A 112,824-nucleotide genomic window follows, 5' to 3' on the forward strand; every position below is an offset into this window, starting at 1 on the left:
CTGGGCTGTCCGTGGCCCGGCCGTCGGTGACTGGGCTGTCCGTGGCCCGGCCGTCGGTGACTGGGCTGTCCGTGGCCCGGCCGTCGGTGACTGGGCTATCCGTGACTCGGCCGTCGGTGACTGGGCTGTCCGTGGCCCGGCCGTCGGTGACTGGGCTGTCCGTGACTCGGCCGTCGGTGACTGGGCTGTCCGTGACCGGGTCGCCCGAGACCGGGCCGCCCGAGACCCGCCTGTCCGTGACCGGGCTGTCCGAGACCCGGCTGTCCGTGACTCGGCTGTCCGTGACCGGGCGCCCTGCAGACGCATCCGACCGCGGCCGACCGACGACCCGTCGCGGGGTTCCGGCGGAGAACTGTCCTACGGCGGCGGGGTGTTGCCGTTCCGTGCGCGGCGCCGCCAGGTACCTCGTGACCGTGTGATCAGCGATCCCCGCGTCCTGCTCGGCGCCCGGGGACGCCGGGCCCCGAGGCCCGTGTCTTGCCCGTCCGGGGCGTCGGGGGCAGGCTGGTGGCATGAGCGTTCACGAGCCCACGCTCATCATGTCGGTGCAGCGTGCATTCCGGCTGCTGGAGGCGGTGAGCGCGCACGAGAACGGCGCGCCCGCGAAGCAACTGGCACGGGAGACCGGCCTGCCCCTGGCCACCGCGTATCACCTGCTGCGCACGATGGTCCACGACGGGTACCTGCGGAAACTGGCCGACGGCGGCTTCGTCCTCGGCGACAAGCTGGGGACGCTGCACACCACCGGGCAGAGCCAGGCGCTGCTCAGCCGGGTCCGGCCGACGCTGGCCGCGCTCCGTGACGAGCTGGGCACCGCCACCTACCTCACGTTCTACGAGGGGGGCGAGATCAGCGTCGCGGAGATCGTCGACGGCCCCCGCACACCCCGGGTCGACCTCTGGGTGGGGTTCGAGGACGCCGGGCACGCCACCGCGCTGGGCAAGTCCGTGCTGCGCGAACTGGACGAGGAGGCCCGCCGCGAGTACCTCTCCCGGCACGACCTCACCGACCTGACGCCACGGACCATCACCACGCTGCCGGAGCTGATCCGCAACCTCGACGCCTCCCCCCTGGCGCCGGCCGTCACGGACCTCGAGGAGTACGCGCTGGGCACGGTGTGCGTCGCCGTGCCCATCTACCGGGGCGACGTCCTCGGCTCGCTGGGTGTCTCCCTCCCGGCGGAACGGCTCGCCCGCCTCCCGGAGGTCCGGGCCCGGCTGCTGCCGATCGCGGACCGCGTCACCAGAGGCCTCTCGCTCACTATCTGAAATCCCACTCCTTGTGGCTTGCTGGCCGAACCTCTTTCCTGGATGAAACGGACAAGTCGGGCTTGGGCTCCATCTGGGTGAGGATTGCGGTCAAAGACATGAGGCAGGCGCGAGACCATGGTGGCAACCACTGGCCGTTGCGGCCGCTCAGGAAACCGAAGGCCGCTCCTGGGACGCCGGTCCCCAGGCGGGCCGTCTCCCAGCTGGCCGCCGGAATGCCCGTGGCCCCGGTTCTGATCGTCGTGGGCATCGCGCTCGTCGACGTCATCGGCGGGTCGGGGATGTTCTGGCTGCCCCTGCTGGCGGCCGGGCCGGCGCTGGCCGCCAGCACCAACGGACCCCGGGGCGTCCTGTGCGTGGGGTCCCTCGCCGCGGTGCTGGGCGCGACCCTGGGGGCCCAGGAGGCGGCCCCGGGACGCGAGCTGCCGGCCGTGCTCTCGGCGCTCGTGGCCGTCACCCTGGCCGGCGCCCTGGCCAGCGCCCTGCGCGGCCGCCGGGAACGGGTGCTCGCCGCCGTCCGCTCGGTCGCGGAGGCCGCCCAGCACGCCGTCCTCAAGCCCATCCCGGAGACCGTCGGCCCGTTCCGGGTGGCGGTCCGCTACAGCGCGGCGGCGGCGGAGGCCCGGATCGGCGGCGATCTGTACGCCCTGGTGCCCACCCCGCACGGGGTCAGGCTGATCGTCGGCGACGTGCGGGGCAAGGGACTGCCGGCCGTGGAGATAGCCGCCCTGGTCCTCGGTGTCTTCCGCGAGGCCGCCTACGACGAGCCCGATCTCCTCGCCGTCGTCGCGAGGATCGAGCGGAGCCTGGCGCGCAACCTCGGGCCCGACGACTTCGTCACCGCGATCGTCGTGGGGCACCCGCGCGCCGGGCAGCTCGAAGTGGTCAACTGCGGACATGCCCCGCCCCTGCTGATCACCGCTTCGGGGGTCGTCACCGTGGTCGAGGCCACCCGCCCGGCTCCGCCGCTCGGCCTGCGCGTCCTCGTCGACGAGCCGCCCTGCCTGGAGATCCTGCCCTTCGCCTACGGGGACCAGCTGCTGCTCTACACCGACGGGGTCATCGAGGCGCGCGACCGGGCCCGTGAGTTCTATCCGCTGGCCGAGCGGGTGGCCCGCCATGCGTCCGGCGACCCGGAGCACATCCTCTCCGCGGTCCACGACGAACTGCTGGCGCACGTGGGCGGCCGGCTGCACGACGACGCGGCGCTGCTGTTGCTGCGCATGCAGGACGTGGGGGAACCGGTCGCGCCCGCGTCGGACGAAGCGGAGGAAGGGGGAGCGCCGGTCCGGGAACCGGAGGGGCGTGGCGGGCGCGAGTCCGTCCCCGTGGAGTCGCGCACCCGGTCCCTCGACCTGTTCCCGTCGGCAGCCGGGCGCTGACGGGGGCCGTGCCGAGCGCTCCGCCGGAGATGCCGTTACGTGCGGTTCGCGGTCCGCGGTCCGACGTCTTCCGTCTGCCGCGCCGTGGTGGCTGGTCGCGCAGTTCCCCGCGCCCCCTCGGGGGCCCTGACAGCGCGCCGCAGCGGTGGACCGGGGGTGTTCATACCGCGACGAGCTCGGCCCAGCGGGTGATCGCGCCCGGGTGCGTGTGGATGCCGTAGCGCGTCGCCAGGGCGTGGACGATCTCCTCGCCCCGGCCGTGCTCGTCCGGGTCTATGCCCGCGGGCTGCTCTCCCGCCGTACGCGCGGGACCGGAGTCGGTGACCTCGATACGCAGCGTGCCGAGTCCGGCGTCGCGCGTCCAGGACAGCCTCAGCACCGCCGGGGGCAGTGCGTGGACGATCGCGTTGGTCAGCAGTTCCGACACCACCAGCAGCGCGTCCTCGATGACGTCCGGGGACACCTTCCAGGCGGCCAGAACCGCGCCGGCCCGTCGACGTACGTCCGGCACGGCACCGGCGACGGGCGGCATCGGGAAGACGCGTTCGCTTGCCCCCCGCACCCGCGTGTTGAGCTGTACCGCCATCTCGTGTCTCCAGGGGTAAGTTCCACCGGCCCCGCGTCCCGCACCTCGGTGCTTCTGCCAGGCCTCCCAGCACGCTAAGGACCCGCGGCGGGTCGGTCAATGAACGTGGGTCGGCATTACCGAACGCCGCCGCCGGCACCCGTGCCGCCACGGCCCTGCGTACGTACGGCAGACGGTCCCGGACGGTAATAAGCTCGGTTCATGACCGGTCCGGTCCAGTCGATCGAAAGGGCGGCCGCGATCCTGCGCCTGCTCGCCGGCGGGCCCCGCCGACTCGGTCTCGGAGAGGTGGCGGCCTCCCTCGGGCTGGCGAAGGGCACCGCCCACGGCATCCTGCGCACACTCCAGCACGTGGACTTCGTGGAGCAGGACGCGACGACGGGCAAGTACCAGCTCGGGGCCGCCCTGCTGCACCTCGGCACGAGCTATCTCGACGTCAACGAGTTGCGGTCCCGGTCCATCAACTGGGCCGACGCCCTGGCCGCCCGCAGCGGTGAGGCGGTGCGCCTGGGCACCCCCCTGGAGGGCATGGTCCTCGTCGTCCACCACGTGTTCCGGCCGGACGACACCCTCCAGACCCTGGACGTGGGCGCGCTGCTGCCCCTGCACGCCTCCTCGCTGGGCAAGGTGCTGCTGGCCTACGGCGCCGCGACCGTCGACTCCGCCGTGGAATCGGGCCTGGACGCGTACACCCGGCACACCCTGGTCACCCCGGAGCAGCTCACCCGGGCGCTCACCGAGGTCCGGGAAGCGGGCTGGGCCGCCGAGGTGCAGGAGATGAGCATGGGCGAGGCGGGACTCGCCGTGCCGATCCGGGGGCACGGCGGCCTCGTCGTCGGCGCCATCGGGCTGTCCGGCCCGGTCGAGCGGATCTGCGACGGCCAGGGCCACCCCAGGCCGAGCCTGATCACGCTGATCCGGGAGGCGGCCAGAGCGATCTCCCGGGACCTGGGAGCCGCCCGCTGGTAAGCCCGCTCCTCAGCCCCGCGCCCACTCCGCGACCCATCGGAAGGCGGACCCGATCATGGTGGAACGTTATGTGATGTCCATCGATCAGGGCACCAATTCCACGAGATGCATCCTGTTCGACCGGGGCGGGCGGCTGGTGTCGGTCGCGCAGCGGGAGCACCAGCAGCACTTCCCCCGGCCCGGCTGGGTCGAGCACGACGCCGTCGAGATCTGGCACAACCTGCGGCGGGTGATGACCGAGGTCCTCAAAGGCGCGGGTACGGCCGTCGACGCGAGCCAGGTCGCCGCCATCGGCCTGGCCAACCAGCGCGAGACGACCGTGCTCTGGGACCGGCGCACCGGCACCCCGCTGGGCCGGGCGCTCGTCTGGCAGGACACCCGCACCGCGCCGCTGGTCGAGGAATTCAGGGTCCGGCCCGGCGAGGAGTTCTTCCTCGACCGGTGCGGCCTGCCGCCCTCCACCTACTTCTCGGCGCTGCGCATCCGCTGGCTGTTCGACCACGTCAAAGGCCTGGAGCAGCGCGCGAAGGACGGCGAGGTGCTGTTCGGCACGATGGAGAGCTGGCTGATCTGGAACCTCACCGGCGGTGCCGACGGAGGCCTGCACATCACCGACGCCACCAACGCCAGCCGCACCATGCTGATGAACATCCGCACGCTCACCTGGGACGAGGAGCTCCTCACCTTCTTCGGCGTTCCCCGTCCGATGCTGCCGGAGATCAGGTCCTCCGCGGAGACCTACGGCGAGGCCCGCGCGCAGCTTCCCGGCGTTCCCATCACGGCCGCTCTCGGCGACCAGCAGGCGGCGCTCTTCGGGCAGACCTGCTTCTCCCCGGGCGAGGCCAAGTGCACGTACGGAACGGGCAGCTTTCTGCTGCTCAACACCGGTACCGATGTCGTGCGGTCCCGGCACGGACTGCTCACGACGGTCGCCTACAAGATCGGGGACCGGCAGCCCGTCTACGCCCTGGAAGGGTCGATCGCCGTCACCGGCGCACTGGTCCAGTGGTTCCGCGACCGGCTGGGACTGATCAACAGCGCGCCGGAGATCGAGACCCTCGCACGGAGCGTCGAGGACAACGGCGGCTGCTACATCGTCCCCGCCTTCTCCGGCCTGTTCGCCCCCCGCTGGCGCAGCGACGCACGCGGCGTCATCGTCGGCCTCACCTCCTACATCACCAGCGGACACCTCGCCCGGGCCGTCCTGGAGGCCACGGGCTGGCAGACCAGGGAGGTGGTCGACGCCATGAACGCCGACTCCTCGGTGGCGCTGAAGGAGCTGAAGGTGGACGGCGGCATGACCGCGGACAACCTGCTCATGCAGTTCGTCGCCGACGTGCTCGACGTGCCGGTCGTACGGCCCATGGTCTCCGAGACGGTCTCCCTGGGGGCCGGCTACGCCGCCGGGCTCGCCGCGGGCTACTGGCCGGACCTGGAGGTCCTGCGCCGCAACTGGCACCCGGCCGCCCGCTGGCTGCCGGGAATGGACCCCGGCCGCCGGGAGTCGGAGTACGACAACTGGCAGCGGGCCGTCGAACGGTCGCTGGGCTGGATCCGGTCGCCCGGGTCCGGCTGAGAGCGTTCTCCTTTCCGGCAGCTGCTTTCCGGCGCCCGGTTTCCGCGCCTTCTTTCCGCGCCCTTTCCGCTTCCCTTCGGTCTGAATTACTGATCGCCATCATGGCGCTGGTGACGGCCGGGCTTCCCCCCGGCGTCCTGGGAGACGCCGGGGAGCCTCCCGGCGGCGACGCAACGCAGGAGACAGGAACACCGCGCGGAAGGGACCCGTCATGCTGCCCGCGACCAAGGCGTCGGACGGGATCGAACTCGACCTGGTGTCCGGCGGACCGCGACGGGCGGCCGTCCGGGCGGTCCTGTCCACGTCCTTGGGATTCGGCGGACACAACGTGGTCCTCGCCTTCACGAGGTGACGGCAAGCCGCCCTCGCCGCACGTGTGTTCAGGCGGCGGGCCCGGTCCGTGCCGCCGCCCGGGCGGCGAGCACCGCGCGTCCGTGGTCGGACTCCGGGAAACGGTCCAACATCGCCCGCAGTTCCCCGGCGCCCACGTCGGCGCCGAAGGGCTCCGTGCCGGGCTCCAGCCGCACCCCCTCGGCGAGCGGGCCCGCCACGACGGGGTCGAAGCCGAGCGCGTCGACGAGATGCGTGACGGTGGCGAGCGCGTCCGGGTCGTCGCCGGCGACCGCGATCGCCTTGCGGTCCGGCGCTCCCGCGGGCCGCGCGCCCTCCTCCAGGTCGTGGTAGCCCATGTGGTTGAACGCCTTGACCACCCGGGAGTGCGGCAGGTACGCCTGCACGGTCTGGCTGGACGAGGTCAGCGGGTCGGTGAGGTCCGCGCGGACGCCGTCCACCTCCCACCAGTAGTTCATCGCGTCGACGACGACCTTGCCGCGCAGCGCTTCGACCGGAACGCCGCGATACCTGCCGAGCGGCAGGGCCAGCACGACCACGTCCGCCTCCGCCGCGGCCCGCTCGGCGCCGGCCGGGACGGCGCCGGGGGTGAGGACCTCGACGGTGAGGGCGATCGCGGCGGGGTCGCCGGACCCGGCGATCAGCACGCGGTGGCCGGCCGCCAGTGCCAGCCGGGCCAATACGGTGCCCACCTTCCCGGCGCCCAGGATCCCGACCGTGCGCACGCCGGCCGCCTCCTTCTCCGTTCCGCGCACCGCGTCAGCCGGCGAGGAGGTCGCGGACCATCGGGATCACCTTCGAGCCGTACAGTTCGACGGCGCGCAGGCGGGCGCTGACCTGCTGGGCCCCGGCGGTGTAGATGAGGTCGAACCGGCCGACGCCGAGCGCCTCGATCGCCCGGGCCATCTTGCGGGCGACCGTCTCCGGGGAGCCGATGTAGAGGGAGCCGTGCTCGATCTCGGCCTCGTACTCCTCCCTGCGGATCGGCGGCCAGCCCCGCTGCGCGCCGATCCGGTCGCGGATGACCCGGTAGTACGGCCAGTGCTGCTCGCGGGCCGCCTCGTCCGTGTCGGCGACGAACCCTGGCGAGTGCATCCCGACCGGGTGCGCGGTCGTGCCGAACTGGTCGGCGGCGCGCCGGTAGAGGTCGATGTACGGCGCGAACCGTTCCGGGGAGCCGCCGATGATGGCGATCATGAGCGGGAAGCCGTAGCGGGCGGTGCGGACGACCGACTGCGGAGTGCCGCCGACCCCGACCCAGGTGTTCAGGTGCCCCGACTCGGTCTTCGGGAAGACGTCGGCTGCCTCCAGCGGTGCCCGCTTGGTGCCGCTCCAGGTGACGGGCCGCTCCTCCAGGAGCTTGGCGAACAGCTCGATCTTCTCCTCGAACAGCACGTCGTAGTCGCTCAGGTCGTATCCGAAGAGGGGGAACGACTCGGTGAAGGAACCGCGCCCCAGGATGACCTCGGCCCGGCCGTTCGAGAGCGCGTCCACGGTGGCGAAGCGCTGGAAGACGCGGACCGGGTCGTCGGAGCTCAGCACGGTCACGCCGGAGGCCAGCCGGATGCGGCGGGTGCGCGTGGCGATGCCGGCGAGGACCGTCTCCGGGGTCGAGATCGCGTACTCCGGGCGGTGGTGCTCGCCGAGGGCGATGGCGTCGACGCCGGTCTCCTCCGCGAGCACGGCCTCGTCGACGACCTGCCGGATGGCCCGCGCGCCGGACACCAGGGCTCCCGAGTCGTCCTGCGGCACGTCGCCGAAGGTGTCGAGACCGAAGACGAGGTCGGACACGGGGACTGGATCGGACACGGGGACTGGATCGGACATGACGGGACTCCTTCGACTGATTGACGCGTCAATCATCGCTCGCATATGATTGACGTGTCAACAAGAGGAGTGGCGGCATGATGACGGCGCGACGGAAGGACCTCCCCACCGCCGAAGAGCTGCGGATCTGGCGGGACTTCATCGAGGCGACCGAGGCGCTGCGCTCCGCGCTCTCGGCACGGCTGCAGCGCGAGAGCTCCCTGTCGCCGGGTGAGTACGCCGTGCTCCTCGCCCTGCGTGAGGCGGACGGGCGGCGGCTGCGCTCCTCCGACCTCGCGGCCCGCGTCGGCTGGGAGCGCAGCCGCCTCTCGCACCAGATCGGCCGCATGGAGCGGCGCGGGCTGCTCCGGCGCGAGGAGTGCGTCACCGACAGCCGGGGCGCCGAGGCGGTGCTCACGCCGGAGGGCGCGGAGGCGTTCCGGAATGCGTCCCTGCCGCATCTGCGCGCCGTACGGGAGCTGTTCGTGGCCGCCCTCACGCCGGACCAGCTCGCCGCGGCGGAGGAGATCGGCGCGGCGCTGCGGAACCACCTGACCGGGCTCGACGGCTGAGGTTCGCCGAGCGCTTTGCCGGAACGCTGCCGTGTGCCGTCCGCGGCGCCGTCGTGGCTGGTCGCGCAGTTCCTCCCCCGACCTCCGGCCGGGGGCACTGTCCGGCGCACGAACGTCTCGTGGAGGTCCCGCGCGGCCTGCGGCACCGACTCGGCCCGCCGGCGCCGCAGCATGCACCGGCCGGGACGGGTGAAGTGCCTTCGGTGCGGGTGTCGTTCGCGTTCTGAGGCCGGGGGTGCCGGCCCGGTCACCCGAAGAGAGCAGCAGAACTTGCGTCACTCGTCCGGCGGGCCTGGCGTGCAGTCGGTCGGCTGAGCCGGGAGCCTAGGATCCATCACCGGACAAACGGTGCATCTGCTGCCTTGTCGGCATGGGTGGGATCACCTCACGACCGAAGGAGACGGGATGCCGCACCGCGCCGGAAGGACGCGTTGGAGACGCTTCGCGGTGGTCCTGGTGCCCGGCGTCGCCGCCTGCTCGGCCGTCGGTGTCGCCATGGCGCAGGGAGTGCTCGCCGCCTCGTTCTTCATCTCCGGCCAGAAGTTCCAGCTCTCCGCCGGCACCCTGACCGCCCGCGGGTTCAGCCTCTACGGCATGGTCGACGTGACGAGGAAGCACGAACTCGTCCCCGTCGTGGTCTCCGGTTTCCGCCATGCCACGATCAGCACACTGTGCCAGTCCGTGGTCGTCGACGTCCCGGTGCTGGGCACCCAGACCCTGCGCCTCACCGGCGGCTCCGGCCGGCCGGTCGAGACCTCGAACTTCTACATCGACGCGACGACCGAGTCGGTCGGCGAGGCGAATTTCACCGGTCTCGACATCGGCGTCGCCCAGGGAGCCCTCACCAAGGGCCCGGTCAGGTCCGGAGACCGGAACTCGCAGTTCTTCGATCCCGACGGCGTCGGCCAGCAGGCGACGTCGACCACTCTGAACGACGTGCGGGTGACCGCGGTCGCGGTGTCCGCCGGCACGTTCAGCATTCCGGGCCTGCGGGTGCGGCTCCGGCAGGGCGACCATGCCTGCTTCTGACGCCGGCGACCGCAGGCCCGGGACCGGAACCCCATCCACCAGGACAGGACGCGTGATCACCGACCCGTTCGGCAGAGGGCGCGAACTGCTCGCCAGGGCACCGGAGTTCGGGCCGAGGTTTCGCACCTGGCGTGGTGAACGTCCGTTCTGGGCCGGGTTGTTCACCTTCGCCGCCGGTGTGCCCATCCTTTACTGGCCCTACGCGAACCTGAACCTGGGCGGGATTCCGCTCGCCCTGTCGACCACCTCCGGCGCGGGCTCCCTGCTGATCGGAACGCTGCTCCTGACACTGGGCGTCGCGCTGTGCTGGCGCCCCCATCTCCGGGTGTTCGCGGGCATCGCCACCCTCCTGCTCGCCGTCGTCTCCTTCCCCGTCGCGAACTTCGGCGGCCTCTTCCTCGGCGTGGCCTTCGGCCTGGTCGGCGGCTCCCTGGCCTGCGCCTGGCTGCCGCCCCCGGCCGACGAACCGCCGACGGCACCGGACGACCGGCCCGCGCCGACAGCCGCGACAGCTACGCCGACCGAGCCGACCGGGCCGACCGGGCCGACCGGGCCGACCGGGCCGACCGGGCCGACCGGGCCGACCGGGCCGACCGGGCTGACCGAGCCGGCCGCGAAGGCTGCGAAGGCGGCGAAGGCGGAGGGGTGCAGTGGCGCCTGACGCGCGCGTTCGGACGGCCGGCCGTGCGCTCGGCCGTACGGCCCGGCCCCTGGCGGGTGCGCTGGCCGTGGTCGCCGTGGCCCTGCTCCTGCGCCCCGACGTCCCGCACGTGCCCGGCAGTGTCGGCGCACGGCACGCGTCGCCGCCTCCGGTCCGTCCCGCGAAGGGCCCGTGCGTGCTCCGCGCCGACCGGCTCGTGCTCCGGGGCGCGCGCTTTCGCGGAGTGGTCTCGCTGCGCACCGGGACCGGCAGCGTCCGGGCCCTGAAGTTCACCGTACGGTCGCTGGACGCCGTCAACCTCGATCTGACTGCGGGCCGGGGCCGCGCGGCGATGCGCCTGCGGGCGAGGCCGGCGACCACCTCCACGCTCAAGGGGCCGGGTGCCGGCGGGGTGGCGACCTTCTACGTCCGCAGACTGACCGGCAGGGTCACGGGCCTCGGCGGCGGCCCGCTCCCGGCCGACCGCACCGTTTCCGTCACCCCCGACGCCGTACCCCGCTGGCTCTCGCACCCGGCCACCCGCACCCGCACCATCACGCTCGCCGCGGCGACCGCCTCCCAGATCACCCAGTTCGGCGGCCGGCTGTCCATCAAGGGCCCGCAACTGCGGACGACGGCACGGGTCCCGCACGGTGCCTGAAGCGGGGCCCGGGGCCGGACAGGGGCAGGCGTCCTGGCCCGGCACGGCTCCGCCGGCCGGACGCCTGCCGGTCCGCGGCAGGCGGACGAGGGCGCGGGCGGGCGTCAGAGCCCCGGGCAGCTCGTCGTGGCCGCCTCGACGCGCCGGCCGCCCGGGAACGTGACCGTCACCGGCTCGGGTCCGGCAGCGGGGTCGGCCACCCGCCGTGCCGCGTCGGCCGTGCAGGCGATCTGCGCGGCCGCGAGGCCGGTATCGCCCGGCACGCCCGCCGCGGAGGACAGCCGGACGGAGATCCGGTCGCCCCCCGCGGTCACCTGCACGAGGCCGGCCCAGGACGGCGCCTCGGACACCACGGCGGCGCCGCCGTCCGCGGGGACGGCCGGGACCGCCGTCGGCGCGCCCGTGGGCAGGGGCAGCCGGGTGGTCACCCCCTCGCGCAGCTCCGCGCCGGTCGGACCCCGCAGCAGATCCCGCACCGCCGACTCCACGTCGCCCGGCGCGTCGGTCGGGCGACGGACGGCGACCAGCGCACCGTCCCGCACGAAGAACAGCCGTGCCGTCGGCACGACGCCGACGGCGGGACCGCCCTCCTGCACCACACCCGTCGTGGAGATGCCGCACGAGGCCAGGACACACACCGCCGCCGGAACCAGGAGCGCGGGACGGACCCGGCGCCGGAAGGTCACCACGGGTCCTCCCGGGGCGACTCGGCGGCCGGCAGGGGCAGCCGCACGGTGAAGACGGCGCCGCCCCCGGGCCGGTTCGCGGCACGGACCGTGCCGCCGTGCACCCGGACGTTCTCCGCGGTGATCGCGAGACCGAGGCCGCTGCCCTCGGTGCGGGTGCGGGCGGCGTCCGACTTGTAGAAGCGCTCGAAGACCTGCGGCAGCACGTCCTCCGGGATGCCGGGCCCGCTGTCCAGGACCTCGATCACCGCGAGCCGTGCCCCGCCGGAGCCCGCGCCGGGTGCCCCGCCGTCGTACAGCCGCAGGGCGACGGGCCGGGCGCCGTGCCGTAGCGCGTTGCCGACCAGGTTGGCCACGACGACGTCGAGGCGGCGCGGGTCGACGCGGCCGCGCAGGGCGCCGGGCGGCGGCAGTTCGCACTCCACCAGGCCGGTCCAGGCCCGGGCGTCGAGGGTGCGGCGCAGCGACTCGGCGAGGTCGATCTCGTCCAGGTGCAGCACCGCGGCGCCCGCGTCGAAACGGGAGATCTCCATCAGGTCGTCCACCAGCCGGGCCAGTTTCACGGTCTCCTCGCTGATCAGACGGACGGCGGTGGCGGTGTCCGGGTCGAGACGGGCGGCGTCCTCGTCGAGGACGTCGGTGACGGCGGACATGGCGGCGAGGGGTGTGCGCAGTTCGTGCGACACGTCCGCGGCGAACCGGCGGGCCCGGGCCTCCATGCCGCGCAGCTCGGCCACCGACTTCTCCAGTGCGGCGGCCGTCTCGTTGAACGTGTGGGAGAGATCGGCGAGTTCGTCGGACCCGTCGACGGCGAGCCGGGTGTCCAGGTGGCCCTCGGCGATGCTGCGGGTGGCGCGGCGCAGTGCCCGCACCGGGCGCAGCACCCCGCGGGCGGCGAGCAGCGCCAGCAGCACGGCGAGCGTCAGCGCGGGCACGGCGGCCCGTTCGGCCGCGGTGACCAGGGCGTCGACGTAGGCGCGCTCCGTGGTCTGCGGCACCGTCAGGAAGACGTGCACCCCGGAGGTGTAGGCGCCCTTCGCGTGTGCCTCGGCGAAGGTGACGGACATGCCGACGACCAGTGCGGTGCGGTCGCCGACGGCCACCCGCTGGAAGACCGTGGCCATGCTGGAGCCGACGGCCTCGCGGACGGCCGGGGTCAGCTCCGTGAAGCGGTCGCCGGCGGCCGAGGTCGCGCTCAGGCGGCCGTAGGTGGCCAGCACCCGCCAGGTCCCGGAGGGCTCGGAGCCGGCCACGTCCGCCGCGAACCGGGCCAGCGCGGCCTGGTCCGGCGGGAAGGCGAGGCCCGGGGCGAGGTGCCCGACCTGGGTGCGCAGCTGCTGGATCACGGCGTCCTGGCTCTGCTGGAGCACACCGGTGCGGGCCTCGCGGAAGGTCAGGGCGCCGGTGGTGGCGGCGGTGACGGCGGCGACCAGGGTGAAGGCGAGCACCAGGCGGATCCGCAGACCGCGCAGCTGCGGCAGGCGCGGGCGCCTCACCGGGCCGTGAACCGGTAGCCGAAGCCGCGTACGGTCCGGATGAAGCGCGGCTCGCGCGGCGGCTCGCCCAGCTTCGCGCGCAGCCGCCGGACACAGGCGTCCACCAGCCGCGCGTCCCCGTGGTAGCTGTGCTCCCACACCGCCTCCAGCAGCTGCTGCCTGCTGAACACCTGCCCCGGCGAGGCGGACAGGGTGAGCAGCAGCCGCAGTTCGGAGGGGGCGAGCGGGATCGGCACCCCGTCGCGGGCGACCGAGAGTCCGGCCCGGTCGACGGACAGGTCCCCGTAGGTGTCGATCTTCGGTATGCCACCCTCGGCCGGCGGGCCGCCCGCCCGGCGCAGCACCGCCCGGATGCGGGCCTCCAGCACCCGCGCCTGCACGGGCTTGACCACGTAGTCGTCGGCGCCCGCCTCCAGGCCCACGACGATGTCCTCGTCGTCGCCGCGTGCGGTGGCCATGACGATCGGCAGGGTCTGGTCGAGACCGCGGATCCGGCGGCACACGTCGAGCCCGGGCAGCCCGGGCAGCATGAGGTCCAGCACCACGACGTCCGGCCGGAAGGACCGCACACTCTCCAGCCCGTCCTCCCCGTTCGGGGCGGCGGCGACCTCGTGCCCCTGGCGGCGCAGGGCGAGGGCCACCCCCTCCCGGACGGCACGGTCGTCTTCGATCAGCAGTACGCGTGGCATGGGCTCAGTATGCGCATGAGATCCGCACAGGTGTCCGTTTGTTACGGGATGATCACACAAGTCAGCGATCCTGCTCGTTATCTTTTCGTTATCGCTTGCGCCAGGTCCGATCACATTCCGATCACAGCCTGACCGTCATGACCATGCGCACAGCACGTTCCCCCCGAGGCCGCCGCCGGGGCGTCCCCTCCCACGCCGTCCAGCGCGGGCGGAAGGGAGGAGGGCCGTTCCTGGGGGCCGTGGCCGCGCTGGCGGTTCTGGGGGCCGCCGGTTTCGCGGCCGTCCACGGGGATCCGTCAGATACCGGAACAACGCACACCGCCGACAAGGGCCGGTCCACCGAGCGGGCCCGGCCCGGGCGCGTCGGCGCCACCGGTCCGGCCACCACCTCCGCCTCCCCGCGCGCCACCACCTCGCCCACGCCGGAGATCCCGGCCACCGGACCGGGCACGTTCGTCACCGCGGCCGGCGGCAGCACCAGGGTCGGCTCCGGCACGCTCCTGCGCTACCGGGTCGACGTCGAGAAGGGCATCGACCTGTCCACGGCGGACGTCGCCCGGCAGGTCGAGCGCGTCCTGGCCGACCCGCGCGGCTGGACCGCCGACGGCCACTCGGCGTTCCAGCGGGTGTCGAGCGGTCCGACCGACTTCGTCGTCCGGGTCGCGACGCCCGGGACGGTGGACAGGATCTGCGGGGAGTACGGGCTGGACACCGGGGGCGAGGTCAACTGCGACGTGGCCGAGCAGGTCATGGTGAACCTCAGGCGCTGGCTGCTCGCGACCCCGGTCTACGCCCACCGGGTCAAGGACTACCGGGCCCTGATCATCAACCACGAGGTCGGCCACTTCCTCGGCCACGGGCACGTCGGCTGCCCCGGCCCCGGGCAGCCGGCCCCGGTGATGATGCAGCAGATCAAGGGCATGCACGGCTGCCTGCCCAACGTCTGGCCGTACGACGGCAGGGGCCGGTACCTGACCGGGCCGTCGCTGTGACGCGACGGCTCCAGCGGGCCGGTACGCCTCGGGGAGTGACCACACCCGACCGGCCCCCTCCCTGAGGACGGGCACAGCGCGCTGTGGCGTCGAGAACGACACCCCGGCGCAGGTCCTGAAGCAAGAGCCGCAGGCCCGGGACGACACCGCCGCGCGCACTCCACCGTCGGCACCGGGCGGGTGCCGCCCGCACGGCGGCCGGCCGGCTGCTCCGCTCGCGCGGTGCGTGAACCGGCCGTCCGCCGTGGGCGGGTCAGCCCTCGATCCAGCCGTGGTTCTTCGCGAACTGGGCGAGTGCGCCCCGGACCCGCACGATCTCCTCGGCGGTGAGCGTGGGCGCCGACGCCAGCAGCGTTTCGGTCACCTCGCGGGTGAACTCGTCCGCGCTGAGCAGATCGCACAGCGAGTCGTCGTCCGGACCGAGCGTGCGGACGTCGGCGCCCCGGGCGAGCCGGACACCGGACGCCTTCGGGCCGCGCTCGCCGGCCTCGATCTCGAACTCCACCGCCACGCCCGGGCGGACGTACGCCTCCGACATCTGCATGTCGTTCACGTGCAGGAAGACGTCCTCGCCCCCGCCGTCCGGAGCGATGAACCCGTACCCGCGCGAGCTGTCGAACCGCACCACACGACCACTGACCATGACAAACCCCCAACCAAACCGGGCCACCTGCCCGGACACCTGCGCCCGATGGTAGCCACGTCCGGCCCGGTCGGTCGACCCGGCCCGCCCGGCGTGGTCGCGGAGAGCGGAACTCGGTGCGCGGACAAAGAAGTTGATGTGGAAAGCTGTCGCCAGCCGTCGGTGGGCCAAGGGGAGCCGGGACGGCCGTTGAGAGGAGCGCACGTGACGCAGGACGGCACCGGGTCCGTGGAGATCGACACCAGCAAGCCGCATCCCGCCCGGATCTACGACTACCTGCTGGGCGGCAAGGACAACTACGAGGTGGACCGCAAGGCCGGTGACCAGCTCGCCTCCGTCGCACCCGAGGTGTGGATATCCGTCCGCGCCAACCGTGGCTTCCTGCAGCGCGCGGTCCGCCACGTCATCGACAGCGGCGTCCGCCAGATCCTCGACATCGGCACCGGACTGCCCACCTCGCCCAACGTGCACGAGGTGGCCCAGGCGCTGGCGCCGGACGTCCGTGTCGCCTACGTGGACAACGACCCGATCGTGAAGGCCCACGGCGACGCGCTGCTCAGCCGGGCCGGCACCACCAGCATCGTCCTCGCCGACCTGCGCGACCCGCAGGCCGTCATCGAGCACCCCGAGGTCCGCCGGGTCATCGACTTCGGCGAGCCCGTCGCCCTGTTCCTCGTCGCCATCCTGCACTTCATCCGCGACGAGGAGGAGCCCGAGCGGATCGTGGCCGCCCTGCGCGACGCGCTCCCGGCCGGCAGCTTCCTGGTGCTCTCGCACGCCACCGACGACTTCGCCGAGCGCAGCGACGCCCAGGCCGTCTACAACAACGCGACCGCCTCCATGAACCTGCGCCCCCGGGCCCGGATCGAGCGCTTCTTCGACGGGTTCGAGCTGGTCGAACCCGGCGTCACCCAGGTCCCGTTCTGGCGCCCGGACACCACCCCGCCGGCCGGCTCGGACGAGATCGGTTTCTACGGCGGAGTGGCCCTCAAGAAGGCCTGATCCGGCGTCAGGGCACTCCGAGCTCGAACAGGGCGTAACCCGCGTACGAGCCGGAGGCCAGTGCCGCGATGCCCAGCACGAGGCACAGGCAGGGCAGGCTGACCCGGCGCAGCGCGACCGCCAGGGGGACGAACAGGGGGAAGGCGGGCAGCAGATAGCGCGAGACGTTCGCGAAGTACTGCTGGCTGCCCAGCACCAGGGCGAGGGTGAGCACCGTGTGGACGACCAGCACCACCGGCGGCCGCAGCCGGAACAGCAGCGGCAGCAGGGCCAGGTCCAGCAGGACCACCCCGACCCCGACGACGTCGGCGAAGGGGAGCGCGAAGAGGTAGTCGAAGTGGCCCACGGGAACCGAGGCGAGGACGTCCAGGGTCTGGCTGCCGTAGTCGAACTCGTGCCCCCACGCGCCCGACTGGAGCTCGAAGTAGCCGCCGTAGTCGCCCATGCGGTGCCCCACCCAGCCCAGGTAGCCGAGCAGCCCCAGCGGGGCCACGAGCATCGCGGTCAGCGGCCGGGCCACGCCGTCCTCGCGGCGTCGCAGCGCCAGGAGCGCGGCCAGGGCGAGCGCGGCGACCAGGGCCGCGGCGGTGGGCCGGTTGAGGCCGGCCGCGAAGGTGAGCACCCCGGCCGTCAGCCAGCGCCGGGTCAGCACGGCGTACAGGGCCCAGGCGGCCAGGGCCACGTACAGCGAGTCCGAGTAGACCGCCCACTCCACGCCGGAGCCCGGCCACACGGCCCACAGCCCGGCGGCCGCCGGCCCCGCCCGCCGGCCGCCGAACCGGGCGGCGACGGCGAAGATCCCCAGCGCCGCGGCGAACGAGGCCACGACCGACACCAGCAGCCCGGCCCCGAACGGGCCGAGACCGGTGACCTCCATCGCCACCCGCATCAGCGCCGGGTAGAGAGGGAAGAACGCGGCCGAGTTGCCCTGGAGCGTGATCAGCCCGGTGGCGCCGGGGACCGGGACCAGCGCGGGATGGTAGCCGTGCAGGGCGATCTGCTGGTACCACCAGCCGTCCCAGGTGCCCAGTACGTCCCAGACGTGCGCACCGCCGCCGAACCGCGGATGCTTCCTGCGGAAGTCGCCCGCCGAGTCCAGCAGGTACATGAAGGAACCGAAGCCGGCGAGCTTGAGGACGCCGTACATCGCGAGGACCGGGCCGTAGTGGCGGGCGGTGCCGCGCAGGCGCTGTCCGGGACCCGGCGCGCCGGGACCGGGAGCCGCGGGCGGGGCCGCGGCCGTGCTTCTCGGAGATGCCGTCATGAGGGCGCGGACTCCGCCCGGCGCCGCCGCCCGCCACGGGCCGACCGCGCGACGGCGGCGGCCAGGGCGAGGGACAGGTGGGCGGCGGCGAGTACGGCGAGTTCCGCGCGGGACCCGGCGCCGGGGGCCGCGTGCCGCAGGACGGCCAGCGAGCCGGCGGTGACGGCCAGCCGGGCGGCCAGGGCGGGCAGGGCGGGCGGCGGAGGCTGCGGCGGCCGGCCGAGGACCGGCTGGGCGATGACCCGACAGGCGAGCAGAGACAGGGCGTTGACCACCTGTGGGGCGGCGGTCGCGCGCAGCGCCGCGTACAGGAGCAGGTGGGCGAGGGCCACGACGGTGGCGGGCACCGCGTACGACCGTGGCGGCCGCCCCGACGGCAGCGCGCCCCGGGCCAGTGCCAGGCCGATCCGCGCGATGCCGCGCAGGTCGGCGAGGGCCGTGGACAGCAGCTCGACCCGGCTGTCCGGGTCGTCCACCCAGTCGACCGGCACCTCGTGGATCCGCAGCCCGGCCCGCTCCGCGACGACCAGCAGCTCGGTGTCGAAGAACCATCCGGGGTCCCGCACCAGCGGCAGCAGCCGCGCGGCGGCGTCCCGTCGTACGGCCTTGAAGCCGCACTGCGCGTCCGAGAAGCCCACCGACAGGGTGCAGCGCAGCAGGACGTTGTAGCAGCGGGAGATGGCCTCGCGCTTCGGGCCGCGCACCACCCGGGCGCCGGGCGCCAGCCGGGTGCCGATGGCCACGTCGGAGTGGCCCGAGAGCAGCGGGGCGACGAGCGGCAGCAGCGCCGTGAGCCCGGTCGACAGGTCCACGTCGAGGTAGCCGACGACCGGCGCCGACGACGCCGACCAGGCGGCCCGCAGCGCGCGGCCGCGGCCCTTCTCGGCCAGCCGTATCCACTCCACCTCGGGCAGTTCGGCGGCCAGCCGTGCCGCGATCAGCGGGGTGGCGTCGGTGCTGGCGTTGTCGGCGACGGTGATCCGGAAGGGGTAGGGGAACGTCTCCCGCAGATGGGCGTGGAGCCGCCGCACGCTGGGCTCCAGGTCCGTCTCCTCGTTGAACACCGGTACGGCCAGGTCGAGGACCGGTTCGACGCGGTGCGCCGGAGCCGGCCACGCCGGTACCGGCACGGTGACGGGTGGGCGGTTCATGACGTTTTTTCGCATTCGTACTCGATTTCGGGGCATGCCGAGGACACACCCGGTGGGGGAGGAGGACGGCCGACGGGGCGCGGCCTACGGGCCGTTCGACGGGTCGGGGCTGTTGGTCACGGGCGCCGACGGCGGGGACGTGGTGGAACTCCCGGACGAGCTCTCCGTGGCACTGCGGGTCGCGTCCGGGGTGGAGGTCGCCGTCGAGGACGAGGACGGGGTCGACGAGGGGGTGCCGCCGCTCGTCGCCGACGGGGTGTCCCCGGGCGCGGTCGTGCCCTCGGGCGGCGGCGCCGAGGTCGTGACGCCGGAGGCCGGCGCACTGGGTGTCAGGCTCGGCGTCGGTGCCGGACCGGTGGTGGGGCTGGTCGCGGGCCAGGGGTGCGGCGCGCTCGGTTCGTCACGGACGTCGGCGTGGGGCCACAGGAACAGGCACAGGCCGAACCCCGCGACCGTGAGGACGGCGCCCGCCGCCCGCTGGGCCGCCCGGACCCGCCGCCGCGCCTGCACACCGGCCCGCAGCCGCTCCCGGTGCCGGGGCTCGAACGCCGTCGGCCCCTGCTCGTCGTGCATCAACTGCGTCAACTGCCGCTCGAAGCGATCCATGGTCCCTCCCTCACCCCACCGGCTCGATGGCGTCCGCCAGCAGCTCCCGCAGCCGGGCCACCCCGCGCGCCGCGTGCGACCGGGCGGTGCCCACCGGGCAGCCCAGCACGTCGGCGACCTGCCGGTCGGGCAGATCCTGGTAGTAGCGCAGGACGACGGCGGCCCGCTGGCGTGGGGTCAGCAGCGCCAGCGCCGCCTCCAGCCGGGACCGCTCGGCGACGACCGCCGACATGTCACCGGCCGCCGCCACCTCGGGCAGCTCCTCGACAGGGCGCTCGCCCCACCACCGGCGCCGCGCCGAGCGGGCCGCGGCGCGCGCCAGGACCTTCCGGACGTACGCCTCCGGCGCCTCGTCGGCGACCTTCGGCCAGACGAACCACAGCCGGACCAAGGACTCCTGCAACAGATCCTCGGCCCGATGCCGGTCGCCACCGGTGAGCAGACGGGCCAGGTGGCACAGCCCCGACCAGCGGGCCGCCACGAACTCGTCGTACTCACCGGCCCGAGCCTGCTCCATTCCCACGGTCCCCGCTCTCGCCGACTGCCTACACCTGGGAAAAGGCCCTGGGGGCGGCGGAACGCTGCACCCGGCCGGGGTGATCCGCGTCACGTGCGGGCCGGGTCCGTAATCGGCTGGCCGAGCGGTGCGGGGCCGTCGTAGGCTCCCCGCGATGACCACTCACTCTGCTGTCAGATTGGGGGTCCCGTCCACCTCAGGTGAGTGCTGATGGCCACTCACCTCACGGACGGGGACACCCGCCTCTCCCTGTGGCGGCGCGTGCGCGAGTTCGCCGTGCCGCCCGCCATGATCGAGACCGCGACCGCCCGCCGCACCGCCGGGGACTGGGCGGGGGCCTGCGCGGCCGCCGGTTTCGACGTCGACCTCGACCTGCGCGCACTGGCCCGGGCATGGGGCCGGGACGTCCGGGAACGGATCCGCTCCGACCTGCGCCGGCTGGCGCCCGACCTGCTCCGCTGGCATCTGCCGAGGGTCGCGCCCGACGGGTTGCTGCGGCCCGGCCTGACGATGCCGCTCGCCCGCTACGACGCCGGGGACGGCTCCCTGTGCCTCGTGGTCCGGACACCGCCCGCCTGGGCGGACGCCGGACAGCGGATCGGCCTCGCGCTTTGGGACGGCATCCTGGCCGAGCCCGCCGTCCGTGGGCATCCGCATCCGCACCCCAGCCGGCGGTTCCGCTTCGACCTGCATCGCCATCTGTGGGACGCGGGTGCCGCCGGCGAACTGCGGACCCGGTCGGGCGCCGACCGGCCGGCGGACGGCGAACGGTGCGCGTTCTCCGGCCGGCTCCCGTTCCTCGAAACGTCGTTGTGCGCCACGGACCGGTGGGCGGACGAGGCACGGGTCGTGCTGGGCGCCGAAGGCCGGGACAGCGGCACCGTCGTCGTACGCCTGGGCGGCCGGCAGCGGGTCGCGGTGCACCTCGCGGCCGACGGGACCGCGACCGCGGGCCCGGACACCGACGCCCGCGCCCCGGCAGCGGCGCGCGCCCCGTCCTGCCCGACGCGGCGACCTGGATCCTCCCCGACCTGGAGCTGCTGCGCGCCGGGCTGGTCGACGCCGCCCGGCTGCATCCGCTGGTCGCCGCGGCGCTCGCCCCCGGGCACCCGCCGGCCGCCCGGGACCCGTACACCGACCCGGCCCGCCAGCCGGGCCTCGTGGAGTGCCGGGGCGCCCGGCACCGGATCGGCCTGGTCGACGGGGTGCTGTCCCCGCTGGACCACTCCCTGGACGAACTGCGGCGCGAGGAACTCCTGGTGGCGCTCGGCGGACCGGCACTGCCCTGCCTGCGCGTCATCGACGAGGCGCACCGCCGCCCCGACTGCCTCACCGGCGTCCGCGAACGCCTCGACCACGGCGACACCGCGGGCGCGCTGGCCGTCGTCGAAGGACTGCTGGGGCCCGAAGCCGTACTGCGCGACGGGCCGTTGAAGGACGAACTGGAGGCGGCCGCGCAGCGCCGGATCGCCTACGGCCTCTACCGGGCGGGCCTCGCGTCCCGCACCGGTCCCGTCCGGACGCGGCGGCGCCGGTCCGTCCGCGACCCGCGGCTCGGCCCACGCCGCGCCAACCGGCGCTGACACCCACCCACTTGCCTCCTCACAACCCCCAGGTGATCCCTCATGACCACGCATTCCCCCGACCAACTCGCCGTCGCGGACACCCTGTCGGCGCTGCTCGGCGACTCCACCACCGAACCCCGGTCCGACACCCAGCTGGAGGCGCTCACCCTGGCCGTCGCCGCCGACCTGCCCGTCCTGCTGTGGGGCGAACCCGGCATCGGCAAGACCGCCGCCCTGAACCGGCTGGCCGAGGCGCTCGACCTGCCGCTGACCACGGTGATCGCCAGCGTCCACGAGCCGTCCGACTTCTCCGGCCTGCCCGTCGTCGGCGACGACCCCGCCGTGCAGGGCGTCCCGATGGCCCCGCCGGACTGGGCGGTACGGCTGGTGCGGGCCGGCCGGGGCCTGCTGTTCCTCGACGAACTGTCCACCGCGCCCCCCGCCGTGCAGGCCGCCCTGCTCCGGCTGGTCCTGGAGCGCCGCGTGGGCGCGCTCCGGCTCCCGCCCGGCGTACGGATCGTCGCCGCCGCCAACCCGCGGTCCTCGGCAGCCGACGGCTGGGAGCTGAGCCCGCCGCTGGCCAACCGGTTCGTGCACCTCCACTGGGCGCACGACCACGAGGTCGTCGTCCGCGGCCTCGGCGGCACCTGGCCCCGGGCCACCCTGCCCCGGCTCGACCCGGACCGGCTGCCCGCCGCCGTGGACTTCGCGCGCCGAGCGGTGTGCGGACTGCTCGCCACCCGCCCCACGCTCGTCCACCGGCTGCCGAACGGCGAGATGCGGCGGGGCGGCGCCTGGCCGTCGCCCCGCAGCTGGGACATGACCCTGCGCCTGGTCGCCTTCGCACACGCCGCCGGTTCCTCCCGGGACGTGCTCTCCCTCCTGGTCAGGGGGACGGTCGGGGACGGCCCGGGGCTCGAACTGCTGGCGAGCGTCGACCGGATGGAGCTCCCGGATCCCGAGACGCTGCTCGCCGACCCGGCCGCGGCCGACCTGCCCGAGCGCGGGGACCTGCGCCAGGCCGTGCTGGACGGCGTGGTCGCCGCGGTTCGCGAACGGCCGGACCGGGCCCGCTGGGACGCGGCCTGGGCCCTGCTGGTGCGGGCCCTGGACACCGGAGCCCCCGACCTCGTCGTCGTCCCCGCCACCACCCTGGCCTCGCTGCGCCGGGACGACTGGGATGTCCCGGCGGCGATCGAACGGCTCGCGGGCGCCGTGGCCGTGTCCCGGCGCGCCGACCGCGCCGCCGAACGCGTCGCGGCGAAGGTGCGCCGATGAACGCCGAGCCGGGCATCGACGCGACCGGGGCGCTGGACCTGGACAAGCTCTACGCCGCCCGGCTCCAGGCCGCCCGGGCCCGGCCCTACCTCGCCACGGCCCTGTTCGCCCTGCACGTCGTGGCGGACCGTCAGGTGCCGACCATGGCCGTCGACAAGCACTGGCGGTGCTATGTCTCGCCCGCCTTCGTGGACCGGATGCCGGAGGAGGACCTGGCCGGGGTGTGGGTGCACGAGGTGTCGCACCTGCTCCGCGACCACCACGCGCGCAGTGACCGGGTCGCGAGGGAACGCGGGCTGACCGGGGCCGGTGAGCGGCTGCGGATGAACATCGCGGCGGACCTGGAGATCAACGACGACGCGTACGGCGACGGGCTGGCCCAGCCCCGCGGCGCCGTCCGGCCGTACATGCTGCGCCTGGACGAGGGCCAGTTGATGGAGGACTACCTGCGGCAGTTCCGGCTCGGGCCGCTGACGCAGGACCTCACCTGGCTGGACTGCGGCAGCGGGGCCGACGGCCGCGACCGGGAGTGGGACCTGGGGCCGGACGGCGCGCACGGCCTCAGCGAGCAGGAGCGGGACGGGGTCCGGTTCCGGGTGGCGCAGGCCATCACCGGCCGCCCCGGCTCCACCCCGAACGGCTGGCGGCGCTGGGCCGAGGACGCCTTCCATCCGCCGCAGCCCTGGCGGGAACTGCTGGGCGCGGCGGTGCGCTCGGCGGCCTCCGCCGCGGGCGCCGGCGAGGACTACAGCTACGGCCGTCCGTCGCGCCGCTCGGCCGGGCTGCCCGGCGTCGTCCTCCCGAGCCTGCGCCGTCGACCGCCCCGGGTCTCGGTCGTCATCGACACCTCCGGCTCGGTCAGCGACGCCGAACTGGGCAGTGCCCTGCTGGAGGTGGCCGCGATCGCGCGCGCCGTCGGCGGCCGCCGGGACCTGGTCTCCGTGCTGTCCTGCGACGCGGCCGCCCGGACCGTGCAGCCGCTGTGCCGGGCGGAGGGCATCGCGCTCGTCGGCGGCGGCGGTACCGACCTGCGCGCGGGCTTCGCCCGGGCGCTGCGCACGCGGCCGGCCCCGGACGTCGTGGTGGCCCTCACCGACGGGCAGACACCCTGGCCGCAGACCCGGCCGGCCTGCCGGACGGTGGTGGGCCTGTTCCCCCGGCAGTACGGCGGCACGGGGTGGCGGGAGAACGACTCCGACCACGTACCGGAGGCACCGCCCGCCTGGGCGCGGGTGGTCGAGATCGGGTGAGCGCGCGGCTGGAACGGCCGCGGTGTGCCGTCAGCCGTCAGCCGTCAGCCGTCAGCCGTCAGCCGTCAGCGGCGCGGTCGGTCGCGCGGTTCCTCGCGCCCCTTCGGGGGCGGTTCGTGCCGCGGAGAGGTAACTGTAGGCGGAGGCCCGGGAGATGCCGAGGCGTCCGGCGACCTGCTGGACCGCGCCGCGCACCGCGAAGACGCCCTGCCGGTCGAGGTCCCGGAACAGCTCCCGCCGTTCCTCGCGGGTGAGCTGGGGCCACGGCTTGGGCCGGTGGAGCTGGCGGGCGTCGACGATCGAGTCCAGCACGGCGGTGATGTCGTGGCCGAACGTGGTGGTCGGCGGTGCCTCGGCGGCGGCGACCCCGGCGAGGCCGCCGACCAGCGCGTGCACCTGGTGCACTGCCGTGACGTCGAGGTTCACGCACAGCGCCCCGAACGCCGTACCGCCCGAGTCGCGCAGCACCATCGTGGACGACTTGACCAGCTTCCCGTCCCGGGTGCGGGTCAGGTAGTTCAGCTCGTCGCGCGCCTCGTCGCCGGCCGCCAGCAGCTTCATGCCGATCTCGCTCATCGACCCGCCGACCCCGCGGCCGGTGACCGACCCGGCGAGGGCCACGACGGAGTGTTCCGGGCGGCGGAAGTCGTGGACGACGACCTCGCAGAAGCCGCCCAGGGTCGCCACGATCCCGTCGACGACCGGGGCGAGCGCCGCGATGATCGCGTCCTGCTCGGCCCGCGCCGCGTCCGTCCCGCTCGCCGGTGCCGGTCCGTCTGTCATCGGTGCCCCCGCCTGGGTAGGGTCTGGACTTCAAGTCCAGATGATAGACAATAATTCCAGACCGTCGACGCTCATCCGGCGTTCGGCGGCGCCCGGAACGGAGGACGAACATGCCCGACACCCCGCCCGTCACCCTTCAGGACGTGCACGACGCGGCGGCGCGGATCAAGGGAGTGGCCCACCGCACCCCCGTGCTGCGCTCGCGGACCCTGGACGAGCTGGTCGGTGCCGAGGTCTTCCTGAAGTGCGAGAACCTCCAGCGCATCGGCGCGTTCAAGTTCCGGGGCGCCTACAACGCCGCGTCCCGGCTGTCGCCCGCGCAACTCGCCCAGGGCATCGCCGCCTACTCCTCCGGCAACCACGCCCAGGCCGTCGCCCTCGCCGCCCGCGAACTCGGCACCACCGCCGTCATCGTGATGCCCGAGGACACTCCGCGCGCCAAGCTGGAGGCGACCGCCGGATACGGCGCGGAGATCGTGACCTACGACCGCTACACCGGTGACCGGGTCGCGATCGGCGAGGCTCTCGCCGCCGAGCGGGGGCTCGCGCTCATCCCGCCGTACGAGCACCCGCACGTCATCGCGGGGCAGGGCACGGCCGCTCTCGAACTCATCGAGGAGGTGGGGGAGTTGGACACCCTGGTGGTGCCCGTCGGGGGCGGCGGGCTGATCGCAGGCAGCGCCACCGCGGCCAAGGGGCTGCTGCCCGGGATCCGGGTCGTCGGGGTCGAGCCCGAGGCCGGCGACGACACCCGGCGGTCCCTGGCGGCGGGGTACCGGATGTCCATCCCGGTGCCGCGCACCATCGCCGACGGCCAGGCGGCCGACATCCCCGGTGAGCTGACCTTCTCCGTCAACCAGCGCCTGGTGGACGACATCTCGCTGGTCTCCGACGACGAGATCCGGGACGCGATGCGGTTCGCCTTCGAACGGCTGAAGACGGTCGTGGAGCCGAGCGGCGCCAGCGGCCTGGCCGCACTGCTCGCCCACCGGGTGGCGCCGCTCCCGCGCCGGGTCGGGGTCGTCCTGTCCGGGGGCAACGTCGGCGCGCGGCGGTTCGCGGAGATCCTCGCCGGCTGACCGGGAAGAGCGGACGGCGGCACCCCGGCGGGGCGCCGCCGTCCGGAGCGGGGGGTCAGCCCTTCCGGAGCCTGCGGGCCGACCCGGGACTCAGCAGTCGCGGAACTCCGGCGACTGGTTGAGGATCTGAGCCCGGGTCGAGGTGAAGCGGGTGTACGTCTCGCCGCCCCGCGCCTGCGCGGGGAACACCGCGACCCGATGGCAGTTCTGGAAGGCGAGGGCGACCCCGAAGTGCCGTTCCAGGCTGCCGCGGATCGCGTCGGAGGACAGCGCCCGCAGCAGCTGCCCGCGCTCGCGTTCCGAGGGCGGCGGGGTCTGGTTGTCGGCGAACTCCGCTCTGCCGACGCGCAGTTCGGCGGCGAGCCGGGCGACGAGGTCGTACGCGTACGGCAGCGAGGTGCGGACGGTTTCCACGAAGTCCTCCTCCCGCACCGGGCCGTTCTCGGCTTCGGCGAGCAGTTGCGGGGAGACGTCGAGCGACATGTGGCGGTGTCCTGTTCTTCTCGGAGCGGTTGCGGAAAATCGGAGCGGCCCGGAAAGGGGGGCGCGAAGGCGGGACGGTCCCGCGGGGGGATCGGGGGCTGCTCAGGCGAAGGCGGGCAGCGCCGTAGGCCCGTGCCGGAAGTCCGGGTCGACCTGGGCGGCCAGGGCCTGGCCCGTCGCCGCGTCGGCCCAGGCGGCGGCGTTGCGCAGATGGAACTCCACGGCGTGCCGCTGGAAGGCCTCCCAGTCCTTGCCCCGCGCGTCCACCGCGGCCCGCAGCCGGTCCAGGGCCCGGGAGTTGGCCTGTTCCAGCGCGCCGCCGCCGCGCCCCTGTTCCTGCGCGTGGACGTACGGCGACAGTACGCAGTGCGCCAGCAGGTCGTCGCCCACCCGCTCGCGCAGGAAGGCGAGGTCGTCCGCGCCGGTCACCTTGTTGCCGACCACGGCGACCGGGATCCCGAACTCGGCGGCGTGGTCCCGGTACTGCCGGTACACGGACAGGCTCTTGCGGGTCGGCTCGACCACCAGGAAAGTCATGTCGAAGCGGGTGAACAGGCCGGAGGCGAAGGCGTCCGCGCCCGCCGTCATGTCGACGACCACGTACTCGCCGGGGCCGTCCACCAGGTGGTTGAGGTACAGCTCCACCGCACCGAGCTTGGAGTGGTAGCAGGCCACCCCGAGGTCGCTCTCGGCGAAGGCCCCGGTGACCATCAGCGGTACCCCGCCGACCTCCTGGACGTGCCGGGAGTGCACCTCGTCGTCGCCGAGCAGGCGCAGCAGCCGCGAGCCGTGCCCCGGAGGGGTCGTCTTGACCATGGCCTCCCGGGACGCGATGCGCGGGTTGGTGCCGCGCAGGTAGTCCTTGATCTCACCGGTCCGCGCGCTCAGCGGCGGCGCCGTGAGGCGTTCGTTCTCGTCGAGGCCGAGGGTGTGGGCCAGGTGCTGGTTGATGTCACCGTCGATCGCGACGACCGGCGCCCCGGACCGCGCCAGGTGACGGGTGAAGAGGGCCGACAGCGTCGTCTTGCCGCTGCCGCCCTTGCCGACGAAGGCCACGCGCATCGCTGTCCGCCACCCCTCTGTTGAAAATGGATTTCATGAGCACAGATTGGAGGGGGTCGCCCACGGTGTCAAATCGAGGTGGCCCGACCGGGTCGCGGCCCCGTCCTGTTGACGGAGCCGCAGATCCGGGCCGAGACGCACGGGCTCGACGTCATCGGCGACGCCGACCGCAAGGGCACCCCGCGCGCCCTGTGCCGGCCCTAGTCCCGGCGCGACACCTCCACGTTCTCCAGGATGCCGAGGGCGTCCGGGACCAGGACGGCGGCCGAGTAGTAGGCGGTGACCAGGTAGGAGGCGACCGCCTGTTCGTTGACGCCCATGAAACGGACGGTCAGGCCCGGCTCCTTCTCGTCCGGCAGGCCGGTCTGGAGGAGACCGATCACGCCCTGGTTCTGCTCCCCGGCGCGCAGCGCGATGATCGCGGACGTACGGGCCCCGGTGACCGGGATCTTGCCGCACGGGAGCAGCGGGACGCCCCGCCATGCCGGGAGGTGGTGACCGTCGACCTCGACGCCGCCGAAGTACAGGCCGCGCTTGTTGCACTCCCGGCCGAACGCGGCGATCGCCCGTGGATGGGCGAACAGGTGCGTGGTGTCCCGCCGCATGGCGAGGAGTTCGTCGAGGTCGTCGGGGGTGGGCGGGCCCGAGTGCGTGGAGATCCGCTGACCGTGGTCGGCGTTGTGCAGCAGGCCGAAGTCGCGGTTGTTGACCAGCTCGTGCTCCTGGCGCTCCCGCAGCACCTGCACGGCGAGCCGCAGCTGGTGCTCGGTCTGGTCCATCGGCCGGCTGTAGAGGTCGGCCACCCGGGTGTGCACGCGCAACACGGTCTGGGCGACGCTCAGTTCGTACTCGCGGGGCGCCGGCTCGTAGTCCACGAAGGTGTGCGGGACGTCCGGCTCGCCGGTGTGGCCCGCGCTGAGGGCGATCTCCGCCTCGCCGAAGGTGTTCGTCTCCCGGTGCCCGTCGAGGCCGGCCAGTTCCACGTGCGCGCGCAGCCCGGCGTGCCGGTCGGCCACCTCCCGGTACGCCGCGTGCGGCAGCACCAGCACGGTGGTCGCCGTCGCCGCGCGGGCCGTGAACTCCCAGGCGCCGTCGAGTCCGGCGAGCACCCGCCCGCCGAAGGTGTCACCGTCCGCGAGGAGACCGACGACCGCCTCGTCGCCGTACGGCCCCTGCCCGACCTGCTCCACCTTGCCGTGCGCGACCAGGTAGACGTGGTCGGCCTGGCGTCCCGCCGCCGCGATCACCTGCCCCGCCGCGTACTCCCGCTGCTCGAACCGCTCCGCCAGCGCCCGCAGCGCGGTGCCGTCCTCGAAGCCGCGCAGCAGCGGCAGCTCGGCCAGTTCGGCGGGGATCACCGCCACCTGCGCGCCGGTCTGCACGAAGCTCACCCGGCCGTCGCCGACGCGGTAGGACAGTCTGCGGTTGACGCGGTAGGTGCCGCCCGGCACGTCCACCCACGGCAGCGTCCGGGTCAGCCACCGTGAGCTGATCTCCTGCATCTGCGGTGCGGACTTGGTCGTCGTGGTGAGATTCCGTGCCGCGGCGGTACCGAGGCTCTGCTGCTCCCGCTCCTCGGCGTCCGCCGCGGGCGTCGTACCGGTCTCGACCGACATCGCATTCCTTCTCTCGCGTCGCAGGGGTGACGTCTTGCGCGCGGGCCGTCACCTTCCGCGGCTACCCCTACCCCCGCACCCGCGCCGCGAGTGATGCCGGGGGACGGAGCGCGAGGCACGTGCCAGCGGGAAGTGCCCCCGCACCACCCCGCACACCACCCCGCACTCCGCGCGACCGCCCCCGCTCGCCGGTCCCCGGCGAGCGGGGAAAGCCCTCGTGGCCGCCGGTGCATGCCCCGGCCCCGACCGGGTACGCGAGCCGTGGCCGCCCGGCGACCTGCCGGACCCGCGGCCCGTACCACCACCGCTACCTGGGGATCTGCCATGGAGACACCCGCACACGACGACTTCCCGACGCCGGCCCAGCGGGCGCTCGACACGCTGGCCGTGAACGCCGAGGACACCACCGCCCTGGACACGCTCGCACACAGCGACGTGCTGGTCCCGGTGCCGGACGACGCCGCGGAGGCGGCCGACCCCGCGATGATCGCCCTGCCCGTCCTGGAACGCCCCGACGGCGATCCCGTCGTCCCGGTGTTCACCTCGGAGGGGGAACTGACCGGCCTGCTGCCGACGGTCTCCCGCTACCGCGTGGTGCCGCTCGGCGCGCTCGCCTCGCAGTGGCCCGAGGACAACCTTTCGCTCGCCATAGACGGCAGCTCCGCACACGCCCTGACCCTGACCTCCGAGGGCGTGCGCACCCTGCTGGCCCGGCCGGCGGGCTGAACGAAGCGCTCCGGTCACCGGGAGGCCGCCGTCCGGGCCAGAATGGCGCCATGGAATGGATCTCCGGGGTGGCCGGAGGACTGGTACTGATCCTGGTCCTGCGCAGCATCCTGCGCACGCTCGTGGTCCCCCGGGGCCTGTACTCCGTGCTGGTGTACCGGCTGTGGTGGGGCCTGCGCCGCGTCCTCTGCCTCACCGCGCACCGCGGCGGCTACCGGGCGATCGACCGCGCCCAGACCTGGCTCGCCCCGCTCATGCTGGTCGGCATGCTCGCCGCCTGGCTCGGCGGGGCGTTCCTCGGCTTCGGCATGCTGCTGTTCGCGTTCTCCCCGCTGTCCTGGAGCACCGCGTTCCGGGAGGCGGGCTCCAGCCTGTTCACCCTCGGGTTCGCCAGCGGCGCGCGGCTGCGGCTGTCGGCGCTGGACTTCGTGGCCGCCGCCACCGGCCCGGTCGTCATCGCGCTGCAGATCGCCTACCTGCCCACGCTGTACGCCGCCTACAACCGCCGCGAACTGGAGGTCACCCTCCTCCAGTCCCGGGCCGGCGAGCCCGCCTGGGGACCGGAGATCCTCGCCCGGCAGTGGCTGGTCGACACCGAGACCGCGCTGCCCGAGCTGTACCGCTCCTGGGAGCGGCTGGCCGCGGACATGGGGGAGAGCCACGCCACCTACCCGGTCCTGCTGGCGTTCCGCTCGCCGCGCCCCTACCGCAGCTGGCTGGTCGGCCTGATCGCCGTCATGGACGCGGCGGCCATGCAGCTCGCGCTCGCCCCGCGCTCCGCCCCGCCGGAGGCCCGCCTGGTGCTGCGTGCCGGGTTCACCGCGCTGCGCGACATCGCCGCCTCCGTACGGGCCGACTTCGATTCCGACCCGGCCCCGGACACCCCGATCGAGCTGACCTACGGCGAGTTCGAGGAGGCCGCGGCCATGCTGGAGAAGGCGGGCTTCCGCGCCGAACGCGGCACCGCGGAGGCCTGGCCGCACTTCCACGGCTGGCGGGTCAACTACGAGGCGGTCGCCTACGAGCTGTGCCGCCGCTGCGACGCCGTACCCGCGCTGTGGACCGGTGGCCGCGACTTCGCGTCGGAGCCGATCCCGCCACGTCGCCCTCCGGACCGGCGGCCGCCCGAAGGACGGCCGGAAGTTCCCCCCGTGCGCGGGTAGCACGGCGCATCCTGAGGGAAGATCCCGGCAGGGGCCGGGGAGAGCGAGAGGGGCGGATCGTCGTGAGGGTCGTCCTGCTGGGCACCGCCGCCGGCGGCGGGTTCCCGCAGTGGAACTGCGCCTGTGCGCTGTGCGCCGCCGCCCGGGACGGCAAGCTGCCCTCCCGGACCCAGGAGTGCGTCGCGCTGACCGGCAACGGCCGGGACTGGTGGCTGCTCAACGCCTCCCCGGACATCCGCGCCCAGCTGACCGCCACGCCCGCGCTGTGGCCGGGACCGGACCCCCGGGACACCCCGGTGCGCGGCGTGCTGCTCACCGACGCGGAGGCCGACCACGTCACCGGCCTGACCGTGCTGCGCGGCGCGCCGGACCTCAAGGTGTACGCGGCCCCGCCGGTACGGACGGTGCTGGCTCCGGCCCGCGGCGCCCTGGACCGCTACGCGCCCTGGGAGTGGGCCGACAGCCTGGCCGACGGCGGCTTCGTGCTGGCCGGTGGCCTGGTCGTCACCGCCCACCCGGTCGGCGCGAAGGTCCCGTCGTACGTCCCCGCCGCGCTCGCCGAGGCCGACGGCCGCTGGGTCACGGCGTACCGCGTCGAGGACCTGGCCACCGGGGGAGTGCTGCTCTACGCCCCCTGCGTCGGCTCCTGGAGCGACACCCTGGACGACCTGTGCGCGGAGGCCGACTGCGTCCTGCTGGACGGCACCTTCTACACCGCCGGCGAGATGGGCACCAAGGTGCGCTCCGGCCCCCGGCAGGCGACGATGGGCCACCTCCCGGTCTCCGGCGCCCGCGGCAGCCTCGCCGCCCTGGCCCGCCACCCCCGCACCCGCCGGATCTACACCCACCTCAACAACACCAACCCCCTGGTCGACCCCTCCTCCAGGGCCCGCGCCCAGGTGGCCGCCGAAGGCGTCGAGGTGCTCCCCGACGGCATCGAGTTCGCGCTCTAGCGCCGCGGGCCGGTCGCGTGTTCCTGGCGCCCCTTGAGGGGCGCGGTGCCACACCCGGCTGCACCGCGAACCGCTCAGCCGTCCGCGCCTTCGAGCATCCGTCCCAGCACCGCCCGCTGCAGCGGGCATACCTCGGCGTGCAGGGCGCGGCCCTTCGCGGTGAGCGCGACCCAGACGCCGCGCCGGTCCTCGACGCAGACCGAACGCTCCACCAGGCCGTCCTTCTCCAGCCGTCCGATCAGCCGGGAGAGCGCGCTCTGGCTCAGGTGGATCCGGCCCGCCAGGTTCTGCACCCGGCAGTGGTCACCCTCGGCCGGGGTCTCGGTGGCGAGCAGGTCGAGCACCTCGAAGTCGCTCGCGCCCAGCCCGTGCGGATGCAGCACCCGGTCGATCTCGCACATGGTGCGCGCGTGCACCGACAGGATGTCCCGCCACTGTTCCTCGAGCCGGGCCTCGGCCGTCTTCACTGCCATACCCGCACCGTAACACCGATCAAGGCAGTTGTTGAGTGCGCAACTAGTGCGGGTGCAAGCAGTCCGGCCGCGCTCAGCCGACCGGGTCCTGGAGCAGCCCCACCATGTTGCCGTCGGCGTCCTTCACCGAGGCGACCAGCCGCCCGTTGCCGACGTCCCGCGCGTCCTGGACCAGCTCGGCACCCGCCGCCAGCAGCGCCGCGAGCCGCTCCCGCAGATCGGTGACGTGCCAGAACGGCGTCGGCCCGGTCAGGCCCTGCGCGTGCCCGTTCGGGTCGAGGCCGACGTCCTGCCCGGCGGCCTTGAACCCGATGTAGTACGGCTCGTCGGCGTAGGGCTCGACGCCCAGCAGCGCACCGAACAGCGCCTTGGCCCGCGCCGCGTCCTTGACGGGGTAGATGATCGTCTGCACGCCTTCGCTCATGGCGTTCCCACTCCTTGCGCTGAGAGAACCGGCTCTTTCCGGCCGGTGATCCCACGCTAGGACGCAGAAGCCCGTCCCGGCTTCTCCGATCCTGACCGCTTGCCGCCCTCGCCGACAGCGTCCCGAAGGCCCGCGGGGAACTGCGCGACCAGCCCCACCCGGCCGCAGCCGCCCGACAGCGCGCCCCGCCACCGCGGACCGCGCACGGCTCACGCAGACTCGCGTCGCACCAGCTCCGTCGGCAGGATCACCGCCGCCGGGTCCTCGCCGCCTATCTGGGCGAGCAGCACCCGGACCATCTCGGTGCTGATCCGGTCCCAGGGCTGCCGGATGGTGGTGAGCCGCGGGGTCACCGCGGTGGCCGCCGGGGAGTCGTCGAAGCCGCCGACAGCGATGTCATCCGGCACCCGCCGGCCGGCCCGCTGCAGCGCCGCCAGCACGCCCTGCGCCATCAGGTCGGAGGCCACGAACACGGCGTCCAGGTCCGGCGCCTGCGCGAGCAGCCGCTCGGCCCCCGCCTCGCCGCTCGCCCTGCTGTAGTCCCCGGACACGACGAGCGCCTCGTCGATCGCGATGCCCGCCTCGGTGAGGACCTCCTTGTACCCGGCGAGCCGCTCCACACCGCCCGGGGTGTCCAGCGGCCCGGTGATCATGCCGATCCGGCGCCGCCCCACGTCCAGCAGGTGCCGCACCATGTCCCGGGCGCCGTCCCGGTCGTCGGCGGCCACGTAGCTCACCTTCGAGCCGAGCCCGATGGGCTTGCCGCAGGCGACCAGCGGCACGCCCGCATCGCGCAGCTCCTCCGCAACCGGGTCGCCGGAGTGGCTCGACACCAGCAGCACCCCGTCGACGTGCCCGGCGGTGATGTACCGGGTGATCCGCCGCCGCTCGTCCTTCGTGCCCGCCAGCATCAGGAGCACCGGGATGTCGTGGCGGGCCAGCGCCTGCGTGCAGCCGCTCAGCAGGACGTTGAAGTTCGGGTCCTCGAAGAACCGCTCCTGCGGCTCGGTCAGCAGGAAGCCGACCGAGTCCGAGCGTCCGGTGATCAGCGAGCGGGCATGCCGGTTCACGACGTAACCCGTCCTGCGGATGGCGTCGTTGACCGCCTCCGCGGCGGCCGGGCTGACGTAGTGCCCGCCGTTGAGCACCCGAGAGACGGTGCCTCGCGAGACACCGGCCTCGCGTGCCACGTCATGGATCGTCGGCGGTTTGCGCCGGCCCCCCGTACCACTGCTCATGGTCATGACTTTACGGCCCCGGAGAGCAGGTCAAGGCTCCAGAAGCGCTGAATGACCAGGAAGAGGGCGATCAGCGGCAGTACGGCCAGGAACGCGCCGGTGATCACCAGGGTGTACAGGGCAGGCGTGTTGGCGCCCTGTTCGAGGAGCGTGTAGAGACCCAGCGTGAGCGGGAACCGCTCGTCGTCGCTGAGCATGATGTACGGCAGCAGGAAGTTGTTCCAGACGGCCACGAACTGGAACAGGAACACCGTGACCATGCCGGGGATCATCATCGGCAGCGCGATCCTGGTGAAGATCCGCCACTCGCCCGCCCCGTCCATCCGCCCGGCCTCCACCACGTCGGAGGGCACGGCCGCGGCCGCGTAGATCCGAGAGAGGTAGACGCCGTACGGGGAGAGGACCTGCGGCAGCAGCACGGACAGGTAGGAGTCCGTGAGGTTCGCCTTGGCCAGCAGCAGGTACTGCGGGATGGCGAGGATCACCGGGGGCATCAGCACACCGGCGAGCAGCACGTTGAAGATCGTCTCGCGGCCGCGGAAGCGGTAGGTCGCGAGCGCGTAGCCGCTGAACGCGGACACGGCCGTCGACAGCAGGGCGCCCAGGCCGGCGTACAGGGCGGAGTTGCCCATCCAGCTCCAGTAGATGCCGTCGCGGTAGGCGTTGAGATCCTTGAGGTTCTGGGCGAAGCCGGAGCCGGGCAGGAAGGTGAACGTGGAGAACAGCTCGCTGCCGGACTTGGTGGACGCGATCACCACCCAGGCCACCGGGAGGAGCGTGTAGATCGCGCCGAGGGCGAGGGTGAGCGTCGGGATCAGGGCGATCCGGCGGCGCAGTGGCGGCCCCTGGGCGGTTCCGGGCGTCGTACCGGCGGCCGGGGTGGCCTTGCGGACGGCAAGAGAACTCATCCTGCTGCCTCCTGCCTGTTGCGGCGGTTCGCGGCCCGCAGGAAACCGAAGGACAGCACCAGCGTGGCGAGGGCGATGAGGGTCGCCTCGGCCGCCGCGGAGTAGATGTCGCCCTTGGCGAAGGCGTCCACGTACACCTTCATCAGCGGACTCCAGGTCGTGTTGACCGAGTTGGTGAGGGGCTTGAGGGTGGTCGGCTCGTTGAAGACCTGGAGCGTCGCGATGATCGAGAAGAAGAAGGTCAGCACCAGCGAGGGCGCCACCATCGGGATCTTGATCCGCAGGGCGGTCTGCAACGGGGACGCGCCGTCCAGCTTGGCCGCCTCGTGGACCTCGGCCGGGATGGACCGCAGCGAGGTGTAGATGACGATCATGTTGAAGCCGGTGCCGCCCCAGACCGCGATGTTCGACAGGGCCAGGTACAGCGGCCCGCCGTCCAGCAGGTTCGGCTGCGGCAGGTGCAGCCTGTCGAGTACGTAGTAGAAGGGGCTGACGTCCGGCAGGTACAGGAAACCCCACAGCAGCGCGGCGACCACACCGGGGATGGCGTACGGCAGGAAGATCGCGAGCCGGGTGAACGGGGCGAGCCGGACCCGCTCGGAGTCGAGCATCAGCGCGAACAGGAGGGCGAGGCCCAGCATCACCGGGACGACGATGCAGCCGTAGCCGAGGACGCGCAGCGCACCGTCGTGGAACTCGCTGTCGGTGAGGGCGTCCTGGTAGTTCTCCAGGCCGGCCCAGACCTCGCTGCGGGCACCGGCGCCCAGGCCGAGGCCGGAGACGTGCACCTTGCGGAAGCTGAGCCAGACCGCGTATCCGATGGGCAGCGCGAAGAACAGGGCGAAGAGGACCGTGGCGGGGAGGAGGAAGAAGTAGGGGGCGCTCCGCGCTCGTTCGACGGCGGTGGTGGGGGACGGGTGGCCGTACGGGGCCCCCTTGACCCCGTACGGCCTCCGGACGGTGGGGCTGGTCACCGCGAGACCTCGAAGCCCTGCTTCTTCATGTCGGCGACTGTGGCGTCCTGCATCGTCTTCAGGGCGGCGGTGAAGTCCGACCTGTTCTTCGCGGCGGCGCCGAACGCGTCGTTGAAGGACGTGTAGGCGACGTTGACGTTCGGGCCCCAGGCGGAGGGTGCCGTGGTCTTCGCGATCCCGGCGGCCTCGGTGTAGAAGTCCGACTGGTTCGAGAAGTAGGCCGGCGGGGTGGCGAAGGCGCCGCTGGTCTGGGCGTTGGTGGCGGCCGGGTAGATGCCGCTCTCCTTGGCCAGCGCGTTGAGCGCCTCGCCGTCGGTGTTCAGCCACGCGGCGAACCTGGCGGCCGCCGCCTGGTGCCTGGAGTCGGTGGTGACGGCGGTGGAGGAGCCGCCCCAACTGCCCGTGACGTTCCCGGAAGTGGACCACTGGGGGAGCGGGGCCATCGCCCACTTGCCCTTGGTGTCGGGCGCGGCGGTGGTCAGCGTGCCCGGCGCCCACACCGCGGAGACCCAGGCGATCTGCTTGCCGGTGTCCAGCGCCTTGTTCCAGGCCGGGGTGTACATCGGCTGGTTGTCGATGACGCCCTCCTTGACCAGACCGCCCCAGAACGAGGCGACCTTCCGGGTGGCTGCGTCGTCGATGGCGACCTTCCACTTGTCGCCGGAGGTGGTCCACCACCTGGCGCCGGCCTGCTGGGCGAGGCCCGCGAAGAGGCCGGAGTCGTTGGCGGAGAACGTGGTCAGTTCGAGGCCGGGTGCCTTCTTCTTCAGCTGCCGGGCGTCCTGGGCGAACTCGTCCCAGGTGGCCGGCACCTTGAGGCCGTACTTCTTGAAGAGGTCCGCGCGGTAGTAGAACATCATCGGGCCGATGTCCTGCGGCACCGCGTACACCGCGTCCGTGCCGAGGGTGACCTGCTGCCAGACGCCTTCGGCGAACTTGGACCTGGCGTCGCCGACGTTCTTCGCCAGGTCGGCGACGGCGTCGTTGCTGACCAGCGTCGGGAGTGCCTGGTACTCGGCCTGCACCAGGTCGGGGCCGTTCTTCGCCTTGTGCGCGGTGAGGATCTTGGTGACCAGCGTGTCGCCGGACGCCTGCTTCTTCACCGTGACGGTGATCTGCTCCTTCTTGCCCTCGCCCTTGTTCCACAGGTCCACGACCTTGTCCATACCGGGCGCCCAGGCCCAGTACGTCAGCGAGACCGGACCGGAGTCGGCCTTGCTGTCGTCGTCGGACGAGCCGCAGGCGGCGAGGGCGGTGGCGCCGAGCGAGACGGCGACGACGGTTGTCACGAGGCGACGGCGCTTCGTGTGCGGCATGGATCTCTCCCCTGACCTGGGTTCCCGCCCGTCGCGGGAACCTGTCATGCAGACGTGTGAGCGTTCCCAGGCCCGGATCATCGTCCGTGCTGAGTCCGTGTCCTGCTCTGTGAGCGTTCACAGTAGAGAAACATCCCGGACACTTGTCAATGGTTGTTGCTGTGCGGTTATGGTGAGCTCACGCCACGATCGATGTGTGTGAACGTTCCCAAATGATCGATTAAACGGGAGAGATCCATGCCGGACATCACCCCCAGGGGCCTGACCAGGCTCGCCTTCGGCGGGGACTACAACCCCGAGCAGTGGCCGGAGGACGTCTGGCACGAGGACGTCCGGCTGATGCGCGAGGCCGGGGTCACGATGGTGAGCGTCGGGATCTTCTCCTGGGCCCTGCTGGAACCGGCGCCGGGGGAGTACGACTTCGGCTGGCTCGACCGGGTACTCGACCTGCTCCACGAGAACGGCATCCGCGTCGACCTGGGCACCCCCACCGTCGCGCCGCCCGCCTGGTTCTACCGCGCCCACCCCGAGGCCCTGCCGGTCACCGCGGAGGGCGTGCGCCACGAGTTCGGCTCACGCGGCGCCATCTGCCACTGCAACGCCGACTACCGTGCGGCGGCGGCGAACATCACCACCCGTCTCGCCGAGCGCTACGGCGAACACCCGGCCCTCGCGCTGTGGCACGTCCACAACGAGTACGGCGTCCCGGTCTCGGCCTGCTACTGCGACTCCTGCGCCGCCCACTTCCGCCGCTGGCTGGCCGGCGCCCACGGCAGCGTGGCGGCCGTCAACGAGGCCTGGGGCACCGCCTTCTGGGGCCAGCACTACACGGACCTGGCGCAGATCAACCCGCCGCGCGTCACCCCGACCGTCGGCAACCCGGGCCAGGCCCTCGACTACCGGCGGTTCACCGACGCCACCATCCGCGAGAACTTCCGCGCCGAGCGGGACATCCTGCACCGGCTCTCGCCCGGCGTCCCGGTGACCACGAACTTCATGACCGCCCTCAGCCAGTGCGACTCCATCGACTACTGGGCCTGGGGCCGGGAGGTCGACCTGGTCACCAACGACCACTACCTGATCACCGACGGCCGCCGCACCCACGTCAACCTCGCCATGGCCGCCGACCTCGCCCGCTCGGTCGCCGGCGGCGCCCCCTGGCTGCTCCTGGAACACTCCACCTCGGGTGTCAACTGGCAGCCGCGCAATCCGGCCAAGGCGCCCGGCCAGATGGCCCGCAACTCCCTCGCGCACGTGGCCCGCGGCTCCGAGGGCGCCATGTTCTTCCAGTGGCGGCAGTCCCGGCGCGGCGCCGAGAAGTTCCACTCCGCGATGCTGCCGCACGGCGGCACCGGGACCCGCGTCTGGCGCGAGGTCGTCGGACTGGGCGCCGCCCTCGACTCGTTGACCCCGATCAGGGGCACCCGCACCCGGGCCGATGTCGCCGTCCTGTGGGACTGGCAGTCCTGGTGGGCCCAGAACCTCCAGTGGCGCCCCACCGAGGACCACGACCCGCGCGAACGCGCCGACGCCTTCTACGAGGCCCTCTACGACCGCCACCTCACCGTCGACTTCGCCCGTCCCGAAAGCGACCTGTCGGCCTACCCCCTGGTCGTCGTCCCGGCCCTGTACCTGATGACCGAGGCGGCCGGGAACAACCTCCGCGAGTACGTCGAGAGCGGCGGCACGCTCGTCGTCTCGTACTTCTCGGGGATCGTCGACGAGCACGACGCGGTGCACGAGGGCGCCTACCCGGGGCCCCTGCGCGAGACCCTCGGCCTCACGGTCGAGGAGTTCTCCCCGCTGCTGAAGGACGAGCGGGTGCGGCTGACCGGCCCGGAGGGCTCAGGGCCGACCGGCGACGTGTGGACCGAGTTCGTCGTCCCGGGCGCCGCCGAGACCGTCTGGAGCTACGCCGACGGCCTCACCGCCGGCCGACCGGCAGTCACCCGGCACCGGCTGGGGGAGGGCACCGCCTGGTACGTGTCGACGCGCCTGGACGCGCACGGCCTCGACGCCCTGCTCGAACGGGCCGCCGAGGACGCCCGGATCCCGCCCCGCGCCGAACTGCCCCGCGACGTCGAGGTGGTCCGCCGCACCGGCGAGTCCGGCACCTTCCTGTTCGCGATCAACCACACCGCCACCGACGCCAAGGTGCCCCTGGAGGCGCACGGCACCGAACTGCTGACGGGCGAACGCGCCGCGGGTCGGCTCGCGGTCCCGGCGGGCGCCGTACGGGTCGTACGACTCGACGGCTGAACCGGGGCGCGGGCTCAGGGGCCGCCGCGCCCGCGCCCACCGAGACCCCCTCCGTCCGCGAGTGCCACGAGAGCCGCGGGCGGAGGGGCACTCCTTGGGCCCCACCGTAGGAACCCCCTCTCCAGCCACGTCGAAGGGACGACGGACGATGATGTTCCATCCCAGACGCACCCTCAGGGCCCTGCTGCTGCCGCTCCTGGCCGGGCTCGCCCTCACCGCCCTCCCCGCGCAGACCGCCCGGGCGGCGAGCACCCTCACCAACGGCGGCTTCGAGTCGGACGGTGCGGGCGTGGCCACGCCCACCGGCTGGTCGGAGTACGGCGACACGGGCGCCTCGTACACCGAGTCCGGCGGCCACGGCGGCAGTTACCGTCTCAGCCACTACTCGGCCTCCGCCTACAAGGTGGAGACCTACCAGTACCTGTCGGGGCTGGCCAACGGCACCTACACCCTCACCGCCTGGACCCGCTCCAGCGGTGGGCAGAACTCGGCGTACATGTCCCTGAGGAACTGCGGCAGTTCGGACCAGAAGACCGACCTGCCGGTCTCCACCAGCAGCTGGGTGCGGATCGTCACCTCGATCGCGGTGACCGACAACCGGTGCACGATCGGCATCTACTCGGACGCCAACGCGGGCAACTGGATCAACGTCGACGACCTGACCTTCGCCTCCGGGTCGACCGGCCTGTCGATCAAGGGTGCTGACATCTCGTCACTCGCCAAGAGCGAGGCCAAGGGCGGGGTCTACAGGACCAGCTCCGGCACCACCGGGGACGCGGTCACCATCCTCAAGAACGCCGGGATGAACTACGCGCGCCTGAAGGTCTGGGTCAACCCGGCCGACGGCTACAACGACAAGGCCCATGTGCTGGCCATGGCCAAGCGCATCAAGGCCGCCGGCATGAAGCTGCTGGTCGACTTCCACTACTCGGACACCTGGGCCGACCCGGGCAAGCAGACCAAGCCCGCCGCCTGGGCCGACGACTCCTACAGCCGGCTGAAGACCGACGTGTACAACCACACGTACGACGTCCTCGACGCGCTGAAGTCCCAGGGCACCACAGCCGACATGGTCCAGATCGGCAACGAGATCAACGGCGGCATGCTCTGGTCCGAGGGCTCCACCGACAACTGGTCCCAGCTCGCCGGCCTGATCAACTCCGGCTACAGCGCGGCCAAGGCGGTCTCGTCCGCCACCCGGGTCGCCCTGCACCTGGCCGACGCGGGCGACGACGCCACGGTCCGCTGGTGGTTCGACAACGCCAGGACCTACGGCATCGACTACGACGTGATCGGGCTGTCGTACTACGGCTACTGGCACGGCTCCCTGGCCGCCGCCCAGACCACCCTGGACGACGTGGCCTCCCGCTACTCCAAGCCGGTCTTCGTCGCCGAGACCGCCTACCCGTTCACCCTCGCCCAGGACGACTCGCTGGAGAACCAGATCGACACCACCGGCGAACTCGTCACCGGCTACCCGGCCACCGCGGCCGGCCAGCTGGCCTGGATGAACGCGGTCGCGAGCATCGTCGAGGCGGTCCCGAACGGCCGCGGCCTCGGCGTCTTCTACTGGGAGGCGACCTGGACCGCCGTCACCGGCAACGGCTGGGACCCGACCGACGCCGGCTCCGGCAGCGGCTGGGAGAACCAGGCCCTGTTCGGCTACGACGACAGGGCGCTGTCCTCCATGGCGTGGTTCAGCCACCGCTGAACCACCACGGACGGCGGCCCGGCCGTAAAAGGGGACGGCCGGGCCCCTCCGCCGTGTTCCGCGGCCGCGCCGCGGGCAGGACACCGACCGGCCGAACTCGTACGGCCGTTCGGTCTCGGACATCGCGCCCCGATCCCCGCACGTGGGGGCTTCGGCTGCGCGACAGTGGGAACAGACACTGCGAGGAGGCAGGGGACGGAGGCCGGTCGGATGCTGAGGAACACCGCGAGCGCAACCCGCCTGGAGGTTCTCGACTGGCTGAAGGACCCGGCGGCCCACTTCCCGCCCCAGCGCCACGCCGACCTCGCCGAGGACGGCGTCACCGTCCGGGCCGTCGCCGCCAAGCTGGGGGTCTCCCGCAAGGTCGCCGGCGCCCATCTCGGCCTGCTGGCCCGGCTCGGCCTGCTCCGCACCAAACGCATCCGGCACCGGGTCTACTACCGGCGCGACGAGATCCGCATCGCCGAGGTGGCCCGGATGTTCGAGAAGGGCTGGTGAGAGCGGTTACCCCTGCCACCATGGGTGTCATGGACCGACCCACGCGCCTCGTCCCCCTCCACTACGTCGCCGTCGGCGGCCGAGGCCCGGAGGACGTGGTGACGGATCCCGACGGGCGGATCCTGACCGGCGTCGAGGACGGCCGCATCCTGCGCCTGGACGGCCTCGGCGACCCGGACACCGCCCGGGTCCGGACGCTGGCCCGGACCGGCGGCCGCCCGCTCGGCCTCGACCTCCTCCCGGACGGCGACCTGCTGGTCTGCGACGCGGAACGCGGCCTGCTGCGCGTGGGCCTCGCCGACGGCACCGTCCGCGTCCTCGCCGACACGGTCGAGGGGGAGCCGCTGCGGTTCGCGAGCAACGTGGTCGCCCTGCCCGACGGCACCGTGTACTTCACCGCGTCCAGTCGCCGGTTCCCCCTCGGCCAGTGGATCGGTGACATCGTCGAGCACAGCGGCACCGGCCGCCTGCTGCGCCTCGCGCCGGGTGCGCGCACGGCCGAAGTGGCCTGGGAGGGCTTCCAGTTCGCCAACGGGCTGACCGTGAGCGGCGACGGCACCTTCCTGATCGTCGCCGAGACCGGCGGCTACCGCCTCACCCGCTACTGGCTCACCGGCCCGCGGGCCGGCCGCGCGGAGTTCTTCGCCGAACTGCCCGGCATGCCCGACAACATCTGGCGCGACGGCGACCTCGTCTGGGTCGCCCTCGCGGGCCCGCGCAACCCCCCGCTCGACGTCTTCCACCGCAGCCCCCTCGCCGTCCGCCGCGCGGCCGCCCGCGCCGCCGTGCACGTCCCCTACCGCCCGGTCGGCACCCTCGCCGTCCTCGCCCTCGACGACCACGGCCGGGTCGTCCACCACCTCGCCCGCCGCAACTCCGGCTTCCGCATGGTCACCAGCGTCTGCCGGACCGGCCGCCACCTCGTGCTCGGCAGCGTCCGGGAGCCCGGCGTCGCGGTCTGCGCGGCCCCCACCGCGAAGTGACCGCCGGGTACGCCCGGCGGTACCCTGGGGCACCCGTCAGGGGCGGTGCCGAACAGGAGACGTACGACCATGACAGCCCCGGAAGCCGAGAGCCTCCGCGTCCAGCCGACCCCGCGGCGGCGACCCGAGTGGGGCGCCCAGACACCCGTCGTCGCGGTGGTCGCCGCCGGCGGCGCGCTCGGCGCCGTGGGCCGCTACGGCCTTGCCCTGGCCCTGCCCACGGCCGCCGGGGGATTTCCCTGGGCGACCTTCTGGACGAACGTCATCGGCTGCGCGGTGATCGGCGCCTTCCTGGTCCTGATCACCGAGGGACTCCCCGCGCACCGCCTGGTGCGGCCCTTCTTCGGCACCGGCGTCCTCGGCGGCTTCACCACCTTCTCCACCTACGCCGTGGACATCCAGAAGCTGGTCGACCACGGCAGGCCCGCCACCGGCCTCGCCTACCTCGCCGCCACCCTGTGCGCGGCCCTCGCGGCGGTCTGGTGCGCCGCGACCCTGACCCGGCGTGTCCTCACCCGGAGGCAGCGATGACGAGACTGACCGGCCGCGCCCTGCGCCTGACCGTGTACATCGGCGAGGACGACATCTGGCACCACAAGCCCCTCTACACGGAGATCGTGCACCGCGCCCACGCTGCCGGACTCGCGGGCGCCAGCGTCTTCCGGGGGATCGAGGGCTTCGGCGCCTCCTCCCGCATCCACACCTCGCGGCTGCTGTCGCTCAGCGAGGACCTGCCGGTGGCGGTCGTCGTCGTGGACACGGAGGAGCGGATCCGGGCGTTCCTGCCGCAGCTGGACGAACTGGTGACCGAAGGGCTGGTGACCCTGGACGACTGCGAGGTCATCCGGTATGTCGGCCGGGCCGCGGAAACCGGCGAATCGGACGTGAAGGGTAAGAACTCGTTGTGAACTGGCTGTTGGTGGTCCTCGGCGCCATGGTCGGTGCTCCGCTCCGCTACCTCACCGACCGCGCCGTCCAGGCCAGGCACGACTCCGTCTTCCCCTGGGGCACCTTCGTGGTGAACGTCACCGGCTGCCTGGTCCTGGGCCTGCTGACCGGTGCGGCCGCGGCGGGCGCCGCGAGCCCGCACCTCCAGCTGCTGGTGGGTACCGGGCTGTGCGGGGCGCTGACGACGTACTCGACGTTCTCCTATGAGACCCTCCGGCTGACCGAGACCGGCGCCGGGCTCTACGCTGCCGCCAACGTCGTCGCGAGCCTCGTGGCGGGGCTCGGGGCGGCCTTCGCCGGGGTGGCGATCGCCCAGGCCGTCTGGGCTTAGGACTTGCTTCTCGCCCCTGCCTGTAAGACTGTCTACAGCACTGTCGACCAAACTCTGCAGAACTGGATCCCATGAGCGCCATCTCCGTCGGCCAGGCCGCCATCCTCGGGGTAGTCGAGGGGGTGACCGAGTTCCTCCCGGTGTCCTCCACCGGCCACCTCAAGATCACCGAGGGGCTCATGAACATCCCCGTCGACGACCAGTCCGTCGTCGGGTTCTCCGCCGTCATCCAGGTCGGCGCCATCGCCGCCGTGCTGGTGTACTTCTTCAAGGACATCAAGCGGATCGTCTCCGCCTGGGGCCGGGGACTGGTCAACAAGAACGAGCGCTACCACCACGACTACAAGTTCGCCTGGTGGGTCATCTACTCGACCATCCCGATCGTCCTGGTCGGTCTCGCCGCCAAGCCGCTGATCGACGGGCCGCTCGCCTCGCTGTGGGTGGTGGCCGGCTCGCTGATCGTCGGCTCCGGCGTGATGTGGTGCGCGGACCAGATGGGCCGCCACAAGCGGGGTGAGGACGACACCTCCTTCAAGGATGCGATGCTGGTCGGCTGCTCCCAGATCCTCGCCCTGCTCTTCCCCGGCTTCTCCCGCTCCGGCGCCACCATGTCCACCGCGCTCATCCTGGACCTGGACCGGGTCGCCGCCACCCGCCTCTCCTTCTTCCTCGGCATCCCGGCCCTGACCGGCGCCGGCATCTACGAGCTCAAGGACGCCCTCGGCGCGGGCGTGGGCGCCGCCCCGCTGGCCGTCGGCACGATCGTCTCCTTCGTGGTCGCCTACGCCTCCATCGCCTGGCTGCTGAAGTTCGTCGCCAAGCACTCCTTCAACGCGTTCGTGATCTACCGGATCGTGATCGGCCTGGCGGTCTTCGGCCTGCTCGCCACGGGCACCATCAACGCCTGACCGGCCGCCGTTCGACGCGCCACCGCTCCGCCACGGGGTGTGATGCCTGCATTCAGGTGTCGCGCCCCGTGAATGTTTTCCCGTCTCGAAACCTTGACAGCCTCGTCCCGCAACCCGGAACATCTCACCCGTGAACCTGTCAGACAGCCCGACAGCCGGACAGCCCCCGCGCCGTGTGAGCGCCATGGAGGCGGTACTGGCGCACCTGCGCGGCGCCATCGAGCGCGGCGAGTACGCGGTGGGCGACAAGCTCCCCTCCGAGGCGGAGCTCTGCCGCACCCTGGAGATCAGCAGGCCCGTCCTGCGCGAGGCCCTGCGGGCCCTGCAGACCATGGGCCTGACCGTCTCCAAGACCGGCAAGGGCACCTTCGTGGTCGCGAGCGCCGTCGAGGACCCCACCTTCGGCGACTACGCGGCCAGCGACCTGCTCGAGGTGCGCCGGCACATCGAGATCCCGGTCGCCGGGTACGCGGCGCTGCGCCGCACCCCGGAGAACCTGGACCACCTCGCCCATCTGCTCGACCGCATGGAGCGGGAGACGGACACCACCGCGTGGGTCGCGATGGACACCCTCTTCCACCTGGCCGTGGCCGAGGCCGCCCAGAACCCGGTGTTCCGCCGGGTCATCGAGGAGATCCGGGACGCACTGGCGCGTCAGTCGGCCTTCCTCAACGAGCTGGGTGACCGCCGCGAACAGTCCAACCGGGAGCACCGGGCCATCGTCGAGGCCCTGGTCGACGGTTCCGAGATCGACGCGGTGGACGCCATGAGCCACCACCTCGACCGCGTCGAGACCACCCTCACCCACATCGTGCGCCCCGCGCGCACGGACCAGCACCAGGAAGGCGGCACCCAGGCGTGAGCGAACAGCACCTCAAGGACGAGACGCGCCCCTCGTCCCGTCACGTCGACGCCGGGGACCACGGCTACAGCAAGTCGCTGAAGCACCGGCACGTCAACATGATCGCCATCGGCGGAGCCATCGGCACCGGTCTCTTCCTCGGCGCCGGCGGCCGCCTCGCCGACGCGGGACCCTCGCTCTTCGTCGCGTACGCGGTCTGCGGCGTCTTCGCCTTCCTCGTCGTGCGCGCCCTCGGCGAACTCGTCCTGTACCGCCCCTCCTCCGGCGCCTTCGTGTCGTACGCCCGGGAGTTCCTGGGCGAGAAGGGCGCGTACACCGCGGGCTGGATGTACTTCCTGAACTGGGCGACCACCGGCATCGCCGACATCACCGCGGTCGCCACCTACACCCACTACTGGGGCATGTTCTCCGACATACCCCAGTGGGTGATCGCGCTGATCGCCCTGGCCGTCGTCCTGACCGTGAACCTGATCTCGGTCAAGATCTTCGGCGAACTCGAGTTCTGGTTCGCGATCGTCAAGGTCAGCGCCCTGGTGATCTTCATGGTCATCGGCATCTTCCTGCTGGTCACCCAGCACCCCGTCGACGGCGCGTCCCCGGGCCCGTCCCTGATCACCGACAACGGCGGCGTCTTCCCGAACGGCCTGCTGCCGATGTTGCTGATCATCCAGGGCGTCGTCTTCGCCTACGCCTCGGTCGAGCTGGTCGGCGTCGCCGCGGGCGAGACCGAGAACCCCGAGAAGATCATGCCGAAGGCGATCAACTCGATCATGTGGCGCGTCGGCCTGTTCTACGTCGGCTCCGTCGTCCTCCTGTCGATGCTGCTGCCCTGGAACAAGTACACGGCCGGCCAGAGCCCCTTCGTCACCGTCCTCTCGCACATCGGCGTCCCGGCGGCCGGCGGCGTGATGAACCTCGTCGTCCTCACCGCGGCCATGTCCTCGCTCAACTCCGGCCTCTACTCCACCGGCCGCATCCTGCGCTCCATGGCCGTCAACGGCTCCGCCCCGAAGTTCACCGCGAGGATGAGCCGCAGCCAGGTCCCGTACGGCGGCATCCTGCTCACCAGCGGTATCTGTGTGCTCGGCGTCGGCCTCAACTTCGTGGTCCCCGCCGACGCCTTCGAGATCGTCCTGAACTTCGCGGCGATCGGCATCCTCGCCACCTGGGGCATGATCATGCTCTGTCACCTGCTGTTCTGGCGGAAGACCCAGAACGGCGAACTCACCCGCCCCGGCTACCGCCTGCCGGGTTCCCCGTGGACCGAGATCGTGACGCTGGCGTTCCTCGTCTCCGTCCTGGTCCTCATGTACGCCGACGGCGGCGCCGGACGCACCACCGTGCTGTGCCTGCCGCTGATCGCCGCCGCGCTGGTCGCCGGCTGGTACGCCGTCCGCCGCCGCCTCGCGCACCCGTCCACCGGAACCGACGCGTGACCCGCGAACCGGTCCCTCCCACCTCACCCGAGACCAGGCAGTGATGTACAGCAGTTCCCCCGCGGCCGCACCCGTCGTCCGTGAACCCCTCCACGCCCCCGTCGCCCACCTCATCCGCGGCGGGGTCGTCGAGGGCATCCACTACGGCTCCGTCGTCGTCCTCGGCACCGACGGACAGGTCCAGTTCCAGCTCGGCGACATCGAGGCCGCGTTCTACCCGCGCTCCGCCCTCAAGCCCGTCCAGGCCGTCGCCATGCTGCGGGCCGGGCTGCCCCTCGACGGCGACCTGCTCTCGCTGGCCGCCGCCAGCCACTCCGGCGAGGAGCGGCACCTCGCCGGGACCCGGCGCATCCTCGGCCTCGCCGGACTGACCGAGGTCGACCTGCGCAACGTGCCCGACATGCCGTACGGCTCCGCGGTGCGGGACGAGTGGATCCGGGCCGGCCGCCAGCCGTCGCGCCTGGCCCAGAACTGCTCCGGCAAGCACGCGGCGATGCTGTGGACGGCGAAGCTCAACGGGTGGTCCCTGGAGGACTACCTCGATCCGGCGCACCCGCTGCAGCAGGCCATCGCCGAGATCGTCGAGGACCTGACCGGGCAGCGGGTCGCGGCGACGACCGTGGACGGGTGCGGGGCGCCCCTGTTCTCCGTCTCCCTGCACGGGCTGGCGCGCGCGGTGTCGCGGATCGCCACCGCCGTGCCGGGCACGCCGGAGGCCCGGGTCGCCGACGCGATGCGGGAGCACGCCGAGATGGCGTCCGGGGCGGGGCGTGACGTGGCCGCGCTGATGGCGGCCGTGCCGGGGCTGCTGGCCAAGGACGGCTTCGAGGGCGTCGAGGTGGCCGCGCTGCCGGACGGCCGCGCCGTCGCCGTGAAGATCTCCGACGGGGCGGACCGGGCGCGGGTTCCGGTGGCCGCGGCGGCGCTGGCGCGGGCCGGGGTCTCCCCGGAACTGCTCACCGAGTTCGCCGGGGAGGCGCTGCTCGGTGGTGGGCGGGAGGTCGGGCGTGTGCGGCCCGTTCGTTCGCTGGAGCCGGTTTCGGTGTGCGCCTGAGGGGCTGGGCGGCCATGTCGTGGGCGGCTGCGAGTCGTCCGTGGCTGGTCGCGCAGTTCCCCGCGCCCCCAAGGGGGCGCTTCACCCTCACTCTTTTGAAAGAGGAATCGTTCCTTCATGACTGTTCGCAGCGAACACGACCTGCTCGGCGACCGTGATGTGCCCGCCGATGCCTACTGGGGTGTGCACACGCTCCGTGCGACCGAGAACTTCCCCATCACCGGCACGACGATCTCCGCCTACCCGCACCTGATCGACGCGCTCGCCGCCGTCAAGGAGGCCGCCGCGCTCGCCAACGAGGAACTGGGGCTGCTGGCGCCGGAGAAGGCCGCCGCGATCGTGGCCGCCTGCCGGGAGATACGGGCCGGCAGGCTGCACGACCAGTTCGTCGTCGACGTGATCCAGGGCGGTGCCGGGACCTCGACGAACATGAACGCCAACGAGGTCGTGGCGAACCGGGCGCTGGAGCTGATGGGGCACGGCAAGGGGGAGTACGGGTACCTGCACCCCAACGAGGACGTCAATCTGGGGCAGTCGACCAACGACGTCTACCCGACCGCCGTCAAGATCGCGACCGTGTTCGCGGTGCGTGGCCTGCTCCAGGCGATGGCGGTGCTCCAGGACTCCTTCGGGCGCAAGGCCGTCGAGTTCCGTGACGTGCTGAAGATGGGCCGTACGCAGTTGCAGGACGCGGTGCCGATGACGCTCGGGCAGGAGTTCTCCGCATTCGCCGTCATGCTCGACGAGGACCGCAGCCGGCTCGCCGAGGCCGTCGAGCTGATCCACGAGATCAACCTCGGTGCCACGGCGATCGGGACCGGCCTCAACGCGCCCGCCGGGTACGCCGGGTCGGTGCGCCGGCACCTCGCCGGGATCACCGGGCTGCCCCTGGTCACCGCCGCCAACCTGGTGGAGGCGACGCAGGACTGCGGGGCGTTCGTGCAGATGTCCGGCGTGCTCAAGCGGATCGCGGTCAAGCTCTCCAAGAGCTGCAACGACCTGCGGCTGCTGTCGTCCGGGCCGCGGGCCGGGCTCGGCGAGATCAACCTGCCGCCCGTGCAGGCCGGTTCGTCGATCATGCCGGGCAAGGTCAACCCGGTGATCCCCGAGGTCGTCAACCAGGTCGCCTTCGAGGTCATCGGCAACGACGTCGCCATCACCATGGCCGCCGAGGCCGGGCAGCTCCAGCTGAACGCCTTCGAGCCGATCATCCTGCACTCCCTGTCGGAGAGCATCACGCACCTGCGCAACGCCTGCCTCACGCTGGCCGAGCGGTGCGTCGACGGCATCACCGCCAACACCGAGGTGCTGCGGGCCACGGTCGAGAACTCCATCGGCCTGGTCACCGCCCTCAACCCGTACATCGGGTACACGGCGGCCACCGACATCGCGAAGGAAGCCCTCGTGACCGGCCGGGGGGTTGCTGAACTGGTCCTGGAGAAGGGCCTGTTGCCCGCCGAGCGACTCGCCGACCTGCTGCGTCCCGAGATCCTCGCGGGCAGCGGCTCACCCCCGGTCTGACCTGCGACTGCGCACCAGGACCGGTCCGGAGGCACAATGGTGATCATGACAATGACGTCGTCGCCAACGTTCCTGCCGGTCCTGGAGCGCATCGCCGAGGAGATGGAGCGGACGCCGGGCCGCGGCCGGCCCGCCGACTACATCCCGGCGCTCGCCGCCTGCGACCCCCGAAGCTTCGGCATGGCGGTCGCCGAGCTGGACGGCACGGTCTACGGCGTCGGCGACTGGCGGCAGCCGTTCTCCACGCAGTCCATCACGAAGGTCTTCACGCTCGCCCTCGACCTGGCCCGCGAGGGCGACGAACTCTGGGAACACGTCGGCCGCGAACCCTCCGGCAACCCCTTCAACTCCCTGGTCCAGCTGGAGTACGAGAACGGCATCCCGCGCAACCCGTTCATCAACGCGGGCGCGCTCGTCGTCACCGACCGCCTGCAGACCCGTACCGCGGACGCGGCCGGCGAACTCCTTGCCTTCCTGCGCGCCGAGAGCGGCAACCCCTCCCTGGACTTCGACAAGGAGGTGGCCGCCTCCGAGTCCCAGCACGGCGACCGCAACGCCGCGCTGGCCCACTTCATGGCCTCCTACGGCAACATCGACAACGACATACCTGTCCTCCTCGACCAGTACTTCCGCCAGTGCTCCGTCGCCGCCTCCTGCGCCGACCTGGCCCTCGCGACCACGTTCCTGGCCCGCCACGGCATCCGCTCCGACGGCACCCGCCTGCTGACCAGAAGCCAGGCCAAGCAGGTCAACGCCGTCATGCTGACGTGCGGGACGTACGACGCGGCAGGCGAGTTCGCCTACCGGGTCGGCCTGCCGGGCAAGAGCGGGGTCGGGGGCGGCATCATCGCCGTGGTGCCGGGCCGTTGCGCCCTGTGCGTCTGGAGCCCCGGCCTGGACGAGCGGGGCAACTCGGTGGCGGGGGTGGCGGCGCTCGACCGCTTCACGACACTGACCGGCCTGTCGGTGTTCTAGGAACCGATCTGTTCGTCGCCGGGACCGGAGCGCCCCGGCAGGGGCGCGGGGCTGTATCGATGTGCGGCTCGCCGCGCGGGCGCGACCAGCCCCCACCTCGCCCGCACCCGACAACGCACCACACACAGGTAACAAGTAGGCCGCTCCCAAGAAATCGCCCCGTCGTTTCCCGGCCACCCACCATTGACACGCTGACCCAGTGTTGGCCATGGCTTTCCCCGTCGATCTCCGCCGCTGCCAGGTTCTGGGCCTGGCCGGCACCGCCTTCCTGGCCCTGGGAGGTGAGACAGCCGGCGCCCTGCCCGTGGCGGATCTGCTCGCACCCAGCTCCGTGCAGGCGGCGTTCGGCCTGGTCGGCGTCTACTTCGGCGTCGTGCTGCTGATCGCGGCATGGCTGCTGCTGGGCCGCCTCGTGCGCGGTTCCGAACCGCCCACCCCGCGACAGCTGCTGCTGGTCCTCGCCGTCTGGGCGGCACCGCTGCTGCTGGCGCCCCCGCTGTTCAGCCGGGACGTGTACAGCTACCTCGCGCAGGGCGCCATGGTCGACGCGCACATGGACGTCTACACGTCGGGGCCCGCCCAGCTCGGCGGCCCGCTCGCCGACGAGGTCGCCCCGGTGTGGCAGAACACCGCCGCGCCCTACGGCCCCGCGTTCATGGGTGTGGCCTCGCTGCTCTCCGGGCTGACCCGCGGTGAACTGCCGGCCGGGCTCTTCGGGATGCGGCTGGTGGCCCTGCTCGGCGTCGGCCTGATGGCGGCCGCGCTGCCCCGGCTCGCCCGGCACAGCGGCGCCGACCCGGCCGCCGCGCTCTGGCTCGGCGCCCTCAACCCGCTGGTGCTGCTGCACCTGGTCGCCGGCGCCCACAACGACGCCATCATGCTCGGCCTGCTCGGCCTCGGCCTGGTCGCGGCGCTCGGCCGCTGGCCGGTCCTGGGAGCCGTGCTCGTCACGCTCGCCGCGCTGGTCAAGGCACCCGCCGCCCTCGGGTTGCTCGCGGTGATCGTCGTCCAGGCCCGCAAGGGCCGCAGTCCCGTGCGGGCCACCCTGACGACGGCGGTCGCGTCCGGGGCGACGACGGTGGTGGCGACCGCCGTCGCCGGGACCGGGTACGGCTGGATCAGGGCCCTCGACACGCCCGTCTCCCCGCACAACTGGGCGCTCAGCAGCCTGCTCGGCCGCGCCACCGGCCGGATCCTCGAACACTTCGGCAGCGATCTCGCACCGCTCGCCGTCCCGGCCTGGCACCTGCTCGGGCTCGCGCTCACCGCGGTGACCGTGCTGCTGATATGGGTCCGGCTGCGGCCCCGCCCGGTCTACGCCCTCGGCCTGAGCCTGGCCGCCGTCGCCGCCTTCGGGCCGGCGATCCGCCCCTGGTACGCCATCTGGGGCCTGTTCCTGATAGCGGCCGCGGCGCCCAGCACCTCGGTTCGGCACCGGGTGGCGGCCGTCACCGGCGTGCTCGCCCTGGCCGTGCTGCCCAGCGGCGGCCCCGCCGACATCGGCCAGCTGGTCCTCGCCGTCTCCGGCGGGGTGCTCGGCGTGGTCGTGCTCTGGCAGGCCCACCAGGCCGCGCAGGCCCCGGCCGTGGGACGTACGGCATGAGGCCCCCGACGAGACCGCGGACCGACCGGGGGCGGCTGCTGCTCGTCCTGGTCCTCGTCGCCGCCGTGACCGTGTTCACGGCCACCGTGCCGCTCCTGCGCGACTGGTTCGACCTGCGCGTCTACTACGGCACCGTGCACACCTGGGTGCACCACGGCGGCCGGATCTACGACTACCGGGTGCCCGGCACGACGTACGGGTTCACGTATCCGCCGTTCGCCGCCGTCGGGATGCTCCCCATGGCGCTGGTGGGGCTGCACCTGGCCATCGCGGCCTCGCTGCTGCTGAACCTGGCCGCGCTGGCGTTCGTGCTGCGCATCATGGCCGGGCCCGGCTGGCGGCGCTGGGGCTGGTACCGGTGGGCGCTCGCGCTGTGCGGGCTGGCGCTGTTCGAGCCGTTGCGGGACACCTTCAGCTTCGGCCAGGTGAACCTCGTACTGCTCGCCCTGGTGCTCGCGGACTGCTGTCTGCTGCGCAGCGGGCGGGGCCGCTGGGCGGGGGCCGGCATCGGGCTCGCCGCCGCGATCAAGCTCACGCCGGCCCTGTTCATCCTCATGCTGCTGATCGGCCGCAAATGGCGGGCGGCCGGTGTCGCCACGGCCGTGGCGCTCGCCGCGACCGGGCTCGCCGCCTGGGCCGACCCGCGGGCGTCCCGCTTCTACTGGACCCAGGCGCTCTGGGACACCAGCAGGGTCGGCCGGCTCGACTATGTCTCGAACCAGTCGCTGCAGGGCGTGCTGGCCCGGCTCGGCCATCCGGACAAGCCGCTGTGGGCGATCCTGGTGCTGCTCACCCTGGCCGTGTGGGCGTGGCGGACCCGCAGGGCCGTCGTGGCCGGCGACTGGACGGTGGCCTTCGCGCTCACCGGCCTCGCCGCCTGCCTGGTCAGCCCGATCACCTGGGTGCACCACCTGGTGTGGGTGCTGCCGTCGTTCGTGCTGCTGGCGCGCGCCGGGCACCCGCGGCTCGCGGGCGCCCTCTACGCGGTGATGTGCACCAGCGTGGTGTGGCTGTGGTTCGACGACGCGTCCGGCATCGACGGGTTCCTCGGCAGCAACATCTACACCTGGATCACGCTGGGCCTGCTGCTCGGCCTGCCGGTCGGTCAGTCCCGGCCGGAGCGTTCGCTCCTGAGCCGCACGGCCAGGGTGACGGCGCCCGCGCCGAGCACCGCGAACCCGGCGACGGCGGCGGTCTCCCACCAGTCGGAGTCGTCCCAGGGCGCCGTGGCCGCCGCCATCGGTACGGTGCTCGGGCCCGGCCGGGGCCGCGGCTTGGCCCGCAGGGCGTCCAGCGAGCCCACCGGGTCGACCCGTCCGGCCGCCTCGAAACCCCAGTCGAGCAGCTGACGGGCCTCGTCGTAGACGCTGCCGTCCTGAGGGTTCATCACGGTCACGAGGAGGGTGCGCCCGCCGCGCCTGGCGGCGGCGACGAGGGTGTTGCCGGCGTTGGTGGTGTAGCCGTTCTTGATCCCGATCAGCCCGGGGTACCGCCCCACACCGTCCGCACCGGTCAGCAGCCGGTTGGTGTTCTCGATGCCGAAAGACCAGCCGGTGGCGTCCGGGAAGCGGGCCTCGGCGGTGGAGCAGTACCGCGCGAAGTCGGGGTTGCGCAGCCCCTCCCGGCCGAACACCGCGAGGTCGAAGGCGGAGGAGACCTGGCCCGGTGCGTCGTACCCGTCGGGGGACCTGACCTGGGTGTCGAGGGCGCCCAGGGCACGCGCGTTGGCCTGCATCCGGGCGGTGGTGCGCTGCCAGCCGCCGTCGAGTGCGGCCAGGACGTGCACGGCGTCGTTCCCCGAGCTGAGGAAGACCCCGCGCCACAGGTCGGACACCTGGTACGTGTGGCCCGCCTCGACGCCGACCACGCTGCTGTCCTCGGGGACGTCCGCCAGTTCCCTGGACGTCACGCGGTGCGGGAGGTCGGCGGGCAGGACGGGCAGCACGGTGAGCGCGAACAGGGTCTTGAGGGTGCTGGCCGGTGGCAGCTGGCGGTGTGCGTGGCTGGCCGCCAGCACCTGGCCGGTGTGCGCGTCGGCGACCAGCCAGGAGAGTGCGGAGAGGTCCGGGAGCTCCGGGGCTCCCGGGTGCGGCCGCACCTGCGTGCCGGAGTGGTAGAGCAGCGACGGTCCGGGCACCACCGCCCTCGGGGGCGGGGCCGGGTCGAGCGCCGCGGTGCCCGCGGCGGCCGTGCCGGGCGTCAGTGCCAGCAGGCCCGCCAGGCAGACGGAGCAGGTGGTCACCGCCACTCGCCGAGGGAATCGGTCAGGGAATCCGATCGTCATATGATCAACGTAGGAATGGGGGCGGTGTCCGGCGCGCTGTCAGGGCCGGTCGGACGCAGTGTGCAACCCGGATGCCGCACGCTCCGCTCCGCCGCGCGCCTACTGTCGGGGCGCCCGGGTGTCAGCCCGCCGGCAGGGTCGGCTGTACGCGCCGCAGGAAGGTCGCGTTGTCCGGGGTCTCCCGCAGCCGCTCCAGGAGCGTCTCCAGGCCGCCCGGGGTGCCCTCCCGGCTCTGCAGGGCCCGGCGCAGTCCGCGGACGGCGGTCAACTCGGCCGGGGTGAGCAGGAGTTCCTCGCGGCGGGTGCCGGAGGGGGCGATGTCCAGGGCCGGGAAGACCCGCCGGGAGGCCAGCTCGCGGTCCAGGCGCAGCTCCATGTTGCCGGTGCTCTTCAGCTCCTCGAAGAAGTAGCCGTCGGCCCGGGAGCCGGTGTCCACCAGGGCGGTGGCGAGGATGGTGAGCGAGCCGCCCTCCTCGGCCGTGCGGGCGGCGCCGAAGAACCGCTTCGGGCCGAGCAGCGCGCCGGCGTCGACACCGCCGCTGAGGGTGCGGCCGTTGGAGGCGGCCGCGTTGTTGTGCGCCCGGCACAGCCGGGTCAGGGAGTCGAGCAGGATGACGACGTCCCTGCCCTCCTCGACGAGCCGCTTGGCGCGTTCGACGACGAGTTCGGCGAGGGCGATGTGCTCCTTGGCGGGCCGGTCGAAGGTGGAGGCGTACACCTCGCCGCGCACCGAGCGCCGCATGTCGGTGACTTCCTCCGGGCGCTCGTCGAGCAGCAGCACCATGAGGTGGCACTCCGGGTGGTTGCCGGCGACGGCGGCCGCGAACTGCTGGAGCAGCACGGTCTTGCCGGTCTTCGGCGGGGCCACGATCAGCCCGCGCTGCCCCTTGCCGACGGGCGCGAACAGGTCGGTGACCCGTCCGGCGAGCCCGGCGGCGGGGTGTTCGAGGCGGATCCGCTCGTGCGGGTGCAGCGGGGTGAGGTCGCGGAAGTGGCGTCGGCCGCGCAGTTCGTCGGGCGTCCGGCCGTTGATGCGGGTGATCCCGGTCAGCGTGCGCCGGTCGCCGCGGACGCCTTCGACGAGGTCGCCCCTGCGCAGGCCGTGACGGCGGACCAGAGCCGGCGGGACCTGCGGGTCGGCGGGGGAGGGCAGGCAGCTCGGGGCCCGCAGCTGCCCCTTCCCGCCCGCGTCGATGTCGAGGACACCGGTGACCGGCCGGTCGGCCGGCCGGTCCTGCTGTTGTACCGGGGGTTCGAGTGTGGTGGTCATGGGAGGTGGTCCTTTCGCGGACGGAAGACATGGGTGAGGGGGGAGTGGGCCGCGAGCGGGAGGGCGTGTGCGCAGGCCTCCGTGCGGCGGGGAACGGCACCTCGCGAACGGCGCGGACGCCCTGGTCACGAGGTGGTGCTGAGAAGCCGGCGGGCCGGTCGGGAAGCGACGGGCGATGCGGCTGGAGGAGTGGAACCGGCACTCGGCGCCCGACGGAGGGCGCTCACACGTGCTGATCGCACTATACCCGTGGTTCCTCGGTCGTCAACATGGCACCCGGCCCCGGTATTCCCGCCGCCCGTGGTCGCCTGCCGGGCCGCACCGGCCGGGAAAAGCTCCTTCCCCCAGGCCCGCGGGCGCCTACGATCGGCGGTGTCCGTGTCGTCGCGCCGTCAGGAGCCCCTCGTGGAGACCCCGTCCGTGCCGTATCGCCCGGACCCCGCCGGCGGGTGCCCGCACGCCGACAACGCCCGGCTGCTGGCGCGCGGTGCCGTCGCTCCCGTCGTGCTGCCCGGTGGCGTCGAGGGCATGGCCGTGCTCGGGCACGAGGCGCTTCGGGAGTTCCTCCAGCATCCCCAGGTCGCCAAGGACGCACGGCACTTCACGCAGTTGCGGGAGGGCCGCGTCCCGGCGGGCTGGCCGTTGCTGACCTTCGCCACCGTGCGCGGGATGACCACCGCCGACGGTGCCGACCACCGCAGGCTGCGCGGACTGGTCAGCCGGGCCTTCACCCCGCGCCGGGTCGAGGAACTGCGGCCCCGGGTCGAGGAGTTGACCGACACCCTCCTCGACGACCTGGACCGGGCCGCCGCCGACGGTGACGGCGTCGCCGACCTGCGCCGGTACGTCGCGCTGCCGCTGCCCATGGGTGTGATCGGCGAACTCCTCGGTGTGGAGGCCGAGTTCCGTGACCGGCTGCACCACCTGACCAACCAGGTGGTGGCCACCGACATCGGACCGGCCGAGGCCGTCGCCGCCAACCGGGAGCTGGTCGGCGTCCTCGCCGCCGTCGCCGCCGCCCGCGCCGAACACCCCGGCGACGACCTCACCAGCGCCCTGATCGCCGCCCGCGACGAGGACGGCGACCGGCTCGGCCAGGAGGAGCTGATCGGCACCCTGGTCCTGATGATCATCGCCGGGCACGAGACCACCCTGAACCTGATCACCAACGCGGTGCGTGCCCTTTGCGGCCACCGCGACCAGCTCGAACTCGTCCGCAAGGGCGGCGCGAGCTGGGCGGACGTGGTGGAGGAGACGCTGCGCTGGGACGCGCCGGTCAGCTACTTCCCGTTCCGCTACCCGGTGCGGGACCTCACCGTCGACGGGACGGTGATCCCGGCCGGCACCCCGGTGCTGGCCGGCTACTCGGCCGCCGGACGCGACCGGGCCGCACACGGCCCCGACGCCGACCGGTTCGACGTCACCCGGCCCGCCCGCCCCGACGCCGTCCGCCACCTCTCCCTCGGCCACGGTGCCCACTACTGCCTGGGCGCCCCACTGGCCCGCCTGGAGGCCACGGTCGCCCTCGAACGGCTCTTCGCCCGCTTCCCGGCCCTGGACCTCGCCGTCCCCGAGGACCGTCTCGCCCGGCAGGCCAGCTTCGTCGGCAACAGCGTGCGCGCCCTCCCGGTACGGCCGCGCCCGCGGCCCGGCGGCTGAGCCGCATACCCGCCATACGAACGCCCGAGGGCGTATCGCTGACGCATTTCTTGTTCTGGCCATAGGCCCTACCCACGCTGCCACCACCGCACTGCGCATTCGGCGCCTCGCGATCGCAGGCCGCCTGGGTCACCTCGGCATTCATTCTGCCCACCGCGATCCTGGAACTGAATTTCGGCGTGGTGGGCGACCTGTTCGGCCGTAAGCGGCTGCTGGTCCTCGGCGGATTCGTGCCGGCGGTCGGTGAACTCCTCAATGCCACCTCCCAGAACATCACCATGCTCTGGATCGGCCAGGCCCTCGCCGGCATCGGCGCCGCCGCGCTCTTCCCCAGCTCCCTCGCCGTGGTCGCGGCCGCGACCCCCGAGGAGAAGGACCGCGCCAAGGCGGTCTCCACCTGGGCGCTGAGCATCTCCCTCGCCTCCGCCGTGGGCCCGCTCTCCTCCGGCGTGCCGGCCACCGTCGCCGACTTCCGCTGGGCGTTCGCGCCCCCGGTCGTCCTCGGCATCGCGGTCGGCATCTCCTGCTGGGCGCCGGTCACCGACTCCAGGGCGCCCGGGGGCCGCGCCCTGGACCGGCCCGGGCAGATCAGCATCCGTCGGCCTCACCGCCCTGCTGTGGGGCATCATCGAGGGCGGCGACCGCGGCTGGAGCAGCCCCGCCATCGTCTTCGCCCTCGTCCTCGCCGCCGTGGCCCTGGTGGGCTTCGTGATGGCGGAGCGGCGCCGCCTCGCCGATGTTCAACCTGGAGCTGCTGAAGATCCCGTCGTTCGCGGCGGCCGCGGTGGTCGCGCTGACCGGCATGTTCGGCTTCATCGGCACCGCCTACTGCGTCTCCATCCGGCTCGGCGCGGTGATGCACCTCAGCGCCCTGCGGGCCGGCATGCCGTTCGTCGTCCTCCAGCTGATCCCGCTGCTCCTCGCGCCGGTGCTCAGCAGGATGCTGACCCGCGTCGAGCCGCGCCGGCTGCTGATGGGAGGTCTGCTGCCGATGGCGGCCGGCCAGTTCTGGATCGCGGCGCTGCCCATCACCACCACCTCCCTCGCGGCCTTCATCGGCCCGGTGCTGCTGCTGGGCATCGGCTTCATCCGCGTGGTCTCCTCGCTGACCTCGGCCGCCGTGAACGCCGTGCCGATCGAGACGACCGGCATGGCGAGCGGCGCGACCAGCCTGGTCCGCGAGTTCGGTCAGGGCCTCGGCCCGGCCGTGATCAGCACCATCGCGATGAGCGCGGCCTCCTCCGCGCTGGTCGGCAAGCTGTCCGGCGCCGACGCCGGCACGGAGGCCGCGGCCGGACCGCTCGCGGTGGTGAACGCGGGCAGCGGCAGCGCCAGGGCCGCCGCGCAGGACGCCCTCGCGCACGGCATGGCCCTGGGCGTGGTGATCTGCGGCTGCGCCTCGCTGCTCGGCGCGCTGGTCACCCTGCTGCTGGTCCGCAGGAACACCGCGCGGACCGCGGGCCCGCTGCCGGTGCAGCCGGCGTCCGCCTGATCCACGGCACACGGTGCGGGCCGGGGTCCGTGCCCCGGCCTGCACGCGCGTTCGGGCCGCGGACGGCCTCGGCGCCTACTGCCTGATCGGTGTGAAGCGTGCCCGGAGGCCCGCCGGGGCGAGTCGGCCCATGAACTCCAGGGTCACCGAGGAGGCGTTCGGCGACTCGATGGCGAAGCGCTGCGCGAGCCGTGCCGTGGCCAGCGTGAGCTGCCGCAGGGCCAGCGCCGACCCCAGGCAGACCCGTGGCCCGGCACCGAACGGCAGGTAGGCCGCCCCGGGTGCCGGCCGCCCGCTCAGCCACCGGGCCGGGTCGAAGTCGTCCGGCCGCCGCCACCACCGGGGGTCGCGGTGGATCAGATAGGCGTTGAGCAGTACGTCGTCACCGGGGCCGAGCGACCAGTCGCCCAGTCCTGCCGCGGTGCGGGCGGTGCGGGTCATCAGCCACGCGGGCGGGTACAGGCGCAGCGTCTCGCGGACCACGGCCTCGGCCAGCGGGAGCCGTGCCGCCGACAGCGGGGCCGTCGCGGGCTCCGGGCCGCCGCCCGCAGGGCCGTTCGCCTCGGCGCGCAGCTCGCCGACGAGCCGGGGCCGCCGTGCGAGTTCCCACACGACCGAGGTGAGCCCGGCGGCGGGCACGCCGTGGCCGCCCATGAGGATGCTGTGGAGCGTCGAGGCGACGGTGCCGTCGGGCATGCCCGGATCGGCGTCGAGCAGAGCCCCGAGCAGGTCGTCGCCGGGATCGCGGCCGTTCGCCGCACGCCGCCTCCGCACGATCCCGGTCAGCGCGTCGGTCAGGCGCCGGTAGGCGCGGAAGAAGTGGCGGTGGCGCGGGACCGGCAGCCACGCGGGGAACTCGTAGGAGGACTCCGTGAACGGCTTGGTGGCGTGGATGACCTCGTGGAGCAGCGCGGGGACGCCGTCGGCGTCCGCGCCGAAGCAGTACTCGGCGATGGCCTGCGCGGTGAACGCGCGCATCGTGGTGAGCACGTCGGCCTCCCGGCCGGCGCCGTCGGTGACGACCGCGTCGAGGATCTCGACGGTACGGCGGTCGGACGCGGCCGCCGCCGAGCGGTTGAGCCCGGGCCACACAGCGCGGCGCGCGGACATCCACGACGCGGCCTGCGCGGCGGCCTCGTCGAGGTCCCGCCGCATGTCGAAGGGGGCGAGCTCGGTCACGAAGCTCTGGCCGGTGCGGGTGAGCACCTCGTGGGTGAGGTCCGGGTCGATCACGAACACCGTCTGCTCGTCGTACGAGAAGACGTCACCGTACTCCTGGTGGCAGCGGCGCAGGAACCCGATCCGGTCGGCCTCGTACGCGCGGGTGTTGCCCGTCAGCCAGTGCCCGCGCGGGCCCGGCGGCCGTCCGGGCGCTTCCTGGCGTGCCATCCCGCCTCCCAGCAGATCGCAGGACCCCTGGTACGGGTCCTGCGACCGGCGTTCTTCGCCTGTCTCCGGTGGACGCGGCCCTGACGGGCGCGGGGCTCGGGCTACCGGAGTTGGTAGGGCCAGTACGGGTAGCGGCCGCTGACCCGCTTCCTGCCCACCAGGCGGGCCACCAGGCGTCGTGTTCGTTTCATGAACACCCCCATTGCCATCTGGGCGAATATTTGTCCGATCGTGGCACGCCTGCTCCTGGACGGGCAATATGCCGGAGCGAGGTTCCCCTGGCAGCGTCCGTAAAATCTGACGCTGAGTCAGAGACGTGTTCGTCGCGGATGTCCGCAATCCATAACGGTCTTGACCGGCGCGGGACTTGATGTCTGGTTATGCCTTATCTTCACGACATGTCCACGCCACCGCCGCCGCCCGAGCAGCCGCCGCCGATCCCGCCGCAGCCGACCGCGTACCCGTACCCCAACCCGCAGTCGCCGTCCGCCCAGAACCCCTACGCGCAGCCCGCCGCCGGCGACCCGCCCACGGCACCGCAGCAGGCCAATCCCTATGCCGTGCAGCCGGGTCACGGCTACCCGCCGCCCGCCGCACCGCCCGCCGCAGGCGGCAACGCGGCCGGCCGAGCCGTGCTGTGGGCCGTCGTGGGCGCGGTGGTCGCCTCCGCGGCCTGGGCGGGCGCACTCCTCCTGACCGGAGGCTTCGGGAGCAGCGCGGACCTGCGCGGCTACCGCGCGCCCGCGAACCTCTGCTCCAGCGCGGACTACTCCTCGTTCAAGGACGAGTACCCCGTCGACGACTCGTCCCCGACGAAGAACGTGATGAAGGACCCCGCGCTGGACCAGAGTTTCTGCAGCCTCAGCCTCAAGAAGACCAGCTCCAGCTACGGGGACGCCTACCTCTCCATGGAGGTGGACCTGCACAGGAAGACCGACCCGGCACCGGAGTTCACGGCCACCTGGAAGAACTACGGCGACAGCCACAGCGACTACGACGTGACGCCGGTCCAGGGCATCGGCGACGAGGCCTATCTGGTCACCCAGGACACCAGCAAGGGCTCCACCACCAGCGGCTCGCGGTACGCCACGCTCGCGGTGCGGGACGGGTGGACGACGTTCACCATGTACTACAGCGCGTACTTCTCCTCGTACGACAGCGACACCGACCCGCCGACCCTCGACGACGTGACCGGCTGGCTGAAGACCGACACCAAGTCCACGCTGGAGCAGCTCAAGGACTGACGCTCAGTCCTGGTCGAGGGCGTCGGTGATCGCCTTCACCGGACCGTGCGACGCGTAGCCGCCGTCGACGGTGATCTCCGCGCCGTTGACGTACGAGGCCTCGTCGGAGAGGAGATGGACGACCAACGGCGCCACCTCGTCGACCGTGCCCGGGCGGCCCTGGGGGGTCATGGCGAGGTGGGCGGCGACGAACACGGGGTTCGCGGTGGCCATTGGACGACCCGGGCCCGGTCCCCGTCCACGGCAGGATGATGAACATCGGCGTCTGCACCGAGCCCACCACCGACCCGGTGCAGGACCCCACCTTCGACGTCACCGCCGCCCACACCACCGACGGCGCCGCCACCTTCAGCTCCATCGAGGTGAAGGGCGACCTTCTACGAACTGGGCATCGTCACCAACACCGTGCAGGCCGCCGTCAACAACGGCGTGGTGGTGAAGCTGAACAGCGGCTCCACCTGGACGGTCGCCGGGACGTCATACCTGACCGGCCTCACCCTCGCGGCCGACGCGGCCGTCCAGGCGCCGCGCGGCAAGTCGGTGCGGCTGACCGTCGACGGCACCGAGACGGCGATCACCGCGGGCTCCACCTGCACGGGCGCCCTCACGCTCACCGTGGCGTGACACCGTACGGCGCGGGCGCGGCCCCGACCGGCCGCGCCCGCTCCGTACGCTCCCGTAAGCTGGCCGGATGTTCAGCCCCGAAGGCCCGAGCCTCCGTGAACTCGCCGTCCAGGCCCTGTCCTCGGTCGAGCGCGGCTACGACCTGCTGGCCCCCAAGTTCGACCACACCCCGTTCCGGACGCCCGATTCGGTGCTCGAGGCGGTCGCGAAGGCGCTCGCCCCGCTCGGCCCCTTCGAGGACGGCCTCGACCTGTGCTGCGGGACGGGAGCCGGCACCGGCGTACTGGCCCAGGTGTGCCGGCACGGCGTCACCGGGGTCGACTTCAGCGCCGGCATGCTGGAGATCGCCCGTCGGCAGCCCCCGCCCGAGGGCCCGGCCGTCAGCTACGTGCGCGGCGACGCCCGGGCCCTGCCGTTCGGGCCCGCCTTCGACCTGGTCGTCAGCTTCGGGGCGTTCGGGCACTTCCTGCCCCGGGAGCTGCCCGGCCTCTTCGGACAGGTCCACGCGGTGCTCCGACCGGGCGGCACCTTCGCCTTCCCGGTGCTCGCGCCACCGCGGCCCAGCAACCCCGGATACTGGATGCTGCTGGGCTTCGACGCCGTGATGCGGGTCCGCAACGCCCTGTGGCGGCCCCCGTTCGTCATGTACTACCGGGCCTTCCGGCTCGGCGCCGTGCGGGCGGAGCTGGCGCGGGCGGGGTTCTCCGTGGAACTGTCCGCGCTGCCCGGGTTCGGCGAGCGCGGCGACGGCAGCCCGCGCGCCCGGCTGGTCGTGGCCCGGCGCGGTCAGCCCGCCGCGGGCACCGTGAACTCGTAGACCAGCGCGTCCTGCTGGGCGTCCACCACCAGGTCGGTGATCTCCAGCGGGCGGGCGTACTGGTCGTGCACCCGGCGGGTCACCCGTACCGAGGACGCGTCCGCGACCTGGGTGATGGAGTCCCGGTGGTGCAGGGTGAGGCCCGCCTTGCGCATCCAGTCGTAGGCCCGGCGCAGTTGTGCGGCGGCACAGCCGTCGGCGCGGTCCCGGTAGCGGCCCAGTTCCTCGACCTCGGTCAGGGCCACCACCGAGAACGAAGTCACCGCGGTGCGCAGGGCGTGACCGTCGGGTGAGGCGGACTCGTAGCGGTGCACCAGGGTCGGCCGGTGCGGGGCCAGCCCCAGCGCCGCCGCGTGCTCGGGCGGCGGCTCCTCCCAGGTCACCGTGGCCCGGTCGACCGCACCGTGCTCGGTGGGCCCGGCACCCACCGGGAAGGCCAGGGAGACCGGGCTCTCCACCGGACGGCCGGGCAGTGTGGCGTGGCTGCCCCGCCGGTCGGTGGCCACCAGCCCGCTGTGCCGCAGCACCTCCAGGGCCTGCCGGACGGTTTCCCGGCTCACCTCGAAGTGCCGTGCCAACTGCCGTTCCGCCGGCAGCCGTTCCCCGGGCGGCAGAGTGCCGTCGCGCAGTTCACCGAGGAGTTGTGTCGCGATCCGCCAGTACAGGGGCTGTCCTTCGCTCTCGGAGTGGTCGTGGGGGGTGGTGCGGGCCATGCCGCGCCTCCTGGTGGGTGACAAAAAGTAGCCGTTCGGGTTCGTTCCGCGACCACATCTAGCATTGGTCTAAACCAGGAGGGAAGAGTGGCCGACGGGTTCGGCCGAAACCGTGCGGGTGCCTCACAGACTCGCGTAAACGGCGTTGACCAGGGCCGTCTTCCTCGGGTCGTCCGCGATCCGCGGCCCCATGCGGTTCATGACATATCCGAGGGAGACCCCCGCTTCCGGGTCGGCCAACCCGCAGGAGCCACCGAACCCGTCGTGCCCGAAGGCCCGCGGGTTCGGCCCGTACGAGCCGTTCGCCCCGCTCAGCCAGAGCCCCAGCCCGATCTCGGTCTCGTGCTCAAAACCCGCCCCCAGTACCAGGTCACGGCAGCTGCCCTGGCCCTCCCGGACCCGCTCGGCCGCCTCCGGCGACAGCACGCGCAGCCCGCCGTACCCGCCCCGGCCCGCGAACACCCCGTACAGCGCGGCGACCGCCCGGGCCGTGCCGTGTCCGTTGGCGGCCGGGATCTCGGCGGCCCGCCACTCGGGGGTGTTCGCCGCGCTCGCGCCCACCCCCGGGTTGGCCAGGGCGGCCACCGCGGCGGGCGCCAACTGGCTGAAGATCGCAGCCTGTTCGCTGTCCGACACGACCCGGGGATGCACCAGCTCGGCCGCCCGCCCGGACTCCTTCTCGGGCAGCCCGACCGTGAAGTCGATCCCCAGCGGCCCGGTGACCTCCCGCTCCAGGAACGCCCCCGGCAGCAGCCCCGACACCCGCCGCACCACCTCGCCGACCAGGAAGCCGTAGGTCAGCGCGTGATAGCCGGACCTGGTCCCCGGCTCCCACCAGGGCTCCGTCGCCGCCAGCCGCGCGGTCGTCAGCTCCCAGTCGTACAGGTCCCGCAGCGAGTGCGGCTCGCGCAGCCCGGACAGCCCGGCCCGGTGCGAGAGCAGATGACGGACCAGGACCCGCTCCTTGCCGGCCGCCGCGAACTCGGGCCAGTAGGCGGCCACCGGCGCGTCGAGATCGAGCAGCCCCCGGTCGGCGAGGACGTGCGCGCAGAGGGCCACCGGGCCCTTGGTGGTGGACCACACGTTGACCACGGTGTCCCGCTCCCACGGCCGGCTGCGCGCCGGATCGGCCCAGCCGCCCCACAGATCCACCACCGTCTCGCCGCCAACCGTCACCGCGACGGCGGCGCCCAGCTCCTCCCAGTCCCGGAAGTTCTCCTCGAACGCCTCCCGCACCGCCGCGAAGCGCGGATCGCAGTGACCGTGGACCTGCACCCGGGGCTGTGACTGCGGCTGAGGCTCGTGCTCGGACATGCGCCCTCCGTCGTACGCCGGAAAACCCGGACCGCGACGCTGCGGTCCGGGCACCCCGAACGTACCGACTGGTCGGACTGGAGGGAAGGCCGGAGGCAGGCCGGAGGAGGGTCAGAGGGTGGTCAGAGGGTGGTCAGAGGAGGAAGAGCCGCCCGGCCGGCTCCTCGTGCCCGTCCGCGGTGTGCCAGTAGTCCCGGCTCTCCACCGCGAGCCCCCGCCCGTCGAAGCGCACGAAGACGCACCCCGCCAGCGTGACCGCCGCACCCCCCTCCTCGGACCGCACCCGGAACTCCGCCGCCGCGACCCGGTCCGGCCCCACCAGCGGCGCCGAGAACCTGACGTCCGTCACCCGCTCCGCCTCGAACGACCAGCGCAGATAGGCGGCGAGTTCGTCCCGGCCCCGGTGCGGGGCACGGAACGGCATCGAACGGTGCACGCAGTCCTCGGCGTACAGGGCGAGCAGCGCGTCCACGTCGTGCGCGGCCCAGCCCCGCTCCCAGACCCGGACGAACCGCTCCGCGGCCTCCCGTGTGTCCGGTTCCGGCGTCTCCTCAGACATACGAGCGCAGCCAGCGGGCCTTCGCCGCCTCGTGGTACGGGCCGCCGCCCTCGTGGTCGTTGTAGTCGTACACCTCGATGGTCTTGTCCTCGTGCGCCCAGGAGTTGAAGGCCGCGAAGACCGTGGAGGGCGGACAGGTCTGGTCCTCCAGTGCCGCCGAGAACAGCGCCGGGGCCCGGCCGCGCGCCGCGAAGTGCACCCCGTCGAAATAGGAGAGAGTGCGCTGCACGTCCGCCGAGCGGCCGCGGTGCGTCTTCAGGAACAGGCCGATCTCCCGGTACGGGTGACGGTCGGTCAGCGTGGTGGCGCGCGGGAAGTCGCACAGGAACGGCACGTCCGGCGCGACCGCGACCAGGTCCGGCACCAGGCCGCCGACCGCGATGGTGATCCCGCCGCCCTGGCTGGCGCCGAGTGCCACGGTCCGCGCGGCGTCGGTCAGCGGGTGCGAGCGGGCCGCCTCCACCGCCCGGACCGCGTCCGTGTACACCCGGCGGTAGTAGTAGTTCTCGGGGGCGTCGATGCCCCGGGTCATGAACCCGGGGTAGGCCGGACCGCCGCCCACCGGGTCCGCGGTGCCGCCCCCGCCGCCCCAGGCGCTGCCCTGCCCGCGGGTGTCCATGGTGAAGTGCGCCCGCCCGGTCGACGCCCACAGCAGGTTCTCGTGCGCCAGCCCGCGCCCGCCGCCGTACCCGACGAACTCCACCACCAGCGGCAGCGGTTCGGTGGCACCGGCCGGCAGCCGCAGCCAGCCCTTGACCGGGTGGCCGTCGAACCCGGCGAACGTCACGTCGTAGACGTCGACCGTCGACAGCCCGGCGTCGACCGGCTCGAAACGGGCGTCGAGATCGTGCGCGCGGGCTTCCTGGAGCGTCTTGGACCAGAAGGCGTCGAAGTCGTCGGGCGCCACCGACGTGCTGCGGTGCTCCTGGAGTTCGTCGAGCGGGAGGTCGAACAGGGCCATCAACAACCGCCTCGGAGATGGGTAGGTGCGGATGATCACACCGTACGTGGGTGATCCGATGAATCGCCAGGCCCGGCGCGGGCGGCCCGGGCGGGCGTCCCAGGCGCGGGCGGTTCGGGCGGGCGTCTCAGGCGCGGCCGCGGGTCCAGTCCGGTCCGGTGCGCGCCCACTCCTGCTCCCACTCGGCGAGCCGGTGGTGCAGCGCCACCCGGCGCACGACGCCGTGCCCGAGCAGCACCACGGCCGCCGCGCCGCCGGCCCCGCACAGGCCCACGGTGACCGTGTGCTGCCAGACGGCGACGTCGTCGGGCGGCGGGGCGACCCCATGGCCCCGCCGGTCGAACCACACGTCCACCGTGTCACCGTTCCGCGTGCCCGCCGGCACCCGGGCCAGGGCGGTCCGCGTCCCCTTGCCGGGCTCCGTCCAGCGGACGTTCGTCTGGTAGGCGTGTGCCTGGTCGCCGCCCTGCACCGACGGCAGCTGCTCCGGGGTGCCGCCGACGACCAGGGCCCGGACCATGTGCCGCTCGGAGCGCGCCACCGCTGCCACCGACTGCGCCTGCCCATGGGCCCAGAGCCCCGCCACCGCACCCACCAGGGGCGCACCCGCGCACAGCAGGACCGCGACGGCCAGCGCGATCCATGCTTCCACCACGTCTGACCTGCGCCGCAGCGGGTTGTGCCGCCAGCGCCAGCCACGCACCCGGGTACGCATGTCGACCTCCTCGCCGCCACAAGAGCCGGAGGGCCGGACAGCCGGTCCGCAGCTCCCAGCGTGCCCCCGCTCGCATGCGAGCGTCCACACGGGACTGGTACCCCGTACGGAGCACCTCGCCCACCGTCCGCAGGCAGCGATGCGGCACCGGCTGAAGCACGGGTTCCGGCGTGCGCCGCCCACCGGTCCCGGCGCCCCGGGGGCCCGCCGACCGCACGCCCCGGCCGGCTCCAGAACCGGACGCGCCTGTTCCGCGGCGCCCGGGACGGCCGCCCGCCCGGGGGCCCGGGACGGCCGCCCCGGGCGCCGCCGGTCAGCCGAACCGCTCGATGCGGATCCGCTCCACCGGCTGTCCGGCCGCCACGAGCAGCCGCGCGGCATGCTCCGCGAACCCGTTGGAGCCGCACACATAGGCCTCCCACCCGCCCTCGGGCTGGTCGGCCAGGAGAGGGGCCACATGTGCGGCGGACACACGTCCCACCGGGAGACCCCGGGGTGCGGCGCGGGTGAACACCGTCGTGGTCTCCGCGCCCAGCTCCCGCGCGTAGATCAGCTCCTTGGGGGAGCGTGCCGACACCACCATGCGCAGCGGTACGTCCAGGGCCCGGTTGCGGTGGTGCCGGACCATCGACATCAGCGGTACGACCCCGGAACCGGCGCCGAACAGCAGGGCGGGCCCGTCGCCGGGCCAGGCGAAGAAGCCGCTCAGCGGGCCGCGGACCTCGACGGTGTCGCCCGGCCGGGCCACCGTGTGGAACCAGCCGGAGACCTCGCCGCCCGGGACGTGGTCCAGGGTCAGCTCGACGTGCCCGGAGCCGTCCGGCGCGGAGGCGAGGGAGTAGTGGCGCTGGGCCGTGTAGCCGTCCGCTGCGGTCAGCCGCAGCATCAGGTGCTGCCCCGGCAGGTGACCCGCCCAGGCCGGCACCGCGAACCGGAAGGTCGCCGCGTGCGGGGTCTCGCGCCGGATCCCGGTGATCGTGGCCGTCTGCCACACCGCCGCGGCCCGGTCGCCGACCTCGATGCGGCCGGGGACCGCGAAGCGCGTCGGGGGCGTGGAGGCGGCCTCGGTGGTCGTCGTCTCAGTCACCGGCGTACCTCTGCTCCTGCCACGGGTTGCCCCGCCCGTGGTAGCCGTTGCGTTCCCAGAAACCGGGCTCGTCGTGGTCGAGGAGGGTGAGGCCCGCGATCCACTTGGCGCTCTTCCAGAAGTACAGGTGGGGCACCAGCAGCCGCGCCGGGCCGCCGTGCTCGGCGGGCAGCGGCTCGCCCTCGTACGTGAAGGCGATCCAGGCCCGGCCGCCGGTGAGGTCCGCGAGCGGCAGGTTGGCGGTGTAGCCCGTGTGCGAGTGGGCGACGGCATGGGTGGCGGACCCATGGGGGCGCACCACATCGAAGAACGCGTCCAGTGAGACGCCGCCGAACCGCACCCCGAACTTCGACCAGCCGGTCACGCAGTGGATGTCACCCTCGTAGGCCGCCGCGGGCAGCGCGTGCGCCGCGTCCCAGTCCCAGGTACGGGCCTCGCCCACCAGGCCGTCGATCCGGAACGACCAGTCGGCCGGCGCCAGGTCCGGCGTCACCTCGGCGGACAGCACCGGCCAGTCGGCCCCCGCGTCGTACTGGCCGGGCGGCAGTCCGGCGTTGTGGACGCGGGGGCGGCCGGCGAAGCCTCGGGTGACGTTCATGCTTCTACCGTACGGTGTCCGATCGGGTGCTCCCGCCCAGGTCAGGCCCCCGATCATTGCGGCCGTGTGAACGATCCCCGGGGGTGGGAATAGCCGCCCGCTGCCCGTCCTTGCCGCTGAGTGCGGCTGCCGGGACACCGGTGACAGCACCAGAGAGCGAGGAAGAACGATGCCCAAGGCGTACGTCTACACCAGGCACGGCGGACCCGAGACCGAGGCCTTCGCCGAGCTGGACCGGCCCGTTCCCGGCCCCGGTGAACTGCTGATCGCGGTCCGCGCGGCCGGGGTCAACCCCGTCGACTGGAAGCTGCGGGGCGGTTTCCGCCGCCCCGGCGAGGGGGAGGCGCGCTTCCCGGTCGTCCTCGGCAGCGAGGCCGCCGGTGTGGTCGAGGAGACCGGCGAGGGCGTCACCGGCTTCGCGGCCGGCGACGAGGTCTTCGGCAACACCTCCGGCGGCGCGTTCGCCGAGTACGCCCTGCTGACGGCGTCCGTGACGGCGCACAAGCCCGCCGCGCTGTCCTTCGCCGACGCCGCCACGCTGCCGGTCGCCGGAGCCACCGCCTACGACGGGGTACGCCAGCTCGACCTGCCCGAGGGCGCGATCCTGCTGGTCACCGGCGCGGGCGGCGGGGTCGGTGCGGCGGCGCTGCAGATCGCGCACGCCTGGGGCCTGCGGGTGATCGGGGTGGCGAGCGAGGCCAAGAAGGAGCTCGTCGAGTCGCTGGGCGCCGTGCACGTGGGCTCCGGCCCGGGCCTGGCCGACCGGGTGCGGGCCGTCGCACCCGACGGCGTGGACGGCGTCTACGACCTGGTCGGCGGGGAGGTGCTCGCCGAAGCGGCCGGTCTGCTCGCCGACCGCACCAGGCTGATCACCGCGGGCGCCGCGCCGGATGCCGTCGCCGCACTGGGCGGGGCCCGGGTGGCCCGCGCCCGGACCGCCGCCGTCCTGGACGAGGTGGCCGAGCTCGTCGTGGCCGGTGAACTGGACCCGCATGTCTCGCAGACCTTCCCGCTGGACAGGGCCGACGAGGCGCTGCGCGCCGTCGAGGAGGGGCACGCCCTCGGCAAGATCGTGATCGAGGTCGGCATATGAGCGTCCCGCCCGCCCGCGAGGGTGCCGCGCACGTCCTGGACAATCCGGCCCGCGCCTCGCTCACCGGCCCGCACGCCCGCTTCGCCGAGCGGCGCGGCCGGATCCTGCGCTATCCGGTCGACGTCTCCCCGTGGCTGGCACTGCCCGACGATCCCGACGCCCGCGACTGGGCGGATCTCGCCGCCCTGGCCGGCCCCGGCACGGAGGTGCCGCTGCCCGGCTACCGGGGCGCGCTCCCCGAGGGCTGGGAGCTCACGATGAACATCGCGGGCGTGCAGCTGGTGGACGAGGGCATGGACGCCGCCCCGGAACCGGCCGCGGTCCCGCTCGGACCGGCCGACGTACCCGAGATCCTCGACCTGATCGAGCGCACCCGCCCCGGCCCGTTCCTGCCCCGCACCATCGAACTCGGCAGCTATCTGGGCATCCGCCGGGACGGCCGGCTGATCGCGATGGCGGGGGAGCGGCTGCACCCGCCGGGCTGGACCGAGATCAGCGCGGTCTGCACCGACCCCGCATTCCGCGGCGAGGGTCTTGCGACCCGGCTGATCCGCGCGGTCGCGCACGGCATCCGGGAGCGCGGCGAGACGCCCTTCCTGCACACCGGCGCCGGGAACACCACCGCGATCCGGCTGTACGAGTCGCTCGGCTTCCGCCTGCGCCGCCGCACCGCCTTCGTCGCGGCCAGGGTGCCGCAGCCGCTCGGTCAGTCCTCGGCGGAACCGGCCGGGGTCCCGGCGTTGTAACGCTCCAGGTACCCGGCGAACCGGACCAGGTCCGCCTCCGGCCAGTCCGCCAGCCGCTCCCGGAAGGCGGCCCGGCGGCTGCGCGTGACCTGGGCCAGGATCTCCTCTCCCGCCTCCGTCAGATGCAGCACCTGGCCCCGGTGGTCCTCCGGGTCCAGGCGCCGCTCGATCAGCCCCGCCCGCTCCAGTGCCGCCACCTGCCGGCTGACCGTCGACTTGTCCAGCGCGTAGTGCGCGGCCAGGTCGGTGGCCCGGCAGCCGCCGCGCTCCTCCAGATGCCCGAGCAGCGTGTACGACACCAGCGACAGCTCGGGGTGCATGCGCCCGGCCGACGCCCTGGCCCGGCGCGCGAACGCCGTCATCTCACGCTGGATGGTCTCCACTGCCGTCTCCGCCGTCGTCACGGGAACACCTTCGACGGCCGCGCCGTCCACAGCAACGCCCTCACGGGAATACCTCCTTCGACGCTCTAGTTGTATAGTACAACTTGATTGTGAGTTGTATAAGCCAACCAATTTGCCGGAAGGTTCTGGAGGTCGTACGCGATGAGGTCGCCGGCGCTGCGCCATGTACTCACGCACCTGATCACCCCGCTGCTGATGTGTCTGGGCATGGGGCTCGCCTATATGGGCGCGTTCGTCCACCCGGAGCCGAACCACATGCCGGTGGCCGTGGTCGGTGCCGGACCGGAGGCGAAGGTGCTGGCACAGACCATCAAGGACGCCGCGGGCGACAAGCTCGACGTCCGTACCGTCCCCACCCGCGCCGCGGCCGTCGACCTGCTCAGGTCCCGTACCGTGACCGGTGCCTACGTGCCGAGCGCCAAGGCCCCCGAGCTGATCGTCGCGGTCGCCGCCTCCGACACGGGCGCCACGGCCGTCGGACAGGTCTTCACCCCGCTCGCCGCCAAGGAGGGCGTCGCCCTCAGGGTCACCGACGTCGCCGAGCCGGTCGCCGACGACCCCACGGGACAGGGCCTCTTCTTCCTGCTCATCGCCGTGAGCATCGGCTCCTACGCCTCCGTCGCCGCCCTCGGCGCGGCCGGCGCGGCGCTCCCCATGCGGATACGCGCCCTGCTCGCGCTCGGCGTCTCCGCCGTCGTCAGCGGCATCGGCGCGTTCCTTGCCGGACCGGTGTTCCACCTCGCCCACCACGACCTGGCCGGGGTCTGGGGCATGGCCTGGCTCTACTCCGCCGGCATCCTCCTCATCGGCGTCGGCCTGCACACCTTCCTCAAGCGGTGGACCACGCTGACCATGATGGTGCTGTTCGTGATGCTCAACTTCACCAGCTCCGGCGGGTTGTTCCGCCCCGAGCTGCAGAACGGCTTCTTCGGCACCCTGCACGCCTTCTGGAACGGCGCCGGCTTCGTCGAGGGCGTCCGCAGCCTGCTCTACTTCGGCAGCGACGGCCTCGGCCGCGACGTGGGGACCCTCGCGGTCTGGCTGCTGGCCGGCCTCGCGGTCACGGGGATCGCCGCGGCCCACGAGCGGTCCAAGGCGGCGCCGGCCGACGCCGTTGCCGTACCGGAGTCCCCCGCCGGACCGACCGGCGAGGTGGCGGAGGCCGAGGAGGAGGCCGAGGAGACGGTCGGCGTCTGACCGGCGGGGCGCCCGGCCGGCGGACCGTCCCCCCGGGGCGGCCCGCCGGCCGGGCGGCAACGCGTCTGCCCGGCCCGCCGGGCCCCGATAGGCTCCGCGGTGATGACCTCACTCTCCGATTCCGACACCACTGCCGCCGTCGTCTCCGCGCTGCGCGCCGCGGGCTGCGTCTTCGCCGAGGACGAGGCGGAGCTGATCCTCGCCACCGCCCGCACCCCGGACGAACTGGCCGCCATGGTGGACCGGCGCACCGCCGGGCAGCCCCTCGAACACGTCCTCGGCTGGGCGGAGTTCCACGGGCTGCGCATCCTGGTGGAACCCGGCGTGTTCGTGCCCCGCCGCCGTACCGAGTTCCTGGTCGACCAGGCCCTTGCCCAGGCGCCCGGCGCGTCCGTCGTCGTCGACCTGTGCTGCGGCTCCGGCGCGGTCGGCGCGGCCCTCGCCGCCGCCCTCGGTGACGGCGAACTGCACGCCGCCGACATCGACCCGGCCGCCGTCGCCTGCGCCCGCCGCAACATCGCCCCCTACGGCGGTCACGCCCACACCGGCGACCTGTTCGACGCACTGCCCGCCACCCTGCGCGGCCGGACCGGCATCCTCGCCGCCAACGTGCCCTACGTCCCGAGCGGCGAGGTGGGACTGCTGCCCGCCGAGGCCCGCGAGTACGAGCCGCTGGTCGCCCTCGACGGCGGCGGCGACGGTCTCGGCGTGCTCCGCAGGGTCGCCGCGGGAGCCCGCGAGTGGCTGGCGCCCGGCGGCTGCGTCCTGGTCGAGACGAGCGAGCGGCAGGCCGAGGACGCCGTGCGAACCTTCCGGCGCGCCGGACTGGTCACCCGGCTCGCGCGCTCCGAGGAGCTGTACGCGAACGTCGTGATCGGCGTACGTGGCTGAGACCGCCTCAGGGGCCCGGTAGGACGGTAGGACGCGCAGCAGGGGCCGCGGTGTCTCCTGCGTGGTGTCCGTCGGCCAAGCGCGTCGGGCCCGTGCGCTCACGCGATCGGCCCCGAACCGGGCGTCATGCGGCCGCGGCCGCCCGTGCGCTGGCCTCGCGGACCCCGCGCAGGGCGCCGGACCAGGCGATCACCTGGTCGAGCATGCCGCTCACGGCGGTGTCGAGGCCCTCCTGGGGGACGAAGGCTCCGGTCTGGAACGAGGGGCGTGTCGCGATGGTGGGCTGGGCGCGGACGGTGGCCACCTGGAGTTCGGCGAGGACGAGCCGCAGGGCCTCGGCGGCCCGGGCCCCGGCGACCCAGGAGGCCGACAGCCTCCAGGACGCGCAGGACAGGCCGGGCCGGCTGCCCTACGCGGCCAACGGCCTGCTGACCTTCGAGTACGTCGAGGTCGGCCGGCTCTGCGGCACGACCGAGTCCCGGGTGCCTCGCCGAACCCTGGGACCGTGCGCCGGCCGGCTCCGGAAGGCTCAGTTCCGGAGCCGGCCGCGGCGCACCGACCTCCGCGCCGCGAACCCGGCGTCGCCCGCCGGGCACGGTGCCGGGCCGCCGGTCACGGCGTCAGGCGGTGGCCCCGCTCCCCGAGGGGCTCGGGGACGGCGAGCGGTCGCCGTGGCGTTGCCACGGGCCGCCGTGGTCGTGCATACCGCCGCGCCCCATGCCGGTGAAGTCGCCCGAGAACGCGCCGGACGCGGTCGGCTTGCCGTTGTCGCCACGGGTGCCGATCAGGATGGCCTTCGCGTCCTTCTTCAGCGTGTCGGAGTCGCCCCGCACCTTGACGTGCGAACCCACGGTCCACGTCCACGACGTGCCGTCGGCGCTCTGCACCGTGACCTGGTCGCCGTCCACGTTCTCGACCGTGCCCCGCTGCCAGACCCGCACCACGTACTTGCCGGTGTCCGGGTCCTTGACGGTCGCCTCGCCGTGCACGCCCATGCCGGCCATGCCGAACCACCACCCGTGTCCGGGTCCGCACCCGCCCGGTGCGGAGGGCGACGGCGAGGCACCGGCGGCGGCCGGGGCCGCGACCGAGCCGCTGCCGGAGCCGGCGGCGAACGCCACCGTGCCCCCCAGGGCGAGCGCCCCGGCGACGAGTGCCACGGTCACGGCGCGCACGCGGAAGGACTGGCGGCGCCATCGGTCGCGCAGCGGCGCGCCCGGTTCCCGGTCCGGTCCCGACAGGACTTCCGGCGGGGCTCCCCACTCCGGGGCGGCGGCCCGCGGGGGACGGTCGGGCATCGGCGGGATCGACGGTCCGGCTCCGTCGACGTCACGGCGGTTCTCATGCTCCGGTTCGTGCGTCACGGCTCGCTCCCATCGGCGAACGGCGGCACGCGGCATCGCGCGACGCGTGCCTCTGCGTCAATTGTGGGAGGGCGCGGATAAGAACCCGGTAATCAGTTCCTGTGAATTCGATGGATCCGCACGTGGGCGGGGGTGGATCCGGCGCCCCGGCAGCCAGCCCCGGCTACGGCAGTTCCCGGGCCCGCGCGATGAGCAGGGCCACGTCGTCGTGGTTGTCGGGGTGGTGCAGCTCCCGCAGCAGCAGGTCGCAGACCTCCTCCAGCGGGCGGGCCGGGGCGTCGAGCAGGGCCAGCAGTTCGTCCAGGCGCTCGTCCAGGGAGTGGCTGCGCGTCTCCACCAGTCCGTCGGTGTAGAACACCAGCTCGTCGCCGGGCTCGAAGCCGACGGTCGTGGTGGCGAAGGAGACCCCGCCGACGCCGAGCGGGACCCCGCTGGGCAGGTCGAGGAGTTCCGGGGGACGGCCGGGGCGGATCCGGGCCGGGGGCAGATGGCCGGCGTTGGCGATCCGGCACCGGCGCAGCCGCGGGTCGTACACGGCGTACACGCAGGTCGCGATGGAGTGGTCGAGGCCCGACGTGGTCTTGTCCAGGTGTTCGAGGAGGACCGCCGGATCGAGGCCCAGCGCGGCCAGGGTGGTGGTCGCGGTGCGCAGCCGGCCCATCGTCGCGGCAGCGTTGATGCCGCTGCCCATCACGTCGCCCACCACGAGGGCCGTTCCGCCGCCGTCCAGCGGAATGACGTCGAACCAGTCGCCGCCCACCTCGACGGTGGCGTCGGCCGGCTGGTAGCGGGAGGCGACCTCCAGACCCGGGGTGACCCGGGGATGCGTGGGCAGCAGGCTGCGCTGGAGGGTCAGGGCGGTGGTGCGGGCGTTCTCGTACCAGCGGGCGTTGTCGATCTGCACGGCCGCCCGCGCCGCCAGTTCCCGGGCCAGCAGCAGATCGTCGTCGTCGAAGGGCGCCGGATTGCGGGTGCGCTTGAGATCGAGGGCGCCCAGCACCTCGCCGCGCGCGATCAGCGGCACGGCAAGGTACGAGTGCACTCCGGCCCGGCCCAGCAGCATCGCGGCCTCGGGGGAGGGGGCGATCCGGGCCAGGTCCTCGCCCTTGACCTGCGGGACGACGACGGCCTCCCCGACCCGGACGCACCCGGTGATCAGCCGGTCCGGGGCGTACTGGGTGACGGTGCCCGGGACGTCGGCGGCCCGGCTCGCGTCCGCCGTGTGCTCCGCACGCACGGCGAGGGCCCGGAGCGTGGCCGCCTCGGCCGGGCCGAGGGCGCTCCGCAGGCCTTCCACCACCGTGTCCAGCAGCTGGACGGCCGCCACGTCGGCCAGCTCCGGCACGGCGACGTCGGCCAGCTCCCGTGCGGTGCGCTCCAGGTCCAGGGTGGTGCCGATACGGGCGGAGGCGTCGGCGATCACGGCCAGCCGGCGGCGCGCGTTCTCCGCCTCGACGCCGGCCCGGTACGGCTCGGTGATGTCCACCACCGACGTGGCCACGCCCAGTACGTTGTCCAGGGCGTCGTCCAGCCGGTAGACCGACACCGACCAGATGTGCTCCACGTCCGGGTCGGCCGGTGTACGGCCCACCGCGGAGTGGTCGATGACCGGCTCACCGGTGCGCATTACCCGCAGGTAGGCCGCCTCCAGCGCGTCGGCGTCCAGCGAGGGCAGCACCTCGCGGATCGTCCGCCCCAGGTGCTGCTCGGCCGGGACACCGTTCATCCGCTCCATCGCCGGGTTGACCGACACGAACCGCAGGTCCGTGTCGAAGACGGCCAGCCCGATCGGCGACTGCTGCACGATCCGTTCGGACAGTGCCATGTCCTGCTCCAGCCGGCGCACCGTCGACTGGTCGGCCGCCAGACCGAGCGCGAACACGTCGCCGTTGTCGTCCGTGAGCCGCATGTTGCGGAACTCGACCACATGGGTGGATCCGTCCTTGTGCCGGATCGGGAAGCCGCCGGCCCAGCTCCGCCCGGTGCTCATCACGTCCGCGAACAGCTTGCCGACCAGTTCGATGTGGCGCTCGTGCACCATCAGCCGGGCCGCGTACTGGCCGAGCGCCTCCTGCGCCGGATAGCCGAACAGTTCCTCGGCCTGCGGGCTCCACAGCACGATCCGGCCCTGGGCGTCCAGCACGACCGAGGCCACGTTCAGGACGTCCAGCAGCCCGCCCGGGCGCACGGGGCCGCGCACGGGCTCCTCGCCCCCCGGCACCGAGGCCTCGGCTGGACTCATCGCACGCACCGCCTTCGGATTTCCGCACGGCACGCCGTGCCGACTCCCCTTGTTCTACCGCGCTCACACCCGACTCTCCGATGCCACCGCCGACTTTTCCACCATCTCTCAACACGGCGGCATCCGTACCGCGGAGCGACCACAGGGACGGCTGGGGCGTGAGTTCACCTTTCCACCGGGCTGTCGGCCCGTACCCGACCCGCAGGCGCCGGACCGACCGGCGCGCGTTCCGGCCCCCGATGCCGGAGCTGCGCCCGCGGCCGCGCGGGGCGGGTGGTGCAGGGCCCCCAGATCGGTGCTTTTCTGTTGGCATGGCGCGGTTCGCGTGGGAACCCGTGACACCGCGCCATGCCGTGAGAGGAGCGATAACGATGGACCGTGTGCCTCTGCACGAGGAACCTGTCTCCCTCGAGATCAGTGGATGCAACAAGGAGGACGCCCGGATCGTGTTCGACGCGCTGTGCCAGTGCTTCGAGTCCGACCGGGCCGCCGAGGACGTGCCGCAGCAGCTCCACGAGACCCGCCCGATGGTGTGGCTCGGCACCTTCGAGGTCACCGACACCCACGAGTGCACCCCGCCGCCCCGGCTCTCGGCCACGGTCGAGGCCGACGCGCAGGGCGGCTACTGGGCGATCAGCCGGCTGCACAGGACCCTCGACTCCCTGTTCACCGTGCGGAACCTGTCGTCTGCGTCGGGGGACCAGGAGAGGGAACTGCACGTCCTGCTCGAAAGCCGGTGACCGGTGATCTGCGACACGTGACCCCGAGGGTCTTCTGCAACTAGTTGCACAATCCGTGCGCGGTCCTCTACAACTACGGTGACGACACCGCGCACGGAGGCCCCCATGAGCCGTTACCCGAACCTGCTCGAACCCCTCGACCTCGGCTTCACCACACTCCCCAACCGGGTGCTCATGGGCTCCATGCACGTGGGTCTGGAGGAGGCCGAGCGCGGCTTCGAGCGGATGGCGGAGTTCTACGCGGCCCGGGCCCGCGGGGGAGTCGGCCTCATCGTCACCGGCGGCATCGCGCCCAACGACGAGGGCCGGCCGTACGAGGGCGGCGCCCGGCTCGCCACCGAGGAGGAGGCCGGGCAGCACCGGGTCGTCACCGAGGCGGTGCACCGCGAGGGCGGCCGGATCGCGCTGCAGATCCTGCACTTCGGCCGGTACGCCTACCACCGCGACCTGGTCGCCCCGAGCCCCCTGCAGGCCCCGATCAGCCCCTTCGCGCCCCGCGAGCTGACCGACGCCGACGTCGAGCGCACCGTCGACGACTACGCCCGCACCGCCCGCCTCGCCCGGCAGGCCGGCTACGACGGCGTCGAGATCATGGGCTCCGAGGGCTACCTGATCAACGAGTTCATCGCCGCGCAGACCAACCACCGCACCGACCGCTGGGGCGGCTCGTACGAGAACCGGATGCGGTTCCCCGTCGAGATCGTCCGCCGGGTGCGCGAGGCCGTCGGCGAGGACTTCATCATCGTCTACCGGCTGTCCATGCTGGACCTGGTCCCGGGCGGCTCCTCCCTCGACGAGGTGATCACCCTCGCCCGGGCGGTCGAGGCGGCCGGGGCGACCATCATCAACACCGGTATCGGTTGGCACGAGGCCCGCATCCCCACCATCGCCACCTCCGTCCCGCGCGGCGCCTACACCTGGGTCACCAAGAGGCTGATGGGCGCGGTGTCCGTGCCACTGGTCACCACCAACCGCATCAACACCCCGGAGGTCGCCGAGGAGTTGCTCGCCGAGGGCTTCGCCGACATGGTCTCCATGGCCCGCCCGATGCTCGCCGACCCCGACTTCGTCAACAAGGCCGCGGCAGGGACGCCCGAGGCCATCAACACCTGCATCGGCTGCAACCAGGCCTGCCTCGACCACACCTTCAGCGGGAAGATCACCTCCTGCCTGGTCAACCCGCGCGCCTGCCACGAGACCGAGCTGGTGCTCGCGCCGACCCGGCTGAAGAAGCGCGTCGCGGTCGTCGGCGCCGGACCGGCCGGCCTCGCCTGCGCGGTGTCCGCCGCCGAACGCGGCCACGAGGTCACCCTGTTCGACGCCGCGAGCGAGATCGGCGGCCAGCTGAACGTGGCCCGCAAGGTCCCCGGCAAACAGGAGTTCGACGAGACCCTGCGCTACTTCCGCCACCAGCTCGACGCGCACGGTGTGGACGTACGCCTGAACACGACCGTCGGGCCCGCGGACGTCACCGGCTTCGACGAGGTGGTGGTCGCCACCGGCGTCACCCCGCGCACCCCCGACATCCCCGGCGTCGACCACCCCCGCGTCCTCGGCTACCTCGACGTGCTGCGGGACGACGCCCCCGTCGGCGACCGCGTCGCGATCCTCGGCGCGGGCGGCATCGGCTTCGACGTCGCCGAGTACCTCACCGACGGCGGGGACAAGGCGAGCGAGGACCCGGCGACGTACTTCAGGCAGTGGGGCGTCGACATGGAGTACCAGGGCCCCGGAGGCCTGGCCGCCCCGGAGCGCCCGGCACCGCCGCGGACCGTGCACCTGCTCCAGCGCAGGGCGAGCAAGGTCGGCGCGGGCCTCGGCAAGACCACCGGCTGGATCCACCGCACCGAGCTCAAGCACCGGGGCGTCACCATGGTCCCGGGCGTGCGGTACGACCTGATCGACGACGCCGGACTGCACGTCACCGTCGACGGCGAGAGCACCGTCCTGGAGGTCGACACCGTCGTGCTGTGCACCGGGCAGGAACCGCGCCGGGGCCTGTACGAGGAGCTGGTCGCCGCCGGGCGCAGCGCGCACCTCATCGGCGGTGCCGACGTCGCCGCCGAACTGGACGCCAAGCGGGCCATCAAGCAGGGCACCGAGCTGGCCGCCACCCTGTAGCGCCGTCCCTAGGATGAGCCCATGTCACTCCCGCACGCGATCCTCACCGCCCTGCTCGAACGGCCGTCGTCGGGGCTTGAGCTGACCCGCAGGTTCGACAGGTCGATCGGCTACTTCTGGTCGGCCACGCACCAGCAGATCTATCGCGAGCTCGGACGGCTGGAGGCCGAGGGCTACATCCGCACCCTGCCGGCCGAGCAGCCGGCCCGCGGGCAGAAGAAGAGCTACGAGGTCCTGCCCGCGGGCCGTGCGGAACTGGCCCGCTGGACCGCCGCCTCCCAGGACCCCAAGCCCCAGCGGGACGTGCTGCTGCTGCGGCTGCGCGCGGCCGCGGTCGTCGGCACCGCCGGCCTCGAAGCGGACCTGCGCCGCCATCTGGAGCTGCACCGACAGCAGTTGGCCGAGTACGAGGAGATCCAGCGCCGCGACTTCCCGCCGGGCAAGGACGCCCCCGAGGACCGGCTGCGGCACCTGGTGCTACGGGCCGGCATCGACCTGGAGACGTTCTGGACGCAGTGGCTCGGACACGCCCTGGAGGAGTTCGGCGAACTCCCGGGCCCGTCGCGGTCCTAGAGCCGGTACGGCTTCGAGCGCTTGCGCAGGTACCAGCCGCTGGCGATGACGCCCGAGCCGACCAGGGCCGAGCCGATGCCCAGGGTGAGCGGGCCGTAGTCGCGGGCGGCGCCGCCCAGGCCGCCCATCACGCCCCGGGCGGGGGCGGGCACGGCCGTCCGGGTGGTGGAGGAGGTCGTCGGCGCGGCGGGCGCGGACGAGACGATCACCGACTGGGTGCCCGCCGTACCGCCGTTGGAGCAGACGACGACCACCGTGTAGGTGCCCGGTGACACCCCCGACCAGGCGGCGGACTGGCTCACCGTGGTGCCCGCCAGCGCCGCCTGCCGCCCCTGGGCGAAGGCGGTCTGGCCGCTGTTGAGCAGCGAGGCGTTGCCCCAGCTGCCGTTGGACTGGGTGCAGGCGCTGGTGACCACCGAGACGGTGGTGCCGATGGTGCTCACCGAGATGCCCGAGAGCGCGGCGGACGGGCCGGCGAACCAGGCCGGGAGCGCGGCGGCGGCCGCCAGGGTCAGGCCGGAGCGGAGGAGGAGTCGGGTTGTGCGCATGGTCTGCCCTCCGGCGGCACGGTGGCGGAACGTCCCGTGCGCCGCCGAGGGTGGGGAAACGCCCGTGCTGCCTCAGGTTCAGCGAAAGGGGCCGCGGCGTCTCCCGCACCCGGAGGGCGACCGGCCAGGTGACTTCTTCCGCCGCCCGGCCCAGGCCGGGCGGCGCCGCCCGCTCCGGTCAGGTCCCGGTCGTCACGGTCCGCTCCGCCGACCAGCTGCCCCAGGTGCCGTCCGGCAGCCGTGCCCGGAGCCGCACCTGGTGCCGGACCCCATGGTCCCGGCCTACATAGAAGCTGGAGGTCGACCGTCCCTTCGGTGGAGTGCCGCCCCACACCAGGGAGGTGGTCGTCCCGGCGTCGAGCCGGATCTGGTACTCGGTGACCACACCGTCCACCTGCGGCGGGTCCCATGCCAGATCGAGGTAGTAGGCCCCGCTCTCCTCGTGGGTCCGCGCCGTGAACGCGGTCGGCGCGGTGTCCCGGTCGTCGCCGCTGCCCGGCGTGGTGAGGCGCACCGCGGTGCTCGCGGGCGAGAGGTTGTCGGCCGCGTCCCGGGCCCGGACGGTGAAGACGTAGCGGGTGCCCGGCCGCAGCCCCATGACCACGGCCGCGGTCTGGTTCCCGCCCACACTGTGGATCTTGGCGCCGCCCTGCCAGATGTCGTACGACACCACGGCCCGGTCGTCCGTCGAGGCGTCCCAGGACAGCTGCACGGCACGGCTGCCCACGGCCCGGCCCGCCGGCCGCGCGGGCCGGGTCGGCGCGGATCGGTCGGCCGCGACCATCGCGGGGGTGGTCGCCCGCACCGCACGGCTGCGCGGCCCGAGGCTGCCGTCCCTGCCGCGGGCCCGCACGGTGAACACATACGCCGTGGACGGACTGAGCCTGGTGACGTCCACCATGTGCTGGGAGCCGGGTACTTCCCCGACCTTCGTGGCACCGCGATACACCTCGTAGCCGCGGATCCCGGAACCCTCCGGCAGCTCGTTCCACATGACGTGCACGCTGGTGGCGCTCCCGGCGGCCGCGGTCACCCCCGTCGGGGCACCGGGCAGCCGGCCGCTGTCGCCGTCGGCGGTCCCGCCGCGGCCGCAGGACGTCACGAACAGCAGGGCGCAGACCACGACGGCAACTCGGCGCACGGTTCCGCCTCCCCGGGGACGGCAGCACGGCAATGGTCCGGACCAATATGGACCGCCCGTGATGTGGACATCAAGAGGGCCGTGTTGCAGACGCCGGGGGAGGGTTACGTATGCTGAGCATCCTGCGGTCGAACTTCCCTGGAAAAAAGGGGAGTTCGCGCCCGTGGCGCGGAACGCTGTCGTCGCTGATCCCGCGCCGGCACGGGCGGCCGGGGCGGTCCGGGCCGGCACCGGCCCGGACCGCGCCGGCCCTCGGCGCCCGCTCACGAAGTGTCAGTTTCGTTGCGCCGAACGGCCCTGTACAGCCTCCATGTGCTGGCCCGGCCGCCGGACCCGCACCATCTTGTTCCGGGTGACTCCATGTCCCCCACGAAAAGGGTCCCTCATCGTGCGTGTCCAGTCGCTGACGCTGGCCGCGGCCGGCGCCGCCCTGCTCGCCCCGGCCACACTGCCCGCCCCCACCGCCTCGTACGCGGTCTCCGGTGCCCGGCACCGGATCTCCGCCGCCGACCTGCTGGCCCGGGTGCGGGAGTGCACCCAGGTCTCCAGGGGCCGCTACCGCTCGGATGCCAACACCTCCGCCACCGTCCCCGTGTGCGGCACCCGGCAGGCCGTGTTCTGGAAGGCCGACCTCGACATCGACTGCGACGGCCAGCGAACCGCCCACTGCAACCGCGCCGCCGACCCGGCGTTCACCGCCGCCACCGCCTACCAGCAGGCCAACGGCCGCCAGCTCAACGCCGAGAAGCTGCCCTACGTCGTCGTCCCCGGCCCCAGCCGCCGCTGGAACCACCGGCGGGCCGGTGTCCGGGGCGGCGCGGTCGCCGCGGTGATCTACAGGGACCGCGTGCAGTACGCCGTCGTCGGCGACACCGGACCGCGCGACATCATCGGCGAGGCCTCCTACGCCACCGCCAAGGCGCTCGGGGTGAATCCCGACCCACGGGTCGGCGGGGTGGCGTCCGGCGTCACCTACATCGTCTTCAAGGACTCGGCGATCCGGCCCATCGAGGACCGCGAGGCGGCCGAGGCGGAGGGGGAGCGGCTGGCGGAACAGTTCACCGAGGGCGGCTGACCTGGAGGCCGGCCGCCCCCGGCGGTGGGGGCCGGACGGCCGCCCCGGCGGTGGGGTCAGACGGCCGCCCAGCCGTTGTCCACCGGCAGGATCGCGCCGTTGATGTTGCTCGCCGCGTCCGAGGCCAGGAACACGATCGCCGCCGCCTGTTCCTCGGGCTCGGAGACCTGGCCCACGTTGCCGAAGTACGGGCCGAGCGCGGCCGGCCCGTGCGCACCGTCCTCCAGGTCTACCTGAATGCCGGTCCTGGTGCCGCCGGGGGCGATCGCGTTGGCCCGGATGCCCTGGTTGCGGTACATCACGGCCAGGTTCTTGGTCAGGCCGACGACGCCGTGCTTCGAGGCCGTGTAGGCCGCGCCCGCCGCGCTGCCCCGCAGGCCGGCCTCGGAGGCGGTGTTGACGATCGCGCCCCGGCCCGCGGCCAGCATGTGCGGCAGCACCGCCCGGGTGAGCAGGAACGGCGCGGTGAGGTTGACCCGTATCACCCGCTCCCACTCCGCGTCGCCGACATCCGCCAGCGCCGACATCCGGTCCATGATGCCGGCGTTGTTCACGAGGACGTCCACCCCGCCGAACCGCTCCACCGCGGTCGCCACCACCTCGTCCACCACGGACTGCTCGGCGAGGTCACCGGTGACCGCCACGGCCGTACCGCCGGCCTCCTCGATCTCCGCCACCGCCGCGCCCGCGGCCTCGGCGTTCAGGTCGGCGACCAGGACCAGTGCCCCCTCCCTGGCGAAGGCCAGGGCGGCGGCGCGCCCGATCCCCGATCCCGCGCCGGTGACGATGACGCCGTGCCCGTCGAGTCCGCTGGCCATGTGGTGCTCCCATCAGATGGTTCCAGGGCGCCCCGCGCCCGGTGCGGGTCACACCCTACGACTTAATGTCTTCGAGTGACATAAAGTCGCGCCACGCATTTCCGTCGTCCCGCCGCCTCGGGGACAATCTCGGTGCAGCAGCCGCCGGCACGGGAGGGACAGATGACCGCAGGGGGACGCACGGGACGGCCGCCCCTGACCGAGGAGCGCAAGGCCGAGACCAGACTGGAGATCGCCCGCGCCGCGGTGGACCTGTTCGTCGCCCAGGGGGTGTCCGCGACCACCGGGGAGCAGATCGGGCAGGCGGTCGGCGTCTCGGCACGCACGGTGTGGCGCTACTTCCCGAGCAAGGAGGCCTGCGTACGGCCGCTGTTCGCGGCCGGTATCGAGGCCGTCGCCGACTGCCTGCGCGCCTGGCGCCCCGGCCAGCCGCTCGAGGAGGCCTTCGCGGACGCCGTCCCCACCGACAGCCGACTGGCGCGCAGCCCGGACCGCGCCACCATGGGCGCCCTGGTCCGGCTGACCCGGGACGAACCGGGCCTGCGCGCGGAGTGGCTGCAGTCCTACGACGAGGCCGAACCGGCGTTCGCCCGCGCCCTCGCCGAACGCTCCGGGCTGCCTGCCGACGGCCTGCGGCCCACCATCCAGGCGGCCATGTTCAACGCGGCCCTGCGCGCGGCCGTCGAGCACTACGCCTGGCGCGTCGCCGACGGGACCACGGACCCCGCCACGGCGGAGGCCGAGCTCACGGAGACCATGCGCTCGGCCCTCGCGGTGGCGGCGGAGGGGCTCGCCTAGGGGCGGCTGTTGTACGCCTCCGCCCGCAGCGCCGGACGACCCGCGGAAAGGGCCTGCGACGGCCAGGAGACGCCGACGGTCTGTGCCTCGCCGGGCAGCAGCCACAGGTAGTTGTGGCTGTAGAGCGTCGGCAGCACGCGGTCGCCGTTCGCCTCGTCCACCAGGGACAGCCGGACCATGGCCGCGACGGCCGAGCCGCGGTTGCGGACGGTGGCCGTCAGGGAGTGACGGTCCCCGGACCGGGACACCTGCCCGGCCGAGACGGACAGGCTCACCCGCTGGGCCTTGTCGAGGGCCCGCAGGGCGCCGGGGGTGCGGCAGCGCCAGTACGTGTTGCGGGAGAGCTCCCTGCCGCCCGCGTCCGTCAGGGTCAGCCGCAGCAGGTGCAGGTCCGGCAGGTCGTCGGTCCAGCCCGCGGTGAACGCCTCGGCGGTGGCGGCCCGCGCCACGTCCACCTTCGCGGTCCTGGTGCCGCCGAGCTGCCGCCCGGACAGGTCGTACAGCCGGGCGCCGACGGTGGCGCCGTGCAGGGCCGCGCGGGTGTGGTTGACCGCGAGGACCCGCCACTGCACCGGATCGGCCTGGACGTGCAGCGGTTCACAGGCCGAACGGGCGCCGTAGTACGTGCCGTTGACGTCGAAGTCGTAGTCGTAGGTCTGCCAGACGGTGCTGTGCCAGGCCGGATGGGACATCCACAGCATCAGGCCGGTGGCGTTGTCCCAGAGGTTGGCGTTCCAGGCCTCGAACATGGCACGGGTGTTCTCGAAGTTCACGAACTGCGCCTTGCGGGCGAAGTCGTCCAGGCCGGTGGCCGTGCCGAGGCGGGTCTCCACGGCCGCTTTGTAGTTCTGCGGCGCCTGGTTCCCGTGCTCGCTCCAGTCGTGGTGGTACCAGGCGCCGCCGATGGGCCACTCCGGCTCGTCGCCCGTCATGTTGCGCAGGCTCGCCGCGGTGGAGACGACCGGCATGCCGATCTCGGTGTGGAAGCCGAAGTCCTTGCTGCCGTAGGTGGCGGGGTCGAAGTACTTCTCCGGCTCCACCCAGCCGTAGGGACCGCCGCCCGTGACGATGCCGCCCGCCGAGTTGTTCTGGTACAGCAGCCCGGGCACCTGTTGCTCGACGGCCTCACGCATGCCCTGGTCGATCGCCGCCGGCGGGTTGCCCTCGTTCGCCCCGCACCAGACGGCGACACAGGGATGGATGCGGTACCGCAGCACCGTGTCCCGGGCGATCGAGTTGAAGGCGTCGTGGTCCGGCGGGTCCATGCCCCAGGCGTTCGGGAAGTCGTTCCAGACCAGGATGCCGTACCGGTCGCAGGCGGCGAAGAACTCCTCCCGGTCGCTGCTGCCGACCCAGTTGCGGATCATCGTGAAGTTCATGTCGCGGTGCATCCGCACCGCCGCGTCCATCCGCTCGGCCGGCATGCGGCGCAGCAGCTCGTCCCAGCCCCAGTTGCCGCCGCGGGCCAGCACCGGCACGCCGTTGACCGTGATCCGCAGCGGATCCGGGGCGTTCGACACGGACTTGACGTCGGTCCACCGCTCGCCGTCGTCGGACACCCGGATGACGTACGTCTTCGGGTAGGCCGTCTCCCAGACGATCGCCACCCGGTCGAAGTCCCGCGCGGAGCCCAGGTCCACCTGGATCCACTGGTTGTCCTCGTACTGCGAGGACCAGCGGGTGCCCGGGTCGCCGTCGGTGGCGTGGGCGGCGGGATGGTCGGACTCCTCCGTGGAGGCCGTCGCCGTACGGTGCAGGGCGAGGTCGGTGCCGGGGTCGGCGCTGTCGATGACACCGAGCGACCACAGCGAGTTGCCCCAACTGGTGTTGCGCAGGCCGCAGTCGATACGGACGTAGCGGGCGCTCTGCCGGTCGAGGTCCTCGATCTGGAGGCTCGCGTTGCCGTCGCTGAACGGCAGCGGCACGGCCGAGTTGTCCACCGCCCGCACATCGGTCCACTCGGCGCCGTCGGCGGAGACCTGCACCACGAAGGTCCTCGCGTACGCCCGCTCCCAGGTGAGGTCGACCCGGTCGAAGGACTGTGCCGAGCCCAGGTCGACGCTGATCCACTGGTCGTCCTCGTACGCCGAGGACCAGCGGGTGCCCGGGTCGCCGTCCGTCACGTTGGCCGGGCCGTGGTCGTCGCCGTCCGTGCTGGAGGCGTCGGCGGCCGCGTGCAGGGCGAGGTCGGTGGCCTGCCGGGTGCTGTCGCGAACGGCCAGGGTCCACAGCGAACTGCCCCAGGAGGTGGCCCTGGTACCGCAGTTGACGCGGACGTGCCGGGCCTGCTGCCGGTCGAAGCTCACGGTCTGCGTGTACGCGTCGCCGGACGCGGTGAACGGCAGCGGCACCCGGTACTCGTAACCGAACTGGCGGATGCCGAAGCGGGTGGTGCGCCGGTCGCTCTCGGTGCCGTCGGCGGACGCGGTGAGCGTGAGGTCGTACAGGTCCGGCTCGCCCAGGCCGTTCGGCCACCACAGCCGGGGGTCGTGCAGCCGCAGCTGCCGGAAGGCGTCCGGGGCGAAGACGACGTCGACGCTGCCGCCGGCCGGCACGGTGACCGCTTTGGAGACCCGGACGTCGCCGAACGCAGCGGTCACCGTCGCCGTGTGGTCCTTGGTGTCGGCGTTGCGGACGGGGACGACGACGGTCAGCTCGGCGACGGAGACGTCCGGCAGGTTCGGCAGGCTGGTGTCCACGCGCGGGTCGCCGATGACCACCTGCCCGGTGGATCTGAGCCGGACGTGGTTCCAGATGCCCGCCGCGCGGTCGCGCACGGCCGGCATCCAGTCCCAGCCCGAAGAGGCTAGATACGTGGGGGAGTTGAGGTTCATCTGCCCGGCGCCCGCGTCCACCCACGACTCGCCGAGGGGGCCCTTGTCGCCGGGGCTGCCGGGCACGGGCATCGGGGTGATCCGCACGGCCAGCGCGTTCGTGCCGGACGCGGTGAGCAGCCGCGTCACGTCGTGCGAGGAACGGGCGAACGGGTAGGTCAGGTCGCCGACCTGCTCGCCGTTCAGCCAGATGTCGGCCTTGTGGTTGACGCCGTCGAACTCCAGCCAGATCCGGCGGCCGGACCCGGTGCGCAGTCCCCGCGGCAGCTCGAAGTCCCGCTTGTACCACCAGGAGTGCCGCGACAGCGCCTCGGGGATGCGCAGGTTGTTCAGGCCGGACACCGGGTCCGGCAGCCGGCCCTGGTCCACGAGGGAGCCGAGGACGGTGCCGGGGACGGTGGCGGGCAGCCAGCCGCTCGTGTCGACGCCGGTCCTCGACAGGCCGGGACCGTCCGCGCCCGCCCAGTCGTCCAGGGTGAGCCGCCAGCCGGACTCCAGGGGCACGGTGCCGTCGCCGGCCACCGTCAGCGCGGGCGCCGCGCCGTGCCCGGTGCCCCAGTCGGTCCAGCCCGTCGCCGCGGGACGGTGCCCCCGGGGGGTGCCGTACACCTCGAAGCCGTTGAGGCCGAGCGGCAGGGGACCGGAGCGCTTGCGGCACGTCATCCGCACCCGGCGCGCCGGGACCGGGCGGGGCAGCTGGACGTCCACCACGCCGCCGGTCCCGGCGGTCGTGCGGTGGACGCTCGTCCAGGACTTCCCGTCGAGGGACGTCTCGACCAGGAAGTCGAGCGCGTAGCTCGACAGGATCTCCTTGCCGGTGGTGCCGTCGGCCGGATTCCCGGTGGCAGGGGGAGTGAACACCGGGTCGGTGGAGTCGGCTTCGAAAGTCAGGCGGATCCGGGTGACGTCGCAGGCCGCCTGCAGGTCCACGGCGATCCACTGCGGGTCGCCGTCCCCGGCCCGCCAGCCGCTGCCCCGCACGCCGGGTGCGGTGAGGCTGTCGACGGCGAAGGATCCCGGGGTGGCGGCGTAGGCGGTCGAGGAGACCGAGACGGGCCGGTAGAGGGCGAGTTCACCGGGTGCGGCGGGCTGGGCCGGGGTGCCGGCGGTGGGGGCGGCGGCCGCGGCGGGCGCCGGGAGCACCGAGCCGAGTCCGAACCCGGCGAGCAGGGTGGAGCCCGTGGCGACTATGGAACGCCGCGACGGACTGCGCGACGGAACCGGCTGATCGGTCATGATTCTGACGTCCCATCAGAAAACGGCGGAGCGGGCCGAATCGGCTCCGGACGCCCCGCGTCGAGCACAATGACAACGTTGCCAAAGGCTGTGTCGCCGCGAGCTTCCTGTCAAGACCTGATGCGTGGATCTACGGTCGTCCGGCAGGTGCGCGGTCGACCAGAAGCCGACGGCGAGCCTGGTGCGAACCTTCGCGGCAGCGAAGTAAGCATCGGGCGGAGGAGGGCGGCCCCATCTCCCGCGGGTCCGGTGCGGCCCGGCGCGGTCCCGGCCCGGAAGGCGGCACCTGGTCGTCCGATGGGGTGGCGGCCCCCGAGGTGACGGCGCGTCGGCGGACGAAACGGGTACAGCAAGCCGGAGCGACGAACTCCGTCCAACCCGGCGATGGTCGAGGTGATGACAGTTACAGACGTGAACGAGCCCGGCCGCAGACCACCCCGCGGGCCGTGCCTTCCGCGGGCCGAGGGGCGGCTCGCGTCATGACCGAAACGCTGGACGTGCTCGGGCGGTACCTGGCCGCGGCCGGCGATCCGCCGCAGCTCCTCCCCGCCCGCCAGCAGATGGCCTTCACCCTCGGGTTCCACATCATCCTGGTGCCCTTCGGCGTCGCGCTCACCACGCTCATGCTCGTCGCCAACCACCGCGGCCTGCGCCGGGGGGACGCCGAGGCCCTGCTGCTGGCGCGGCGCTGGTCCAAGGTCGCCGCCGTGCTGTTCGCCGTCGGCGCCATCACCGGCACCGTCCTCTCCTTCGAACTGGGCATCCTCTGGCCCGGCCTGATGGGCCGGTTCGGCGCGGCCTTCGGCTTCCCGTTCGCGATCGAGGGCCTGTTCTTCTTCCTCGAAGCGATCTTCGTGTCGATCTACATCTACGGCTGGGACCGGCTGTCGCCCTGGGCCCACTTCTGGACCGGGGTCCCGGTGGCGCTGTCCAGCATCGGAGGCGCGGCCGCCGTCATCGCGGCCAACAGCTGGATGAACCAGCCCGGCGGATTCACGCTGCGCGACGGCCGGGTCGTCGACGTACGGCCCGCCCAGGTCTTCTTCAACGGGGCCTTCTGGTGGGAGCTGCTCCACATGCTGCTCGCCGCCTACATCGTCGCGGGATTCGTCGTGGCGAGCGTCTACGCGGTGGGCATGCTGCGGGGCCGGACGTCCCGCTACCACCGCACCGGATTCCTCGTCGGCTTCGTCACCGCCGCCGTGGCACTGCCCCTCCAGGTCGTCGTCGGCGACACCATCGCCCGCTACGTCTTCCAGGCCGAGCCCGCCAAGTTCGCGGCGGTCGAGATGCTGCCGGCCACCGGCGCCCACGTTCCCGAGACCCTGGGCGGCGTCCTCGTCGACGGCCGCGTCCGGTACGGGATCCCGCTGCCCGACATGGCGTCCCGGCTCGCCGGGTTCCGGCCCTCCACCCGCATCCTCGGGCTCGACGCGATCCCGGCCCGGGTCCGCCCGTCCGACCAGGCCGTCAGCACCGTCCACCTCGCCTTCGACGTCATGGTGGGGCTGTCCTTCGCCCTGCTCGCGCTGGCCGTGTGGTTCGTCTGGCTGCGGTGGCGGCGGCAGCCGCTCGCGCAGCAGCGCTGGTTCCTGCGCTGCTGCGCGGTCAGCGGTCTCGCCGCGCTGGCGTGCCTGGAGACCGGCTGGATCGTCACCGAGGTGGGCCGCCAGCCCTGGACGGTCGTCGGCTACCTCCTGACCAGGGACGCCGCGACCACCCAGGGCAACCTGTGGTTCCTGTTCGCCGCGGTCCTCGTCGTCTACCTGGCCGTGGGGGCCGCCGCCGTCACGGTGCTCCTGTCCATGAAGCGCCGGTGGGAGGCCGAGGGCGACGACAGCGTGGCCGTCCCCTACGGGCCCGGCTCCGATCCGGCCCACCTGCCCGCGGGAGCCGGGAAGTGATCGCGGACCTCGTCGCCGTCTTCCTGTTCACCGGCGTCATCGCCTACAGCCTGCTGGGCGGCGCCGACTTCGGCGCGGGCTTCTGGGACCTGACCGCGGGCGGAGCCGAGCGGGGCCGGCGGCCGAGACACCTGATCGACACCTCGCTCGGCCCGGTGTGGGAGGCCAACCACACCTGGCTGGTCTACTGCCTGGTGTTCCTGTGGTCGGGCTTCCCCACCGCGTTCACCGCGATCACCACCACGCTGTACCTGCCCCTGGGCATCGCCGCCCTGGGCATCGTCCTGCGCGGCGCCGGCTTCGCCTTCCGCAAGGCCACGGTGGGCACCCGTGAGCAGCGCATGTACGGTGCGGCGTTCGCGGCGTCCTCCGTCCTGACGCCCTACTGCTTCGGCGCCATCGCCGGTGCGATCGCCTCCGGGAGGGTGCCCACGGGGGGCGACGGCGACGCCGTCGGCAGCTGGCTCAACCCCACGTCGGCGCTCGGCGGCGTGCTGGCCGTCCTGGTCTGCGCCTACCTCGCCGCCGTCTACCTGAACGCCGCCGCCCGGCAGCAGGGTGTCCCCGCTCTGGAGCGGTACTTCCGCCACCGGGCCCTGCTCGCCTCGCTGCTGACCGGAGCCGTCAGCGTCGCGGGCATCTTCGTCCTCCGGCAGGACGCCCCCCGCCTGTTCCACCAACTCGCCCACCGCGCGCTGGCGCTGGTCGTACTCGCGGCGCTCTGCGGCGTCGCGACCGTGCTCCTGCTGCTCCGTGAGCGCAGGACGGGGCTGCGGGTGCTCGCCACCGCGGCCGTCGCGCTGGTCGTCCTCGGCTGGGGCGTCGCCCAGTACCCCTACCTGCTCGGGACCCACCTGCGGATCGAGGCGGCGGCCTCGCCGGACGCCACCCTGAAGGTGACCATCGGGGTGGCGATCGTCGCGGGGCTCCTCATCTTCCCCTCCGTCGCGCTTCTCCTCCTGCTCGCCGGCCGGGGGCGGCTCCGGCCGGCGGCGCAGGACGACGTCCCGGGCCCGTCCTCCGGCGACCCCTGAACCCGGCCCGGCGCCACCTCCGAAGCCTCCGGGAGGCCGCTGCGACCGGGGGCTCTCAGACCTTCCGGTAGGTGTACGCCTCGGCTGCGGCCGCCGCCACCGCGTCGAGGCCGGCCCCGGTGCTCGCCGTGACGACCGCGGCGACCGCGCCCTCGACGAACGGGGCGTCCACCAGGCGGGTGCCGTCCGGGAGTTCGTCGCCCTCGGCCAGCAGCGCCTTCACGGTGAGCACGGCGCTGCCCAGGTCGGTGAGGACGGCGACCCCCGCGCCCCGGTCCACGGACGCGGCGGCGGCGGCGATCAGTTCGGCGCTGGTGCCGAGCCCGCCGCCCTCGGTACCGCCCGCCGGGGCGACCGGCACCGCGGTGGCACCGCCCGCCAGCCCCTTGGCCAGCTCAGCGACCGACGCCGCGACCGCCGCGCTGTGCGACACCAGCACGATCCCGACCAGCTCGCCGTCACTCACCGGCCGCCTCCACGAGTCCCGCGACGAGCAGCGCCGACGACGTGGCCCCCGGGTCCTGATGGCCGATGCTGCGCTCGCCGAGATAGCTCGCCCGGCCCTTGCGGGCCTGCAACGGGATCGTCGCCTCGGCGCCCTGCTCGGCGGCGGCCTGCGCCGCGCCGAAGCCGTCGCCGAGCGCGTCGACCGCCGGCACCAGGGCGTCGATCATCGTCTTGTCCCCGGGTGCGGCCCCGCCGAGCGCCATGACCTTGTCCACCCCGGTCCGCAGCGCCTCGGCCAGCTCGGCCTCGCTGACCTCGGCCGCGTCGCCGAGCGCCTTCCCGGTGCTGCGCAGCAGCGTGCCGTACAGCGGCCCCGAGGCACCGCCGACCGTGGATATCAGCTGCCGTCCGGCGAGCGTCAGGACGGCGCCCGGGGTGGCGGGCGCGTCCTTCTCCAGCGCGGCGACCACCGCCTTGAACCCGCGCTGGAGGTTGCTGCCGTGGTCGGCGTCCCCGATGGGCGAGTCGAGAGCGGTGAGCCGCTCCGCCTCGCGGTCGACGGAGACGGCGGTCGCCGCCATCCAGCGGCGGAAGAAGTCGGCGTCGAGCACTGGATCTCCTTGCGTAGCGGTACGGACGCGGGCCGGTGTCGGTCGGTGTCGTCCCTCCCTCACATGCCCCAGCGCAGCGCCGGGGTCCGCACCGGCGCGTCCCACAGCCGCAGCAGTTCCTCGTCGACCTGGCAGAGCGTGACCGAGGCACCGGCCATGTCCAGGGAGGTGACGTAGTTGCCGACCAGTGTGCGGGCCACGCTCACCCCGCGCTCGGCGAGCACCCGCTGGACCTCGGCGTTGAACCCGTACAGCTCCAGGAGCGGGGTCGCGCCCATGCCGTTGACCAGGACGAGGACCGGACCGCGCGGCGGCATGTCCTCCAGGACGGCGTTGACCGCGAAGTCGGCGATCTCGCCGGACGTCATCATGGCCCGCCGCTCCCGGCCCGGTTCGCCGTGGATGCCGATGCCCAACTCCAGCTCGCCCGGCGGCAGATCGAAGGTCGGGGTGCCCTTGGCCGGGGTGGTGACGGCGCTCAGCGCGACACCGAAGCTGCGGGAGTTCTCGTTCACCTTGCGCCCGGCGGCCTCCACCCGCTCCAGCGGCTGCCCCTCGGCGGCTGCCGCGCCGGCGATCTTCTCGACGAACAGGGTGGCTCCGGTGCCGCGCCGGCCCGCGGTGTAGAGGCTGTCGGTGACGGCCACGTCGTCGTTGACGAGCACCTTCGCCACCTGGATGCCCTCGTCCTCGGCGAGTTCGGCGGCCATGTCGAAGTTGAGCACGTCACCCGTGTAGTTCTTCACGATGAACAGCACACCGGCGCCGCTGTCCACGGCCGCGGCGGCCCGGGCCATCTGGTCGGGGACGGGGGAGGTGAACACCTCGCCGGGACAGGCCGCCGACAGCATCCCGGGGCCCACGAACCCGCCGTGCAGCGGCTCGTGCCCGGAGCCGCCCCCCGAGACCAGCGCGACCTGCCCCGCGACGGGCGCGTCCCGCCGTACGATCACCCGGTTCTCCACGTCCACGGTGAGGTCGGGATGCGCCGCCGCCATGCCCCGCAGCGCGTCCGCCACCACGGTCTCCGGGACGTTGATCAGCATCTTCATGCCTGTCTCCTAGGAAGCTTAGCTCTCTGAGCGGCGTCTTTCCTGTTCGGGCCGGGTTGTGCAGAGTGGCCGAGCGCGTGGGTCGCGCCGACCTCACCTGTCTATCAGTATCGGCCTCGTGGTGGCCAAGGTCATGTGCGCTCATCTTCTGTACGTGCGGAGCGACCCGGGGCGAAGCACCACGTCCGGTGACGGCGGGAGTTCGGCCGCGCGGGCGGCGGCGTCAGGGCCGGGCGGCCGTGAGCGCGGCGAGGAGGCCGTCGGCCAAGGGCTGCGGCCGGGGTGCGCCGCCCGCCGCCGTGGCGCGCAGCACGGCCCTCAGCTGTGCCTCGGGGAACGTGTCGGCGTAGCCCCGGGCGTCGTCGGCCGTGTACGCCGCCGCGAGCGCCGCACCGAGGGCCCGCGCGTGGGCCTCGGCGCAGGCGCGGGCGTTCGCCTCGGTGGCGAGCCGGGCGTACGTGTGCCCGTACGCGTCGGCCTCGTCTGCCGGGTACCCGTTGGCCAGGGCGTGGTCACGGGCGCCCGCGAGGCCCTCCGCGTAGGCGGAGGCACGGTCGTAGGCGGCGTCGTGCAGCCGCAGCAGGAGCGGGCCGAGCGCGGACCGCCAGGCGGCCCGGTCGGCAGGCGTGCCCCGGGCCGCCGCGCGGTGCAGGGCCGTCGGCGCGGCCGTGTCCGCCGTCCCCACGAGCAGCGGCAGCACGGTCTCCGCCTGCCAGACGTGCACGGCACGCAGCCCGGCCGGTGGCGTCGCGGAGCCGAGCAGGCCGTGCAGGCGGGCCGCCCAGGCGTCCGCGGCGGGAACCGGCAGTTCGCCGTGGAGGGCGCCGGCGAGCCGCCACAGCCAGGCGGGCACACCGGCCCCCGGCGGCTCGGCGGCCCCGGTCCGCAGCGCGGCGAGGAAGGCCGCCGGGGCGGCCGTGGTCGTGGGCATCGCGGTCTCCCTGCGGCGGCGGGTCAGGCGGTCAGGGACGTGCCGTCGATCGCCACGCGGCGGCCCTGCCTGGTGTGCGGGAAGTAGTCCCACACCGCGTGGTGCTGCACACTGCGGTTGTCCCAGAACACCAGCGTGCGCTCCTGCCAGCGGACCCGGCAGTGCAGCAGCGGGGTACGGGCGATGTGCCCGTACAGCATCCCCAGCAGCGCGTCGCTCTCGGGGCGCGAGAGCTGGGTGATGTGCGAGGTGTAGGGGGCGTTGACGAACAGCAGCTTTCGGCCGTTCTCCGGATGGCGGACGACGACCGGCTGTTCGGTGCGCGGCACGTCGTACTCGGGCGGCGGGGTCAGCCCCGCGTCCGTCCAGGGCTTGGCGCCGTCGTGGAGGGCGGTCAGGCCGTCCAGGAAGCCGCGCAGGGCGGGCGAGAGCAGGTCGTAGGCGAGGTGCATGTTGGCGAACAGGGTGTCGCCGCCGCTGCCGCCCTCGGGGATCGTGGTGATGTACAGCATGGAGCCGAGGGAGGGCTCGGCGTCGGCGGTGCCGTCGGAGTGCCAGCCGTTGCCGGCGACGGCCTTGGAGTCCTTGTCCGCCCTGATCTCCAGGATGTGCGGGTCCGACCCCTCGGCGGCGAGGGCGACGGGGTGCAGCTCGCCGAAGACGGCCGCGAACCGCTTGTGTTCCTCGGGGGTCAGGTCCTGGTCGCGGAAGACCAGCACGTGGTGGGTGTGGAACGCGTGCCGGAGCTCCTTCTCCTGCTGCGGCGTCAGCTCGCGCGCGAGGTCGAGCCCGGTGACCTCGGCGCCCAGCACCGGGGTGATCGGGGCGACGGAGAGGGTGTCGTAGGGCTCGGCGGGGCGGGTGGTGAGCCGTTCCACGGCGCGCAGTGCGTAGTCCTCCATGAGGGACCTCCTTGGGCTGGACGGGCTGGACGGGCTGGACGGGCTGGACGGATGCGTCGGTGAGGGTGCCGGGTCAGAGCCCGGCGTCGAGGAGTTCGGCGACCACCAGGCGGCCGAAGGCGAGGTTGCCGTGGATCGTGTCGTCGGGCTGGCAGAAGACCGGCCGCTGGTGTCCCGTGCCGTCGGTGACACGGGCCCGCAGGTCGATCAACTCCACACCGTGTCGTATGAGTTCGGCGCCGATGATGTCCTGGGCGGCGAAGAAGACGGCCGGGTCGGACATGCCGGGGACCCGCTGCGGCGGCATGGGGGCCAGCACCCGCAGTCCGAGGGCGGCCGTGCGGCCGTAGAAGGCGAGCGCGCCGCGGACACCTGCCCGGACCAGGTCGGCGAACAGGCCACTGTGCAGGAACCGTTCGGGCACGGCGCCGTGCCGGTCGCGGTGGACGTCCCAGTTCTGCCGGGTGGCCACCGTGTGGGCGCTCAGCCCGAACGTGCACACGAGCGGCACCCCGAGCCCCGCGAACCCGGACACGCCGAGCTGCTCCAGGAACTCCCCGACCAGCCGCCGGACCGCCGCGTCCCGGAAGACCAGGTCACCGTCACCGCCGTCACCGCTGTCGGTGCCGAGGAAGGGCCCGAGGAAGTCCCGCCCCGAGCCGACCGGGCCGCCCACGAAGGGCAGTTGCGCCTGCCGTGCGGCCCGTCCGACGCAGCCGGCGTGGGAGTCACCGAGCAGGAGGAACCGGGCGGGAGCCGGGGGCGTAGTAGTCGAGTACGGCGTCGTCACACCAGTGGTCCTCTCCGCCGACGACGGGGGTGGTCTGCGCGGGCACCGGCGGCTCCGGATCCGCCCCGGTCCGCAGGGAGCGGAAGAAGTGCCGCATCACGAATGCCACGCCGTCGGGCGTGACCGTGCGCAGGTTCGGTCCGTAGAACGCCGCCCGGTACGGGAAGCCCGTGACGATCTCGTACGACGGGAAGTAGTCGACGTCGTCCGACGCGTCGGCGAGCTGGCCGGCCGCCGCGCGCAGCACCGACTTGGAGTGGGTGGTGGCGACCAGCGCGTGCCGGCCGGTGGCGGTCGCCGTCAGCGGTACCGGGGAGACCGTGAGGACCGTGCGCAGCCGGGGGTTGACGCCGTGTGCCATCGCGAGCACGTCGGTGAGGTCCCGGTGGACCCGGTCCGCGGTGTGGTTGTGCAGGACGTGCCGGGCGGGGTCGTACCCGCCGCGCACGGTGCCCGGGCACACCGGCAGGACGGTGCCGGTACGGACGTCGTGCCAGGCCTCGGTCAGGCCGAGGGTGAACACCAGGACGTCGGCTCCGGTGAGGGCGGTGCGGATGGCGTCCAGCGTGACCGCGCGGGCGCGCAGCACGTCGTCCGGCGAGCGGTGGCCGTCCGGTTCCACGGCGGGCCGGTACGGGTCGTGGAAGGTCCCGTCCTCCTCCCACACCTCCTCGGGCGGCTTCTCCTCCGCCAGCGCCCAGGCGACCCACTGGCGCAGCGCGGCCGCCGTGTAGATGTTTCCGGTGCGGAAGGAGAAGCGGCGGTAGCCGCGCGCCGCCTGCTCGGCGGCCGTCAGCCCCGGGGGCGGGAGTTCGGCGTCGTACCAGTGCATGCCCTCCGCGAGGAGGGCCCGGCCGATGTGCGCGGCGAAGCACGAGCCGGCGGTGACGACGGGATCGTCCTGGCCGATCGCGAACTTCGGCGTCCACAGGCCGTCGATGTCCGCCGGGGCGCGCTCGGCGACCGCGGTGCGCCAGAACGACCGCGCGGGCAGGCTGGTGTACGGATGCTGCACGGGTGGTCTCCTCAGATCCGTCCGGCGGGCTGTGGCCGGGTGCCGGACGGGGACCCGGTCCCGGCGAGGGCGGCGGCGATCTCCCGGACGTGCGGCTCGGCGACGATCTGGTAGTGGTCGGCGTCGACGTGGTGCAGCCGGTACGGGGACGGCAGATGCGCGTCCCACGCGCCGGGGGCGGTCGGTTCGGGCGCGAGCACGGACTCGTCCACGGGCCGGGCCGCCAGCCAGACCGCGGTGTGCGTCCGGCGCAGCCGCGGCAGCCGGTGCCCGGCCATGGCCGCCAGGTTGGCCCGGCAGCAGCGCGCGAGCCGCTCGGCGTAGACGCGGCCGGGCTCCGTGAGCGGGGCGCCGGGGGTGTCCGGACCGGGACCGGCGCCGCCGTGGGCCCGTTCCGCCGGCCGCCCCCCGCCGTTCGCGCTCAACTCGCGGGCGAAGACAGCCTGTATCCGCCCCTCGTCGTAGCCGGCGAGGCGCTGCCCGGCTCCGGGCGGCGGCGGGTCGAGGAGGTGGAGGGCGGTCACGGGCCGGTCCTGGGCCTCGGCGAGCGCGGCCATCGACAGCGCGGTCCACGCCCCGAACGACCAGCCGGCGAGCGTCAGCCGGTGCCCGGGCTCCGGGAACTCCCGGCGCACGGCGGCCAGGTACCGCGCGGCGCGCTCGTCGATGGAGTGGCCCTCCGGCGGTTCCGAGGCGCGCAGACCGGGGTCGGCGATCAGGCAGACGGTGAGGTGGGCGGGCAGGGCGGAGACCAGCGGCCGGTAGGCCTGGACGTCCCCGCCCACCGGATGCACCAGGCACAGCACGTCCGGCCCCGGGCCGCGCTGCCACACCTCGACGTCCACCGTGCCGTGCGGGCGGACCCCGCCGCCGAGGTGGCCGAGGATCTCCGCGAGGCTCACCCGGTGGCTGAGCCGGGACAGTTCGATGTCGGTGCCGTGCCGGCGCTTGATCTCGTCGAGGAGCTCCAGCAGGGTCAGCGAGTCGGCACCCAGGTCGTACAGGGCGGCCTGCGGGTCGACGGTGGCCACGCCGAGCAGGTCCAGGAGGACCCCGGTGATCTCGGCGTCCACGTCTCCCCGCACGGGAGCCGCGGACGCGGCGGGGGCGGCCGGTTCGCGGAGGTCCCGTGCGGCCGGTTCGTAGAAGGCCCGTGCGGCCGTCAGGTCCGTGGTGCCGACCAGGAGACACGGCAGCTGGAGGCGGAGCGCCCGCTCGAAGACGGCCGTGCCCTCCTCGGGGGTGAGCGCCACGCCCAGGTGGTCCCGGTGCCGGGCGTCCGCCCGGTCGGCGTGCCGCTGTGCCATGCCGACGTCCCGCCACGCGTCCCAGCCGACGCTCGTGCGTACGGTGGCGTCACCGCCGGGCGCGCCGCGGTGGGCGAAGGCGTCGAGGCAGGCGTTGGCGGCCGCGTAGTCGAACTGGCCGACGCCGCCGAACCGGGCCGCCATCGAGGAGCAGTACAGGACGTGGTCGGGGGCGTGTTCGGCGACGAGCAGCTCGATGAGCAGGGCGCCGCGCAGCTTGGCCGCCGTCACGGCACGGGCGGCGGCCGGCTCGCGCCGGGCCAGGAGGCCGCCCCCGGCGGCACCGGCCGCGTGCACGATGCCGGCCAGACCGTCGAGCAGCGGGGTCAGCCGGTCCGCGACGGCTGCCGGGTCCTCCGCCGCCAGATCGGCCGTGACCAGGGTGACGCGGTCGCCGAACGGCCGCAGCCCGGCGGGCACTTCGGTGCCTCGGGCCACCAGGACGACACGGTTGCCCGGATGCCGCAGGAGCGCCGTGGCCAGGGTGGTGCCGATGCCGCCCGTGCCGCCGAGGACCAGATGGGTGCCCGGCGGGGCGGCGCGCCGGGGCGCCTCGCCGGCGGGTACCGGCACGGTGGTGCGGTGCCACCAGAAGCCGTCCCGCAGGGCCGTCGCCCGGTCCGTGCCGGTGCTGGTGGCGGCGTCGTCGAGGAGCAGGTCGGGCAGGTGGGCGGCCCAGTCGGCCGGACGCCGGCCGGGCAGGTCGGTCCAGCGCAGGGTGACGCCCAGCTCCTGGCGGGGGACCTCGAGGGCCGCGGCGAGCAGCGCGGCCTCGGGGGTGTGCACGGTCCCGGTGACCGGTTGCGCCCGCTGGGACAGCAGCCAGGCCCGGGGCCGCTCCGGCTCCGGCCGGGCGGCGAGGGCCAGCGCGAGGGCGGTGACCGTGTCCAGGCAGGCCCACTCGGCCGCCTCCAGGACGGACACGGCCGCACCGCCGTCCAGGGCGAGCGGAAGCGCGTGCAGCCAGTCGACGGCCGGCCCGCCCGCGCCGGTCAGGCGGTCGAGCAGGGTCGCCAGCTGCCCGGCGTCGGCGACATCGGCCTCGTAGCGGTCGTCACCGAGCCGGGTCAGGCCCTGTCCGGCGCGCACGTTCACCACGCGCGCGTAGTGGCGTTCGAGGAACCGCCAGTCCTCGCCGTCCTGGCCGGGCCCGGTCACCACCACGGCGGTACGGCGGGACACCGGGGCGTCGGTGCGGGCGCGCCGCGCGCGGGTCCACAGGGGCTGGTGCAGCCAGTCGGCGGCAGGCAGCCGGGCGATACCGGTCCGCGCCTCGGGGGCGCGCGCGACGTCGTACTCGGCGGTGTCGAAGGCGGGCGGCGGGAAGTCCCAGGGCGCGGGCGCCGGGCCGGCCGGCCAGGCCACGGTGCGGCCGGCCGCCCATGCCACGGCGAGCGTGTGCGGGTCGAGGTGCTCGACCGCCGGCCCGTCCTGCGCCCGGGGCGCGGTGACGGCGAAGGGGGTGCGCAGCCAGGCGACGGCCGAGGCGGCGTCGGCGCAGACGGCCGCCGCCCGGTGGGCGAGGGCGGGGCGGCCGCCCTGCAGGTGCCGCACCACCTGGTGGTAGGCGTCGGGACGGGCCGTGAGGTAGCCGGCGACCCGGAGCGCGTCCGCGCGGACCGCGGCCTCCGAGGCGCCGGACAGCACCAGGCACGGCAGCGGCACGGTGGGGCCGGAAGCGGGCACCGGCTCCGGGTCCTCCAGCAGCACGTGGGCGTTGGTGCCCCCGATGCCGAAGCTGCTCACCCCCGCCACCCTGCGCGGACCGGCGGGCCAGGGCTCGGCGGCGACCGGGATCCGGAACGGGCCGTCGGCGATCTCCGGGTTGAGCCGGTCGAAGTCCGCCGTCGGCGGGACGATCCCGTGGTGGACGGCGAGCACCGCCCGCACCAGCCCGACGACGCCCGCCGCCGCGCCCAGGTGCCCGATCTGGCTCTTCACGGACGACAGCGCCACCCGCGCGTCGTCCGTCAGCCCGTACGCCTGCCGCAGCGCGGCCGCCTCGACCGGATCGCCGAGCCGGGTGCCGGTGCCGTGCGCCTCGACATACCCGACCTCGTCGCCACGCCGGCCGCCGCGGGCCAGCGCCGCGCGGATCGCGTCCCGCTGGCCGGGCAGCGACGGGGCGCTGTAACCGAGCTTGCCGGAGCCGTCGTTGTTCAGCCCGGAGCCGGTGACGACCGCGTACACGGTGTCGCCGTCCCGGCGGGCGGCGGCCAGCGGCTTGAGGACGACCACGGCGCTCCCGCTCGCCCCCACGGTGCCCTCGGCGTCGGCGCTGAAGGGCCGGCAGTGCCCGTCGGGGGAGAAGATGTGCTGCGGCCGGTAGGTGTAGCCGTCGGTCAGCTCCGTGTCGACGAGGACCCCGCCGACGAGCATCACGTCGGCGTCGCCCTGCCGCAGCATCCCGGCGGCGACGTGGACGCCCGCGAGCGAGCTGGAGCAGGCGGACTGGAGCGTGAACGCCGGTCCGGTCAGCCCGAGATGGTAGGCGGCCTTGGTGGCGAGGAAGTCCTTCTCGTGGTGCAGGGCGAGCCGGAAGGAGTCGGGCAGCAGGTCCGGGTCGCCGTCGCGGAGCATGCGCTGGAAGTAGGTGTTCTCGCCGCAGGAGGCGACCAGACCCGTCCGCAGCCGCGCCGGGTCGCCGATGCCGGCGTGCGCGAGGGCTTCGGCGCAGTTCATCAGGAGGTGGCGCTGCTGCGGGTCCATCAGCCGCGCCTCGTGCGGGCTGATCGTGAACCGGCCGGGGTCGAACGCCAGCAGTCCCGCCATCTGCGAGCGGGCGCCGACCCGGCCGTCCCCGGCGGCGAAGTGCTCGATGCCGCGCCGGCCGGCGACGACCAGGTCCCAGAACGCGGCCAGGTCGGGCGCGCCCGGCAGCCGGACGGCCATGCCGACGACCGCGACCGGTTCGTCGGCCCGCCGAGCGTCGCCGGACGGCGCCGGCCGCCGGGCCGGAGCGTCCTGGCCGGCACCGGCTCCGGCGTCCGTCACCAGCCGGGCCAGCGCGCGCAGGGTGACGTGCTCGAACAGGTCAGGTACGGAGAACGGGAGATCGCCCTCGCCCGCGCACCTGAGCTGGAAGCGCATCAGGTCCAGGCTGGTGGCACCGGCGTCGAAGAACCGCTCGTCCATGTCCACGGCCCGCCCGGTGGCCGCCCGGAACAGCCCGGCCAGCCGCTCCACGAGCGGCGACAGGCCGGCGTCCGCGCGGCCGCCCGCCGGCTGCCCGAGGTCGGCCCGGCCGCCCGGCCGCAGTTCGCGGCCCGGCGCGCCGAGCGCCGCCCGGCGGTCCAGCTTGCCGCTGGGTGTGCGTGGCAGGTCCGGCACCCTGCGGTAGGCGGCCACCCGGACGTAGGCGGGCAGCTGTCGCGCAAGCCGCCGGGTGAGGTCCGCCGGGTCGGGATCCTCGCCCCGGCACTGCAGGACGGCGACCAGCCGGCCGTCCAGCACTCCCGCGATCGCGTTGACCACCCCCGGGCACCCGAGCAGCGCGGCCTCCACCTGGCCCAGCTCCAGGCGGTGACCGCCCAGTTTGACCTGCCCGTCGTCGCGCCCCGCGTAGTGCAGCAGGCCGTGCCCGTCGAAGCGGGCGCGGTCCCCGGTGCGATAGAGGACGCCCAGTTCGGGGTCGTCGGCGAACCGGTCCCGGTGCGCGGCGGGGTCGCCCAGGTAGCACCGGTTCGCCATGGGCCCGCCGATGAGGAGGTCGCCCGTGACTCCCGCGGGCACGGGCAGGCCGCCCTCGTCCACCACCCGCAGCACGGCCCCCGCCACCGGGCGCCCGATCGCGGGACGCGCCGGCCAGCCGTGGGGGTCGCCCTCCAGGCACAGGGCGCTGACCACATGGGTCTCGGTCGGGCCGTAGTGGTTGAACAGGCGGACGCCGCCCGGCAGCCCCGCGAACCAGCGCCGGATCGCGTCCGTGCAGACCAACTGCTCTCCCGCGGTGACGACTTCACGCAGCCGGGACGGGAACATCCCCGCGCGCACGCCGTGCTCGGCGAGCAGCTGCAGCGCCACGTACGGCAGGAAGATCCGCTCCGCCCCACCCGCCTCCAACTGCTTCAGCAGGGTGGGCATGTCCTGCCGCCATGCCGGTCTCACCAGGCGCAGTTCGCCGCCGGAGCAGAGCGTGGTCAGGATCTCCTGGAAGGAGACGTCGAAGGAGAGCATGGAGAACTGCTGGGTGACGGCGGGCCGTTCGAGTCCGCCGGCCACCCGCTGCCAGGTGATCAGGTCGCACAGCGTCCGGTCGGGGACCCGGACGCCCTTGGGGGTGCCGGTGGAGCCCGACGTGAACAGGGTGTAGAGCGGCCGGAGCCCGCGGTGCCGGTGCGGCACGGGCGGCGCGGTGGGCGTGCCGGTGAGGGTGACGACGTGCCGTGGCAGGTCCGGTGGGGCGACCGTGGCCAGCACGTCGAGGTCCTGGGCGCCGGTCAGCACGCACAGCGGGTCCGCGTGCTCCAGCACAAGGCGCAGCAGGGCCGGCGGGTAGGCGGGGTCGAGGGGGACGACGGTCAGGTTGCGGCGGGCCGCCGCGAGGAGGGCGACCACGTGCTCGACGGACGGCTGGAGGCAGAGGGCCACGGACGCCGGGGCGGCGGGATCCTCGGGCACGCTCAGGAGCGACGCCAACTCGTTGACCTGGGTGTCGAGTTCGGCGTAGGTGAGGGTGGTCTGGCCGAGGGTGACGGCGGGCGCGTCCGGAGTGCGGGCCACCTGCCGGGCGAAGCCCTCGGCCACCGTCGCGAAGTCCGCTTCGACGCGGATGCCGTGAACCGTCGCCGCCTGGCGGTGCGGGGTGAGGAGTTCGCGCAGGGTGAGGTCGCCGTCGCCGGTCAGCGCGTCCAGGACCTGCCGGAACAACCGCGCCGCCGCCTCGGCCCGTTCGGCGCCGAAGTCGTCCCGGTACTCCCACAGGCAGCCGAAGCCCGACTCGTCCTCCAGCACCGACAACGTGAGCGCGCACTTGGCGCCCGCGGGCTCGGGCCAGCGGGGCTCGACCGCGCAGCCCGTCAGGCGCAGGGCGGAGAACTCCGTGTTCTCCAGCACGAACATGTAGTCGAAGAGCGGGGAGCGCTCCCGGAACGCCGGGTCGCTGAGCAGGTCGGCGAGGAGGACCTCCTGCCCTTCCAGGACCCGGCGCACGGTGTCGGCGTGCGCCGCGAGATGGGTGCCCAGCGAGTCGTCGGGCCGCACGGCCAGGTCGAGCAGGACGGTGTTCGCGAACATGCCGACGCTCTCGGCGAACTCGGGGCGCGGCCGGTTCGCCACCGGAGCGGCGACCAGCGGACGGGCCTGGCCGGTGACGCCGTACAGGCACGCGGCGAACGCCGACACCAGCAACTGGAACCTGGTCAGGCCGAGTTCCGCGGCGCGCCGGTCCAGCGCCGTACGGCGGACCGGGTCGAGGGAGGTGCGCAGCAGCCGGGCCGGCGGCCGTACCGGGGACCCGGACCGGGGCGCGGGCAGGGCGGCCGACGGCTCGGGTGCGTCGGCGTAGTGCTCGCGCAGGCGGGCGCGGTGGCGTTCGTAGGCGGGCGCCGCACGCCAGTCGCGCTGCCAGCGGGCGAGGTCGAGCGGGCCCGCGGCCGGGGCCGGGCGCTGCGCCTCGCCCGCGTAGGCGTCGGTGAGGTCGCGGAAGAGGAGGTTGAGCGACCAGCCGTCCACGGCCGCGTGGTGCAGGTGCAGAAGCAGCAGACCGCCGTCGGCCCGCTCCGCCCAGGCGGCCCGCAGCATGCCCGGCTCGGTGAGGTCGAAGCGGTGGGCGAAGAAGCGCTCGGCGGTCTGCTGCCAGTGCTCGCCCTCGCGGAGGTCCAGCGGCTCCCAGGGGTCGTACGGTGCCTCGGTCCGCTGGAGCAGGCCGTCCGGGTCGGGCACCAGCCGGGTGCGCAGGGCCGGGTGCCGCTCGACCAGGGAACGCAGTGCGCGGCGCAGCGCCCGCGGGTCGACGGTGCCCCGGACACGGAAGGCGAGCGGGACGTCGTAGGAGCGGTCGTCGGGATCGCGCCGGTGCAGGAGCCAGAGGCGTTCCTGTTCGCTGGTGGCGGGCGCGGTCGCGGTGTCCGGGGCGGCCGGCACCGGCGGACGGGAGTCGGCGTCGGCGGTGTGCACGGCGTCCGCGAGGGCGGCGAAGTCCTCCCGCATCACGAGAGCCTGGGGGAGGTCGACGCCGTACCGCTCCAGGATCTCGAAGCGGAACCGCAGCGCCTTCAGCGAGTCGCCGCCGCTCGCGATCCAGCGGTCGTCGGGGCGCAGGCCGTCGACGGCGAGGATCTCCTCGGCGATCTCCAGCACGGGCCGCTGCTCCGCGCCGACGGCGACCGCCTCCGCACGGGTGCCGCGCCACGGCGTGCCGGCGTCGCGCACCAGCGCGGCCTGGTCGACCTTGCCGTTGGCGGTCAGCGGGAGTTCCGAGACGAGGTGGGTGTGGTGGGGGCGCATGTACGGCGGCAGGGTGGCGCCGAGGTGCCGTTCGTAGTCCGTGAAGGCGAGGGTGTCGCCGAGGACCAGGAAGGCCAGCAGTTCGTGGCGGTCCGCGGCGTCGCGGCGGGTGCAGACGTGGGCGCGGCGCACGGCGGGCAGCGCCAGGATCCCCTGCTCCACCTCGCCCGGTTCGATGCGGAAGCCGCGCACCTTGACCTGCCGGTCGGCGCGTCCGACGTAGACCACGTGCCCGTCGGCGTCCCGGCGCACCAGGTCACCGGTCCGGTACCAGCGGCGCGGAGTGCCGTCCGCGTCCGCCAGCCGGACGAAGCAACGCTCGGTCAGCTCCGGCAGGTTGCGATAGCCCCGCGCCAACGCCGGTCCGGACAAGAGGAGTTCGGCCACCTCGCCGTTCTCCGCGGTGCGCCCGTCCAGGGTGCGCAGCAGCAGCCCGGTGCCCGGCAGCGCGGTGCCGATCGGGATCGAGTCGCCCTCGAAGTCACGGGGGATCGGGTGGTACAGGGCGAACGTCGTGGCCTCCGTCGGACCGTACACGTTGTGCAGGACGGTGGCGGCGTCCGGGTTGGCGTCGTACCAGGCGCGGATCACCCGCGGGTCGAGCCGCTCACCACCGACCAGGACCTGGCCCGCGTCGGCGAAGCAGCCGGGGACCCGGTCGACGACCGTGTTGAAGAGCGCGACCGTGATGAACACGGTGTCCACCCGGCGTTCGCGCAGTACGGCCGCGAGCCGGTGCGGGCTGTGCACCTCGGAGTCGGCCACCACGACGCAGACGCCGCCGGTGAGCAGCGGGGCCCACACCTCGAAACTGAGCGCGTCGAAGGCCGGGTTGGACAGGCAGGCGAAGCGGGCGCCGGGCCGCGGGTCGAGCCAGCCGGGGCGGGCCAGCCGCAGCACCCCCGCGTCGGTGACCTCGACGCCCTTGGGGCGGCCGGTGCTGCCGGAGGTGTAGAAGACGAAGGCCGTGCCGTCGTCCCCGGCGGGTGCGGGCGGCTCGGCGGTGGCGCCCGGGGATGCGGCCGGGGATGCGGCCGGGCCGAGGAGCAGAGCGGCGTCGATCCCGTCGGCGTGCTCCGTCGTACCGTCGTGGACGACCGCCACGGCGCCGGAGTCGGCCAGGATGTGCCGCTGCCGGTCGGACGGGCTGAGCCGGTCGAGGGGGACGACGGTGGCGCCCGCCCGGCGGATGCCGAGCATGACGCAGACCAGCTGCCAGGAGCGGGGCAGGCAGACCGCGACGGACTGCCCGGCGGCCACCCCCCGGTCCCGCAGCCGCGCGGCGACCCGGCCGCTGAGCAGGTCGAGTTCCGCGTAGTCGAGCAGGCGGTCGCCGTCCTCGACGGCCGGCGCGGAGGGTGTGCGGCGCGCCTGGGTGAGCACGGTCGCCGCGAGTGCGGTCCCGGTCGGTCCGCAGGGTGCGGTGCGGTCGGTCATCGCGCTTCTCCCGCCGGTACGGCGACGGCACGCACGGCGGGTGCCGGCTTCCCCTCGTGATGGGCGAGTTCGGCGGCGAGCAGCGCGCCGACCCGGGCGGTCTCGGCCCCCTCCAGGATCTCCCAGTGGTCGCAGGCCATCGTCTCGACCCGGAACTCGCCCTGCGCGCGCCGCCGCCAGAACTCACGGACCTCGGCGTGGAAGGCGGTGTCGGCGCCGTCCGGCACGGCCTCGGCGAGGACCAGCCGCGCCCGGGAAGGCGCCGGGACGTGTGCGCGGGCGGTGAGCCGGTTGTGGTTGTAGATCCGGAAGTAACGGTCCACCTGGGCGTCGTCGATACCGGGGTACATCCCGTTGAACCGCACGAGCTTGTCGCGGAACTCGGCCGCGTCGACGGCGGTGATGGCCGCACGCGCCGCGGCGTCGTCGGTCGCCTGCGTGTCGAGGAGGACCACGCTCACGTCGCTCCGTCCGGCGGCGCCGAGCAGGCGGCCCATCTCGTGGGCGACGAGGCCGCCGTAGGAGAGCCCGGTCAGGACGAGCGGCCCCTCGTCGAGGGGTTCGAGGAGACGCAGGTACGCCTCGGCCATGGCCTCCACACCGGGCAGCAGGTCCTCTCCGGGGTTCACCCCGGGGGACTGGATGCCGTACAGGCCGGTGTGTCCGGGCAGATGGGCAGCGAGCGGCAGGTAGCAGAACGCGGTGCCGCCGGCCGGGTGCACGCACACCACCCGGGGGCCGGTGCCCCGCCGGAACTCGATCAGGCTGCCCGGCGCCCGGTGCGCGCCGTCCTCGCGCAGCAGCGCCGCCAGGGCCTCGATCGTCGGGCGCACCACGACCTCGGCGACCGGCAGCCGGCGGCCGAAGGCCTCGCCGACCTCGTGGGCCATCTTGATGGCGGACAGCGACGTGCCGCCGACGTCGAAGAAGTTGTCGCCGACGCCGATCGAGGGGTGCAGCAGGATGCGCTGCCAGATACGGAACAGGGCATGCTCGACGTGGTCGCGCGGACTGGCGGTGTTGACCTGGTCCGACGTCTGTTCGTGGACCTGGCGGAGCAGCGCGGCGCGGTCGAGTTTCCCACTGCGGCCCAGCGGGAGGGTCTCCATGTCGAGGACGACGGCGGGCACCATGTAGTCCGGCAGGCTGCGGGCGAGTGCCGAGCGCCAGTCGGCGCCGGTGCGGGCCGCGGCGGCCCCCCGGCCGACGGCGGCCACCAGCCGGGGCCGGCCCGCCGGGTCCTGGTCGGCGAGGACGACGGCCTCGCGGACTCCGGGCAGCCGCGTCAATGCGGCGGCTATCTCGCCCGGTTCGATGCGGAAGCCGCGCAGCTTCACCTGGTCGTCGGCGCGCCCCGCGTAGTGGAGCAGCCCGTCGTCGCCCCAGCGGGCCAGGTCGCCGGTGCGGTAGACGCGGGCACCGGGCACGAACGGGTCCGGCAGGAAACGCTCCTCGGTGAGGTCGGGGCGGCCCAGATAGCCGCGGGCCAGGCCGGCCCCGCCGAGGTGGATCTCCCCGACGACGCCGGGCGGCACCGGCTGCATCCGGGCGTCCAGGACGTAGCAGCGGGTGCCCGGGAGCGGACGGCCGATGGGGCACGGGCGGTCCAGCGGGCGGGGGTCGTAGTGGGCGGTGCTGTAGAGGGTCGCCTCGGTGGGGCCGTAGCCGAAGCAGACCCGCAGGCCGGGCAGCCGTTCGGTCATCCGGTGCAGCGCGGCCTCGGTCAGCGACTCGACCCCGGTCAGCAGCCTGCGCAGGCGGAGGCCGGGCAGCCGACGGTCCGGGTCCTCGTCGGCCCACTTGACGTAGGCGGGCGGCAGGAAGGCCTGCACGATCTCGTGCGCGCGCAGCCAGGCGAAGAACTCCTCCGGGTCGCCGCGCAGTTCCTCGGGGACGATGTGCAGCACACCGCCGGTGGTGAGGGGCAGCAGGAGTTCGTGGACCGAGGCGTCGAAGCCGATGCTGGACCAGGCCGAGCCCGCCTCGCCGGTGGCGGTGCCCATCCGCTCGTGCCAGACCGCGAAGAGGTTGAGGACGCTGCGGTGCTCGACGGCCACGCCCTTGGGCCGCCCCGTGGACCCGGACGTGAAGATCACGTACGCCAGCCGGTCCGGGGCCTCGGGGATCCCGGCCGGCGGCCCGTCGTCGGCCGCTCCCTCGGCCTCGACCGTGGTGAGGTCGAGCCAGTGCGGCGGCCGGTCCGCACCGCGGTGGTCGCTGAGCACCACGGGGCACACGGCGTCCTCGACCATGGCGGCGAGGCGTTCCCCGGGCTGCCCCGGGTCGAGCGGCAGATAGGCGGCACCCGCCTTGAGGATGCCGAGGATGCCGACCGGCAGGTCACAGGTGCGGCGCGCGTGCAGTCCGACGACGTCGCCCGGCCGGACACCACGGGCGACGAGGGCGTGCGCGAGCCGGTTGGCGCGCCGGTCGAGCGTCGCGTAGTCCAGGGCGCGCCCGCGGTCGGTGACGGCGACGGCGGTCGGGTGCGCGCGGACCCGGGCCTCGAAGAGCCCGGTGAGGCCGGGCGCCGTGCGCAGGGCGGTCGCGGTGGCGTCGGCGGGGGCGCGGGCCGTGTCCGGTTCGCCGGTGGCGTCCCCGGCGCCGATCAGTTCCTGGCGCTCGTCCGGGTCCATCAGCTCCAGGGTGTCGATGGTGCGGTCCGGGTGCCGGGCCATGTCGGTGAGCAGCCGCCGGAGATGACCGGCCCAGCGTTCGGCGGTGGCCGTGTCCACCAGGGCGGTCGCGTGGTCGAGGTGCCCGGTGACCCGGCCCCGCGACTCGGCCGCCGACAGGGCGAGGTCGAACTTGGCCGGGGCGTGGGCGATCGGCAGCGGCTCGCTCTCGATCCCGGGCAGCCGGAGCAGGCCGTGCCGGTCCGGGACCCAGGCCAGCATGGTCTGGAACAACGGGGTGTGGGCCGCGCTGCGGGGCGGGTTCACCACCTCGACGATCCGCTCGAACGGCAGGTCCTGGTGGGCCAGCGCGCCGCGGACCACCGCCCGGGTGCGGGCCAGTGCCTCGGCCGCGGTCGGGGAACCGGACAGGTCGACGCGCAGCGGCAGCGAGTTGACGAGGAAGCCGATGAGCCCGGCGGTCCCCGGTCCGCGGCGGCCCGCGACCGGGCTGCCGACAACGATGTCCTGCTGGCCGGACAGCCGGGACAGCAGCACGGCCCAGCCCGTCAGCACGGCGACGAACAGGGTTGCCCCGTGTTCCCGGGCCAGGCGGCGCAGCGCGGCCGTGACATCCGCGTCCAGCTCGAACCCGACGCGGCCGCCGGCGTAGCCCTGCTCGGCGGGCCGTGGTCCCGGCAGCGGGAGTTCGAGCACGGGCGGGGCGCCGGCCAGCACGTCCTTCCAGTAGGCCTCCTGGGGGGCGAGCGCACCGCCGAGCACGGACTCCCGCTGGGCGTCCGCGTAGTCCGCGTACTGGAGCCGCAGCTCCGGCAGCCCGTCCGGCACGCCGTTTGCCAGCGTCTCGTAGAAAAGCCCGATTTCGCTCATCGTCACGTTCATCGACGCACCGTCGTAGACACTGTGATGGAACGTCAGTAGCAGCACGTGCCGGGCGCTGCCGAGGGCGAGCAGCCGGGCGTGCCAGAGCGGACCGGCCGCCAGGTCGAACTCCCGCTCCGCCTCCTCCCGTTGGTACGTCGCGAGGCGGCCCTCGGGATCGGCCGCGGCGCTGAGGTCCTCGACGACCAGGGGGGCACCCGCACCTGGCGGGTCGATGTGCTGGCACACTCCGCCGGCCTCCGCCACCAGCCGGGTCCGCAGGCTCTCGTGCCGGTCGGTCAGGGCGTCGAGGGCGGCGGCCAGGACGCCGCGGTCGAGCGGGCCGGTGAGGAGGAAGGCGAGCGTCTCGTTGTAGGCGGTGCCGCCGCCCGGGAGCTGGGCCAGGAACCACAGCCGCTGCTGGGCGAAGGACGCGGGCCGGATGGTGGGGGCGGGGCTGGGAGTGTTCTGCACCGGCAAGGCCTGGCCTTCCTGTCGGGGGACGGGACCGGGGGGCGGAACAGGGGTGCGGCGAACGACGGCATTGCGCGAAGTGCCGTAAGGGTGCGAGGGAGGGGAGGATGCGTAGGTATCGGTGAGTGGGGGAGAACCGACGGGGGGATACGCGTGGTGCAGCTGCGCACGCTGAGGCGTCAGCTGTGCGGAGGTTCTGAAGGGGCTCCGTGACTTGGTTGTGATCATCAGTCACACGCTGAGGACATGTCAACACTTGACTTTTTCGGGGTGAGTTGACCGGGACCGGCGGACTCCCCCCGAGGCCGATGGCCCGGAACGAGGGGTGCCGGTGCGGGGCGCCGGCGCGGGTCGGTGGTGAAGCGGGCTACACCACGGACCAGGGAGTGGCCTTCCTCGTGCCGGAGCGCGGGCGGCGGGATCGTGGACACAGGAGATCGGCCGGGGTCGCAACGGATCCGCCGGTCGGACCGGCCCCCCGCATCCCTCTACCGAAGGACAGTTCCATGCACCCGCTCGCCCGTGTGAAGGCGTTCGTCTCCGATCTGCTGCTGTGGTCGTGCTTCGCCGGCGCACTCGCCGCGAGTTCCGCCTCCGGCGCCGTCCTCGACGGCACCCGGAAGGACATCGCCACCTACACCGGTATCGGCGTCTCGCTGCTGACGGGCTCGCGCATCGCGAAGAAGCCGAGGATCAAGGCGTTCCTGGCGCGGCGAGGCACGCTCTGGTTCCTCTTCCTGTTCAACGGGGCCACCGCCGCCGCCCTGTACGTCGCCATGGACGGGGTGCAGGGGATCACGGGCGCCGCGTTCATGGGCCTGGTGTCGCTGGGCGCCGGCGGCGGCCTCCTCGCGAGCCGCCGCAGGCCGAAGCCGGCCCGGGCCCGCGCGGCCGACCAGCCCTGGACCTGAGCGGTCGCGAACCCCTCCGGCACCTTCGTTCGTCCGTACCGCGCCGATCGTGCCGGCCGCCGCCGACGCGCGCTCCCGCCCGCCGCCCGGCCCCGCTCACGCCTGTGGCGCGTGGGCCAGGTGGGCGAGGACGGCCAGCACCCGGCGGTGGCCGCTGTCGCCCGGCGGCAGGCCGAGCTTGAGGAAGACGTTGCCGATGTGCTTGTGGACCGCGCGTTCGGTGACGACGAGGGTGCCGGCGATGGTCGCGTTGTCGTGGCCCTCGGCCATCAGCCCCAGCACCTCGCGCTCGCGGGGCGTGAGCGAGTCCAGCGGCGAGTCCCGGCGGCGGCTGAGGAGTTCGGCGACCACCTCGGGGTCCAGCGCGGTCCCGCCGGCGGCCACCCGTTCCAGCGCGTCGAGGAACTCGTCGACCCGGCCGACCCGGTCCTTGAGCAGATAGCCGATCCCGCCGGTGCCGCCGCCCAGCAGCTCACCGGCGTACGACTCCTCCACGTACTGCGAGAGCACCAGCACCGGCAGCCCGGGGATCCGCTCCCGGGCCTCCAGCGCCGCCCGCAGCCCCTCGTCGCGGAAGCCAGGGGGCATCCGCACGTCGAGCACGGCCACGTCCGGGCGGTGCTCCAGGAGCGCGGGCATGATCTCGGGCCCGCTCCCGGCGACGGCCACGACCTCGTGCCCGGCCGAGCCCAGCAGCAGGACCAGTCCCTCCCGCAGGAGGGCGTTGTCCTCGGCGATCACCACACGCACGGCAACTCCACATCGATCACGGTCGGGCCCCCGGCCGGGCTGGACACGTCCATGGTTCCGTCGAGTGCGGCGACCCGCCGCCGCATGCCCAGCAGCCCCGAGCCGCCGGCCTCGTCGGCTCCGCCGCACCCCTCGTCGCGGACCCTGACCCGCAGGCCGCGCCGGACCCGGGCGAGGCGGACCTCTGCACGGGACACCCCGCTGTACTTGGCGACGTTGGTCAGCGACTCGGCCACCGCGAAGTAGGCGGCGGCCTCCACCGCCGCGGGCGCCCGCACCCCCTGGCCGAGACCCCCGTCGTCCACGGTCACCCGCAGCCCTCCCCAGCTCGCCGCCAGCGCCCGTACCGCGCCGGTCAGGCCGCGGTCGGTCAGGACCGGCGGATGGATGCCGCGCACGACGTGCCGCAGCTCGGCCAGCGCCTTCTCGGCCTGTTCCTGGGCCTCGTCGAGGAGCCGGAGGCCGGTGTCTCGGTCCCCGCCGTAGGCGCGCCGGGCGAGCC

100 protein-coding genes and 3 pseudogenes (1 of these 103 only partly in view) are annotated in these 112,824 nt (G+C 73.6%); 52 read left to right on the plus strand and 51 right to left on the minus strand.

Annotated features, from left to right (window positions below; translation table 11 throughout):
* The first annotated feature begins 512 nt into the window (after positions 1-512).
* Positions 513-1,268, plus strand: coding sequence for an IclR family transcriptional regulator (locus AB0472_RS27450; RefSeq protein WP_366359998.1), 756 nt, complete (start codon positions 513-515; stop codon positions 1,266-1,268).
* A gap of 215 nt (positions 1,269-1,483) precedes the next feature.
* Positions 1,484-2,650 (plus strand): PP2C family protein-serine/threonine phosphatase, encoded by a 1,167-nt coding sequence (locus tag AB0472_RS27455; protein ID WP_366360212.1) that lies wholly within the window; start codon positions 1,484-1,486, stop codon positions 2,648-2,650.
* 160 nt (positions 2,651-2,810) lie between these two features.
* Here the strand turns inward: AB0472_RS27455 and AB0472_RS27460 are convergent, their stop codons facing one another.
* Positions 2,811-3,236: an ATP-binding protein gene (locus AB0472_RS27460; RefSeq protein WP_366359999.1), complete on the minus strand. Its 426-nt coding sequence runs from the start codon at positions 3,234-3,236 to the stop codon at positions 2,811-2,813.
* Between the two features lie 201 nt (positions 3,237-3,437).
* Between AB0472_RS27460 and AB0472_RS27465 the strand changes: the two genes are divergently transcribed.
* From AB0472_RS27465 to AB0472_RS27475, 3 genes are all read left to right on the plus strand, one after another.
* Positions 3,438-4,205 (plus strand): IclR family transcriptional regulator, encoded by a 768-nt coding sequence (locus AB0472_RS27465; protein WP_366360000.1) that lies wholly within the window; start codon positions 3,438-3,440, stop codon positions 4,203-4,205.
* Positions 4,206-4,260: 55 nt separating this feature from the next.
* Complete coding sequence (gene glpK / locus AB0472_RS27470; RefSeq protein WP_366360001.1) at positions 4,261-5,781, plus strand: glycerol kinase GlpK; 1,521 nt, start codon at positions 4,261-4,263, stop codon at positions 5,779-5,781.
* Between the two features lie 211 nt (positions 5,782-5,992).
* Positions 5,993-6,133, plus strand: coding sequence for a hypothetical protein (locus AB0472_RS27475; protein WP_366360003.1), 141 nt, complete (start codon positions 5,993-5,995; stop codon positions 6,131-6,133).
* 28 nt (positions 6,134-6,161) lie between these two features.
* Here AB0472_RS27475 and AB0472_RS27480 read toward each other — a convergent pair whose 3' ends face one another.
* The gene (locus tag AB0472_RS27480) at positions 6,162-6,857 is read right to left on the minus strand and encodes an NADPH-dependent F420 reductase (protein WP_366360004.1); all 696 of its coding nucleotides are present in this window, start codon (positions 6,855-6,857) and stop codon (positions 6,162-6,164) included.
* 34 nt (positions 6,858-6,891) lie between these two features.
* Positions 6,892-7,923, minus strand: a complete 1,032-nt coding sequence (locus tag AB0472_RS27485) for an LLM class flavin-dependent oxidoreductase (protein WP_366360214.1) — start codon at positions 7,921-7,923, stop codon at positions 6,892-6,894.
* 113 nt (positions 7,924-8,036) lie between these two features.
* Between AB0472_RS27485 and AB0472_RS27490 the strand changes: the two genes are divergently transcribed.
* The 4 genes from AB0472_RS27490 to AB0472_RS27505 all read left to right on the plus strand — a co-directional run bounded on the left by AB0472_RS27490 (position 8,037) and on the right by AB0472_RS27505 (position 10,840).
* Entirely contained in the window at positions 8,037-8,510 is a 474-nt protein-coding gene (locus tag AB0472_RS27490) for a MarR family transcriptional regulator (protein WP_366360006.1), read from the plus strand.
* A 405-nt stretch (positions 8,511-8,915) separates the two neighbouring features.
* Positions 8,916-9,539, plus strand: coding sequence for a DUF6230 family protein (locus AB0472_RS27495; protein ID WP_366360008.1), 624 nt, complete (start codon positions 8,916-8,918; stop codon positions 9,537-9,539).
* 52 nt (positions 9,540-9,591) lie between these two features.
* Positions 9,592-10,200 (plus strand): DUF6114 domain-containing protein, encoded by a 609-nt coding sequence (locus tag AB0472_RS27500; RefSeq protein WP_366360010.1) that lies wholly within the window; start codon positions 9,592-9,594, stop codon positions 10,198-10,200.
* Positions 10,190-10,840, plus strand: a complete 651-nt coding sequence (locus tag AB0472_RS27505; protein WP_366360011.1) for a hypothetical protein — start codon at positions 10,190-10,192, stop codon at positions 10,838-10,840. The genes AB0472_RS27500 and AB0472_RS27505 overlap by 11 nt, the downstream gene beginning before the upstream one ends.
* Positions 10,841-10,944: 104 nt before the next feature.
* Here AB0472_RS27505 and AB0472_RS27510 read toward each other — a convergent pair whose 3' ends face one another.
* Genes AB0472_RS27510 through AB0472_RS27520 form a run of 3 tightly spaced genes read right to left on the minus strand, consistent with a single transcriptional unit; the run spans position 10,945 to position 13,711 of the window.
* Positions 10,945-11,529, minus strand: a complete 585-nt coding sequence (locus tag AB0472_RS27510; protein WP_366360013.1) for a hypothetical protein — start codon at positions 11,527-11,529, stop codon at positions 10,945-10,947.
* Positions 11,523-13,022, minus strand: coding sequence for a HAMP domain-containing sensor histidine kinase (locus tag AB0472_RS27515; protein WP_366360015.1), 1,500 nt, complete (start codon positions 13,020-13,022; stop codon positions 11,523-11,525). The genes AB0472_RS27510 and AB0472_RS27515 overlap by 7 nt, the downstream gene beginning before the upstream one ends.
* Entirely contained in the window at positions 13,019-13,711 is a 693-nt protein-coding gene (locus AB0472_RS27520; protein WP_366360017.1) for a response regulator transcription factor, read from the minus strand. Before AB0472_RS27520 ends, AB0472_RS27515 begins: the two co-directional genes overlap by 4 nt.
* Before the next feature lie 137 nt (positions 13,712-13,848).
* Between AB0472_RS27520 and AB0472_RS27525 the strand changes: the two genes are divergently transcribed.
* Complete coding sequence (locus tag AB0472_RS27525) at positions 13,849-14,703, plus strand: DUF3152 domain-containing protein (protein ID WP_366360019.1); 855 nt, start codon at positions 13,849-13,851, stop codon at positions 14,701-14,703.
* A 253-nt stretch (positions 14,704-14,956) separates the two neighbouring features.
* Here the strand turns inward: AB0472_RS27525 and AB0472_RS27530 are convergent, their stop codons facing one another.
* Complete coding sequence (locus tag AB0472_RS27530) at positions 14,957-15,346, minus strand: cold shock domain-containing protein (RefSeq protein WP_366360021.1); 390 nt, start codon at positions 15,344-15,346, stop codon at positions 14,957-14,959.
* Between the two features lie 204 nt (positions 15,347-15,550).
* Between AB0472_RS27530 and AB0472_RS27535 the strand changes: the two genes are divergently transcribed.
* Positions 15,551-16,348 (plus strand): SAM-dependent methyltransferase, encoded by a 798-nt coding sequence (locus tag AB0472_RS27535; protein ID WP_366360023.1) that lies wholly within the window; start codon positions 15,551-15,553, stop codon positions 16,346-16,348.
* A gap of 7 nt (positions 16,349-16,355) precedes the next feature.
* Here the strand turns inward: AB0472_RS27535 and AB0472_RS27540 are convergent, their stop codons facing one another.
* The 4 genes from AB0472_RS27540 to AB0472_RS27555 form a co-directional block, all read right to left on the minus strand.
* The gene (locus AB0472_RS27540) at positions 16,356-17,495 is read right to left on the minus strand and encodes a hypothetical protein (protein ID WP_366360216.1); all 1,140 of its coding nucleotides are present in this window, start codon (positions 17,493-17,495) and stop codon (positions 16,356-16,358) included.
* A 113-nt stretch (positions 17,496-17,608) separates the two neighbouring features.
* Complete coding sequence (locus AB0472_RS27545; protein ID WP_366360025.1) at positions 17,609-18,763, minus strand: dolichyl-phosphate beta-glucosyltransferase; 1,155 nt, start codon at positions 18,761-18,763, stop codon at positions 17,609-17,611.
* Between the two features lie 84 nt (positions 18,764-18,847).
* The gene (locus AB0472_RS27550) at positions 18,848-19,369 is read right to left on the minus strand and encodes a hypothetical protein (protein WP_366360026.1); all 522 of its coding nucleotides are present in this window, start codon (positions 19,367-19,369) and stop codon (positions 18,848-18,850) included.
* A gap of 10 nt (positions 19,370-19,379) precedes the next feature.
* The gene (locus AB0472_RS27555) at positions 19,380-19,886 is read right to left on the minus strand and encodes a SigE family RNA polymerase sigma factor (RefSeq protein WP_366360027.1); all 507 of its coding nucleotides are present in this window, start codon (positions 19,884-19,886) and stop codon (positions 19,380-19,382) included.
* A gap of 210 nt (positions 19,887-20,096) precedes the next feature.
* On the opposite strand from AB0472_RS27555, the pseudogene AB0472_RS27560 reads away from it, so the two are divergent.
* From AB0472_RS27560 to AB0472_RS27570, 3 genes and pseudogenes are all read left to right on the plus strand, one after another.
* Positions 20,097-21,469 (plus strand): annotated as a pseudogene (locus AB0472_RS27560) (hypothetical protein).
* 42 nt (positions 21,470-21,511) lie between these two features.
* A complete protein-coding gene (locus AB0472_RS27565; RefSeq protein ID WP_366360029.1) occupies positions 21,512-22,729 on the plus strand; it encodes a MoxR family ATPase in 1,218 nt (405 codons plus the stop codon).
* Positions 22,726-23,979: a VWA-like domain-containing protein gene (locus AB0472_RS27570; RefSeq protein ID WP_366360031.1), complete on the plus strand. Its 1,254-nt coding sequence runs from the start codon at positions 22,726-22,728 to the stop codon at positions 23,977-23,979. Before AB0472_RS27565 ends, AB0472_RS27570 begins: the two co-directional genes overlap by 4 nt.
* 51 nt (positions 23,980-24,030) lie before the next feature.
* On the opposite strand, the gene AB0472_RS27575 is transcribed toward AB0472_RS27570, so the two are convergent.
* Positions 24,031-24,762 carry a PAS domain-containing protein gene (locus tag AB0472_RS27575; protein ID WP_366360032.1) on the minus strand — a complete coding sequence of 244 codons (732 nt, stop codon included), beginning with the start codon at positions 24,760-24,762 and terminating at the stop codon, positions 24,031-24,033.
* Positions 24,763-24,872: 110 nt separating this feature from the next.
* Between AB0472_RS27575 and AB0472_RS27580 the strand changes: the two genes are divergently transcribed.
* On the plus strand, positions 24,873-25,841 hold the full coding sequence (locus tag AB0472_RS27580; RefSeq protein ID WP_366360034.1) for a threo-3-hydroxy-L-aspartate ammonia-lyase: 969 nt from the start codon (positions 24,873-24,875) through the stop codon (positions 25,839-25,841).
* A 90-nt stretch (positions 25,842-25,931) separates the two neighbouring features.
* On the opposite strand, the gene AB0472_RS27585 is transcribed toward AB0472_RS27580, so the two are convergent.
* The gene (locus AB0472_RS27585; RefSeq protein WP_366360036.1) at positions 25,932-26,324 is read right to left on the minus strand and encodes an SCO5389 family protein; all 393 of its coding nucleotides are present in this window, start codon (positions 26,322-26,324) and stop codon (positions 25,932-25,934) included.
* Positions 26,325-26,426: 102 nt separating this feature from the next.
* The gene (locus AB0472_RS27590; protein ID WP_366360038.1) at positions 26,427-27,386 is read right to left on the minus strand and encodes an adenylyl-sulfate kinase; all 960 of its coding nucleotides are present in this window, start codon (positions 27,384-27,386) and stop codon (positions 26,427-26,429) included.
* Positions 27,387-27,464: 78 nt separating this feature from the next.
* Between AB0472_RS27590 and AB0472_RS27595 the strand changes: the two genes are divergently transcribed.
* Positions 27,465-27,590, plus strand: coding sequence for a hypothetical protein (locus AB0472_RS27595; RefSeq protein WP_366360040.1), 126 nt, complete (start codon positions 27,465-27,467; stop codon positions 27,588-27,590).
* Here AB0472_RS27595 and AB0472_RS27600 read toward each other — a convergent pair.
* Positions 27,587-29,002, minus strand: a complete 1,416-nt coding sequence (locus AB0472_RS27600) for a family 2B encapsulin nanocompartment shell protein (RefSeq protein WP_366360042.1) — start codon at positions 29,000-29,002, stop codon at positions 27,587-27,589. The genes AB0472_RS27595 and AB0472_RS27600 overlap by 4 nt on opposite strands.
* Positions 29,003-29,326: 324 nt before the next feature.
* Between AB0472_RS27600 and AB0472_RS27605 the strand changes: the two genes are divergently transcribed.
* From AB0472_RS27605 to pqqB, 3 genes are all read left to right on the plus strand, one after another.
* Positions 29,327-29,728 carry an SseB family protein gene (locus tag AB0472_RS27605; RefSeq protein ID WP_351492943.1) on the plus strand — a complete coding sequence of 134 codons (402 nt, stop codon included), beginning with the start codon at positions 29,327-29,329 and terminating at the stop codon, positions 29,726-29,728.
* A gap of 50 nt (positions 29,729-29,778) precedes the next feature.
* On the plus strand, positions 29,779-30,891 hold the full coding sequence (locus AB0472_RS27610; protein WP_366360044.1) for a hypothetical protein: 1,113 nt from the start codon (positions 29,779-29,781) through the stop codon (positions 30,889-30,891).
* Between the two features lie 62 nt (positions 30,892-30,953).
* The gene (pqqB, locus tag AB0472_RS27615; RefSeq protein ID WP_366360046.1) at positions 30,954-31,844 is read left to right on the plus strand and encodes a pyrroloquinoline quinone biosynthesis protein PqqB; all 891 of its coding nucleotides are present in this window, start codon (positions 30,954-30,956) and stop codon (positions 31,842-31,844) included.
* 74 nt (positions 31,845-31,918) lie between these two features.
* Here pqqB and AB0472_RS27620 read toward each other — a convergent pair whose 3' ends face one another.
* From AB0472_RS27620 to AB0472_RS27645, 6 genes are all read right to left on the minus strand, one after another.
* Positions 31,919-32,317 carry a MarR family transcriptional regulator gene (locus tag AB0472_RS27620; RefSeq protein ID WP_366360048.1) on the minus strand — a complete coding sequence of 133 codons (399 nt, stop codon included), beginning with the start codon at positions 32,315-32,317 and terminating at the stop codon, positions 31,919-31,921.
* A gap of 73 nt (positions 32,318-32,390) precedes the next feature.
* Positions 32,391-32,741: a VOC family protein gene (locus AB0472_RS27625; protein WP_351956302.1), complete on the minus strand. Its 351-nt coding sequence runs from the start codon at positions 32,739-32,741 to the stop codon at positions 32,391-32,393.
* 209 nt (positions 32,742-32,950) lie between these two features.
* Positions 32,951-33,985 (minus strand): LacI family DNA-binding transcriptional regulator, encoded by a 1,035-nt coding sequence (locus tag AB0472_RS27630; protein ID WP_366360049.1) that lies wholly within the window; start codon positions 33,983-33,985, stop codon positions 32,951-32,953.
* On the minus strand, positions 33,982-34,887 hold the full coding sequence (locus tag AB0472_RS27635) for a carbohydrate ABC transporter permease (RefSeq protein WP_366360051.1): 906 nt from the start codon (positions 34,885-34,887) through the stop codon (positions 33,982-33,984). The genes AB0472_RS27630 and AB0472_RS27635 overlap by 4 nt, the downstream gene beginning before the upstream one ends.
* Positions 34,884-35,861 carry a sugar ABC transporter permease gene (locus AB0472_RS27640; protein ID WP_366360053.1) on the minus strand — a complete coding sequence of 326 codons (978 nt, stop codon included), beginning with the start codon at positions 35,859-35,861 and terminating at the stop codon, positions 34,884-34,886. The genes AB0472_RS27635 and AB0472_RS27640 overlap by 4 nt, the downstream gene beginning before the upstream one ends.
* Positions 35,858-37,177: an extracellular solute-binding protein gene (locus AB0472_RS27645; RefSeq protein WP_366360055.1), complete on the minus strand. Its 1,320-nt coding sequence runs from the start codon at positions 37,175-37,177 to the stop codon at positions 35,858-35,860. The genes AB0472_RS27640 and AB0472_RS27645 overlap by 4 nt, the downstream gene beginning before the upstream one ends.
* 237 nt (positions 37,178-37,414) lie before the next feature.
* On the opposite strand from AB0472_RS27645, the gene AB0472_RS27650 reads away from it, so the two are divergent.
* From AB0472_RS27650 to AB0472_RS27720, 15 genes are all read left to right on the plus strand, one after another.
* Positions 37,415-39,436 carry a beta-galactosidase gene (locus AB0472_RS27650; protein WP_366360057.1) on the plus strand — a complete coding sequence of 674 codons (2,022 nt, stop codon included), beginning with the start codon at positions 37,415-37,417 and terminating at the stop codon, positions 39,434-39,436.
* 151 nt (positions 39,437-39,587) lie between these two features.
* Positions 39,588-41,147, plus strand: coding sequence for an arabinogalactan endo-1,4-beta-galactosidase (locus AB0472_RS27655; protein WP_366360218.1), 1,560 nt, complete (start codon positions 39,588-39,590; stop codon positions 41,145-41,147).
* Positions 41,148-41,357: 210 nt separating this feature from the next.
* The gene (locus tag AB0472_RS27660; RefSeq protein WP_366360059.1) at positions 41,358-41,645 is read left to right on the plus strand and encodes an ArsR family transcriptional regulator; all 288 of its coding nucleotides are present in this window, start codon (positions 41,358-41,360) and stop codon (positions 41,643-41,645) included.
* A 29-nt stretch (positions 41,646-41,674) separates the two neighbouring features.
* Positions 41,675-42,628 (plus strand): SMP-30/gluconolactonase/LRE family protein, encoded by a 954-nt coding sequence (locus AB0472_RS27665; RefSeq protein WP_366360061.1) that lies wholly within the window; start codon positions 41,675-41,677, stop codon positions 42,626-42,628.
* A gap of 69 nt (positions 42,629-42,697) precedes the next feature.
* The gene (gene crcB / locus AB0472_RS27670; protein WP_366360063.1) at positions 42,698-43,159 is read left to right on the plus strand and encodes a fluoride efflux transporter CrcB; all 462 of its coding nucleotides are present in this window, start codon (positions 42,698-42,700) and stop codon (positions 43,157-43,159) included.
* Entirely contained in the window at positions 43,156-43,536 is a 381-nt protein-coding gene (locus AB0472_RS27675; protein ID WP_366360065.1) for a DUF190 domain-containing protein, read from the plus strand. The genes crcB (AB0472_RS27670) and AB0472_RS27675 overlap by 4 nt, the downstream gene beginning before the upstream one ends.
* Positions 43,533-43,907 (plus strand): fluoride efflux transporter CrcB, encoded by a 375-nt coding sequence (gene crcB / locus AB0472_RS27680; RefSeq protein ID WP_366360066.1) that lies wholly within the window; start codon positions 43,533-43,535, stop codon positions 43,905-43,907. The genes AB0472_RS27675 and crcB (AB0472_RS27680) overlap by 4 nt, the downstream gene beginning before the upstream one ends.
* A 71-nt stretch (positions 43,908-43,978) precedes the next feature.
* Positions 43,979-44,815: an undecaprenyl-diphosphate phosphatase gene (locus AB0472_RS27685; RefSeq protein ID WP_366360068.1), complete on the plus strand. Its 837-nt coding sequence runs from the start codon at positions 43,979-43,981 to the stop codon at positions 44,813-44,815.
* Positions 44,816-44,999: 184 nt separating this feature from the next.
* Entirely contained in the window at positions 45,000-45,677 is a 678-nt protein-coding gene (locus AB0472_RS27690) for a FadR/GntR family transcriptional regulator (RefSeq protein ID WP_366360220.1), read from the plus strand.
* A complete protein-coding gene (locus tag AB0472_RS27695) occupies positions 45,674-47,113 on the plus strand; it encodes an amino acid permease (RefSeq protein ID WP_366360070.1) in 1,440 nt (479 codons plus the stop codon). Before AB0472_RS27690 ends, AB0472_RS27695 begins: the two co-directional genes overlap by 4 nt.
* 43 nt (positions 47,114-47,156) lie before the next feature.
* The gene (locus AB0472_RS27700) at positions 47,157-48,167 is read left to right on the plus strand and encodes an asparaginase (protein ID WP_366360071.1); all 1,011 of its coding nucleotides are present in this window, start codon (positions 47,157-47,159) and stop codon (positions 48,165-48,167) included.
* A 117-nt stretch (positions 48,168-48,284) separates the two neighbouring features.
* The gene (gene aspA / locus AB0472_RS27705) at positions 48,285-49,688 is read left to right on the plus strand and encodes an aspartate ammonia-lyase (protein ID WP_366360072.1); all 1,404 of its coding nucleotides are present in this window, start codon (positions 48,285-48,287) and stop codon (positions 49,686-49,688) included.
* Between the two features lie 36 nt (positions 49,689-49,724).
* The gene (locus tag AB0472_RS27710) at positions 49,725-50,663 is read left to right on the plus strand and encodes a glutaminase (protein ID WP_366360074.1); all 939 of its coding nucleotides are present in this window, start codon (positions 49,725-49,727) and stop codon (positions 50,661-50,663) included.
* Positions 50,664-50,871: 208 nt separating this feature from the next.
* A complete protein-coding gene (gene mptB, locus AB0472_RS27715) occupies positions 50,872-52,266 on the plus strand; it encodes a polyprenol phosphomannose-dependent alpha 1,6 mannosyltransferase MptB (RefSeq protein ID WP_366360076.1) in 1,395 nt (464 codons plus the stop codon).
* Positions 52,263-53,615 (plus strand): glycosyltransferase 87 family protein, encoded by a 1,353-nt coding sequence (locus AB0472_RS27720; RefSeq protein ID WP_366360078.1) that lies wholly within the window; start codon positions 52,263-52,265, stop codon positions 53,613-53,615. The genes mptB and AB0472_RS27720 overlap by 4 nt, the downstream gene beginning before the upstream one ends.
* Before the next feature lie 89 nt (positions 53,616-53,704).
* On the opposite strand, the pseudogene AB0472_RS27725 reads toward AB0472_RS27720, so the two are convergent.
* Together AB0472_RS27725 and rho are read right to left on the minus strand one after the other, a co-directional pair.
* Positions 53,705-54,550, minus strand: a pseudogene (locus AB0472_RS27725) (serine hydrolase); the annotation flags it as partial.
* A gap of 121 nt (positions 54,551-54,671) precedes the next feature.
* Complete coding sequence (rho, locus tag AB0472_RS27730) at positions 54,672-55,820, minus strand: transcription termination factor Rho (protein ID WP_366360080.1); 1,149 nt, start codon at positions 55,818-55,820, stop codon at positions 54,672-54,674.
* A gap of 405 nt (positions 55,821-56,225) precedes the next feature.
* Between rho and AB0472_RS27735 the strand changes: the two genes are divergently transcribed.
* The 3 genes from AB0472_RS27735 (at position 56,226) to AB0472_RS27745 (ending at position 58,971) form a co-directional block, all read left to right on the plus strand.
* Entirely contained in the window at positions 56,226-57,479 is a 1,254-nt protein-coding gene (locus AB0472_RS27735) for a cytochrome P450 (protein ID WP_366360082.1), read from the plus strand.
* Positions 57,480-57,556: 77 nt separating this feature from the next.
* Positions 57,557-58,237 carry an MFS transporter gene (locus tag AB0472_RS27740; protein ID WP_366360222.1) on the plus strand — a complete coding sequence of 227 codons (681 nt, stop codon included), beginning with the start codon at positions 57,557-57,559 and terminating at the stop codon, positions 58,235-58,237.
* A complete protein-coding gene (locus tag AB0472_RS27745) occupies positions 58,216-58,971 on the plus strand; it encodes an MFS transporter (RefSeq protein WP_366360084.1) in 756 nt (251 codons plus the stop codon). The genes AB0472_RS27740 and AB0472_RS27745 overlap by 22 nt, the downstream gene beginning before the upstream one ends.
* A 75-nt stretch (positions 58,972-59,046) precedes the next feature.
* Here the strand turns inward: AB0472_RS27745 and AB0472_RS27750 are convergent, their stop codons facing one another.
* Complete coding sequence (locus AB0472_RS27750; RefSeq protein ID WP_366360086.1) at positions 59,047-60,360, minus strand: cytochrome P450; 1,314 nt, start codon at positions 60,358-60,360, stop codon at positions 59,047-59,049.
* Positions 60,361-60,758: 398 nt separating this feature from the next.
* Between AB0472_RS27750 and AB0472_RS27755 the strand changes: the two genes are divergently transcribed.
* Positions 60,759-61,604, plus strand: a complete 846-nt coding sequence (locus tag AB0472_RS27755) for a hypothetical protein (RefSeq protein WP_366360088.1) — start codon at positions 60,759-60,761, stop codon at positions 61,602-61,604.
* A gap of 3 nt (positions 61,605-61,607) precedes the next feature.
* On the opposite strand, the pseudogene AB0472_RS27760 reads toward AB0472_RS27755, so the two are convergent.
* Positions 61,608-61,817 (minus strand): annotated as a pseudogene (locus tag AB0472_RS27760) (SDR family oxidoreductase); the annotation flags it as partial.
* Positions 61,818-62,009: 192 nt separating this feature from the next.
* On the opposite strand from AB0472_RS27760, the gene AB0472_RS27765 reads away from it, so the two are divergent.
* Both AB0472_RS27765 and AB0472_RS27770 read left to right on the plus strand, forming a co-directional pair.
* A complete protein-coding gene (locus AB0472_RS27765) occupies positions 62,010-62,228 on the plus strand; it encodes a hypothetical protein (RefSeq protein WP_366360090.1) in 219 nt (72 codons plus the stop codon).
* Between the two features lie 67 nt (positions 62,229-62,295).
* Positions 62,296-63,045, plus strand: a complete 750-nt coding sequence (locus tag AB0472_RS27770; protein ID WP_366360092.1) for a class I SAM-dependent methyltransferase — start codon at positions 62,296-62,298, stop codon at positions 63,043-63,045.
* Here the strand turns inward: AB0472_RS27770 and AB0472_RS27775 are convergent.
* From AB0472_RS27775 to AB0472_RS27805, 7 genes are all read right to left on the minus strand, one after another.
* Complete coding sequence (locus AB0472_RS27775) at positions 63,015-63,758, minus strand: GntR family transcriptional regulator (RefSeq protein WP_366360094.1); 744 nt, start codon at positions 63,756-63,758, stop codon at positions 63,015-63,017. The genes AB0472_RS27770 and AB0472_RS27775 overlap by 31 nt on opposite strands.
* A 123-nt stretch (positions 63,759-63,881) precedes the next feature.
* Positions 63,882-65,072, minus strand: a complete 1,191-nt coding sequence (locus AB0472_RS27780; RefSeq protein WP_366360096.1) for a serine hydrolase domain-containing protein — start codon at positions 65,070-65,072, stop codon at positions 63,882-63,884.
* A 133-nt stretch (positions 65,073-65,205) separates the two neighbouring features.
* Positions 65,206-65,631, minus strand: a complete 426-nt coding sequence (locus AB0472_RS27785) for a nuclear transport factor 2 family protein (RefSeq protein ID WP_366360098.1) — start codon at positions 65,629-65,631, stop codon at positions 65,206-65,208.
* On the minus strand, positions 65,624-66,592 hold the full coding sequence (locus AB0472_RS27790) for an acetylxylan esterase (RefSeq protein WP_366360100.1): 969 nt from the start codon (positions 66,590-66,592) through the stop codon (positions 65,624-65,626). The genes AB0472_RS27785 and AB0472_RS27790 overlap by 8 nt, the downstream gene beginning before the upstream one ends.
* A 127-nt stretch (positions 66,593-66,719) precedes the next feature.
* Complete coding sequence (locus AB0472_RS27795) at positions 66,720-67,307, minus strand: hypothetical protein (protein WP_366360102.1); 588 nt, start codon at positions 67,305-67,307, stop codon at positions 66,720-66,722.
* A gap of 313 nt (positions 67,308-67,620) precedes the next feature.
* The gene (locus AB0472_RS27800; protein ID WP_366360104.1) at positions 67,621-68,394 is read right to left on the minus strand and encodes a ferredoxin reductase; all 774 of its coding nucleotides are present in this window, start codon (positions 68,392-68,394) and stop codon (positions 67,621-67,623) included.
* Positions 68,387-68,992 carry a sulfite oxidase-like oxidoreductase gene (locus AB0472_RS27805; RefSeq protein ID WP_366360106.1) on the minus strand — a complete coding sequence of 202 codons (606 nt, stop codon included), beginning with the start codon at positions 68,990-68,992 and terminating at the stop codon, positions 68,387-68,389. The genes AB0472_RS27800 and AB0472_RS27805 overlap by 8 nt, the downstream gene beginning before the upstream one ends.
* A gap of 169 nt (positions 68,993-69,161) precedes the next feature.
* On the opposite strand from AB0472_RS27805, the gene AB0472_RS27810 reads away from it, so the two are divergent.
* Both AB0472_RS27810 and AB0472_RS27815 read left to right on the plus strand, forming a co-directional pair.
* Entirely contained in the window at positions 69,162-70,085 is a 924-nt protein-coding gene (locus AB0472_RS27810) for an NADP-dependent oxidoreductase (RefSeq protein ID WP_366360108.1), read from the plus strand.
* Positions 70,082-70,831, plus strand: a complete 750-nt coding sequence (locus AB0472_RS27815) for a GNAT family N-acetyltransferase (RefSeq protein WP_366360110.1) — start codon at positions 70,082-70,084, stop codon at positions 70,829-70,831. Before AB0472_RS27810 ends, AB0472_RS27815 begins: the two co-directional genes overlap by 4 nt.
* On the opposite strand, the gene AB0472_RS27820 is transcribed toward AB0472_RS27815, so the two are convergent.
* On the minus strand, positions 70,792-71,235 hold the full coding sequence (locus tag AB0472_RS27820; protein WP_366360112.1) for a MarR family winged helix-turn-helix transcriptional regulator: 444 nt from the start codon (positions 71,233-71,235) through the stop codon (positions 70,792-70,794). The two genes, AB0472_RS27815 and AB0472_RS27820, sit on opposite strands and share 40 nt — an antisense overlap.
* A 141-nt stretch (positions 71,236-71,376) precedes the next feature.
* Here AB0472_RS27820 and AB0472_RS27825 point away from each other — a divergent pair, with 141 nt between their 5' ends.
* Together AB0472_RS27825 and AB0472_RS27830 are read left to right on the plus strand one after the other, a co-directional pair.
* Complete coding sequence (locus AB0472_RS27825; protein WP_366360114.1) at positions 71,377-72,432, plus strand: hypothetical protein; 1,056 nt, start codon at positions 71,377-71,379, stop codon at positions 72,430-72,432.
* 102 nt (positions 72,433-72,534) lie between these two features.
* Positions 72,535-73,323 carry a putative protein N(5)-glutamine methyltransferase gene (locus AB0472_RS27830; RefSeq protein WP_366360116.1) on the plus strand — a complete coding sequence of 263 codons (789 nt, stop codon included), beginning with the start codon at positions 72,535-72,537 and terminating at the stop codon, positions 73,321-73,323.
* A 124-nt stretch (positions 73,324-73,447) separates the two neighbouring features.
* Here AB0472_RS27830 and AB0472_RS27835 read toward each other — a convergent pair whose 3' ends face one another.
* The 3 genes from AB0472_RS27835 to AB0472_RS27845 form a co-directional block, all read right to left on the minus strand.
* Complete coding sequence (locus AB0472_RS27835; RefSeq protein ID WP_366360118.1) at positions 73,448-73,627, minus strand: hypothetical protein; 180 nt, start codon at positions 73,625-73,627, stop codon at positions 73,448-73,450.
* A gap of 316 nt (positions 73,628-73,943) precedes the next feature.
* Positions 73,944-74,687, minus strand: coding sequence for a hypothetical protein (locus tag AB0472_RS27840; RefSeq protein WP_366360120.1), 744 nt, complete (start codon positions 74,685-74,687; stop codon positions 73,944-73,946).
* A 163-nt stretch (positions 74,688-74,850) separates the two neighbouring features.
* On the minus strand, positions 74,851-76,929 hold the full coding sequence (locus tag AB0472_RS27845) for a SpoIIE family protein phosphatase (RefSeq protein WP_366360122.1): 2,079 nt from the start codon (positions 76,927-76,929) through the stop codon (positions 74,851-74,853).
* Between the two features lie 371 nt (positions 76,930-77,300).
* Between AB0472_RS27845 and AB0472_RS27850 the strand changes: the two genes are divergently transcribed.
* The 3 genes from AB0472_RS27850 (at position 77,301) to AB0472_RS27860 (ending at position 80,363) form a co-directional block, all read left to right on the plus strand.
* Positions 77,301-77,669 (plus strand): hypothetical protein, encoded by a 369-nt coding sequence (locus AB0472_RS27850; RefSeq protein WP_366360124.1) that lies wholly within the window; start codon positions 77,301-77,303, stop codon positions 77,667-77,669.
* A 105-nt stretch (positions 77,670-77,774) separates the two neighbouring features.
* Positions 77,775-79,790, plus strand: coding sequence for an NADPH-dependent 2,4-dienoyl-CoA reductase (locus AB0472_RS27855; protein ID WP_366360126.1), 2,016 nt, complete (start codon positions 77,775-77,777; stop codon positions 79,788-79,790).
* A 21-nt stretch (positions 79,791-79,811) separates the two neighbouring features.
* Positions 79,812-80,363, plus strand: coding sequence for a PadR family transcriptional regulator (locus AB0472_RS27860; RefSeq protein ID WP_366360128.1), 552 nt, complete (start codon positions 79,812-79,814; stop codon positions 80,361-80,363).
* On the opposite strand, the gene AB0472_RS27865 is transcribed toward AB0472_RS27860, so the two are convergent.
* Together AB0472_RS27865 and AB0472_RS27870 are read right to left on the minus strand one after the other, a co-directional pair.
* Positions 80,360-80,911 carry a hypothetical protein gene (locus AB0472_RS27865; RefSeq protein ID WP_366360130.1) on the minus strand — a complete coding sequence of 184 codons (552 nt, stop codon included), beginning with the start codon at positions 80,909-80,911 and terminating at the stop codon, positions 80,360-80,362. The genes AB0472_RS27860 and AB0472_RS27865 overlap by 4 nt on opposite strands.
* 178 nt (positions 80,912-81,089) lie before the next feature.
* Positions 81,090-82,052: a fibronectin type III domain-containing protein gene (locus tag AB0472_RS27870; protein WP_366360132.1), complete on the minus strand. Its 963-nt coding sequence runs from the start codon at positions 82,050-82,052 to the stop codon at positions 81,090-81,092.
* Positions 82,053-82,440: 388 nt separating this feature from the next.
* Here AB0472_RS27870 and AB0472_RS27875 point away from each other — a divergent pair, with 388 nt between their 5' ends.
* A complete protein-coding gene (locus tag AB0472_RS27875) occupies positions 82,441-83,127 on the plus strand; it encodes a glycoside hydrolase family 75 protein (RefSeq protein WP_366360134.1) in 687 nt (228 codons plus the stop codon).
* A gap of 56 nt (positions 83,128-83,183) precedes the next feature.
* Here AB0472_RS27875 and AB0472_RS27880 read toward each other — a convergent pair whose 3' ends face one another.
* On the minus strand, positions 83,184-83,945 hold the full coding sequence (locus tag AB0472_RS27880) for an SDR family NAD(P)-dependent oxidoreductase (protein WP_366360136.1): 762 nt from the start codon (positions 83,943-83,945) through the stop codon (positions 83,184-83,186).
* Positions 83,946-84,107: 162 nt separating this feature from the next.
* On the opposite strand from AB0472_RS27880, the gene AB0472_RS27885 reads away from it, so the two are divergent.
* A complete protein-coding gene (locus AB0472_RS27885; RefSeq protein ID WP_366360138.1) occupies positions 84,108-84,743 on the plus strand; it encodes a TetR/AcrR family transcriptional regulator in 636 nt (211 codons plus the stop codon).
* Here the strand turns inward: AB0472_RS27885 and AB0472_RS27890 are convergent.
* Complete coding sequence (locus AB0472_RS27890) at positions 84,740-88,813, minus strand: discoidin domain-containing protein (RefSeq protein WP_366360140.1); 4,074 nt, start codon at positions 88,811-88,813, stop codon at positions 84,740-84,742. The genes AB0472_RS27885 and AB0472_RS27890 overlap by 4 nt on opposite strands.
* A 479-nt stretch (positions 88,814-89,292) precedes the next feature.
* On the opposite strand from AB0472_RS27890, the gene AB0472_RS27895 reads away from it, so the two are divergent.
* Positions 89,293-90,717 carry a cytochrome ubiquinol oxidase subunit I gene (locus tag AB0472_RS27895; RefSeq protein WP_366360142.1) on the plus strand — a complete coding sequence of 475 codons (1,425 nt, stop codon included), beginning with the start codon at positions 89,293-89,295 and terminating at the stop codon, positions 90,715-90,717.
* Positions 90,714-91,751, plus strand: coding sequence for a cytochrome d ubiquinol oxidase subunit II (locus tag AB0472_RS27900; RefSeq protein WP_366360144.1), 1,038 nt, complete (start codon positions 90,714-90,716; stop codon positions 91,749-91,751). Before AB0472_RS27895 ends, AB0472_RS27900 begins: the two co-directional genes overlap by 4 nt.
* A gap of 55 nt (positions 91,752-91,806) precedes the next feature.
* Here the strand turns inward: AB0472_RS27900 and AB0472_RS27905 are convergent, their stop codons facing one another.
* The 9 genes from AB0472_RS27905 to AB0472_RS27945 form a co-directional block, all read right to left on the minus strand.
* Positions 91,807-92,217 carry a PTS fructose transporter subunit IIA gene (locus AB0472_RS27905; RefSeq protein ID WP_366360146.1) on the minus strand — a complete coding sequence of 137 codons (411 nt, stop codon included), beginning with the start codon at positions 92,215-92,217 and terminating at the stop codon, positions 91,807-91,809.
* Positions 92,210-92,809, minus strand: a complete 600-nt coding sequence (gene dhaL, locus AB0472_RS27910) for a dihydroxyacetone kinase subunit DhaL (protein ID WP_366360148.1) — start codon at positions 92,807-92,809, stop codon at positions 92,210-92,212. The genes AB0472_RS27905 and dhaL overlap by 8 nt, the downstream gene beginning before the upstream one ends.
* Positions 92,810-92,868: 59 nt before the next feature.
* Positions 92,869-93,861: a dihydroxyacetone kinase subunit DhaK gene (gene dhaK, locus AB0472_RS27915; protein WP_366360150.1), complete on the minus strand. Its 993-nt coding sequence runs from the start codon at positions 93,859-93,861 to the stop codon at positions 92,869-92,871.
* A gap of 223 nt (positions 93,862-94,084) precedes the next feature.
* Positions 94,085-94,792 (minus strand): hypothetical protein, encoded by a 708-nt coding sequence (locus tag AB0472_RS27920; protein WP_366360152.1) that lies wholly within the window; start codon positions 94,790-94,792, stop codon positions 94,085-94,087.
* Between the two features lie 23 nt (positions 94,793-94,815).
* A complete protein-coding gene (locus AB0472_RS27925; protein ID WP_366360154.1) occupies positions 94,816-95,694 on the minus strand; it encodes a TauD/TfdA family dioxygenase in 879 nt (292 codons plus the stop codon).
* Between the two features lie 73 nt (positions 95,695-95,767).
* Positions 95,768-96,484 carry a hypothetical protein gene (locus tag AB0472_RS27930; protein ID WP_366360156.1) on the minus strand — a complete coding sequence of 239 codons (717 nt, stop codon included), beginning with the start codon at positions 96,482-96,484 and terminating at the stop codon, positions 95,768-95,770.
* Positions 96,423-97,499, minus strand: a complete 1,077-nt coding sequence (locus tag AB0472_RS27935; protein WP_366360158.1) for a GSCFA domain-containing protein — start codon at positions 97,497-97,499, stop codon at positions 96,423-96,425. Before AB0472_RS27935 ends, AB0472_RS27930 begins: the two co-directional genes overlap by 62 nt.
* A gap of 11 nt (positions 97,500-97,510) precedes the next feature.
* Positions 97,511-106,690: an amino acid adenylation domain-containing protein gene (locus AB0472_RS27940; protein ID WP_366360160.1), complete on the minus strand. Its 9,180-nt coding sequence runs from the start codon at positions 106,688-106,690 to the stop codon at positions 97,511-97,513.
* On the minus strand, positions 106,687-110,661 hold the full coding sequence (locus tag AB0472_RS27945) for an amino acid adenylation domain-containing protein (RefSeq protein WP_366360162.1): 3,975 nt from the start codon (positions 110,659-110,661) through the stop codon (positions 106,687-106,689). Before AB0472_RS27945 ends, AB0472_RS27940 begins: the two co-directional genes overlap by 4 nt.
* 506 nt (positions 110,662-111,167) lie before the next feature.
* Here AB0472_RS27945 and AB0472_RS27950 point away from each other — a divergent pair.
* Entirely contained in the window at positions 111,168-111,572 is a 405-nt protein-coding gene (locus tag AB0472_RS27950; protein ID WP_366360164.1) for a hypothetical protein, read from the plus strand.
* A gap of 96 nt (positions 111,573-111,668) precedes the next feature.
* Here the strand turns inward: AB0472_RS27950 and AB0472_RS27955 are convergent, their stop codons facing one another.
* Both AB0472_RS27955 and AB0472_RS27960 read right to left on the minus strand, forming a co-directional pair.
* Complete coding sequence (locus AB0472_RS27955) at positions 111,669-112,322, minus strand: response regulator transcription factor (protein ID WP_366360166.1); 654 nt, start codon at positions 112,320-112,322, stop codon at positions 111,669-111,671.
* Positions 112,310-112,824, minus strand: the 3' end of a protein-coding gene (locus tag AB0472_RS27960; protein ID WP_366360168.1) for a histidine kinase. The gene runs 640 nt beyond the window's last position; only the last 515 of its 1,155 coding nucleotides appear in the window; its start codon lies beyond the right edge, outside the window; it ends in the stop codon at positions 112,310-112,312. The genes AB0472_RS27955 and AB0472_RS27960 overlap by 13 nt, the downstream gene beginning before the upstream one ends.

The organism is Streptomyces sp. NPDC086777 (assembly GCF_040702065.1).
Lineage (GTDB): Bacteria > Actinomycetota > Actinomycetes > Streptomycetales > Streptomycetaceae > Streptomyces.

Excerpts from the sequence above, each read along its gene's own strand:
- rho (WP_366360080.1), bottom strand. The coding sequence starts at position 55,820 with ATGACCACCACACTCGAACCCCCGGTACAACAGCAGGACCGGCCGGCC.
- AB0472_RS27525 (WP_366360019.1), top strand. The coding sequence starts at position 13,849 with ATGACCATGCGCACAGCACGTTCCCCCCGAGGCCGCCGCCGGGGCGTC.
- AB0472_RS27600 (WP_366360042.1), bottom strand. The coding sequence starts at position 29,002 with ATGTCGGTCGAGACCGGTACGACGCCCGCGGCGGACGCCGAGGAGCGG.
- AB0472_RS27920 (WP_366360152.1), bottom strand. The coding sequence starts at position 94,792 with ATGCCCACGACCACGGCCGCCCCGGCGGCCTTCCTCGCCGCGCTGCGG.
- AB0472_RS27860 (WP_366360128.1), top strand. The coding sequence starts at position 79,812 with ATGTCACTCCCGCACGCGATCCTCACCGCCCTGCTCGAACGGCCGTCG.
- AB0472_RS27795 (WP_366360102.1), bottom strand. The coding sequence starts at position 67,307 with ATGCGTACCCGGGTGCGTGGCTGGCGCTGGCGGCACAACCCGCTGCGG.
- AB0472_RS27465 (WP_366360000.1), top strand. The coding sequence starts at position 3,438 with ATGACCGGTCCGGTCCAGTCGATCGAAAGGGCGGCCGCGATCCTGCGC.
- AB0472_RS27645 (WP_366360055.1), bottom strand. The coding sequence starts at position 37,177 with ATGCCGCACACGAAGCGCCGTCGCCTCGTGACAACCGTCGTCGCCGTC.
- AB0472_RS27520 (WP_366360017.1), bottom strand. The coding sequence starts at position 13,711 with ATGCCACGCGTACTGCTGATCGAAGACGACCGTGCCGTCCGGGAGGGG.
- AB0472_RS27570 (WP_366360031.1), top strand. The coding sequence starts at position 22,726 with ATGAACGCCGAGCCGGGCATCGACGCGACCGGGGCGCTGGACCTGGAC.
- AB0472_RS27895 (WP_366360142.1), top strand. The coding sequence starts at position 89,293 with ATGACCGAAACGCTGGACGTGCTCGGGCGGTACCTGGCCGCGGCCGGC.
- AB0472_RS27620 (WP_366360048.1), bottom strand. The coding sequence starts at position 32,317 with ATGGCAGTGAAGACGGCCGAGGCCCGGCTCGAGGAACAGTGGCGGGAC.
- AB0472_RS27590 (WP_366360038.1), bottom strand. The coding sequence starts at position 27,386 with ATGCGCGTGGCCTTCGTCGGCAAGGGCGGCAGCGGCAAGACGACGCTG.
- AB0472_RS27700 (WP_366360071.1), top strand. The coding sequence starts at position 47,157 with ATGTACAGCAGTTCCCCCGCGGCCGCACCCGTCGTCCGTGAACCCCTC.
- mptB (WP_366360076.1), top strand. The coding sequence starts at position 50,872 with ATGGCTTTCCCCGTCGATCTCCGCCGCTGCCAGGTTCTGGGCCTGGCC.
- AB0472_RS27580 (WP_366360034.1), top strand. The coding sequence starts at position 24,873 with ATGCCCGACACCCCGCCCGTCACCCTTCAGGACGTGCACGACGCGGCG.
- AB0472_RS27785 (WP_366360098.1), bottom strand. The coding sequence starts at position 65,631 with ATGTCTGAGGAGACGCCGGAACCGGACACACGGGAGGCCGCGGAGCGG.
- AB0472_RS27605 (WP_351492943.1), top strand. The coding sequence starts at position 29,327 with ATGGAGACACCCGCACACGACGACTTCCCGACGCCGGCCCAGCGGGCG.
- AB0472_RS27530 (WP_366360021.1), bottom strand. The coding sequence starts at position 15,346 with ATGGTCAGTGGTCGTGTGGTGCGGTTCGACAGCTCGCGCGGGTACGGG.
- AB0472_RS27460 (WP_366359999.1), bottom strand. The coding sequence starts at position 3,236 with ATGGCGGTACAGCTCAACACGCGGGTGCGGGGGGCAAGCGAACGCGTC.
- AB0472_RS27890 (WP_366360140.1), bottom strand. The coding sequence starts at position 88,813 with ATGACCGATCAGCCGGTTCCGTCGCGCAGTCCGTCGCGGCGTTCCATA.
- AB0472_RS27630 (WP_366360049.1), bottom strand. The coding sequence starts at position 33,985 with ATGACCATGAGCAGTGGTACGGGGGGCCGGCGCAAACCGCCGACGATC.
- AB0472_RS27575 (WP_366360032.1), bottom strand. The coding sequence starts at position 24,762 with ATGACAGACGGACCGGCACCGGCGAGCGGGACGGACGCGGCGCGGGCC.
- AB0472_RS27815 (WP_366360110.1), top strand. The coding sequence starts at position 70,082 with ATGAGCGTCCCGCCCGCCCGCGAGGGTGCCGCGCACGTCCTGGACAAT.
- AB0472_RS27855 (WP_366360126.1), top strand. The coding sequence starts at position 77,775 with ATGAGCCGTTACCCGAACCTGCTCGAACCCCTCGACCTCGGCTTCACC.
- AB0472_RS27450 (WP_366359998.1), top strand. The coding sequence starts at position 513 with ATGAGCGTTCACGAGCCCACGCTCATCATGTCGGTGCAGCGTGCATTC.
- AB0472_RS27475 (WP_366360003.1), top strand. The coding sequence starts at position 5,993 with ATGCTGCCCGCGACCAAGGCGTCGGACGGGATCGAACTCGACCTGGTG.
- AB0472_RS27710 (WP_366360074.1), top strand. The coding sequence starts at position 49,725 with ATGGTGATCATGACAATGACGTCGTCGCCAACGTTCCTGCCGGTCCTG.
- glpK (WP_366360001.1), top strand. The coding sequence starts at position 4,261 with ATGGTGGAACGTTATGTGATGTCCATCGATCAGGGCACCAATTCCACG.
- AB0472_RS27625 (WP_351956302.1), bottom strand. The coding sequence starts at position 32,741 with ATGAGCGAAGGCGTGCAGACGATCATCTACCCCGTCAAGGACGCGGCG.
- AB0472_RS27690 (WP_366360220.1), top strand. The coding sequence starts at position 45,000 with ATGGAGGCGGTACTGGCGCACCTGCGCGGCGCCATCGAGCGCGGCGAG.
- AB0472_RS27655 (WP_366360218.1), top strand. The coding sequence starts at position 39,588 with ATGTTCCATCCCAGACGCACCCTCAGGGCCCTGCTGCTGCCGCTCCTG.
- AB0472_RS27610 (WP_366360044.1), top strand. The coding sequence starts at position 29,779 with ATGGAATGGATCTCCGGGGTGGCCGGAGGACTGGTACTGATCCTGGTC.
- AB0472_RS27885 (WP_366360138.1), top strand. The coding sequence starts at position 84,108 with ATGACCGCAGGGGGACGCACGGGACGGCCGCCCCTGACCGAGGAGCGC.
- AB0472_RS27675 (WP_366360065.1), top strand. The coding sequence starts at position 43,156 with ATGACGAGACTGACCGGCCGCGCCCTGCGCCTGACCGTGTACATCGGC.
- AB0472_RS27555 (WP_366360027.1), bottom strand. The coding sequence starts at position 19,886 with ATGGAGCAGGCTCGGGCCGGTGAGTACGACGAGTTCGTGGCGGCCCGC.
- AB0472_RS27865 (WP_366360130.1), bottom strand. The coding sequence starts at position 80,911 with ATGCGCACAACCCGACTCCTCCTCCGCTCCGGCCTGACCCTGGCGGCC.
- AB0472_RS27850 (WP_366360124.1), top strand. The coding sequence starts at position 77,301 with ATGGACCGTGTGCCTCTGCACGAGGAACCTGTCTCCCTCGAGATCAGT.
- AB0472_RS27745 (WP_366360084.1), top strand. The coding sequence starts at position 58,216 with ATGTTCAACCTGGAGCTGCTGAAGATCCCGTCGTTCGCGGCGGCCGCG.
- AB0472_RS27755 (WP_366360088.1), top strand. The coding sequence starts at position 60,759 with ATGTCCACGCCACCGCCGCCGCCCGAGCAGCCGCCGCCGATCCCGCCG.
- AB0472_RS27950 (WP_366360164.1), top strand. The coding sequence starts at position 111,168 with ATGCACCCGCTCGCCCGTGTGAAGGCGTTCGTCTCCGATCTGCTGCTG.
- AB0472_RS27565 (WP_366360029.1), top strand. The coding sequence starts at position 21,512 with ATGACCACGCATTCCCCCGACCAACTCGCCGTCGCGGACACCCTGTCG.
- AB0472_RS27540 (WP_366360216.1), bottom strand. The coding sequence starts at position 17,495 with ATGTACGGCGTCCTCAAGCTCGCCGGCTTCGGTTCCTTCATGTACCTG.
- AB0472_RS27845 (WP_366360122.1), bottom strand. The coding sequence starts at position 76,929 with ATGAGTCCAGCCGAGGCCTCGGTGCCGGGGGGCGAGGAGCCCGTGCGC.
- AB0472_RS27775 (WP_366360094.1), bottom strand. The coding sequence starts at position 63,758 with ATGGCCCGCACCACCCCCCACGACCACTCCGAGAGCGAAGGACAGCCC.
- AB0472_RS27650 (WP_366360057.1), top strand. The coding sequence starts at position 37,415 with ATGCCGGACATCACCCCCAGGGGCCTGACCAGGCTCGCCTTCGGCGGG.
- AB0472_RS27720 (WP_366360078.1), top strand. The coding sequence starts at position 52,263 with ATGAGGCCCCCGACGAGACCGCGGACCGACCGGGGGCGGCTGCTGCTC.
- AB0472_RS27660 (WP_366360059.1), top strand. The coding sequence starts at position 41,358 with ATGCTGAGGAACACCGCGAGCGCAACCCGCCTGGAGGTTCTCGACTGG.
- AB0472_RS27770 (WP_366360092.1), top strand. The coding sequence starts at position 62,296 with ATGTTCAGCCCCGAAGGCCCGAGCCTCCGTGAACTCGCCGTCCAGGCC.
- AB0472_RS27805 (WP_366360106.1), bottom strand. The coding sequence starts at position 68,992 with ATGAACGTCACCCGAGGCTTCGCCGGCCGCCCCCGCGTCCACAACGCC.
- AB0472_RS27685 (WP_366360068.1), top strand. The coding sequence starts at position 43,979 with ATGAGCGCCATCTCCGTCGGCCAGGCCGCCATCCTCGGGGTAGTCGAG.
- AB0472_RS27665 (WP_366360061.1), top strand. The coding sequence starts at position 41,675 with ATGGACCGACCCACGCGCCTCGTCCCCCTCCACTACGTCGCCGTCGGC.
- AB0472_RS27635 (WP_366360051.1), bottom strand. The coding sequence starts at position 34,887 with ATGAGTTCTCTTGCCGTCCGCAAGGCCACCCCGGCCGCCGGTACGACG.
- AB0472_RS27940 (WP_366360160.1), bottom strand. The coding sequence starts at position 106,690 with ATGACCGACCGCACCGCACCCTGCGGACCGACCGGGACCGCACTCGCG.
- AB0472_RS27490 (WP_366360006.1), top strand. The coding sequence starts at position 8,037 with ATGATGACGGCGCGACGGAAGGACCTCCCCACCGCCGAAGAGCTGCGG.
- AB0472_RS27495 (WP_366360008.1), top strand. The coding sequence starts at position 8,916 with ATGCCGCACCGCGCCGGAAGGACGCGTTGGAGACGCTTCGCGGTGGTC.
- AB0472_RS27925 (WP_366360154.1), bottom strand. The coding sequence starts at position 95,694 with ATGGAGGACTACGCACTGCGCGCCGTGGAACGGCTCACCACCCGCCCC.
- aspA (WP_366360072.1), top strand. The coding sequence starts at position 48,285 with ATGACTGTTCGCAGCGAACACGACCTGCTCGGCGACCGTGATGTGCCC.
- AB0472_RS27550 (WP_366360026.1), bottom strand. The coding sequence starts at position 19,369 with ATGGATCGCTTCGAGCGGCAGTTGACGCAGTTGATGCACGACGAGCAG.
- AB0472_RS27825 (WP_366360114.1), top strand. The coding sequence starts at position 71,377 with ATGAGGTCGCCGGCGCTGCGCCATGTACTCACGCACCTGATCACCCCG.
- AB0472_RS27880 (WP_366360136.1), bottom strand. The coding sequence starts at position 83,945 with ATGGCCAGCGGACTCGACGGGCACGGCGTCATCGTCACCGGCGCGGGA.
- AB0472_RS27780 (WP_366360096.1), bottom strand. The coding sequence starts at position 65,072 with ATGTCCGAGCACGAGCCTCAGCCGCAGTCACAGCCCCGGGTGCAGGTC.
- AB0472_RS27750 (WP_366360086.1), bottom strand. The coding sequence starts at position 60,360 with ATGGCACGCCAGGAAGCGCCCGGACGGCCGCCGGGCCCGCGCGGGCAC.
- AB0472_RS27585 (WP_366360036.1), bottom strand. The coding sequence starts at position 26,324 with ATGTCGCTCGACGTCTCCCCGCAACTGCTCGCCGAAGCCGAGAACGGC.
- AB0472_RS27545 (WP_366360025.1), bottom strand. The coding sequence starts at position 18,763 with ATGAACCGCCCACCCGTCACCGTGCCGGTACCGGCGTGGCCGGCTCCG.
- AB0472_RS27830 (WP_366360116.1), top strand. The coding sequence starts at position 72,535 with ATGACCTCACTCTCCGATTCCGACACCACTGCCGCCGTCGTCTCCGCG.
- AB0472_RS27810 (WP_366360108.1), top strand. The coding sequence starts at position 69,162 with ATGCCCAAGGCGTACGTCTACACCAGGCACGGCGGACCCGAGACCGAG.
- dhaK (WP_366360150.1), bottom strand. The coding sequence starts at position 93,861 with ATGAAGATGCTGATCAACGTCCCGGAGACCGTGGTGGCGGACGCGCTG.
- AB0472_RS27455 (WP_366360212.1), top strand. The coding sequence starts at position 1,484 with ATGCCCGTGGCCCCGGTTCTGATCGTCGTGGGCATCGCGCTCGTCGAC.
- AB0472_RS27790 (WP_366360100.1), bottom strand. The coding sequence starts at position 66,592 with ATGGCCCTGTTCGACCTCCCGCTCGACGAACTCCAGGAGCACCGCAGC.
- crcB (WP_366360063.1), top strand. The coding sequence starts at position 42,698 with ATGACAGCCCCGGAAGCCGAGAGCCTCCGCGTCCAGCCGACCCCGCGG.